Raw genomic sequence first — 115,343 nt, 5'->3', positions numbered from 1 at the left:
CCCACGGTCATCTCCACCGGCGTACGCCCGAAGTGGCCATATGCAGCGGTTGCCTGATACATCGGGTGCAGCAGATCCAACATGGTGGTGATCGCATATGGACGCAGATCGAAGTGCTCGCGCACCAGTTGCACGATCTTGCTGTCGCTGATCTTGCCGGTGCCGAAGGTGTTGATCGAGATCGAGGTCGGCTGGGCCACGCCGATGGCGTAGGAGACCTGGATTTCGCAACGTTCGGCCAGGCCGGCGGCGACGATGTTCTTGGCTACGTAACGACCCGCGTAAGCAGCCGAGCGGTCGACCTTGGAAGGATCTTTACCCGAGAACGCGCCGCCGCCGTGACGGGCCATGCCGCCATAGCTGTCGACGATGATCTTGCGACCGGTCAGGCCGCAGTCGCCTACCGGGCCACCGATGATGAAGTTGCCGGTGGGGTTGATGTGGAACTGGGTGTCCTTGTGCAGCAGCTCGGCAGGCAGCACGTGCTTGACGATCAGCTCCATGACGCCTTCGCGCAGGTCGGCGTAGGAAACGTCCGGGTTGTGCTGGGTCGACAGCACCACGGCGTCGATGCCGACGACCTTGCCGCCTTCGTACTGGCAGGTGACCTGGGACTTCGCGTCCGGGCGCAGCCACGGCAGCAGGCCGCTCTTGCGGGCTTCGGCCTGGCGCTCGACCAAACGGTGCGAGAAGCAGATCGGCGCGGGCATCAGTACGTCGGTTTCGTTGCTGGCGTAGCCGAACATCAGGCCCTGGTCGCCGGCGCCCTGGTCTTCAGGGCGGCTGCGGTCGACGCCTTGGGCGATGTCGATGGACTGTTTGCCGATGATGTTCATCACCGCGCAGGTGGCGCCGTCGAAGCCGACGTCGGAGCTGTTGTAGCCGATGCCGATGATGACGTTGCGCACGATGTCTTCGAGGTCGACCCAGGCCGAGGTGCTGACTTCGCCGGCAATGATGGCGACACCGGTCTTGACCATGGTTTCGCAGGCCACCCGGGCAAACTTGTCTTCAGCGATGATGGCGTCCAGTACCGCGTCGGAAATCTGGTCGGCGATCTTGTCCGGATGTCCTTCAGACACGGACTCGGAGGTGAAAAGGGAGTATTCGCTCATCTGGACTATTTCCTGAATTTACCGATGGTGAGTGTCGCCAGCCGGTCGCTGAAAATGGCGGACCTGGATCTGGAAACCATTACGTAAGCCCACATAGAGGCTTTCCCCGGGCACGAGGCCCGCAGCGGTGGCCCAACGGGCCAGATCTTCCTGTTCAAACCCTAGCCAGAGATCACCGCAGGCCTCCCTGGCCCATCCCTGGTTGTGGCTGCACAACTCGGTTACCAGCAAGCTACCGCCGGGTTTTACGCGCTCGCTCAGTTGCACGAAGGCGTGGGCGGGGTCGCTGAAATGGTGCAGCACCATGTTCAGCACCACGCAGTCGGCCGCGAGGGCCAGTGCGCTCAAGGCATCCGCCAGGCGCAGTTCAACGTTATTCAGGTGTTCGCGGGTGCAGACCTCGCGCGCCAGCTCGAGCATCTCGGCGCTGTTGTCCAACGCGGTGACGTGGGCGAAGCGGCTGGCCAGCTCGGGCAGGAAACCGCCATCGCCCGGCCCGACTTCCAGCGCGCTGGCAGTGGGTGCGAAGTTGAGCTTGTCGAGCAGCGCCAGCAGGCTGTCGCGGTACTGCGGCAAGCCGGCGATAAGGTCTTGCTGGGCACGGAATTTTTCTTCCATGCGCGAGAAAAAGTTTTTGCTGGCCGTGGCGCGCTGGCGCTGGACCAGGGCCATGCGCGCCTGGACGTCGCTGGGCAGGTCGAGATCGTCGACCTCGATCAAGAGCGCCGCGTGGATGCGCCCGCCAGTGGCCGCGAGGTCGGGCAGGGCGCGGCGGTAGAAAATCGCATTGGCTTCGCGGCGTGTGGCCACCAGGTCGGCCTGGGCCAGCACCTTGAGGTGGTGGCTCATGCCCGACTGGCCGATGGCGAAAATCTGCGCCAGCTCCAGTACCCCGAACGAATCACAGGCCAGCGCCCGCAAGACATTCAGCCGCAAGGGGTCGTTGCCGGCTTTGCACAGGGCAGCCAGGTCATCGAAGGGCTCGGGGCCAAGGGCGGGGATTTGTAGGCTCATGGGATCGCAGTCTAGAGTCGCGTCGCGCGGCTCGCAAGGGCAATATCAAAAAGTTTTGATATTGCCCGATCAGTCGCGTTCCCTGGCCCCCGCCGCGTAAATCCGCAAAAAATCCAAGGGAATCGTTATCTCCGATTGCCCCGCAGCCTCTGCCTAGGGGAAAATGGCGCTCTTTTTCGTTCTTCCTTACAACACCCTAGGAGATCAGCGATGCCCAGCCGTCGTGAGCGCGCCAACGCCATTCGTGCCCTCAGCATGGATGCCGTGCAAAAAGCCAACAGCGGCCACCCCGGTGCGCCGATGGGGATGGCCGACATCGCCGAAGTCCTGTGGCGCGACTATCTCAAGCACAACCCGGCGAACCCCTCGTTTGCTGACCGTGACCGCTTCATTCTCTCCAACGGCCACGGTTCGATGCTCATCTACTCGTTGTTGCACCTGACCGGCTACGACCTGTCGATCGACGACCTGAAGAACTTCCGCCAGTTGCACAGCCGTACCCCGGGCCACCCGGAGTTCGGCTACACCCCAGGCGTCGAGACCACTACCGGCCCGCTGGGTCAGGGTCTGGCCAATGCCGTGGGCTTCGCCCTGGCCGAAAAAGTCATGGGCGCGCAGTTCAACCGCCCAGGGCACAGCATCGTCGATCACCACACCTATGTGTTCCTGGGTGATGGCTGCATGATGGAAGGCATTTCCCACGAAGTCGCCTCCCTGGCCGGCACCTTGGGCCTGGGCAAGCTGATCGCTTTCTACGACGACAACGGTATCTCCATCGACGGCGAAGTCGAAGGCTGGTTCACCGACGATACCCCGAAGCGTTTCGAAGCCTATAACTGGCAGGTAATCCGCAACGTCGACGGTCACGACCCGGAAGAAATCAAGACCGCTATCGACACCGCCCGCAAGAGCGAGCAGCCGACCCTGATCTGCTGCAAGACCACCATCGGTTTCGGTTCACCGAACAAGCAGGGCAAGGAAGACTGCCACGGCGCTCCGCTGGGTGACGCGGAAATCGCCCTGACCCGTGAAGCGCTGAAGTGGACCCACGGCCCGTTCGAAATCCCGGCGGATATCTACGCCGAATGGAACGCCAAGGAATCCGGCCTGGCCGTCGAAGCCGAGTGGGACCAGCGTTTCGCTGCCTACTCCGCTGCATTCCCTGAGCTGGCCAACGAGCTGGTGCGCCGCCTGGCCGGCGACCTGCCTGACGATTTCGCTGAAAAATCCGCTGCCTATATCGCTGAAGTCGCGGCCAAAGGCGAAACCATCGCCAGCCGTAAAGCCAGCCAGAACACCCTCAACGCGTTCGGTCCGCTGCTGCCTGAGTTCCTCGGCGGTTCGGCTGACCTGGCCGGTTCCAACCTGACCCTGTGGAAAGGTTGCAAAGGTGTCTCGGCCGAAGACGCCAGCGGCAACTATATGTACTACGGTGTGCGCGAGTTCGGTATGAGCGCCATCATGAACGGCGTCGCCCTGCACGGCGGCCTGGTGCCTTACGGCGCGACCTTCCTGATGTTCATGGAATACGCCCGCAACGCCGTGCGCATGGCGTCGCTGATGAAGAAGCGCGTGATCTTCGTCTACACCCACGACTCCATCGGCCTGGGCGAAGACGGCCCGACTCACCAGCCGATCGAACAGCTGACCAGCCTGCGCACCACGCCGAATCTGGACACCTGGCGCCCTTCGGATGCGGTCGAATCGGCCGTGGCCTGGAAGCACGCGATCGAGCGCAAGGACGGCCCTTCGGCGCTGATCTTCTCGCGCCAGAACCTGCAGCATCAGGTGCGTACCGACGCGCAGATCGCTGACATCGGCCGTGGCGGCTACGTGCTCAAGGATTGCGAAGGCGAGCCGGAGCTGATCCTGATCTCCACCGGTTCCGAAGTGGGCCTGGCGGTTCAGGCGTACGACAAGCTGATCGAGCAAGGCCGCAAGGTGCGTGTGGTATCGATGCCTTGCACCAGCCTGTTCGAAGCACAGGACGCGGGCTACAAACAGGCGGTGCTGCCATTGCAGGTCAGCGCGCGGATCGCTATCGAAGCGGCACATGCGGACTACTGGTACAAATACGTCGGCCTCGAAGGTCGCGTGATCGGCATGACCACCTACGGTGAATCGGCGCCGGCGCCAGCGTTGTTCGAAGAGTTCGGCTTTACCCTGGAGAACATTCTGGGTACCGCTGAAGAACTGCTGGAAGACTGATTGTCGTTGCTTGCCTGTATGGCTTGCCGGTGATGGTGCCTTCTCGGGCCTCTTCGCGGGCAAGCTTTGCTCCTACAGGTGCACGCCGCAGGATCGCCGGGCTCTGTGGGAGCAAAGCTTGCTCGCGAAGAGGCCGGCACTGACAACGCACTACCCAGCTCCCCCTCGAATTCCTATACGAGCTCGACCATGCCTCAGCCACGCCCTTTCAAAGTTGCTCTCAACGGTTACGGTCGCATTGGCCGCTGTGTGTTGCGAGCGCTGTACGAACGCGGCAGCGAAGCGGGCTTCGAAGTCGTGGCAATCAACGACCTGGCCGACATGGCCAGCCTCGAATACCTGACGCGCTTCGATTCCACCCACGGCCGTTTCCCCGGCAAGGTGGCGATCGACGGCGATTGTCTGCAAATCAATGGCGATAACATTCAGGTGCTGCGCAGCGCCACTCCGGAAGGCATCGACTGGCGCGCGCTGGGTATCGATCTGGTGCTCGAGTGCTCTGGCGCCTATCACACCCGCGCAGACGGCGAGCGCTTCCTTGAGGCCGGCGCTCCGCGAGTGCTGTTTTCCCAGCCCATGGCCAGCGAGTCCGATGTCGACGCCACCGTGGTGTTCGGCGTCAACCAGGCTTGCCTGACCGGCACCGAGCGCCTGGTGAGCAACGCCTCGTGCACCACCAACTGCGGCGTACCGCTGTTGCGTCTGCTCGATCAGGCGCTGGGACTGGAGTACGTGTCCATCACCACCATCCACTCGGCGATGAACGACCAGCCGGTGATCGACGCCTACCATCACGAAGACCTGCGCCGCACCCGTTCGGCGTTTCAGTCGGTAATCCCGGTGTCCACTGGGCTGGCGCGCGGTATCGAGCGCCTGCTTCCGGAACTTGCTGGCCGAATTCAGGCCAAAGCAGTGCGCGTGCCGACGGTCAATGTATCGTGCCTGGATATCACCTTGCAGACCGCTCGGGACACTGACGCCGTGGAGGTCAACCGGATCCTGCGCGAGGCCGCCACCAGCGGCCCGCTGCACGGGCTGCTGGCCTACACTGAGCTGCCCCACGCCAGTTGTGATTTCAACCATGATCCGCACTCGGCCATCGTCGATGCCAGCCAGACCCGCGTGTCGGGGCCTCGGTTGGTCAATCTGTTGGCCTGGTTCGACAACGAATGGGGTTTCGCCAATCGCATGCTCGACGTTGCAGAGCATTATCTGCACGTCATAAACCAACAATCTCCAAAGGCATGAAGGACTGACTCAATGACCGTGTTGAAGATGAGCGACCTCGATCTGCAAGGTAAGCGCGTACTGATCCGTGAAGATCTCAACGTGCCCGTCAAGGACGGCAAGGTCACCAGTGATGCGCGCATCGTCGCGTCGCTGCCGACCATCAAGCTGGCCCTGGAAAAAGGCGCCGCGGTGATGGTCTGCTCGCACTTGGGGCGTCCCACCGAAGGTGAGTTCTCTGCCGAAAACAGCCTCAAGCCGGTGGCCGAGTACCTGAGCAAGGCGTTGGGCCGTGACGTGCCGCTGGTGGCCGATTACCTGGGCGGCGTCGACGTCAAGCCTGGCGACGTGGTGCTGTTCGAGAACGTGCGCTTCAACAAGGGCGAGAAAAAGAACGCCGACGAGTTGGCCCAGCAATACGCTGCCCTGTGCGACGTGTTCGTGATGGACGCCTTCGGCACCGCCCACCGCGCCGAGGGCTCGACCCATGGCGTGGCCAAGTTCGCCAAGGTCGCAGCGGCTGGCCCGTTGCTGGCTGCCGAGCTCGAAGCGCTGGGCAAGGCGCTGGGTGCGCCGGCCAAGCCGATGGCTGCCATCGTCGCGGGCTCCAAGGTCTCGACCAAGCTCGACGTGCTCAATAGCCTGAGCACCATTTGCGATCAGTTGATCGTCGGTGGCGGCATCGCCAACACCTTCCTCGCCGCGGCGGGCCACAATGTGGGCAAGTCGCTGTACGAACCGGATCTGCTCGACACCGCTCGCGCCATCGCCGCCAAGGTCAGCGTGCCATTACCCGTTGACGTGGTGGTCGCGAAGCAGTTCGCCGAAGACGCCGAAGCCACCGTCAAGGACATCGCCGATGTCGCTGACGATGACATGATTCTGGATATCGGGCCGAAAACTGCTGAAAACTTCGCCCAGCTGCTGAAAACCTCGAAAACCATTCTGTGGAACGGCCCGGTCGGCGTATTCGAATTCGACCAGTTCGGTAACGGTACCAAGGTGCTGGCCAAGGCCATCGCCGAGAGCTCGGCGTTCTCCATCGCGGGCGGTGGCGACACCTTGGCGGCGATCGACAAGTACGGCATCGGCAGCGATATTTCGTACATCTCCACCGGCGGCGGCGCTTTCCTCGAGTTCGTCGAAGGCAAGGTGCTGCCTGCGGTGGAAATGCTCGAACAGCGCGCCAAGTCCTGATTGGCATGAACATTGGAACAGGGGCTCTCCCGATGTTCAAAACCCTGCCGGCGGTGATGTTGATGGCGCTGCTGGCGGGTTGCTCCAGCACGTCGGCCGATAACGCCGTAACGCCCGCCAAGGCCGAAGTGGCCAAGCCGCATGGTGGCTGCGCGCAGTCCGAATGGCAGGCGCAGACCGCTCCGGTGATCAGCAAGCGCCAAGGCAACGAAGCGTTGGAGAAGTACAATAGCGAAGATCTCGGTAACGGCTGTCACTAGGCAACCACGGGCGGCGAATACGGTCCTACCCTACAGGTGCTGTTTCCCGTCATGGATGTGTACGAGGCAATCGTTATGAAGACGTCGACTGGTGTGCTGGCAAGTGGTGTGGTGTTGGCTGTACTGATGGTGACCGGATGCGCCGGGACGAATGGCGCGAAAAGTGCGTGCGAAGTCTTTAGCCCGGCGACGGTCACGGTACCGACCTCGCAGAACGATCAGCGCGTGGCGACCAATGCCACGGGTGTCCAGAGCGAAGCCGGCGGCAGGGAGCAGAACTGTAACTAGGTGCCACCGTCCGGTGGCTACCCGCGAGGAGTGGCAATGAAAGGATCTATCGCCCCGGCGATGTGTGCAGTGCTGGGGATGACCCTGTTGGCAGGTTGCAGTACGTCGTGGTGGCCTTCGTGGCCGTCGTCCGCGCCCGTATCGACGCCCGCGCCGACCCATTGGGTGTGTGACAGTCAGCTCGATGTGTTCTGGCACTATACCGATGCTGCCCGCAGCAAGGTTGATGTGAGTCTGGGTGGCAAGGATCAGGTCTATCACCTGAAGACCGAGCCCGGCGCCGATGGCCAGATGTTCAGCGATGGTGTGCTGGCGTTCAACGTCAAGGATGATCAGGGCCTGGTGTATTGGGTCGCTACCAATGATCTGATTGGGCGGGGCTGCAAGGCTCAGTGAAAAAAGCTCCGTGGGCAGCGGTCTAGCGTTACTGGTCGAGCGTCGCTGCGCGGTGACCGCACGGTGTTAACCGCAACATTGCAATGTGAATATTGAACAGCAGCCGCCAATACGGCAGGCTTGCACGATTAACGACCCTGGATCGGGAGATACAAATACAATGGCACTCATCAGCATGCGCCAGATGCTGGACCACGCAGCCGAGTTCGGCTACGGAGTCCCCGCTTTCAACGTCAACAACCTTGAACAAATGCGCGCAATCATGGAGGCCGCGGACAAAACCGATTCGCCGGTTATCGTCCAGGCCTCGGCGGGTGCGCGCAAATACGCCGGTGCTCCATTCCTGCGCCACCTGATCCTTGCTGCCATCGAAGAATTCCCGCACATTCCCGTGTGCATGCACCAGGACCACGGCACCAGCCCTGACATTTGCCAGCGTTCGATCCAGCTGGGCTTCAGCTCGGTGATGATGGACGGCTCTCTGGGCGTCGACGGCAAGACCCCGACCGACTACGACTACAACGTCCGTGTGACTGCGCAGACCGTCTCTTTCGCTCACGCCTGCGGTGTGTCGGTTGAAGGCGAGCTGGGCTGCCTGGGTTCGCTGGAAACCGGTCAGGCCGGTGAAGAAGACGGTGTCGGCGCCGAGGGTATCCTCGACCATAGCCAGATGCTGACCGATCCGGAAGAGGCGGCCGACTTCGTCAAGAAGACCCAGGTCGATGCCCTGGCTATCGCCATCGGCACCAGCCACGGCGCCTACAAGTTCACCAAGCCGCCTACCGGTGACATTCTGGCGATCGACCGCATCAAGGAAATTCACAAGCGTATCCCCAATACTCACTTGGTGATGCACGGTTCGTCCTCGGTGCCTCAGGATTGGCTGGCGATCATCAACGAGTACGGCGGCCAGATCAAAGAGACCTACGGCGTGCCGGTCGAAGAAATCGTCGAAGGCATCAAGCACGGCGTGCGCAAGGTCAACATCGACACCGACCTGCGTCTGGCCTCCACCGGTGCGATCCGCCGTTTCATGGCGCAGAACCCGGGCGAGTTCGACCCGCGCAAATACTTCGCTGAAACCGTCAAGGCCATGCGTGACGTGTGTATCGCGCGTTATGAAGCCTTCGGCACTGCCGGCAATGCCTCGAAGATCAAGCCGATCTCCCTGGAAGGCATGTTCCAGCGCTACGCTTCAGGTGAGCTGGCCGCCAAGGTCAGCTGATTCCTGCAGGCATTAAAAAACCCCGCCGAGTGCGGGGTTTTTTATTTGAAACTTCCATGCCTCGATTTTCCTTAACCCTGGGTATGACCGATCACAAGTTTGGTGAAGGTGGTCGAACCGCCTTCGGTGGCGTATCCAGTGTTGTCCTGAACGTAAACGCCTGCCTTGAAGTACAGCGGCTTGGTCGCCCACTGAGGATCGACCTTGGTGCTCCACTTGAAGCTATAGGCGGTGACGCTCAATGTGCCGGCTTTGGTCAGGTGGATCATGTAGTTGATGTTCTTGTTCATCGGCACGCCGGTGGCGATGGTGATGACGGTCGGATCATCCTGGCCGGGTGTCTGGCGCAACTTGGCGACGATATTGCCGTTGCCGAGTTTCTCTTTGTATTGATATTCGACTTTCAGCAGTGGCTCGTTGCTGCCGTTGACGTGGATCTGGCCGATCACCACTTTGCCCGACGAAGGGACCTGATTGACCATCATGGTGGCGGTCAGGGTGTTGTCGGCTGCGGTGTACAGCCAGTTGTGCACGGAGCCATCGGGGTTGGTTTCGCGCAATTCACTGCGAGGATAGATCGCGCTGGCGGTCTTGCTGCCGGTGACGGGGGCCCAGAAGAACAGCGTGCCGGTGTCGGCATGAAAGTATTCGTCCTTGAAGCCCTTGATCAGAGTCGGGGTATCAATGGTGGTGGCAACGCTGCCGACGGGAATGCTGAGGTTCCAGGTGGATAAATCGATCATTGGACTACCTATATAGTTAGTTTATGGCGGCACGGACGCCACAAATAAATTACGAACTTGCCGCTTCGAGCGTTGTCGAAGGCGGCTGCCTTTGCACATGGCTAGAATATCCATTTTCCAATCATCCGCCATTATGGTGGCGCCAGCCGTTTGTCGACCTCGTGTAAGCCTTTGATTACAGAGTGTCAATCGACTGACCGTTTATCGGCCGTCAGTTTTTGAGCGCCAATGATGGCACTATTTGGCAGACGCGCCGGTCCATAAGGGTCTAGAGTCAGAGAAAGCTTTAACCCGCGAAAACGCCTCCTCGGGGGTGCCTTTGGCGGTTTGCGTGGTACGGAATCATGCTTTTTATCAACGTTGTGCTCACTGTTGCGGCTCAAACCGTAATAAAGCGGATACTTTAGATAGATGGCGCCGATGTAAGCCGACAGGCCCTCAACACAAGAGAAGCAGCATGGAAGCGCAACCCAAGCACACTGAAGGTGGATCGACACTGCTCGTCGTCGACGACTACCCGGAAAACCTCATCAGCATGCGGGCGCTGCTCGAACGCCAGGACTGGCAGGTCGTCACTGCCGCTTCCGGTGTCGAGGCGCTGGGCGTGCTGCTCGAACAGGAAGTCGACCTGGTGCTGCTGGACGTGCAGATGCCCGGCATGGATGGCTTCGAGGTGGCGCGCCTGATGCGTGGCAGTCAGCGGACCAAGCTGACCCCGATCATCTTCCTGACTGCCAACGAGCAATCCCAGGCGGCCGTCCTCAAAGGCTATGCCAACGGCGCGATCGACTATCTGTTCAAGCCTTTCGATCCGCAGATCCTGCGCCCCAAGGTCCAGGCCCTGCTCGAGCAGCAGCGCAATCGCCGCGACTTGCAGCGCCTGACGCGTGATCTTGAGGCCGAGCGGGCGTTCAACCATTCAGTGCTGGAAAACGCTGCAGAAGGCATCCTGGTGGTGTCCGACAGCGGCGAGATCCGGTTTGCCAATCCGGCAATTTCCAGGTTGCTGGGCGCCACGCTAGCGGAGCTGCAAGGCAGTTCCTTGCTGGAGTACGTACAAAAGCCGACGCCGTTGGCCTGGGAGGAGTCGGAGTTTTTCCGCGCATACAGCCTGCGCGATACCTTGCGCATCCATGACGCGTTTTTGCGTAATCACGCCGGACAGCAGATACCGGTCGCGCTCTCTTGTGCGCCGTTGCCCATCGAGCAGAAAGCCATGGTCGTGACGGTTCAGGACATGTCGGTAGTGCGCAATCTGCACCAGCAACTGGAATATCAGGCGGTGACCGATCCGTTGACCGGGCTGCTCAATCGCCGCGGCTTCTATCAGACGGTCGACAGCGCGCTGGTGCGCAACGAGCGCCAGGAAAAGACCCAAGCGCTGCTGTATCTCGATCTGGATGGTTTCAAGCGCATCAACGATACCCATGGCCATGACGCCGGGGACCGGGTGCTGCGCTGGGTTGCCGAGCAACTCAAGGAATGCTTGCGACCTTACGACATCATTGCGCGGATGGGCGGCGACGAGTTCACCGCGCTGCTCGATACCCTCGAATACCCCGAGCAGGCCGCCAAGGTCGCGGAAAAGATCATGGAGCGGGTGGCAACCCTCCAGGAAATCGACGGCATCGAGATATCTCTGGGCGTTAGTATCGGCATTGCTACGTATCCCGAGTGTGGTCATCACCTTGACGGCCTGCTGCGCGCGGCCGACATCGCCATGTACGCGGCCAAGCAGGCCGGGCGCCAGCAATACCGTTATTACGACCAGGACATGAACGTGCGTGCGCGTTCGCGGATGATGCTCGAAGAAAGCGTGGCCATGGCCATCGAGCATGAAGACTTTTCCCTCGTCTACCAGCCGCAGGTCTCGATCGCCGATGGCCGTTTGCGCGGTTTCGAAGCGCTCCTGCGTTGGCAGCACCCCAGTGTCGGGGATGTGCCACCGGGTCTGTTCATCCCCTTGCTGGAAGAGGCGCGGCTGATCAGCCGACTGACCAGTTGGATCTATCATCAAGGTGCGGCGCAGCGTAGCGCCTGGAATGCCACGTTCCGCAAGGAACTGGTGCTGAGCATCAGCCTCAGCAACGCGCAGTTCAGCATGCCCAATCTGGTAGCCGAATTGCAGCGAGCGATAGTGGACAACCACCTGTCGGCTGATCAGCTGGAAATCGAAGTGGTCGAGTCTTCGCTCATGCACAACCCGCAGCAGGCCAGGGAACAACTGCAGCAATTGCATCGCCTGGGAGTGAAGATCGCCTTGGACGACTTTGGCAGTGGCAACTGCTCGGTAAAAATGCTCCGCGATCTGCCCATCGATACCCTCAAGCTCGATCGCCAGCTGATTGCCCGCCTGCCCGATTCGGCGCACGATGCTGCGATGGCCAAGGGCATCATCGAAATGTGCCTGGCCTTCGAGATCACGGTGATTGCCGAGGGCGTCGAGACCCACGAGCAATACCAGTGGCTGCGGGCCAATGGTTGCCAGTTCGTACAGGGCTTCGTGGTGGCCAAACCGCTGACCGCGGCCGATGCCGGGCAGTTTACCGAGCCGTTCGAGTGGGGGCTGCACTAGGCGCTACGCCGCGATCAGCGTGGGCGATGCACTCGAGCGTTCGCCCCGGTAGACTGGCGGCTGATCCTCGGCCAGTCATCGCCCAATGAATCCCTTGAAGTATCTGCAAGCCTATCCCTCTTCGTTGCAAGAGCAAGTCCGCCAGATGATCACTCAGGATCGCCTGGGGGATTATCTGCGTCAGCGTTATTCCCAGCGTCACGACGTGCAGAGCGACAAGGCGCTGTACAGCTATGCCCAGGGATTGAAGCAAGAGCATCTGCGCAATGCGCCGAATATCGACAAGGTGCTGTTCGACAACCGTCTTGACCTGACGCATCGCGCATTGGGCCTGCATACCGCGATTTCGCGGGTGCAGGGCGGCAAGCTCAAGGCCAAGAAGGAAATTCGCATCGCCGCGTTGTTCCGCGACGCCGACCCGCAGTTCCTGCGCATGATCGTGGTGCACGAGCTGGCGCACCTTAAGGAGTCGGACCACAACAAGGCGTTCTATCAATTGTGCGAGTACATGCAGCCTGGCTACCAACAGCTGGAATTCGACCTGCGCTTGTACCTGACGTATCGCGATCTTCCGCCGCCAGAGCGGCACTGACCCTAAAAGGCTTTTGCAATGGATGTCAGCAAGACCAAAACCAGTTTTTATCGCCGCCTGTACGTGGCTTGGCTGATCGATAGCCAGCAGGCCAGCAGCGTGCCGGCGCTGACCGAGGTCACTGGCATGCCGCGGCGTACCGCGCAGGACACCCTCGCAGCGCTGGCCGATCTCGACATTGTCTGTGAGTTCGAGCAGGGCGATGGCGCGCGGCAGAACGCCGGGAGCTACCGCATTCGTGACTGGGGCGCGGTGCAGCCGCAGTGGATCGAGGCCAACGTGGAGCGTATCAAGGCAGTGCTCGGCTATCCCTGAAAAGCATTCCTGAAAGGCGGCCTACCCCTGCCTGCCAAGCGCGAATGTAACGAAAATGTATCACTCCCCGGCTTATTGCCATCACCAGGCTATGCTGGCGGCGCGTTCTGTGTGTAATCTGCATTGGCTACCCGGTGCATCGGTTCCCCTGAGCCAGTCAGCTCATGGACAAAGACAACGCAGGGCGCGGGCCCGTTGATAGGATGTTGAGCATGGGGCGTTTGCATCGAGCCTGTTGTTCGCTGGGGTTAGGGTTATGTGCACTGGGATTGCTGCTGCAGAGCCCTGCATTGGTGGCGCAGACACTACGATTGGTTGCCGATGCCTGGCCACCGTTCACTGATGCGACCATGGTCAATGGCGGCCTGGCTACTGACCTGGTGACCCGCGCGCTGGTGCGGGCTGGCTACGCCACGCAATTTGAACAGGTGCCTTGGGCGCGAGCCCTGCAAGGGGTTGGCGAAGGGCGCTATGACGTCGTGATCAACGCTTGGTTCAGCGACGATCGCACCCACCTCGGCCAATTCTCCGCGCCCTATCTGACCAATCGCATCCGCTTGCTCCAGCAGAAGGGCGACAACCTCACCTTCAACGGTAATCTCGAGTCGCTGCATGGTCAGTCCGTGGCGGTGGTTCGTGATTATGCCTACTCAGCCGGATTCGACGCCGACAGCCAGATCACCAAGGTGCCGGTCCACAATTTTTCGATGGCCGTGCGCATGGTCGCTGCCGGTCGCGTCAACCTCACCCTCGAAGACGAGTACGTGGCGCGCTACTACCTGCAGCAGGAGTCGCCGAAAGTGCGCGGTGCGGTGGAGTTTTTCGGTCCGCCACTGGCAGAGAATACCCTGCACATCATGGTCAGCTTGAAGAACCCTGAACACGATCAGATCATCGCCGGGTTCGACTCGGCCATCGCCTCGATGAAGGCCGATGGCAGCTATGCCCGGTTGATGCACGAATACGGCATGTAGCGGTGCGGATCAGGCCGCCTTTTCGTTTTCCTTGATGAGATGCGCCGCCATGGTCCGCAACGGTCCGAGTTGACGGCAGATCATTGCCAGCTGGCTTTGCACCAGACGCTGGCCTTCGTCGATTTCTTCGGGCATCTGCTCAAGCTCATTGGCCAGCGCCTCTTCGGCATCGCTGTGCACTGCCACTGCGGTCTTGTTGATCAGGCTGTTGGCGATTTCCTCGATGCTGCGAGACAGTGTTTCCCCTGCGCCCTCGATCAAGTGCACGCGCACCGGCTCCGGCAGCTCGGTGCCGCGATGGGCGCCCAGGCCCGACAGATAGCTGAGCAAGGTGTGGGACAGCACCAGGAAGCGAAAGCCCACGTCGGCTTCTTTGCGAAAGTGCCCAGGCTCCATCAGCATGTTGGCCAAGGTGGTGGAAAGTGCGGCATCGGCGTTGTGCGCGTTGCGCCGGGCCAGGCGGTAGGCGAGGTCGTCGCGCTTGCCCTGCGCATATTGCTGCATGATCTGGCGCAGGTAGATGCTGTTGCAGGTCAACGTATTGGCCAGCACCTTGTTGAGTTTGCGGCCCTGCCAGTCGGGCAGGAACAGGAACACCGCCATGCCGGCGATCAGGCTGCCGATCAGAGTATCGAACAACCGCGGCAGGAACAGCCCGTAACCATCGCCGGTCTGGTTGAAGCAGAACAGCACCATCAGCGTGATACCCGCCGTGGCCACGGTGTAGCGTGTGGTGCGATTGACGAAGAACACCAGCCCCGCAAGGATCGCGAACAGTGACTGCACCAGCGGGCTGGGGAACAGGTCGAACAGCGCCCAGCCGATGGTCAGGCCCACGGCCGTACCGACGATCCGCTGCCCCAGTTTGCGCCGCGTGGCGCCATAGCTCGGCTGGCAGACGAATACCGTGGTGAGCATGATCCAATAGCCCTGGTTGGGGTGAATCAAATGCACCATGGCGTAGCAGATGACCAGTGCCAGCGGCAGGCGCAAGGCATGGCGGAACAACAACGAGGTGGGGGTCAGGTTCTGGCGGATACGCGCCCAATAATCCTTGAGTCCCCGTGGCGAGCGGTCCAGCAGGCTGCTGTCGGTGTTGTCCGCGAGTTTGTCCGGGTTGCTGGCGTCGCTGAGCAGGCGGTCGAGGGTGGCCAGGTTGTTGGCCAGGGCCCGCAGTGAGCGCAGCAGCCCACGCCAGGAGGGGTTGTTCTGTTCGCGCAGGAAATTCAACGAGGCCTGCAAGTCGTCCAGCGCTTCGGCGAAGTTGGCGTCGTAGTTGAACGGCTGGCGCAACTGGATCGATTCCGACAGCCGCCGGCAGGCTGCCCCTTGCTGGCGCAGCAGGCGCTGGCAACGGTACAGCACGTCGCTATGGAAAAACGCATCGGTGAGGGCGTTGTACGCGTAATGCGAAGAGCTGGCGCGCTCGTGGATGTCCTGCGCCATAAAGTAGAGCTTCAGGTAGCGGCTCACTTTGGACCCCGGCCGCGTGCTGCCGACCCGGTGCAGGATGATTTCCTTGGAGGCGTTGAGCGCCGCCACTACGCGGCCGTTCTGCTTGGCCAGCTCCAGGCGACGGGCTTCGATATCGAGGCCACGGATGGGCTCGAACAGCGACGACTTGAGCTTCAGGTATTGGCCCAGTTCGCGGAACAACCGCGCCAGGCTCTGCTGCACCGGCTGGTTGGAAAACAGCGCCTGCCACAGGACCGACAGGATGCCGTACCAGCCCGCGCCCGCGACCAGCAACATGGGTTCATGCCAGAAATCCGTGACTTCGCCGCCGCGCTGGTCGACGCCGATCATGGTGTACACAGAGAGGATCAGCGTGGCGTAGGCAATGGCACCATAGCGTTCACCCAGCGAGCCGAGCATGGTCAGGGCGAACGCCGCCACTGCCAGTGCGCAGACAAACAGGATGGGGAAGGGGAACAGCAGCTCTACGGCCAGTGCGCCGACGCTGAAGCACAACAGCGTCACCACCAGGGCGGTGAGGCGGCCTTGCCAGTTGTCGTCGGTTTCAGCCAAGGCGCTGGCGATAATTCCCAGGAACAACGGAATCAGCAGGCGCATCTCGTTCTGCCACCAGCACAGCGCCATGCTGCCGGTCAGGGCGATGAACACCCGCACGCTGTAGCTGAACTTGTCGAGCGCCCATACACGGCGCAGGGTCTGGCGAAAAGAGGTCGATGCCATGGGTTGGGGCAAACCAGTGGGGCAGAGGTGGGTATCTTAATGGAGGGGCGTGGGTGCTGATACAGGCGGGGTGTTGAAATCTGTGGGGTGCATTCAATTAGCGCCAGGCTTGCGGGCCCTTTCGCGGGCAAGCCGTGCTCTCGCAGGTTTACAGCTTGGGAGCTGTGTCCACTGTGGGAGTAAGGCTTGCCCGCGAAGGGGCCCGAGAGCGCACCTTCAAACGTACTGCGCAGCCGCATACCCCGAGGCCCAGGCCCATTGGAAGTTGAAGCCGCCCAGGTGCCCGGTCACATCCAGCACTTCGCCGATAAAATACAGCCCGGGGCTTTTCAGCGATTCCAGGGTCTTGGACGACACTTCGCGGGTATCGACCCCGCCCAGCGTCACCTCGGCGGTGCGATACCCTTCAGTACCCGCCGGCACCAGGCGCCAGTTGCTCAATTGCTCGGCAATTTCAGTCAACTGCGCCGGGGTGTACTGCTTCATCGGCCGTGACTCGAACCATAGATCGGCCAGCAGGGTGGCCATCTTTTTGGTGAAGACCTCGCCCAGCAGTGTCTTGAGCTCGCTGTTGGGGCGCTCGGCCTGCTGTTGGGTCAGCCAGTCCAGAGCATCGATATCCGGCAGCAGGTTGAGCTCGATGCTGTCACCGGGCTCCCAGAACGACGAGATCTGCAGGATCGCCGGGCCGCTGAGGCCGCGGTGAGTGAACAGCAGGTTTTCCCGGAAGCTCTGGTCGTTGCAGCTCGCGATACAGTCCACTGACGTACCTGACAGCTCGGTACACAGCGCTTTCAACTGATCGGTGATGGTGAACGGCACCAGCCCGGCACGGGTCGGCAGCACGCTGTGGCCGAATTGCCGAGCAATCTGAAAGCCGAAACCGGTAGCGCCGAGGGTCGGAATCGACAGGCCGCCGGTGGCGATCACCAGCGACTGGCAAGCGAGCTCGCCGGCTCTGGTAGTGAGTTGGTAGCCGCTGGCGGTTTTCTCGATCGCCTGGACGCTGGTATCGAGGCGCAGATCCACTTTGGCGTCGCTGCACTCGTTCAGAAGCATCTCGAGGATATCGCTGGACTTGTTATCGCAGAACAGCTGGCCGAGTTTTTTCTCGTGATAGGGCACACCGTGCTTGGCCACCAGGGCGATGAAGTCCCATTGGGTATAGCGTGCCAGAGCCGACTTGCAGAAATGCGGGTTCTGCGAAAGGAAATTGCCTGGCTCGGTGTACAGGTTGGTGAAATTGCAGCGGCCACCCCCCGACATGAGGATTTTCTTGCCGGCTTTGTTGGCGTGGTCGAGCAATATCACCTGGCGGCCGCGCTGAGCGGCGCTGAGGGCACACATCAGGCCAGCGGCGCCAGCGCCAATGATGATGACTTCGGTAGAGCGCACTGCGGGGTTCTCCCGGAAAACGAAAATCACCGTAGCGAGGGGGCCTGTCCCCGACAATAGCTCAGACATCGGGTGTGCCAGACACGCCGAGTCAAGGGCAAGCCCCTCGCTACAAAGGTTTAAAGAATCCGCACTTTCAGCGAGCGACCCTTGATCTTGCCGCTATTGAGGCGCTGAACCGCCTCTTTGGCGACATCACGCTCTACCGCCACATAAGCCTGGAAGTCGAAAATCGCGATCTTGCCCACTTGAGTGCCGGCGATGCCCGCGTCACCGGTCAAGGCGCCAAGGATATCCCCGGGGCGTACTTTGTCTTTGCGCCCGGCGCCGATCAGCAGGGTCGACATGGGTGGCAGCAGCGGCGCGCCGCCTTTGGACACCAGCTCGCTCAGCGGCGCCCAGTTGAGCGGCGATTTCTGCAGTTGCTCGATCGCCTGCGCGCGATGCGCTTCGCCCGGTGCTACCAGGCTGATAGCTACGCCGCTCTCGCCAGCACGACCGGTACGGCCGACGCGGTGAATGTGGATTTCCGAATCACGCGCCAACTCGACGTTGAGCACCATGTCCAGCGCATCGATATCCAGGCCGCGCGCGGCGACATCGGTGGCCACCAGCACCGAGGTGCTGCGGTTGGCGAACATCGCCAGCACCTGGTCGCGGTCGCGCTGCTCGAGATCGCCATGCAAGGCCACGGCGCTGAAGCCCTTGGCGACCAGATGGTCGACCGTCTCCTGGCACTGCTGCTTGGTAAAGCAGAACGCCACGCAGGACTGCGGGCGGAAGTGGCCCAGCACCTTGGTCACGGCGCTCATGCGCTCGTCCGGAGAGATCTCGTAGAAGCGTTGCTCGATCTGGCTGTCGGCATGCAGCGATTCAGCCTTGACCTGCTGCGGATCGCGCATGAACTTCGACGACAGCTGCTTGATGCCGACCGGGTAGGTGGCCGAGAACAGCAAGGTCTGCCGGCGCGCCGGGGTCTGCTCGATGATGTCGGCGATAGAGTCGTAAAAGCCCATGTCGAGCATACGGTCGGCTTCGTCCAACACCAGCGTGTTGAGGCCGTCGAGCACCAGCGAACCCTTGCGCAGGTGCTGCTGGATGCGCCCGGGGGTGCCGACGATGATGTGCGCGCCGTGCTCCAGGGAGGCGATCTGCGGGCCGAAGGACACGCCGCCGGACAGGGTCAGCACCTTGATATTGTCTTCGGAGCGCGCCAGGCGGCGGATTTCCTTGGCCACCTGGTCGGCCAGCTCGCGGGTGGGGCATATGACCAGTGCCTGGCAACCAAAGTAGCGCGGATTGATCGGGTTGAGCAGGCCGATCCCGAACGCGGCGGTCTTGCCGCTGCCGGTCTTGGCCTGGGCGATCAGGTCCAGGCCCTTGACGATCACCGGCAAGCTTTGCGCCTGGATTGGCGTCATCTGGGCATAACCGAGTGATTCGAGGTTAGCCAGCATGCCGGCAGACAGCGGCAAAGTATTGAAAGCGGTGTTGGTCACGGGACGGCCCTGCAAAAAAAGCAAAATGTCGCGCAGTGTAACAGCCCGTGACGCATGACCCTATGCTTCGATTTCGGCTTCCTGACGGGGCGTACCGCTGCTGGGCTTGTTCGACAGCTGGGCAAAGATCGCCGCCGCCAGCATGGTCATGATGCCGATGGTGAGGAAAGTCATCTGAAACGCGTCCACCGTGGTGGTGCCGTCGATACCCACCGAGGTACTGAAACCGCCGAGCAGCGCCCCGGCGCAGGCCACGCCCAGGCTCATGGCCAGTTGTGCCACTACCGACAGCAAGCTGTTGCCGCTGCTGGCGTCGGCATCATTGAGGTCGATCAGCGTCACGGTATTCATCGCCGTGAACTGCATCGAATTGACCGCCCCGAGCAGGCTCAGCTGAACCAGCAACAGTCCATAGGGTGTCGCCGGCGTAACCAGGCCCAGGCTGCACAGCAAAGCACCCAGCAGCAGAGTGTTACAGGTCAGAATGACTCGGTAGCCAAAGCGCTCGATCAGCGGCTTGGCAATCGACTTGGCGATCATCGCTGCCGCTGCCAGGGGGATCATGCTCATCCCGGCTTCCGAAGGCGAGTAGCCCATCGCTACCTGCAGCAACAACGGCACCAGGAACGGCAAGGCGCCGCCGCCCAGGCGCGCGAACAGGTTGCCGAGGATGCCGACGGCGAAACTGCGGGTACGGAATAGCGTCGGTGAAAACAGCGGGTTGTCGATGTGACCGGCGCGTAGCCAGTATGCCGCCAGGCATGCCATGCCGGCAAACAGCAGGAGCATCACCCGCAGGTGTGGCAGATGCAATTCACCCAGGCCTTCCATAGCGATAGTGATCAACACCATCGCCGCGCCGAACAGCAAAAAACCCACGCCGTCGAACGCGGTGCGGGTGCTACCGCGCAGGTCCGGGAGGATTTTCCAGATCGCCCAACAGCCGATCACGCCCACCGGCAGATTGATCAGGAAGATCCAGTGCCACGTCAGGTATTGCACCATCCAGCCGCCCAGCGTCGGGCCGATCAGCGGCCCTAGCAGGCCGGGCACGGTGATGAAACTGAGAATGCGCACCAGCTCCGAGCGCGGATAGGTGCGCAACACCACCAGTCGCCCTACCGGTAGCATCAGTGCACCACCCAGGCCCTGCAGAATGCGCGAGATCACCAGCATGTTCAGCGTGTGCGAGAGTGCGCAGGCCAGCGAGCCCAGGCTGAACAGGAAGATGGCGCTGAAAAACACCTTTTTGGTGCCGAAACGATCGGCAATCCACCCTGAGCCCGGGATCAGCAAGGCCACAGTGAGCATGTAGGCGATCACCACCGACTGCATGCGCAGCGGGTTTTCTGCCAGATCGCGGGCCATGGCCGGCAGTGCGGTATTGAGGATGGTGCCGTCGAGCGATTGCATGAAGAACGCGATGGCCACCACCCAGGGCAGCCAGCGAGCGGTGACGGGGTCAAGCGGTGGTCGTGTGGGCATTGTTAGCTCTTATTGGTTGGAGTCCGCGGCGCTTCCTTCGCGGGCAAGCCTTGCGCCCACAACTGCACACTGAGCTCTTTGTGGGAGCAAGGCTTGCCCGCGAAGCTTTTGAAACCGCTACAAGGTCAAGGTAATGCCTTTTATCAACGCCCCGGGCAAATGACTCGAAGACGTTCGTCGTTCACTGTAAGTACTGGTGGAAAGAATCATCTCGCGCTCTACCGTCAGGGCTTCCAGCTGCTCGCCGAACAGGCTGTAGAGGCTGTCATCGAAACGCATGGTGCTCACCGGGGCCTGGATGCGCCCGTCCTCGACCCAGAAGGTCGCGAATCGGGTCAGCCCGGTCATGCGCGCGGCGGGCAGATCCGAGTAGTTGAGGTACCACAGATTACTGATGTATAGCCCGGTGCCCAGGCGTTGCAGGATGTCCTGCTCGCGCAGCTCGCCGGCCGCCATCTCCAGCGCGCTCGGGTATTCACCGCCGCCCGCGCCGTTACAGTGCAGGGCATATTCGCTGGCGCTGCGCGAATCGATCAAGCGCTCGCCGGCGCGGCCCTGGCGGATCAGCACGAGGTCGTCGCGGGGGTAGCCTTCTTCGGAAAAGCTCGGGCTCAGCGAGCCGCTGACCTGTTCGCTGAGCGTGACCAGCGGGCTCAGATGCTGATCGCCTTCGTAGAGGCGCTGCAACGGGCTGTTCTTGCTGGCGATGGCCTGGGCGGAAAAACCACCCCAGCTGAGCATTCCGACCAGTTCGTCCATGGCGGCTGGCGCCACATAGGCGCGGTAGCGACCGGGTTGCAGGGTCTTGAGGGGCTGGGTCAGATGTTGCAATTGCTGGCGTGCGGCCTGCAGGCGCGTTTCGAACGCCCCTTGCTGCCAGCGCTGGCCGGCGTAGTTGGCCTTGACCGCCTCGCCGTTGGCATGGAACAGGCTCCAGTCCAGATTGAAACTATTGGCCTGATGCCAGCCGACCGCACCGTGGGAGTTGGCGAAGCCGCGGCTGATCGGGCCAGCGGCATAGATGCCCACCAGGTCGAGGCTGCCCGCCGCCGCGCAGATTTGCCGCACCACTGCATCGGGATCGGGCAACGGCTGTTCGAGCACCACATGGCTCTGCCAATCGCTGCTGTTGAGTTGCAGATAGGGGTCGGCCGGCAACAGCGGCAATGTCGACCGCAATGAACGCAGGGCGTCGGCCAGACGCTGACGATCGACCCCCAGATGCCCACTCAAGGCCAGGTGCATCGTGGCCTGGCGGCCGTTATCGATCAGTTTGAGATCGACCTGGATCTGCGTCACGTGCCCCGCCTGGCGCACTTTGGCATGGTTGAAACGGATAAAGTCCGAGGCCTCGGCGTTGTAGCCGAAGGTGAACTGCGCCGGGGCGTCGATCGACTCGCTGAGCCAGTGCACCAGCGCCTGGAAATGGGCGAAGGATTCGTTATGCATCAGGCATCGCCTCCAAAGACGTCGATCTGGCTGAACACGCAGGCCGGCGAGGCATGACCGACGTTGACCACCTGATTGGGCTCGCCTTTACCGCAGTTGGGAGTACCCAGGACCTCGAAGGTGCTCAGGTCGCCCACTGCGCTGAGGTTGCGCCAGAATTGCGCGGAAATACCGCGGTAATTGGGGTTCTTGACCACGCCTTTGAGCTCGCCGTTTTCGATCAACTGGCCCCATTCGCAGCCGAACTGGAATTTGTTGCGGGCGTCGTCGATCGACCAGGAACGGTTGGTGGCCATCAGGATGCCGTGCTCGATGTTGCCGATCAGGCGCTCCAGCGGCTGATCGCCGGGCTCGATATTGAGGTTGGCCATGCGGTCGATCGGCGCGCGGTTCCAGCTGCAGGCGCGGCTGTTGGCGACGCCCGCCATGCCGGTGCGGTGCTGCGACAGCGCGCCGCCCAGCGGGCGCAAAAGCACGCCATCTCGAATCAGGAATTGCTTGCTGGCCGGGCTGCCGTCATCGTCGAACGCGTAGCTGGCCAGTTGCTCGGGGATCTCGGGGTCGAAGGTGACGTTGAGCAGCGGCGAGCCGTATTGCAGGTGGCCGAAGTCTTCGGCCTTGATGAAGCTGGTGCCGGCGTAGTTGCGCTCGTCGCCCAGAATGCGATCGAGTTCCAGCGGATGGCCGATCGACTCGTGAATCTGCAGAGTCATCTGATCCGGCAGCAACAGCAGGTCGCGCGGGCCTTCGGGGGTATTGGGCGCTCCCAGCAGTTGCAAGGCCTGGTCGGCAACCCGTACCGCAGCGCCTTGCAGGCCGCAGCGGTGGATGACGTCGGTGCCGCCCTGCTGGCCGAAGTTCTCTCGGCCGAGGCTGCGTGACTGGGTGTCCCGGCCATCGTGGGCGGTGACGCTGATGCCCGGGTAGACGAACCGCCAGGCCTGGCGGATCTCGGCGCCAGCGCTGTTGAGGTAGATCTGCTCGACATCGCTGACCCCCAGGCTGGTCTGCCAGCTCACCAGCTTGCTATTCACGGGCACGGCGGCGGACTCGGCGGCGAGCAGGGCGTAGCAATCGCTCAGGGACGCGAAAGGTTGTTCGATACCCGGTGAGGTGTAGTCGAAACGCCCTTGCGCGACGGCTTGAGTACTCAGGTCGAGCAAGGCGTGGGGTTTGATCGCGCGCGCCTGGTGCTCGGCGCGGCTGAGGGCCTGCTGCAGGCCCTGCAAGGACAGATCCGGAGTGGCCGCGTAGGCCTCGACACCGTTGACACGCACGGTCAGCATCACCCCTTCATCGAGGCTCAGGCTGGGCGGTTCGGCGATGTTCTTGCGCACCGACAGGTACTGGCGCGATTGACGCACGTAACGCAGCGAAAAGAACTCCGCGCCCGTGCTCAGGGCGGCGAAGCGCTGCCTGAGTGACGCGGTGAAGTCGAACATGCTTGGCTCCTTTGGCGGATTGCCGATCCTTGTAGCGAGGGGCTCGCCCCCGAAAAATCGAACAAGCGATATCTATGCATCTGACACGCCTCATCGGCGCCGGACGCGCACCCTTTCGCTACAGGTCTTTCCACAGCGAATCAAAATCATCTTCCGGCGCCACGCCGCCCGCTGCTCCAGGCGCTTTGCCTGGATCGGCCGGCTGCTCGAGCGCGCGGTATTCGAACTGGTTGAAACTGCCGGTGCTGGCCACGCGTTTGCCAAGACCGGCGCGGCTTTCGTCGCCGTTGGTATTGATCACCACCTTGTTGCCTTCCTGAAAGGGCAGGCGCGGTGCCAGCAAGGTGGCCGGGATATCGATGGCGCGGATTTCCGGCAGCAGCAATCCGCGCAGATACTGGCTGTTGGGCTCGTTGGTGCGCACCAGTTGCAGGCCGCACGGCTGGGCATTGGGGGCGACGAGTTCGATGCCCATCTGCGTGCCGCCGCTGCGCACCTGGCGCACCCAGCGCACCACGGCGATACTCCAGCCCTGGGAGGGCGCGTCCTGAATGCCGACCATCTCGCCGGCCTGCAATTGCGCCGGTACGTCCTTGAGCCAGGCCAGGCAATAGCCGCCCGGGCTGTGGTTGACGATCTGCAGCACGTAGGTCGGATAATCCTCGGTGGTGCTGGCACTGTTGACGCTCTCGCCGGCAGCGCCTGGCTGGCTGTACTGGATCTCTTCGAAGCCCGAGTTCATCTTTTCGGCATCGAATGCGTGGCCCCAGGTATCCGGCGTCGTCACCGCACCGAACTCCGCCGCGCGACCGGCCGGGCGGCGCAGGATGTCGCTGAACGAGCGCTCGCCGCCCAAGTGGTAATGCAGCGAGCTCATGCCGACGCACAGGGTCAAGGTGCCTTGGCCAGGGGTGCGCTGAAACGTGCGCTCGGCGACGTCGCCCCAGGCTGCAGCCACCAGTTGCAACAAATCGCTGCTGATACCGTTGGGCATCATCAGCCTGGATTGACCCCGTTGTTCAACGGGCAGCTCCAGGTAGGTCTTGATCGCTTCGGCCAGAGGTTGCGGGTCCAGACCGGGCAGATTGACCACTTGTTCATCGGTGAACAGGGTCTTGTAGCGGGGTGGTCCGTCGACGCCGGGCGCGATGGCGAACAGGCTCGAAGGCTCGCTGGCGGGCTGGATCTTGACCAGTGCGCTCCAGGCCTCCAAGGCCTCGGCCAGCTTGGAAATGGCGCTCTGGCGCATCTGGTTGCAACGCGAACTGCCCAGCAGCAAGGCGCAGGCGTAGGTCTGCTCGGGGGTCATGCTGCGTGTGGCCAGCGCCAGTTCGTCCACCACCAAGGTGTTTTGCACCTTGTGTTCGCGGGCTATCTGGTACAGCTGGTGCAGTTCGAGCCAAAGGCCTTCAGGGACGGGACAATACAGGAGGCTGGCGCGAACCAGCGGGCCGTTGAGGCAATGCAGTGCTCGCTGGATTGCCATGGCGAGGAGTTGCAGGCGATCCTTGCCGAGTTTGGGCACGATATCGACGATGATCTGCTTGTAGCCGATGGCCAGCTGGTTTTGCAGGGCCTGGCACAGATTGGCGACCTTGCGCGCACGTTCGTCGAGGACGATCGCCTGATTGAGGAAGTGCCGCTCCAGGTGCTTGCAGACGTAATAGACCTCGGGGCGCAGCAGTTCGAGCAGTTGCAGGCGGTTCTCGCTGGGGGTGACCAGTTGGTTGAGTTCAGCCATGCCTTGATACAGCTGCCGCGCCATTTCCCCGATATTGGCTTTCGGAAGCGCGGCAATCCAGCGTTTGAGCTCGCGCGGGTTCGCCTCGCAGAAGCTCAGGCTCAACTGCGATGGCGTCGGTGCGCGCAACAACAGGTGGGGGCTGGGGCGTGACATCACTCAATTCCTGGTATTGATTGCAGCTCCACGTGCAAATAGCGGCCCGGATGAACGGGAGTCTTGCACTCGATCAACTGGCCTCTGGCACGGACTCTAGCAGCATTGCGAGTCCATCGTCGGATCACTGATGCTACAGGGCAATTCGAGGCCCGTGCGATTGTTTCGTTCCTCAAGCCCTGGCCTCGGCGCAGGACCTGTTGCGTACTCATGACCTGGCAGGCGACGCCAAGCCTTGGCCCATCCGTACCGGCGAACCGGCCGTGAGGGAATGCGCCCATTTTACCTGTTCGGGGCCAAACAGCACGATGGCGGTCGAGCCCAGCTTGAAACGGCCCAGTTCAGCGCCCTTTTCCAGATGAATGGGTGCCCGGGCGGCCTCGTCGTAGCGGACCGTCTTCAGCTCGCGCTTGGGCGGCGTGACCAGCCCGGCCCATACCGTCTCTACCGAGGCAACGATCATCGCGCCCACCAGCACCACGGCCATGGGGCCGCGTTCGGTGTCGAACAGGCAGACGACGCGCTCGTTGCGGGCAAACAGCTCGGGGACGTTTTCGGCCGTGGTCTGGTTGACCGAGAAGATCCGCCCTGGCACATAGACCATTTCGCGCAGGGTCCCGGCCAGCGGCATGTGCACGCGGTGGTAATCCTTGGGCGACAGATAAACGGTGGCGAATTCCCCGCCCATGAACGGCGCGGCATTGGCCTGATCGCCGCCCAGTAGTTCGAGCACGCTGAAGCTGTGGCCCTTGGCCTGGAAGATGCGCCCGTGTTCGATGGGGCCCAGTTGACTGATGGCGCCGTCGGCGGGGCAGAGGATGGCCTCGGGTGTCGGGTCCAGCGGGCGCGCGTCGGGCTTCAGCGCGCGGGTGAAGAAGGCGTTGAAGTTTTCATAGGCAGTCACGTCCTCGACCAGCGCTTCGGACATGTTGACCTGATAGCGCTTGGCGAACCACTGGGTGAAGGCATTCTTGAACCAGGGGGCACGGCATTCGGCGACGCAACCCGCCAGGCGCGACAGCAGATGATGGGGCAGCAAGTACTGGCTGATGATGAACAAGCGAGATTTCATGGATATTCCTTAAACTTCAACCGGGGTGTCGGGGTGGTTGCCCCATTCGCCCCATGATCCGGCATAGCCTTTGACGCGCGGGTAACCCAGGTGCTTGGCGACCAGATAGGTAAAGCCCGAGCGGTGGTGGGTCTGGCAGTGGGTGATGATTTCTTTGTCGGCAGTGATGCCCAGGCTGGTGAGCACGGTAGCGATATCCTGGCGAATGCGCAGCGAACGCTCCTTGTCCATGCCGGCGGTCCATTCATAATTGATGGCGCCGGGAATGTGCCCGGCCTTGGCCGCAAGGACCTTGGCGCCGGAGTACTCCAGCGGGCCGCGGGCATCCCAGATGGCCAGGTCGTCCGTGCCCAGGCGGCTTTGCAGGTATTCACGAGTCGCCGTGGGGGTATCGTCGAAGGTCAGTGCAACGGGGCCGCCGACGGCGGTCGGGGTCATGCTGGACAATGGCAACTGCTCTGCTTCCCAGGCCAGCATGCCACCGTTGAGATAGTGATAGTGCTTGTGGCCGATGACATCGAGCAGCCAGATGAATCGGCCGGCCCAGCCACCGCCCTCGTCGTCGTAGACCACGTAGGTGGCGTCGGCATTGTGGCCGAGCTCGCCGAACAGCGCTTCGAGCGACGCCTGAGTGGGCAGCAGGCCGGGCGCCGGCGCTTGCCCCAGCTGAGTGCGCTTGGGGTCGACGAAATGGGCGCCCGCGATGTGACCGGCCTGGTAGCGTGCGGCGCTGGACAGGTCGACCAGGATCAGGCCTGGCGCGTCCAGGCGCGCCTGCAGCTCGGAGGGCTCGATGACCAGAGGCAAGCCGGAAAAATCAGACATGCGAAATCACCACGTCGAAGGAAAGCCGCAATTGTAACGCAAGCATCATCGGCTGCGGTTGCTAAAGGTGGTCAGGGCGCGCTCGATACATTGCGCGGTTTTACCGAAGGCTTGCACGGTGATCTCGGAAAACGGCCCGCCGCCCTGATCGGCCAGCAGGATCATGACCACGCGGCCATTGCTCACCAGCGACCGAGCCAGCAGGTTGTCGCCGCGGAACAAGGTGCGCAGGCTGGCGGGCAGCTTGGACCAGTACTGGTCGTGGTTCTCCAGGGTGATACGGATCTGCCCGGCCTGGCGTGTCAGGTGTTGCAGCAGCGTGCTGTGGTCGATGTTGAGGGTCAGTTGCGCCGACGGCTCCGGCAGACCGGCGATCTGGTGTACGCGCAACTGGGTCATGCCCTTGTCGGTCATCAGCATCATGATGCGGCTCATGCCGCTCGCCACCAGGGCATCTCGCGCCCAGTTGGTCAGTTCCATGGCGTTGTTGAAGCGGCTCGGTTCCGCCAGCAGCTCGGTACAGAATTTGCTCCAGCGCTTGAGGTCATGGGCACTGGGCGCCGCTGCGGCGACCATGCCTTTATGCTCCCGGCGTTGATCCCACGGCCAGAGCAGCGCGGTGGCCGGGTGCCAGATCCCGGGGCCGGCATGATTTTGCGCACTGAGCACCGCTTGCTGGTGCACCTGTTGCTGCAGATCGCCCAAGGGCATTTGCAGGTACAGGCAGGTCAGGTACTGCCAGCGCGTGTTGTGGGGGCTGTCCCAGGCTTGCTGCGCCGACAGCGCCAGGCCGTTGGCCAGCAACACCGTATTGGCCGGGCTGATTGAGCCAGCGCCGCAGTTCCGGATCGCTGTCGAGCTCCTGCTGTTGCTGCAGCCCCAGCTCGCGATGCCGCGCGATGTGCATGACCCGCACCAGTTGCCGCCGTTCGTTCTGCAACAGGCGATAGCCCTGAATGATCCACAGCGGCAGGCGCCACAGTTCGGCCATGGCCTGGCAAAGCTCCAGCAGGCGGATGCCGAACAGCTCGAGCTCGACCTTGGCGACCGGTTCGCGCTTGTGGATAACCCGCAATTCCCACTCCTCCAGCAGCTTGGGATGGCTGATTGCCAATGGCCACAGCGGCGAGAGAAACAGCAGGCTGCCCCAGTGGATCTCTTGCCACAGGCGCGCCAGCCGTGCGGCGAACAGGCCATTGGCCTGCTGGCTGGCGTGCAGACTGATCATTTGCAACTGGCGCAGCGCCACCGGAAGGTCGTCCGCTTCAACGGCCGGCAATGACCGCAGCAGCTCGCCGGTGCGCTTGAGGCCCAGGCGATTGATGGCGATTTCCAGGCTCTCGGCGGGCTCCACCAGCTCGTTGCTGACCGCCATGTTGGCCTCGCGGATCACGCTCAGGACCAGCGCCGGGCTATCCTGCATGCGCTCGGAGATCTCGCGCAGGGAGCGGTTGCTGTCGTTGATCGCACTGCTGACCCGCTCGTGGGCGAGGCGCGCTACGGGCAGGCGAATGCTGTTGAGCAGCTTGATCCAGGCTTGTAGCGTACGGGGTGTCTGCGGTGGCATGGGCACTTCACTGGCAAGCGGGAGGGGGCAAACTGGTTTTTCATGTCGACTAACTATAGTCTGACGCACCTCTGCCGATAAGTAGGGCATCTGAACTAAATTGCTTATGCCCAGCCCCGTCCACGACTTCGTAAGTGTTTGCTAACCTATGGCTAAAATTATCGGCATCATCGTCGTAATCGCTAGTGTGCTAGGCGGTTACGTGCTGTCCCACGGTCAGATCGCAGCGTTGATCCAGCCCTTCGAGGTCCTGATCATCGGCGGCGCGGCGCTGGGCGCATTCCTGCAGTCCAACCCGGGCTACATGACCATGCACGTCTTCAAGAAAGCCCTGAAGATGTTCGGCTCACGGTTCACCCATGCCTTTTACCTGGAAATCCTCAGCCTGATCTACGAGATTCTGAACAAGAGTCGTCGTGAAGGCATGATGGCCATCGAAGCGGACATCGAAGACGCTTCGGCCAGCCCGATTTTCGCCAAGTACCCGACCATCCTCAAAGATGAGCGCATGACGGCGTTCATCTGCGATTACCTGCGCATCATGTCGTCCGGCAACATGGCACCCCACGAGCTCGAAGGTCTGTTCGACATGGAAATCCTCAGCATGAAGGAAGAGCTCGAACACCCTTCCCATGCCGTGACAGGCATTTCCGATGGCTTGCCGGGCTTCGGTATCGTCGCGGCGGTACTGGGTATCGTGGTGACCATGGCCTCGCTGGGTGACGGTGACAAAGCTGCGATCGGTGGCCACGTGGGGGCGGCACTGGTCGGTACTTTCCTCGGTATTCTGGCGGCTTATGGTTTCTTCGGCCCGCTGGCCCAGTGCCTGGCCCATGATGCCAAGGAAGAGGTCAACGTTTACGAATCGATCAAGGCTTCTCTGGTGGCTTCGGCCTCCGGGATGCCGCCGTCGCTGGCCGTGGAATTCGGTCGTAAAGTCCTGTATCCAGCCCACCGCCCCAGCTTTGCCGAGCTGGAGCAAGCGGTCCGCGGTCGCTGATCCATGGAAAATAACCAGCCCATAATCATCAAGCGCGTCAAGCGCTTCGGTGGCGGACACCACGGGGGCGCCTGGAAAATCGCCTTCGCCGACTTCGCCACGGCAATGATGGCGTTCTTCCTGGTGCTGTGGCTGTTGTCCAACGCCACGCCGGAACAGAAGATCGCCATTGCCGGTTATTTCAAGGACCCGATCGGCTTTACCGAGAGCGGCTCGCCCTATGTGATCGACCTCGGCGGTTCGCCGCAGCTGGCTCCGGACGCGACGCTCAATCCGGAGCAGGAAGTGTCGCCGGCCAAGCCCGAAACCCAGAAAAACGACACCCAGGACAACATCAGCAAGAACGACGAAGCGGTCGAGAAGCAGCGCCTCGAACTGTTGCTGCAGGAGTTGCAGACCAAGGTCGACGAGAACCCGCAACTGGCCAAGTTCAAGGACCAGATCCTGTTCGAGATCACCCAGGAAGGGTTGCGCATCCAGATCAACGACGCCGACAACCGGCCGATGTTCGACCTTGGCAGTGCGCGCCTCAAGCCATATTTCGAAGACATCCTGCTGGCCATGGCCGACACCATCAAGGCGGTGCCGAACAAGATCAGCATCAGCGGTCATACCGATGCCACCGCTTACAACAACGTCAACGGCATGGGTAACTGGGAGTTGTCGGCCAACCGTGCCAACGCCGCACGGCGCGCACTGGTAGCGGGTAGCTATCCTGACAATCAGGTGGCGCGAGTGGTAGGTTTTGCTTCGTCGTCGCTGTTCGATCGCAAGAACCCGCTAAGCCCGATCAACCGTCGTATCGACATCGTGGTGCTGACCAAGAAGGCCGAGAAGGCCATCGAAGGCGAGCAGTCGCCGGATGACGGCAAGGATGCGGCGCCTGCAACGCCGGCAGCTCCGGGCCAGCCAGGCGCCTCGATCGAGCCGGGCCCGCCCGTGCAGCCGAACCAGGTACGGCAGAAGGTCAATATCTTCGATAACGGGCCGCTGAAGGGCACTTCGCCTTAACCGGGGTGATCTTGCCAGCGCCTTCGCAGGCAGACCCCGCTTCCACAGTCTGGGAGCGGGCTCTGGCCGCGAAGGGTCGGTCCGGCCAGCACCGATCCCGATCAGTAAGAATCCTGCGGCAAACTGGCGATGATCGAGCGATAACTGTTCATTCGCTGTTGCTGCACACGACCATCGTCCAAGGCCATGAGCAGCGCACAGCCGGGTTCACGATCGTGCTTGCAGTCGCGGAAGCGGCAGGTACCGAGCAGGTCGGCGAACTCGATGAACCCTGCCTCGACATCGGCACGGCTGACATGGCCCAGGCCGAATTCGCGAATACCCGGTGAGTCGATCAGCTCGCCGCCGCCGGGGAAGTGAAACAACCGCGCCGTGGTCGTGGTATGGGTGCCCTGACCGGACAGTTCCGACAGCGGCCCGACGCGGGTCTGCACTTCCGGCAGCAGGCTGTTGACCAGCGACGACTTGCCCACCCCCGATTGCCCGACGAACACGCTGATGTGCCCATCCAGGCGGGCTTGCAGTTGCTGCATACCGTCGCCGTGGTGCGCCGACACTTCCAGCAACGGATAACCCAACTGTCGATACACCGCCAATAATGCGTTGAGCGCTGGCGCGTTCTGCTCGTCGATCAGGTCGGCCTTGTTCAGCAGCAGCAGCGGGTGAATGCCAGCGTGCTCGGCGGCCACCAGATAGCGGTCGATGAGATTGGCGTGGGGCTCGGGCATCGGCGCGAAGACGATCACGATCAGGTCGACGTTGGCCGCTACCGGTTTCAACTGGCCGCGGCTGTCGGGCCGGCACAGCTCGGTGTTGCGCGGCAGTTGCGCGACGATCACGCCGATGCCTTGGTTGCCTGCGCGCCAGACCACCTGGTCGCCGGTCACCAGCGCAGGCAGGTTGGCCCGCAAGTGGCAGCGGAATACCTGGCCGGCCAGTTCGCCTTCACGCGCCTCCACCTCGACCTGAACGCCGAAGTGCGCGATCACCAGGCCGATTTGCTCAGGTCCCAGCTCGCCGCCTTCCAGCGTCTCCAGTGTGTGTAGTTCGCGTTTGGCCGCACGCGCGGCGCGCTCACCCTGGACTTTTTCGATGCGCCAGTTCTGGCGGCGGTTTAACTGGCGTTTGGCCATGGGACTTCCACGTGAAGAGCAATTTGAGGTTGAAAACGAATCGACGCAGCGCGTCACTGCATGCATGCAGTGACAAAACCGCAGTAATGATCGAAACGGCGGCGAGTTTAGCACGCCCGGCTAGGCTAAACTGCGCAGCTACGCCGAGGAGCCTTACCCATGCAAAACCCGCAGAACCTCATCTGGATCGACCTGGAAATGACCGGCCTCGATCCCGACCACGACGTCATCATCGAAATGGCCACCATCGTCACCGACAGCGACCTGAACACCCTGGCCGAAGGCCCAGTGATCGCCATTCATCAGAGCGACGAGATCCTCGCCGGCATGGACGAGTGGAACACCCGCCAGCACGGCGGTTCGGGCCTGACCCAGCGTGTCCGCGAGAGCACCATCAGCATGGCCGAGGCCGAGGCGCAGACCATCGCCTTCCTGGAGCAGTGGGTGCCCAAGGGCAAGTCGCCGATCTGCGGCAACAGCATCTGCCAGGACCGCCGCTTCCTGTATCGCCACATGCGCGGGCTGGAAAACTACTTCCACTACCGCAACCTTGACGTCTCGACCCTCAAGGAGCTGGCCGCGCGCTGGGCGCTGGAGGTCAAGGACAGCTTCCAGAAGGGCAGCACCCACCTGGCGCTGGACGACATCCGCGAGTCGATCGCCGAGTTGCAGCACTACCGCAAGCATTTCATCAAGTTTTGATCCTTGGGGCTCTTTGGATAAGCAGTAAGCCGTTAGCCGTTAGCCGTTAGCTTAAAAAGATCGGCCCTTTGCGAGTATCGCAAGGGCCGATTTTCGCATCGATCAAGATGCCTGCGCCCGCTGCGCATGTTGCGCCAACGCCCACTCCACATGCTCGCGCACCAGCGCCGAAGGATGCTCGCGGCGCGCTTGCAGGGCTTCCAGCACGGGTATGGTCGACGGCGCGTTGCCCAATCCCACTGCAAGATTGCGCAGCCAGCGTTCATAGCCAGCGCGGCGCAGGGGCGAACCCTCGGTGCTGCTCAAAAAGTGCGCTTCGTCCCACAAAAACAACTGGGCCAGGTCGGCATTGTCGAGATTGTGCCGAGGGCTGAAGTCCGTTTCTCCGGTGGGCCGGGCAAAGCGATTCCACGGGCAGACCATCTGGCAGTCATCACAGCCGAATACCCGATTGCCGATCAGCGCGCGCAATTCCACGGGTATCGCGCTTTTCAGCTCGATGGTCAGGTACGAGATACAACGCCGCGCGTCCAGCACGTAAGGGCCGACGAACGCCGCAGTCGGGCAGACATCCAGACAGGCGGTACAACGCCCGCAATGTTCGGTGGTGTGCGGCGGGTCGATCGGCAGGGGCATGTCGACGAACAGCTCGGCGAGGAAGAAGTAGCTGCCAGCCTTGCGATTGAGTACCAGGGTGTTCTTGCCGATCCAGCCCAGCCCCGCCTGTTCGGCGATGGCTTTTTCGAGCACCGGGGCGCTGTCGACGAAGGCGCGATAGCCAAACGGCCCGATCGCTGCCTGGATGCGTTCGGCCAGTTGCTGAACGCGTTTGCGGATCAGCTTGTGGTAGTCACGGCCCAAGGCGTAGCGCGACACGTAGGCTTTGTCGGGCTGTGCCAACTGCTGGGCCATGCGCGTATCGCCGGGCAGGTAGTCCATGCGCAGCGACACCACCCGCAACGTCCCCGGCACCAACTCCTCGGGGTGCGAGCGCTTGGTGCCGTGGGCGCCCATGTAGTCCATTTCGCCATGGTAGCCGGCGTCGAGCCAGCGCTGCAGGTGGTGTTCATGCTCGCCAAGGTCCAGCCCGGCGATGCCGACCTGCTGGAAGCCCAGTTCGCGGCCCCACTCCTTGATGGAGTCGGCCAGGGCATAAAGATCGGCGGCATTGCTAGACATGCGAGGGAGGCAACCAGGGCTGAGGTGCGTATAATTCTGCCAGACATTGCTCCCGAAGGTTAAAGCATGCTGCTGCCCGACGACTCACTCCCCGACGTATCGCACCCTCCCGTGCTGCTCACCGCCCTCACCACACCTGTGTTGACGCCGCGCGAGCCCGACAGTCATAAAGGCCAGTTCGGCCGCGTGCTGGTCATCGGTGGCGATCACGGCACCGGCGGCGCCAGCCTGTTGAGCGCCGAATGCGCGCTGCGCAGCGGTGCCGGCATGGTATCGCTGGCCACTCGTCCGGAGCACGTCGCGGCGGCGCTGGTGCGCTTGCCGGAAGTCATGACCGCAGGTGTCAGTTCGGCCAACCAGTTGCTGAACATGGTCGAGCAGGCCACCGTGCTGGCCGTCGGGCCTGGGCTGGGGCAGGGCAGTTGGGGGCACAGCCTGCTGTCGATGGCGGCCTGCTCCGACAAACCGCAGGTGTGGGATGCCGACGCGCTCAATCGCTTGGCGAGCGGTGCCGTGACCTTGCCCGCCGGTGCGGTAATCACGCCGCATCCTGGCGAGGCGGCGCGTTTGCTGGATGTATCGATCAAGCAGATCCAGGCGGATCGCCCGGCGGCGGCGCATGCCTTGGCGAAAAAATACGCGGCGGTGGCGGTGCTCAAGGGCAGCGGCAGCTTGATCGCCTCGCCGGACGGACGGCTGGCGCAATGCGATCACGGTCATGGGGCGATGGCCACCGCTGGCCTGGGCGATGTCCTCACCGGCCTGATCGCGGCGTTGCTGGCACAGGGCATGGCGCCGTTCGAGGCGGCCTGCCTGGGCGTCTGGCTGCATGCCCGCGCTGGCGAGCAGCAAGGCCAGCATGGCCGCGGCCTGGCGGCCAGCGATCTGATCCCAGCCATTCGTCAGTTGCTCGAGGAGCATGCGCCGTGCCAGAAGTAACGCTGTATCTGCAGGGCGAAGAAGCGATGGAGGCCTTTGGTAAACGCCTGGCAGCGTTGACTCTAGGGGTTGGGACTATTTTTCTCGAAGGCGATCTGGGCGCTGGCAAGACTACGCTGTCGCGCGGTCTGATTCGCGGTCTGGGGCATGTGGGCGCGGTCAAGAGCCCGACCTTCACTTTGGTGGAACCCTATGAAATCGGCGCTGTGCGAGCGTTCCACTTCGACCTCTATCGGCTGGTCGACCCAGAGGAACTCGAGTTTTTGGGGATCCGCGATTATTTCGATGGCGATGCCCTGTGCCTCATCGAGTGGCCCCAGAAGGGTGCAGGCTTTTTGCCAAAGCCGGACCTGACCATTACCATAAGCCCGGCAGCGGCAGGACGCTCGCTGCATATAGCGCCGCAGACTGACCGCGGCACTGCGTGGTGTGCCGTTCTGGCACAGGAAATTACTTGATCATGATGGGGAAAGGTATGCGCATGCGCGCTTGGGTCGCGGCCGTTGGAGTATTAATGACGGTGGTGGCGGTCAATGCATTGGCCGCTTCGCAGGTCAAGAGCGTGCGGTTGTGGCGGGCCCCGGATAACACCCGGCTGGTATTCGACTTGTCGGGGCCTGTGGAGCACAGCGTCTTCACCCTGGCGGCGCCCGATCGCCTGGTCATCGACATCAATGGTGCAACGTTGGGCGGCCCGCTGAACGTACCGATGGCCAACACCCCCATCACTTCGATGCGCTCGGCGCAACGGACGCCAACCGATCTGCGGGTGGTCATCGACCTGAAAAAGGCGGTGACGCCCAAGAGCTTCGTCCTGCCCCCCAACCAGCAATACGGCAACCGCCTGGTGGTGGATCTCTATGATTCGCCTCAGGACGCCGAGCCTGCGCCGCCATCGCCACCGGTCGCCACGACGCCGGCGGTGCCGGTCTCGCCCGCCCAGCCGAGCATCAAGCTGGAGCCGGTACCCAACGGTAAACGCGATATCGTCGTGGTCATCGATGCCGGCCACGGCGGTGAAGACCCAGGCGCTTCCGGCTCGCGCGGCCAGCATGAGAAAGACATCGTGCTGGGCATCGCTCGCGAATTGCAGCGCCAGATCAATCAGGACAAGGGCTTCCGCGCCGAATTGACCCGCACCGGCGATTATTTCATTCCGTTGCGCGGCCGTACCGAGATCGCCCGCAAGAAGGGCGCCGACCTGTTCATCTCTATCCACGCCGATGCGGCGCCTTCCTCCCAGGCCTTCGGTGCCTCGGTGTTTGCCTTGTCCGATCGCGGCGCGACTTCCGAAACCGCGCGCTGGCTGGCGGACAGCGAAAACCGTTCCGACCTGATCGGCGGTGCCGGCAACGTCAGCCTCGACGACAAGGACCGCATGCTTGCGGGCGTGTTGCTCGATCTGTCGATGACCGCGTCGCTGAGCTCCAGCCTCAACGTGGGGCAAAAAGTGCTCAGCAGCGTCGGGCGCGTCACACCGTTGCACAAGGCGCGGGTCGAGCAGGCCGGGTTCATGGTGCTCAAATCTCCGGATATCCCGTCGATTCTGGTCGAGACCGGCTTTATTTCCAACGCCAACGAGGCCAGCAAGTTGCAATCGGCGCAGCATCAGCAGGCCTTGGCCCGTTCGATCCGTGCCGGCGTGCAGCAGTTCTTCCAGCAGAATCCGCCGCCGGGCACCTACATCGCCTGGCTGCGAGACAGCGGCAAGCTGGCGGCGCGCTCGGCCAGCGAGCACGTGGTGCGCGCCGGGGAAACCCTGCCGATGATCGCCGCGCGCTACGAGGTCCCGGTGGCCAGCCTGCGCGGCACCAATAATTTGAAGAGCGACGAGCTGAAAATCGGCCAGACCTTGACCATCCCCAGTGCAGCCTTGGCGTCCCAATGAATACTACCGCCCGTATCGAGCTGCTCAGCCCGCGCCTTGCCAACCAAATCGCTGCTGGCGAGGTGGTCGAGCGCCCGGCCTCGGTGATCAAGGAACTGCTGGAAAACAGCCTCGACTCAGGCGCCCGGCGTATCGATATCGACGTCGAGCAAGGTGGCGTCAAGCTGCTGCGGGTGCGTGACGATGGCGGCGGTATCTCCAGCGATGACCTGCCGCTGGCCCTGGCCCGCCACGCTACCAGCAAGATCCGCGACCTGGATGACCTGGAGCGGGTGATGAGCCTGGGCTTTCGCGGCGAGGCGCTGGCATCGATCAGTTCGGTGGCGCGCCTGACCCTGACCTCGCGCACTCAGGATGCCGAGCAGGCTTGGCAGGTGGAGACCGAAGGTCGCGACATGGCTCCGCGAGTCCAGCCCGCCGCGCACCCGGTGGGCACTTCGGTGGAAGTGCGCGACCTGTTCTTCAACACGCCCGCGCGGCGCAAGTTTCTCAAGACCGAAAAAACCGAGTTCGATCACCTGCAGGAAGTGATCAAGCGTCTGGCGCTGGCCCGCTTCGATGTCGGCTTCCATCTGCGCCACAACGGCAAGACCGTGCTCAGCCTGCATGACGCCCACGACGACACCGCCCGTGCTCGTCGCGTCGCTGCGGTGTGCGGCCCGGCGTTCCTGGAGCAGGCGCTGCCGATTGAAGTCGAACGCAACGGCTTGCACCTGTGGGGCTGGGTCGGGCTGCCGACCTTTTCCCGTAGCCAGGCTGACTTGCAGTACTTTTTCGTCAACGGCCGGGCGGTGCGCGACAAGCTGGTGGCGCATGCGGTGCGCCAGGCCTATCGCGACGTGCTGTTCAACGGTCGTCACCCAACGTTCGTGCTGTTTCTGGAGGTCGATCCGACGGCAGTCGACGTCAATGTGCACCCGACCAAGCACGAAGTGCGTTTTCGTGATGGCCGCAGCGTGCACGACTTCCTGTACGGCACCTTGCACCGCTCCTTGGCCGATGTGCGACCGGAAGATCACTTGCCAGCAGCGTCTGCCACGCCTGAGGCGGCGCGGGCGACCGGGCTCGATGCCGGTGAATTCGGTCCGCAAGGCGAGATGCGTCTGGCGGCCAATCTGCTCGAGCCTACGGCCTCGGCGCCGACCTACGGCGCGGGCCTGCAGGGTAATTACGGTGGCAGCGGTTCCGGATCCGGGTCCGGTGGCTACGGCAATCAGTACGTGCCACGGCCCTCGGCTGCTTTGCCGGTCGCGGAAGCCCAGGCGGCCTATCGCGAGTTCTTCAAACCGCTACCAGGTGCTGAAGGCGCCCCCGCACTGCCGACCAGCGATGGTGACATTCCGCCATTGGGCTACGCCCTGGCGCAACTGAAGGGCATCTATATCCTTGCCGAAAACGCGCAGGGCCTGGTGCTGGTGGACATGCACGCGGCCCACGAGCGCATCATGTACGAGCGCCTGAAAATCGCCATGGCCAGCGAAGGCCTGAGTGGCCAGCCCCTGCTGGTGCCCGAATCCATTGCGGTCAGCCAGCGCGAGGCCGATTGCGCCGAAGAGCACGCCAGCTGGTTCCAGCGCCTGGGCTTCGAGCTGCAGCGTCTGGGCCCGGAAACATTGGCCATCCGGCAGATTCCGGCGCTGCTCAAGCAGGCCGAGGCCAATCGCCTGGTGCATGACGTGCTCGCCGACCTGATGGAGTACGGCACCAGCGATCGTATCCAGGCGCATCTGAACGAGTTGCTCGGCACCATGGCCTGCCACGGCGCGATCCGCGCCAACCGGCGCCTGGCCATCCCAGAAATGAACGGCCTGCTGCGCGATATGGAAATCACCGAGCGCAGCGGCCAGTGCAACCACGGTCGACCGACCTGGACGCAGATGGGCTTGGACGACCTCGACAAGCTGTTCCTGCGGGGGCGCTGAGATGAGTGCCTTGCCACCCGCCATTTTCCTGATGGGGCCGACCGCTGCCGGCAAGACCGACCTGGCCATCGAGCTGACCAAGGTGCTGCCCTGCGAGCTGATCAGCGTCGACTCGGCGCTGGTCTATCGCGGCATGGACATCGGTACCGCCAAGCCGTCCCGCGACGTGCTCGCCCAGTACCCCCATCGGCTGATCGACATCCTCGACCCGGCGCAGAGCTACAGCGCGGCGGATTTTCGTCGCGATGCCTTGCAGGCCATGGCCGAGATCACCGCGCGGGGCAATATCCCGTTACTGGTGGGCGGCACCATGTTGTATTTCAAGGCGTTGCTCGATGGGCTCGCCGATATGCCGGCCGCCGACGCCCAGGTGCGCGAAACCCTTGAAGCAGACGCCGCACGTGACGGCTGGCAAGCGCTGCACGCGCGTCTGGCGGCCGTCGATCCGGTGTCGGCGGCACGCATTCACCCCAATGATCCCCAGCGCTTGATCCGCGCGTTGGAGGTGTTTCTGGTCAGCGGCGCGAGCATGACCGAGCATCGGCAGCGACAAATCGCGCAAAGTACTGACGCAGGCGCTTCTGGAAGCGGTCAATTGCCCTATACTGTGGCCAATCTGGCGATCGCTCCGACGGATCGGCGGGTGTTGCATGACCGAATTGCAGTTCGATTCGGGCAGATGCTTGAACAGGGATTCGTTGACGAGGTCAAAGCGCTGCACGACCGGGCCGACTTGCATGCAGGTCTGCCGTCGATTCGGGCAGTGGGTTATCGGCAAGTCTGGGATCATCTCGATGGCAAGCTGACAGCGGTAGAAATGCAGGAGCGGGGCATCATTGCCACTCGCCAATTGGCGAAGCGACAATTTACCTGGTTGCGCAGTTGGGCTGACTTAAACTGGCTGGACAGCCTGGCCTGCGACAATCTGCCGCGCACCTTGAAATACCTGGATTCGGTCTCCATATTGAGCTGAGTCCCTGCAATTGCCGTCTATCCTTGGGGGTGCGACGGCTAAAGCCATCATTTTTCGAATTATTCTATCGATCCTTAAAGGAGTGCGGCACATGTCAAAAGGGCATTCGCTACAAGACCCTTACTTGAACACCTTGCGTAAAGAAAAAGTGGGGGTTTCAATTTATCTCGTCAACGGTATCAAGCTGCAAGGCACGATCGAGTCGTTCGACCAGTTCGTCATCCTGCTGAAAAACACCGTGAGCCAGATGGTTTACAAGCACGCTATCTCCACCGTTGTTCCGGTCCGTCCGATTCGCCTGCCTAGCGCCAGCGAAGATGGCGCCGAACATGGCAGCGAACCAGGTAACGCCTGATAGGAGTCTGCATTGTTCTTTGAGCGCCACGGCGGTGGTGAACGGGCGATACTCGTTCACTTGGATGGTCAGGACCCTGAGGCGCGTGAAGATCCGCAGGAGTTTCAGGAGCTGGCTGTCTCGGCAGGTGCCGACACCGTCGCGTTCGTGAGCGTGTCGCGACATCAGCCCACTGCCAAGTATCTGATAGGCAGTGGCAAGGTCGAAGAGTTGCGTGACCAGGTCAAGGCAGAACATGCCGACCTGGTGATCTTCAACCACACCCTCACACCCAGTCAGGAACGTAACCTCGAAAAAGCTTTCGAGTGTCGCGTGCTTGACCGTACCGGTCTGATTCTCGATATCTTCGCGCAACGCGCCCGTACCCATGAAGGCAAGCTGCAGGTCGAACTGGCCCAGCTCGAGCATATGAGCACGCGTCTGGTGCGTGGCTGGACTCACCTTGAGCGCCAGGGCGGCGGTATCGGCATGCGCGGCCCGGGTGAAACCCAGCTTGAAACCGACCGTCGTCTGTTGCGGGTTCGCCTGCGCCAGATCAAGGCGCGCCTCGAAAAGGTCCGCAGTCAACGCGAGCAGGCCCGTCGTGGCCGCAAGCGTGCGGACATTCCTTCGGTGTCGCTGGTGGGTTACACCAACGCCGGCAAATCCACGCTCTTCAATGCCGTGACCTCCTCGGATGTCTACGCGGCCGACCAATTGTTCGCTACCCTCGATCCGACCCTGCGTCGGCTCGAGCTACCCGACGCCGGGCCGATCGTGCTGGCCGATACCGTGGGCTTCATTCGCCATTTGCCGCACAAGCTGGTGGAGGCTTTCCGAGCTACGCTCGAAGAGTCCAACAACAGCGACCTGTTGCTGCATGTGATCGATGCCCACGAGCCCGAGCGCGATCAGCAGATCGAACAGGTGATGGCGGTGCTGACCGAAATTGGTGCACAAGGCTTGCCGATCCTCGAGGTGTATAACAAACTCGATCTGCTCGAAGGCGTAGAGCCGCAGATTCAGCGCGATGCAGATGGCAAGCCGCAGCGAGTCTGGGTGTCGGCTCGTGATGGCCGCGGCCTGGACCTGCTGCGCCAGGCCATGGCGGAACTGATCGAAAACGATCTGTTCGTCGGTACCTTGCACCTGGGGCAGCAATTCGCGCGTTTGCGGGCGCAGTTCTTCGCCGTCAATGCGGTCCAGAGTGAAACACACGACGACGAGGGCGCAAGCCTGCTGGCCGTGCGTCTGCCGCGTGTCGAGTTCAATCGGTTGATCAGTCGTGAAGGGCTGGAGCTCGAAGAATTCATCCAGCAACACACTTTGCAATAAATGCTTCGGTATCTGGTTATGCCGAGGTGACAGGCATTCTGTAGCATTGGTTGGCGCGCCGCGGGCGCGTCTTTGCTTTATCAGATGGAGAGCGCTATGGCTTGGAATGAGCCGGGTGGTGGCAATTCGAATAATCAGGATCCCTGGGGTGGCAAACGCCGCGGAGGCGACCGCAAGGGGCCACCGGATCTGGATGAAGCCTTCCGCAAGCTACAGGAAAGCCTGAACGGTTTGTTCGGTGGTGGGAAAAAACGCAGCGGTGATGGCGGTGGTCCGTCGTCGTCCAAAGGCGGTGGCTTCGGCTTGCTGGGCATTGGCCTGGCAGTGCTGGTGGCTATCTGGCTGTACAGCGCGGTCTACGTGGTCGACGAGCAGGAGCAGGCCGTTGTGCTGCGCTTCGGCAAGTACTACGAAACCGTGGGTGCGGGCCTGAATATCTACTTTCCACCGTTCGATAAAAAGTACATGGAAAACGTCACGCGCGAGCGTTCGTACTCCAAGCAGGGCCAGATGCTGACCGAAGACGAGAACATCGTCGAGGTGCCGCTGACCGTGCAGTACAAGATCAGCAATCTGAAGGACTTCGTCCTCAACGTCGACCAGCCTGAAGTCAGCCTGCAGCACGCGACGGACAGCGCCTTGCGTCATGTGGTCGGCTCGACCGCGATGGACAAGGTCCTGACCGAAGGCCGTGAGCAGATGGCGGGTGAGATCAAGGAGCGTCTGCAACGCTTCCTCGACACTTATCAGACCGGCATCAGCGTGACTCAGGTCAACGTGCAGAGCGCGGCAGCCCCGCGTGAAGTGCAGGAAGCCTTCGATGACGTGATCCGTGCCCGTGAAGACGAGCAGCGCTCGCGCAACCAGGCAGAAACCTATGCCAACGGCGTCGTGCCGGAAGCCCGTGGTCAGTCGCAGCGCATCATCGAAGATGCCAATGGCTATCGCGACGAAGTCGTCTCGCGCGCCAAGGGTGAGGCCGATCGTTTCACCAAGCTGTTGACCGAATACCGCAAGGCCCCGGATGTGACGCGCGAGCGCCTTTATCTGGAAACCATGCAGGACGTCTACAGCAACACCAGCAAAGTGCTGGTCAGTGGCGACAAGGGCAACAACCTGCTCTATCTGCCGCTCGACAAGATGGTCCAGGGCAGCCGCAACAATGGCGGTGCGTCCTCGACAACGCCGGCGCCGGTGGTCGATTCGGCGGGTGCACGTGCGGCGTCCGACTTGCAACAGCAGCAGCGTGAATTGCGTTCCAGGGAGAGTCGCTGATGAGCAATAAATCCGTGATTGTCCTGATCGTCGGCGTTGTCCTGGCGGTCGTCGCGTGGAATAGCTTGTATGTCGTTTCGCAGACTGAACGCGCTGTGCTTCTGCAATTCGGCCGTGTCGTTCAGGCCGATGTAGCCCCTGGCCTGCATGCGAAAATCCCGTATGTGAACCAGGTGCGCAAGTTCGACGCGCGGCTGCAGACTCTCGACGCGCCTACTCAGCGGTTCCTGACGCTGGAAAAGAAAGCCGTGATGGTCGATGCCTACGCCAAGTGGCGGATCAAGGACGCCGAGCGTTTCTATACCGCCACGTCGGGCCTCAAGGCCAACGCCGACGATCGCTTGGGGCGTCGCCTCGAGTCCGGTCTGCGTGACCAGTTCGGCAAGCGTACGCTGCATGAAGTAGTGTCCGGTGAGCGCGACGCACTGATGGCTGACATGACCGCTTCGCTGAATCGTATCGCCGACAAAGAGTTGGGGATCGAGGTGATCGATGTGCGGGTCAAGGGCATCGATCTGCCCAAGGAAGTCAACAAAAGCGTGTTCGAGCGCATGAGCACTGAACGTGAGCGTGAGGCTCGCGAGCACCGTGCCAAGGGTAACGAGCTGGCTGAGGGTATCCGCGCCGATGCCGACCGCCAGCGCCGTGTACTGCTGGCCGAGGCCTATCGCGAATCGGAAGAGGCCCGTGGTGATGGTGATGCGCAAGCAGCAGCCATCTACGCCAAGGCTTATTCCCAGGACCCTGAGTTCTACGGGTTCTATCGCAGCCTGCGTGCCTACCGCGACAGCTTCTCCAGCAAGAGTGATGTGCTGGTACTCGACCCGAGCAGCGATTTCTTCCAGTACATGAAGAAACCCAAGTAAAGGTCGCAGTCATCACTGCGAAGGGCTCCGCCGGGCGGCTTATCCGTCTGGCGGGGTGATCCTTCGGCAAAACGTGTGTATGATGCGGCAGCCGGGAAATTCCCGGCTTTTTTGCGTCTGCGATATCGATTGGCCTTTAAGCGGGCCGTGCATCGGTAAAGATTTCGAGGATAGCGGCCTCCAGGGCTTGTGCGGTCTGTAGCGACCGCCGTGCGCCTGCGCCGCTATCTGCTTCACTCAAGGCTCGGCTCAGGGCGGGCCGCCCGGATCAAAGGGGATTGGCGTAATGGCAACGGTAGACCGCTGGCTGCTGCCAGATGGCATCGAAGAAGTACTGCCGCCGGAAGCAGCGCGCATCGAAGTAGCGCGCCGCAAGGTGTTGGATCTGTTCCAGAGCTGGGGCTACGAGTTCGTCGTCACTCCGCATATCGAGTACCTGGAGTCGCTGTTGACCGGCGCGGGCCAGGACCTGGATCTGCGCACCTTCAAGGTGATCGACCCGCAATCGGGTCGGCTGATGGGCTTTCGGGCCGACATCACGCCTCAGGTCGCCCGCATCGACGCTCACACCATGCGCCGCAAAGGCCCAAGCCGCCTGTGCTATGCCGGCAGCGTGCTGCATGCCAAGCCGCGGGCGCTGTCGAATTCGCGCAGCCCTATCCAGCTGGGCGCCGAGCTCTATGGTGATGCCAGCCCGAGCAGCGATGTTGAAGTGATCAGCCTGATGCTGGCTATGCTTGATCTGTGGCAGGTGCCGGGTGTGCACATGGATCTTGGTCATGTCGGTATCTACCGTGGCCTGGCCCGGGCGGCCGGCCTGACCGGCGAGGTCGAGCAGCAGTTGTTCGATGCCCTGCAACGCAAGGCTATCGACGAAGTCATAAGCCTGACGGCCGGCCTGCCCGCTGACCTGGCGCGCATGCTGCGTGCGTTGGTCGGGCTGTGTGGCGGTCAGGAAGTATTGGAGCAGGCCCGCGAAGTGCTGGCCGATGCACCGGCGCCCGTTGTGGCGGCGTTGAAGGATTTGCTGGAAATCGCCAAGCGCCTGGCCGCGCGGTTCCCGCAGTTGCCGCTGTATTTCGACCTGGGCGAGCTGCGCGGCTACCACTACCACACGGGTGTGGTGTTCGCCGCGTTCGTACCGGGTGTCGGCGTGTCGATCGCCCAGGGCGGTCGTTACGATGATATCGGTGCGGATTTCGGGCGCGCGCGTCCGGCCACTGGTTTTTCAACCGATCTCAAGAGCCTGGTGACATTGGGCAGCAACGAGATCGAGCTCCCGTCTGGCGGCATCTGGATGCCTGACAGCACGGATGCAGCGCTCTGGCAGACGGTCTGCCAGCTGCGCAGCGAAGGTCAGCGGGTGGTTCAGGCGTTGCCTGGACAACCGGCGAGCGCCGCCCTGGAGGCGGACTGTGACCGGCAATTGATTCAGCAGAACGGGCTGTGGCAGGTATTGCCGCTGGCTTCTTGAGTGTTCCTGCCGGCCGCAGCCGGCACCAAGTTTGCGCGAATGAGGACAAGTGTTATGGGTAAGAATGTCGTAGTCCTGGGCACCCAATGGGGTGATGAGGGCAAAGGCAAGATCGTTGATCTGCTGACCGAACATGCTGCCGCGGTGGTGCGCTATCAAGGCGGCCACAACGCTGGTCACACGTTGGTGATCAATGGCGAAAAAACCGTATTGCACCTGATCCCGTCGGGTGTGCTGCGTGAAGGTGTCGAGTGCCTGATCGGCAACGGCGTAGTGGTTGCGCCGGACGCTCTGCTGCGCGAAATCATCAAGCTGGAAGAAAAAGGCGTGCCTGTGCGCGAGCGCCTGCGTATCAGCCCTTCCTGCCCGCTGATCCTGTCGTACCACGTGGCGCTGGATCAGGCCCGTGAAAAGGCCCGTGGCGAGCTGAAGATCGGCACCACCGGTCGCGGCATCGGCCCGGCTTACGAAGATAAAGTCGCCCGTCGCGGCCTGCGCATCGGTGATCTGTTCCACCGTGAGCGCTTCGCCTCCAAGCTGGGCGAGTTGCTGGACTACCACAACTTCGTGCTGGTCAATTACTACAAAGAGCCCGCCATCGACTTCCAGAAGACTCTGGACGAGTGCATGGAATACGCCGAGATGCTGCGCCCGCTCATGGTCGACGTCACCGCCGAGCTGCACGAGCTGCGCCGCGCCGGCAAGGACATCATGTTCGAAGGTGCCCAGGGTTCGTTGCTGGATATCGACCACGGTACCTACCCGTACGTCACCAGCTCGAACACCACCGCTGGCGGTATCGCTACCGGTTCGGGTTTTGGCCCGATGTACCTGGACTACATCCTCGGCATCACCAAGGCCTACACCACTCGCGTGGGCTCCGGTCCGTTCCCGACCGAGCTGTTCGATGATGTCGGCGCCTACCTGGCCAAGAAGGGTCACGAATTCGGCGCTACCACGGGTCGTGCCCGTCGTTGCGGCTGGTTCGATGCCGTCATCCTGCGCCGCGCCATCGACGTCAACAGCATTTCGGGCCTGTGCCTGACCAAGCTGGACGTGCTGGACGGTCTGGAAACCATCAACATCTGCGTCGGTTACAAGAACGAAGCCGGTGCGGTGATCGACGCGCCAACCGATGCCGACAGCTACATTGGCCTGGAGCCGGTGTACGAGCAGATGCCAGGCTGGAGCGAATCCACCGTCGGCGCCAAGACCTTGGAAGAACTGCCTGCCGCCGCTCGCGCTTACATCAAGCGCATCGAAGAGCTGGTCGGCGCGCCGATCGATATCATCTCTACCGGCCCGGACCGCGTCGAGACGATCGTGCTGCGTCACCCGTTTGGCTGATCAAGCGAGCGCGGTAACAGACAAGGGGCCCTATTCGGGCCCTTTGTCGTTTCTGTCACCTGTGCGGCACAGGATTTGCTGAGACTCTCCTCGTGTGAAGTGCCATCATTTTAGTGGCAGCCACAAAATGAGGGTTCAGCGGTGTCGGCCATTCTTTCGTTGTTGCAGAGTCGTTTGTTGCGTCCGGTGTTCATCGCGCTCGGCATTGCCCTTTTGGTGCAGGTGCTGGTGGCCGTTGCTCTTACGCGGAGCACGGTGAGCGCCCTGGAGGCGGATTTAGGCAAGAGCATGCAAGTTGACAGCCAGCGCCTGAGTGCCGAGCTGGGGCAGGCCAGCGATGAGGTGCGTGGCAGCCTCGAGGCGCTGTCGAGCAGCACCCGGCAGAAGCTCACGGCGGGTTTGTCGACACGCCTCCAGGATGAGCAGAAGCAACTGCGCGCCACCTTGGAGAAGGACCTGCATGACTCGGCCAACGACATGGCGCAACTGCTCGCCTCGGTGGCGCCGCGGGCCATGTGGGACAACGATGTGCCAGCGCTGTCGGAATTCGCCCGGCGCGCCCAGCGCAATCCGAACGTGCTGTTCGTGGTCTATGACGACGCCGCGGGCGAGCACCTGACCCGTTATCTCAATCGCGACAACCCGATCAACCAGGCACTGGTGGAGAAGGGTGCCGGCGATCGCGCGCTGGACAAAGCGCTGGATGCAGCGCGCAACGACCCGGCCGTGTATTACGTCGAGTCCTCCATCAGCCCCAACGGCGTGGAGATCGGCAAGGTACGCATGGGCGTATCGACGGCGTCTATCGATGTCGAGCTCAAGGCGCTCGACAAGCGTTTTGCTGCACTGATTGCCAGTGGCGCTCAATTGGTGGGCGACAGCCTGGGTTCCGCTGCCAGCGACAGCGCGAAGACGCTGCAAGGTCGGCTCAAGATTGCGCAGGACAGCGCGACCGGCATGCAGGCCAATACTACCGCTGCGGTGCAGGAAGCGGCGGGCGCATTGCGTTGGCGCATCGGCATGGGCCTGGCACTGGTCGGCCTGGGGGTATTGCTGGTGCTGGCGGTGGTGCTCGGGCGCCGGGTGGTCAGCAAGCTGCATCTGTTGATTCGCGCGCTCGATGATCTGGCGGCGGGCGAGGGCGACCTGACCAAGCGGGTACAGCTCGACAGTCGTGACGAAATTGGCGATATGGCCGCAGCGGTCAATCGCTTCGTCGACAAGTTGCAGCCCATCGTGCGCGAGGCGGGTGATGTGGCTCAGCGCACCGGTGCGGAAATTGGTGCCCTGACGCAGCGCAACGCCGGCGCCAATGCCGCCGCCGAGCTGCAGCGGGACGAGGTGGCAGCGAGCTTGCAGGCGTTGTCGAAGATGGCGGACGAGGCGCAGGCGGAAAGCCAGGCGATGCAATCGGCGCTGGCGCAGGTGGTGGAGATTCGCCAGGCGACCGATGAAAACACCCGCGCTTCGCAGCAGGTGGGCGGGCTGATAGAGGCCTTGGCGGGGCAGGTACAGACAGGTTCGCGAGTGATCGAGCGGTTGGCTGAGCAAAGTCAGCAGATCGAGGTGGTGCTGACGGTAATTCATGGCATCGCCGAGCAGACCAACCTGCTGGCGCTCAACGCGGCCATCGAGGCGGCCCGCGCGGGTGAAAGCGGGCGCGGCTTTGCCGTGGTGGCGGATGAAGTGCGGGCTTTGGCCAGCAAGACGCAGCGCTCTACGGGCGATATCCAGTCGCATATCGGGGCGTTGCAGGCGGGGGCCAAGGAGGCGGTGGCAGCGATCAGTCAGGCCGGGCGTCAGGCCGATGAGGGGTTGCGAGTATTGCAGGGCAGTGCGCGGTTGCAACAGAGCGTGCAGGCTTCGGTGGAGCAGGTGCATGCCGCGATCGGTCTGGCGACCCAGGCGGCGGCCCATCAGGCGCAAGGGGCGCAGGCGGTGAAAGGGCGAGTGGAGACGATTCATCTGCAGGCGGAGCGCGCTGCCGATCTTGTACAGCAGACGACTGCCAGCAGTGTCGAGCTGGACAAGCTGGCGGGGCAGCTGAAGGCGAGTATCGGGCAGTTTCGGGCTTAGCTTGGCGGTGGGGCTGCTGGCCTCTTCGCGAGCAAGCTCTGCTCCCACAGAGGTAAGGCTCAACACCGGCCAGCACTGTGGGAGCAAGGCTTGCCCGCGAAGGCGTCGGTAGCCTCAACACAGTATTTGAGGGATTTTCAAACCCCAGAAACGCAAAAACCCGCTTTCGCGGGTTTAAGCTGAAGATGGTGCCCAGGAGAAGACTCGAACTTCCACGACCGTAAGGTCACCAGCACCTGAAGCTGGCGTGTCTACCAATTTCACCACCTGGGCATACAACGTCGCACTGCGTCGTTGTGGGCCGCACTATACGGAGGGCGCCTGACTCTGTAAAGCCCTCGTGCAAGGAATTTTGCATCGGGCCAAGTCATTGCCCAGAAACGCAAAAACCCGCTTTCGCGGGTTTTTGTGAGTGAGATCAAAGTGCGCTACTCTGCATCTCGAAATTGGTGCCCAGGAGAAGACTCGAACTTCCACGACCGTAAGGTCACCAGCACCTGAAGCTGGCGTGTCTACCAATTTCACCACCTGGGCATCATCGACAACGCTGTACGTCGGCGATGGCGCGCACTATACGGAGCGGATTTTGCGCTGTAAACCCCTGTTGTTAAAAATATTAAAATTTTTGCGCCGGGCGGTCGTAGCGGGGTTTTTTTTACCTTCCGCCGGTTTATTCAGCACTGAACAGCAGCTGAAATTTCCCGTTTCAATACGCCTATGCCAAACTAACCCGCATATAGACAAGGTGAATTCTCTCTAATGGCCGATTGGCAGTCCCTCGATCCCGAGGCCGCTCGTGAAGCGGAAAAATATGAAAACCCTATTCCCAGCCGTGAGCTGATCCTCGCGCACCTCGCCGAGCGCGGTTCGCCCGCCAGCCGCGAAGAGCTGGCTGACGAATTCGGCCTCTCCACTGAAGACCAGATCGAAGCCCTGCGCCGCCGCTTGCGTGCCATGGAGCGCGACGCTCAGTTGATCTACACCCGCCGCGGCACTTACGCGCCGGTCGACAAGCTCGATCTGATCCTGGGGCGCATCAGCGGCCACCGCGATGGTTTCGGCTTCCTGGTGCCCGACGACGGCAGCGACGATCTGTTCATGAGCCCGGCGCAAATGCGTCTGGTGTTCGATGGTGACCGTGCCCTGGCCCGTGTTTCCGGCCTCGATCGCCGTGGTCGTCGTGAAGGCGTGATCGTCGAAGTGGTGTCCCGTGCTCACGAGACCGTGGTCGGCCGCTATTTCGAAGAGGGCGGTATCGGCTTCGTGCAGCCGGACAACCCCAAGGTCCAGCAGGAAGTGCTGATCACCCCGGGTCGCCATGGCGCGGCCAAGGTCGGGCAGTTCGTGGCGGTGAAAATCACCCACTGGCCGACCCCGCGCTTCCAGCCCCAAGGCGACATTGTCGAGATCATCGGCAATTACATGGCCCCGGGCATGGAAATCGACGTCGCTCTGCGCACCTACGACATTCCTCACGTATGGCCCGACGCCGTGCTCAAGGAAGCCGCCAAGCTCAAGCCCCAGGTTGAAGAAAAGGACAAGGAAAAGCGCATCGATCTGCGCCACTTGCCGTTCGTCACCATCGATGGTGAAGACGCCCGCGACTTCGACGATGCGGTCTACTGCGAAGCCAAGAGCAAGCTGCGCCTGTTCAATGGCGGCTGGAAGCTCTACGTGGCCATTGCCGACGTGTCGAGCTACGTCAAGCTGGGTTCGGCGCTGGACGACGAAGCTCAGGTGCGCGGCAACTCGGTGTATTTCCCCGAGCGCGTGATCCCGATGCTGCCCGAGCAGCTGTCCAACGGCCTGTGCTCCTTGAACCCGAAAGTCGACCGTTTGGCCATGGTCTGCGAGATGACCATCTCCAAGACCGGCGAGATGACCGACTACTGCTTCTACGAAGCCGTGATCCACTCTCACGCGCGCCTGACTTACAACAAGGTCAGCACGTTGCTGGAGCATTCACGTACCGCCGAAGCCAAGGCCCTGCGCGCCGAGTTTGGCGATGTGCTGCCAGATCTCAAACAGCTGTATGCGCTCTACAAGGTGCTGCTGAGCGCTCGTCATGCACGTGGCGCGATCGACTTCGAAACTCAGGAAACCCGCATCATCTTTGGTTCGCAACGCAAGATCGCCGAGATCAAGCCGACCGTTCGCAACGATGCGCACAAACTGATCGAAGAGTGCATGCTGGCCGCCAACGTGGCCACCGCCGAATTCCTCAAGAAGCACGAGATTCCGGCGCTGTACCGCGTGCATGATGCGCCGCCGCCGGAGCGTCTCGAAAAACTGCGAGCCTTCCTCGGCGAGCTGGGCCTGTCCCTGCACAAGGGCAAGGACGGTCCGTCGCCCAAGGATTACCGTGCGCTGCTGGCGTCCATCGCCGATCGCCCGGACTTCAACGTGATCCAGACCGTGATGCTGCGCTCCATGAGTCAGGCGGTGTACAGCGCTGACAATCAGGGCCACTTCGGCCTGAATTACGAGGCCTATACGCACTTCACTTCGCCGATCCGCCGCTATCCGGACTTGCTGACCCACCGCGCCATCCGCAGTGTGATCCACTCCAAGCTGGACACGCCGCACGTGCGCCGTGCCGGTGCGGCGAGCATTCCGAAAGCGCGTATTTACCCTTACGACGAAAATGCCCTCGAGCAGTTGGGCGAGCAGTGCTCGATGAGCGAGCGCCGTGCCGACGAAGCGACCCGTGACGTGGTCAACTGGCTCAAGTGCGAGTTCATGAAGGATCGTGTGGGCGAGAGCTTCCCGGGCGTGATCACTGCGGTGACGGGTTTCGGCCTGTTCGTCGAGCTGACCGATATCTTCGTCGAGGGCCTGGTGCACGTCACCGCGTTGCCGGGCGATTACTACCACTTCGATCCAGTGCATCACAAACTGGCTGGCGAGCGCACCGGGCGCAATTTCCGCCTGGGCGACACTGTTGAAGTGCGCGTCATGCGCGTCGATCTCGACGAGCGCAAGATCGATTTCGAAATTGCCCAGACCACCCTCGATGCCCCGATCGGTCGCAAGAACCGTCTGGCCGACGCACCTGTCACCAAAGGGCGGGCAGAGAAACCGTCGGGAAAAGCCAAGGGCGATAACGCCCACCCGGTGGACAAGGCCTACGCTCCCAAGGAACCTGCCGCGCGCTCCGGCGCCGGCAGCAAGCCGACATCGAGCCGCGGCGGCGCCAGCAAGTCCGCCGAGAAGACGCCGGACCTCAAGCCGCCGCGTCGCTCGGGCAAGGCTGAGCCGGTAGAGGCTTACCGTGCTTCAGATGCGGCGGCCAAGAATGCCGAAGTGCGCAAGAGCCGTGAAATGAAAAAGGCATTGCTGTCGGAGGCCAAGGGCAATCCAGGCAGCGCGGCCAAGAGTGGCGACGACAGCAAGGGGCCGACCAAGCACCGTAAAGGCCCTTCGAAGTCGGGCTCGCGTAAACCCAAGGCGAAATCATGAGTCAGTTGGAAAAAATCTACGGTGTGCATGCCGTAGAGGCGCTGCTGCGTCATCACCCCAAGCGCGTCAAACAGATCTGGTTGTCCGAAGGTCGTAGCGAGCCACGGGTTCAGACGCTGGTGGCATTGGCTGGCGAGAACCGCGTTCCGGTCGGCTCGGCCGAGCGCCGCGAGCTCGATGCCTGGGCGGGCGAGGGTGTGCATCAGGGCGTAGTCGCTGATGTCAGCCCTAGCCAGGTCTGGGGCGAAGCGATGCTCGACGAGCTGCTCGACCGTACCGAGGGCGCGCCGTTGTTGCTGGTGCTGGACGGCGTGACCGATCCGCACAACCTCGGCGCCTGCCTGCGCAGCGCCGATGCGGCCGGCGCACTGGCAGTGATCGTGCCCAAGGACAAGTCGGCGACCCTGACCCCCGCGGTACGCAAAGTGGCCTGCGGCGCGGCGGAAGTGATTCCGCTGGTGGCGGTTACCAACCTCGCGCGGACGCTGGAAAAGCTTCAGCAGCGTGGCCTGTGGGTGGTCGGTACCGCTGGCGAGGCGGAAATGGACCTCTACCAGCACGACATGACCGGCCCGACCATCCTGATCATGGGGGCCGAAGGCAAGGGCATGCGGCGCCTGACTCGCGAGCATTGTGACTACCTGGTGAAACTGCCAATGGCGGGCAGCGTCAGCAGCCTCAACGTCTCGGTGGCCACCGGTATCTGCCTGTTCGAAGCGGTCCGTCAGCGTAACGCCAAGAAGAAGTAATCTGCACTCAAGGGCCTCTTCGCGGGCAAGCCTTGCTCCCACAGGTCTGCATTGCACCGTGGGAGCAAAGCTTGCTCGCGAAGCTCTTGTACTGTTTCGGTGATTGCTCAAATAATCACCAATCTCCTTGCTTCCCCTCCCGCCCTTCACTACAATTGCGCCCCTTGCCGTGGCGGCAGGTACGCACGTGCCTCGTCCGAGCAAGCTTACACTGTGTTCATTCACTCCTTGTCTGACCGCCCTGGCGGCAGGCTACAACCCGTAAGGAGCATTCATGCGTCATTACGAAATCATCTTTCTGGTCCACCCTGACCAGAGCGAGCAAGTCGGCGGCATGGTAGAGCGTTACACCAAGCTGATCGAAGAAGACGGCGGCAAGATCCACCGCCTGGAAGATTGGGGCCGTCGTCAACTGGCCTACGCAATCAACAATGTTCACAAGGCTCACTACGTGATGCTGAACGTTGAGTGCACTGGCAAGGCTCTGTCCGAGCTGGAAGACAACTTCCGCTACAACGATGCTGTGATCCGTAACCTGGTCATCCGTCGCGAAGAAGCCGTTACTGGCCAATCCGAGATGCTCAAGGCTGAAGAAAACCGCAGTGAGCGCCGTGAGCGTCGCGATCGTCCTGAGCACGAAGGCGCTGAAAGCGCTGACAGTGATGACAGCGACAACAGCGATAACGCTGACGAGTAATCCACGGACCACTTGAGGAGCCTATAACATGGCACGTTTCTTCCGTCGTCGTAAATTCTGCCGCTTCACCGCTGAAGAAGTGAAAGAGATCGATTACAAAGATCTCAACACCCTGAAAGCCTACGTATCCGAAACCGGCAAAATTGTTCCAAGCCGTATCACCGGTACCAAAGCTCGTTATCAGCGTCAGCTGGCCACCGCTATCAAGCGCGCCCGCTTCCTGGCCCTGCTGGCCTACACCGACAGCCACGGCCGCTGAGACCGGGCAGTCGACTGTAGCAAGGGATAGATTGCATGCGTTCGTTAGCTGATTTCATCATGCGCGGTCGCGTGCAGGCCACTCTCGTAGTGGTTGCTTGTGCGGCAATGCCGTTGTTGTTCTGGTTGAGTGCCGCCGCTGGGTGCCTTGTGTACCTGCGGCGCGGAATGAAGGACGCCTCTGGCGTTCTGCTCTGGGCTCTGCTGCCGGCCTTGGTCTGGTGGTATTTCGGCGAACCGCGCACCTTGATGGTGTTGCTGGGCACGCTGGTGCTGGCGGCGCAATTGCGCTCCAGTGAGTCGTGGAACCGGGTGCTGCTGGTCAGCATCGCGCTGGGCCTGGTGTATGGCGTGGTATTGGGTGTGGTGTTCCAGGTGCCCATCGAAGCGATGGCGCAACAGCTCGAAAAGCTGTTGCCGCGGTTGCTTCAGGGCTTCTACCAGCAATTGTCGGTAGAGGAACAGGCCCGCCTGGCTGCGCTGATCGCACCGGTGCTGACCGGTCTGATTGCGGCCTTGTTGCAAGCCGTCAGTGTGCTGGCCCTGATTCTGGGTCGCTACTGGCAGGCAGTGTTGTACAACCCGGGTGGGTTCGGTCGCGAGTTTCGGGCCATCAGAATCCCCCTGTGGCCAGCGTTGATGCTGCTGGCGTGCATGTTGGTCGGTCCGAACTTCGGTCCACAGATCGCCATGCTGACGCCGTTGTGCAGTGTTCCGCTGGTGTTTGCCGGCCTGGCGCTGATGCACGGGCTGGTGGTACGGGGCACGCTGGGCAAGTTCTGGCTGGTCGGGCTTTACGTGACACTGCTGCTGTTCATGCAACTGATCTATCCGTTGCTGGTGGTCTTGGCCATCGTCGACAGCCTGATTGATTTTCGCGGTCGTCTGGCGCCGAAAGACGCCGATAACGCGAACGGTGAAGGTTAAAAGTTAAGAGGATTTCCACATGCAACTGATCCTTCTGGAAAAAGTCGCCAACCTGGGCAACCTGGGCGACAAGGTAAACGTCAAGGCTGGTTACGGTCGTAACTACCTGCTGCCTTACGGCAAGGCTACCGCTGCGACCGCTGCCAACCTGGCTGCGTTCGAAGAGCGTCGCGCTGAGCTGGAACAAGCTGCCGCTGACAAGAAAGCATCGGCTGAAAGCCGTGCTGCCCAACTGGCCGAGCTGGAAGTGACCATCACTGCCACCGCTGGCGACGAAGGCAAGCTGTTCGGTTCGATCGGTACTCACGACATCGCTGATGCACTGACCGCCTCTGGCGTCGAAGTGGCAAAAAGCGAAGTTCGTCTGCCGAACGGCACCATCCGCAACGTCGGTGAATTCGACGTGGCTGTGCACCTGCACAGCGACGTAGAAGCCACTGTCCGCGTTGTCGTGGTAGCAGCTTAAGCAATACCTGACGGTCTGGCACCTTGTGTGTCAGACGGTTAACATCGGGCACGATCCTGTTTACAGGTCGTGCCCTTTGTCTTTCTCAGATAGCCTAATTCAGTGTGGTCATGAACGAGATATCCGCCCCCGAGCAATACGATCTGCAAACGTCTGCCCTCAAGGTGCCGCCGCATTCCATCGAGGCCGAACAGGCCGTGCTCGGTGGCTTGATGCTGTCCAACGACGCCTGGGAACGCGTGCTCGATCAAGTGTCGGATGGCGACTTCTATCGTCATGACCACCGTTTGATCTTCCGCGCCATCGCGCGTCTGGCCGATCAGAACACCCCGTTCGACGTGGTGACCCTACACGAGCAGCTCGACCGCGAAGGTCAGAGCGCCCAGGTCGGCGGTCTCGGTTACCTCGGTGAACTGGCGAAAAATACGCCGTCGGTCGCCAACATCAAGGCCTATGCGCAAATCGTTCGCGAGCGCGCCACGCTGCGTCAGCTGATCACCATCAGCAACGACATCGCCGACAGCGCATTCAATCCGCTGGGGCGCAACGCCGCGGAGATTCTTGACGAGGCCGAGCGGCAGATCTTCCAGATCGCCGAAGCGCGGCCCAAGACCGGCGGGCCAGTCAGCGTCAACGACCTGCTGACCAAAGCCATCGACCGCATCGACACGCTGTTCAACACCGATGCGGCGATCACCGGCCTGTCCACCGGCTATACCGACCTCGACGAGAAGACCAGCGGCCTGCAGCCTGCCGATTTGATTATCGTGGCCGGTCGTCCGTCGATGGGTAAGACTACCTTCGCGATGAACCTCGTCGAAAACGCGGTATTGCGCAGCGAAAAGACGGTACTGGTCTACTCATTGGAGATGCCAGGCGATTCGCTGATCATGCGGATGCTGTCGTCGCTTGGCCGGATCGATCAGACCAAAGTCCGTTCCGGTCGGCTGGACGACGACGATTGGCCGCGCCTGACCTCGGCGGTCAATCTGCTCAACGACCGCAAGCTGTTCATCGACGACACGGCGGGCATCAGCCCATCGGAAATGCGCGCGCGCACCCGGCGACTGGTGCGTGAGCACGGGGAGATCGGTCTGATCATGATCGACTACCTGCAGCTGATGCAAATTCCGGGTTCGAGCGGCGATAACCGGACCAACGAGATTTCCGAGATCTCGCGGTCGCTCAAGGCGCTGGCCAAGGAATTCAACTGCCCGGTGGTGGCGCTGTCGCAGCTCAACCGCTCGTTGGAGCAACGGCCCAACAAGCGCCCCGTGAACTCCGACTTGCGCGAATCCGGAGCGATCGAGCAGGATGCCGACGTGATCATGTTCGTTTACCGGGACGAGGTCTATCACCCCGAGACCGAGCACAAGGGCATCGCCGAGATCATCATCGGCAAGCAGCGGAACGGCCCGATCGGTTTTATTCGTCTGGCGTTCATCGGCAAGTACACCCGGTTCGAGAATCTGGCGCCGGGCAGTTACAACTTCGACGACGACGAGTAATTACCGGCTTTGTCGTCATTCAGGCGAGCCTCTTCGCGGGCAAGCCTTGCTCCCACAGAGGTGAGCGCACACTTGTGGGAGCAGGGCTTGCCCGCGAAGAGGCCTGCAAGAGCACACTAAACCTTCACCAAAATCCGACCATTACCGTCGGATTTGGTTAATTTTTGTGCTATATTCCGCGCCCGCGTTTTTCCATCTGTAGCCAACACGGTCATCGACATGCAAGCAGCCAAGCCGCTTTTCGACTATCCCAAGTACTGGGCCGAATGTTTCGGTCCCGCACCGTTCCTGCCCATGAGCAGGGAGGAGATGGATCAGCTTGGCTGGGATTCCTGCGACATCATCATTGTCACCGGTGATGCGTATGTGGATCACCCGTCGTTCGGCATGGCCATCATCGGCCGCCTGCTGGAGTCCCAGGGCTTTCGCGTGGGCATCATCGCCCAACCCGACTGGACCAGCAAAGACGACTTCATGAAGCTCGGCGAGCCGAATCTGTTCTTCGGCGTTGCGGCCGGCAACATGGACTCGATGATCAACCGTTACACCGCCGACAAGAAAGTCCGTTCCGACGACGCCTACACCCCCGGTGGCCTGGCCGGTTCGCGGCCGGACCGCGCCAGCCTGGTGTACAGCCAGCGCTGCAAGGAAGCCTACAAGCACGTGCCGATCGTGCTGGGTGGCATCGAAGCCTCGCTGCGCCGCATCGCCCACTATGATTACTGGCAGGACCGGGTTCGTCATTCGATCCTGATCGACGCCTGCGCCGACATCCTCTTGTATGGCAACGCCGAGCGCGCCATCGTCGAAGTCGCCCAGCGTCTATCCTACGGCCAGTCGATCGATACCATCACCGATATCCGCGGCACCGCGTTCATTCGCCGTGATACCCCGGAAGGTTGGTACGAAGTCGACTCGACGCGCATTGACCGTCCGGGCAAGGTCGACAAGATCATCAACCCGTACGTGAATACCCAGGACACCCAGGCCTGCGCCATCGAGCAGGAAAAAGGCCCGCAAGAGGATCCCGACGAGCCGAAGGTCGTGCAGATCCTGGCCAGCCCGCGCATGACTCGCGACAAGACCGTCATCCGTCTGCCATCGTTCGAGAAAGTCCGCAGCGACGCTGTGCTCTATGCCCACGCCAACCGCGTGCTGCACCTGGAGACCAACCCCGGCAACGCCCGCGCCCTGGTGCAGAAACATGGCGAAGTGGACGTGTGGTTCAACCCGCCGCCCATTCCCATGACCACCGAGGAAATGGACTACGTGTTCGGCATGCCCTACGCCCGCGTCCCGCACCCGGCCTATGGCAAAGAGAAAATCCCGGCCTACGACATGATTCGCTTCTCGGTGAACATCATGCGTGGCTGCTTTGGCGGCTGCACCTTCTGCTCGATCACCGAGCACGAAGGGCGCATCATCCAGAACCGCTCCGAAGAGTCGATCATTCGCGAGATCGAAGAGATCCGCGACAAGGTGCCGGGCTTTACCGGGGTCATCTCCGACCTAGGCGGGCCGACCGCGAACATGTACCGCATTGCCTGCAAGAGCCCGGAAATCGAATCCGCGTGCCGCAAGCCGTCGTGCGTGTTCCCTGGCATCTGCCCGAACCTGAACACCGACCACTCGTCGCTGATCCAGCTGTACCGCAGTGCCCGTGCTTTGCCCGGCGTGAAGAAGATCCTCATCGCTTCCGGCCTGCGCTACGACCTGGCAGTGGAATCGCCCGAATACGTCAAGGAGCTGGTGACCCACCACGTGGGCGGCTATCTGAAGATCGCCCCGGAGCACACCGAAGAAGGTCCGCTGAACCAGATGATGAAGCCGGGTATCGGCTCATACGACAAGTTCAAGCGCATGTTCGAGAAGTACTCCAAGGAGGCGGGCAAGGAGCAGTACCTGATCCCGTACTTCATCGCCGCCCATCCGGGCACCACCGATGAAGACATGATGAACCTGGCGCTGTGGCTAAAGGGCAACGGCTTCCGCGCGGATCAAGTGCAGGCGTTCTACCCGTCACCCATGGCTTCGGCCACGGCGATGTACCACTCGGGCAAGAACCCGCTGCGCAAGGTCACCTACAAGAGCGACAACCTGACGATCGTCAAGAGCGAGGAGCAGCGCCGTTTGCACAAGGCTTTCCTGCGCTATCACGATCCAAAAGGCTGGCCGATGCTGCGTGAAGCGCTGGAGCGCATGGGCCGTGCCGACCTGATCGGTCCGGGCAAGCACCAGTTGATCCCGCTGCATCAGCCGGACACCGACAGCTACCAGAGTGCGCGGCGCAAGAACTCCACGCCTGCTGGCAGCCACAAGGTTGCCAAGGGCCAGAAGATCCTCACCCAGCACACCGGCTTGCCACCGCGCGCCGCCGATGGCAGCAAGCCATGGGACAAGCGCGAAGAGGCCAAGGCCGCCGCCTTTGCCCGCAACCAGGAAGCCGCCAAGGCCCGCAAGGATGCCGCCAAAGGTGGTAAAGGCAAGGGCAAGCCCGCACGTCAGCCGGTCCTGCCCCGCTAAAGCCTGAACTCAGGCCGGCCCTTCGAAGAGGTTGAAGTCGACGCCGGCCATTTCGGTCTTCAGACCATCCAGGCCGATGGTGCAGGACTGGCAGGTGGGGCGCACGGTAAAGGCGTCTACCGAGGCGAGGCTGGCGGTTTCCAGCGCGTCTTGCTTGATCCGGGTGACGATGTTGCGCTCGGAGTCCAGCAGGCGCGTATTGTTCTTGCCCACCTGGCCCAGGGAGCGGTGCTGAATATCCGGCAAAAACAGCACCGAGCTGGTGCCGGGCAGCACCTCGGGTTGGGCGTTTATGTAGATCACGTTCTCGTATTCCAGCCCTTCGGGCACCAGCTTCCAGCCCTCGGGCGCCTGCGATGTGCCAGCCCGCAGGGCATCTTCCAATTCCGCCAACGGCACCCGGACCGCTGATTTTTCCCCGGACCACGCGTAATACAGGCGGTCAGGCCGGGCTTCATCCTTGAAGCGTACATGCAGGTAGGCGAGGTTCTTGCCGGTATGTGTGCTGCTGCGCAGCGTCTCGCGGGCAAGGATGCTGTCGGCATCGAACAGTGCGTCCCGATAAAGCACATTCAGGTCCCCGGCCAAACGTTCGCGGACGGCCAGGGGCGTCTCGGCGTTCAGGCTGAAGCGGTAGCCCGCGGTGTCCTTGGCGTGGCTGATCAGGCGGGTCTGGGTGTATTTGCAGAACAGCGCGGCTTCGGCTGGCGATGTGTGCATGTTGAAAGGCCCGCCAATGAATTGCTCCAGCGCCAGATCGGTTCGGTTGGCCAGGTCGGCTTCAATCAACTTCAGATCATCCGCCAGTTGCTTGGGGCTGAGCAGCGGTATGACCCGATGCGCCTCGCCCGAGCCGTTGTGAATCAACGCCAGGTAGTCGTCCTCGGTCACCGGCTGATTGGCCACGTCCGGGCTCAGGGTCATGCGCTGCATTTCCAGCGAGGTGTCGCCAGGCGCGTAGTCGGCACGGTAATACAGATTGTCGTCTGCACGCACCACCAGTACCTGGCCTGTGGATGTCTTGTATTGGGCCACGACGCCGGACACCGTGCGGCTGTCGGCAACTTCCGCAAACACGCCGCCCTCCAGGGGCACCTGCTTGAACAGGTCATTGCCGCCGTTTACCTGTACCTGAACGTGTGGCAGTGCATCGGCGGGCAGGTATTTTTTCTTGCCGACCCGTACCAGTTTGCCGTTACCGCGCACCGTCCACAGGGCTTCATTGTCAACGAATCGACCCTCGGCATTGGCGCTCAGTGTGCGGTTGTTGAACCAGAGCACGACGTCCCGGCCGGGTTCGCTGAGTACCGGGGCATCGACGAAGTCGGTATTACGAAAGGACTTGACCCGGCACGGGTCTGGCTCTAGCCCGCGCTTGGGTCGGCAGATCACCGCTGCGAAGTCATCGGTACGCTTGAGCTGGGTGTCGTTGGTGCGTCGCAGTACGTGGCTGTCGTCAGCGAGGATCACATGTTTATAACGTGCGCTGCCAACCTCCAGATAGAGCTCCTCGCCCCATTTCACCCACACCTTGGTCAGGTCCGGCTGCGGATCGGGGAAGCTGAGGCCGCCGCCTTCCTGCTTCAGCTTGATGATTCCGGGGCCGCGCAAACCGAGGTCGCCAGCGTCGTTGAGCGGCCACAGGGCAGGTCCATAGGGTTTACCGGTCACGGAGTCGGTCAGGTAGTTCTGCGGGCGAGCTCCCAGGCGGTCGTTGTATACCAGCACGCCCTTGCGAGGGCTTACCGCCTTCAGCTGGAAGCCCTGGTTCTTGAGCTTGGCGGTGGTGGCGGCGCGCCAGGCATCCATGAAGTCTTCAGGGGGGGTGAATAGCTGCACCAGGCGCCGCGGGCTGGCTTTGATGGTGCTGCGCAGCGAGATCAGCGCGGCCTTGGAGGCACCATCCACCAGTGCCAGGCGTGCGGCGCCTCGGGCGGCGCCCAAGGCCCCGCGGCCGGCGAGTCTGCTCAAGTCGACCAGCGCCAGGATCGGGATCATCTCCTTGCCGGCGCGCAGTAAAAAGGCGCCGGTTGCCTTGGTGGTTTGCACCAGGCTGCTGCGCAGCGCTCGGCTGGTGGTCAGCAGGGCGATGCGAGTGATCTGGGAGATGGCTTTGACGCCAGGCACGATGATCGCCAGCACGTCGAAAGCAATCCCCAGCAGCCCCAGGAATACCTTGGGGAAATCGCCGTCGCCCAGGCCTTCTTTGACCTCTTCGACACTGCCCCAGAATGGGATGATCCAGTTCTTGAGAAACACCAGCACACTGATGGGGTGGGCTGCCAGCTCATAGCGGGTTTGGCCTTTGGCGTAGGCGGTGATCTCTTCATCGGTACCGAACATCAGGCTGGCTGACACCTTGCGGGCGATATGTTCGAGGCGCTGCTCCCGCGGGATGAGGCCTTTATCGATGCGCGGGTCTTCGGGCTGCTCGCTGAGCCCCGGCATCAATAGCCCGAATTGCAGGCTCAGTTCCACGTAGCCCTGGCTGGCCAGGGTCGGGGAGCTGCCGGTGGCGTAGGCCTGGAAATCGAATCGATCCTTCATCAGCGTGCCCAATGGATAATACCGGCGGCCGAAATAGGGCAGGTCGGCACGCTTGATGATCTGCAGCGTATTGGGCATGACCTCGAAGGTGCGAGCTTGGTTTTCATGGGTCGCCTGGATGACGAAGCCGAAACGTGCCAATGGCCCCAGTTGCATGTCGGAACGGGACGCTTGCGGGTTGAGAACCTCCTGCAAGGCGTAGACCCTGACATCACCGTCCATCAGGGCGGTCTGGTCGTCGAAGGGGAGCTCGGCAAGCAGGCGCTTGATGATCAGGTAGTAGCCTGCGCGCATGTTATTCAGCCAAGGGCTGAACTCGCGATTGAACACGTCCAGGGCGCTGGGAGCGCTGAAATTGCCGACCCAGGGGTAAAAATATTCCGCGCCGTGGCCCTGCACGGGGTAAGGATGCCAATGACTGGGATCATCGAGGTGGTGCGGTCGTGGTGGTGGCAGCGGTCGTGGCGGCGGCAACAGGTGGGCTGGTATGGGCGGAGTGTCGATCAAAGGCAACGTGCTCGGGCCTTCGGCAGGGGGCTTGTCGACAGGGCTCCAGCTGCACGTAGCGGTCACCTCCAGAGCGGGTACGGCGTGGCTGATGGGGTAGTCTCTGATGTCGACAGCACTTCCTGCGGGGGGCATCGGCCGATTGACGTACAGCTGATCGGCGCTGATCCCTTGCGCCTGCAGCAATCGACGGGCGATATCGAAGCGTTGGGGCAGCGGTGCCGAGATATTTTCCAGCGCGGTCTGCAAGGCGTCATTCTCATCAAGATAAGCCTTGAGGATGCGCTGAAGGTCTTCACCGTCTGGAATCTCGGGAAGCGTAGGGGCGAGTGCAATATCGGCTCGCGCCCAGGATAGTACTGCCGGTACCAGCGCCACGCCGATCACCTGCTGTTGCTCGGTAGTGGCATCAAGACCGATCTGCAGGGGATAGTCGGCCAGTTGCTGATAGCTCATGGTCCGGGCGGCGCCGGGTTGTATCGCTTCGGCAAGCTCGACACCGTGGCGAAACTGCACCCAGCGCGTGCTGCTGCGATACGGCAGGTCGGGTGGAATGCCCAATATGGCGAAATCGCTCGGCAAGTGTTCGAGCAAAGCCATATAGGCAATGATCGCGCTCTGGGGTGAAGCGACACGCTGCCGGCGCAGCAGATGATCCTCGAATTGGCGACGAATGTAGTCATAGCGCTGACCGACCAGTGTCGCGGATTGCAGCTCGAAGCCGTCTAGATCGCCGTGCGGGTCCAGCTGAATCCGCACGGCGGCCACCAGCAGTTTGAAGTCCATCAGCCCCGACGCGACCTGACTGCCATCGTTGCTGTACCAGCCCAAGGCAAGGCGCAAACCGTTGGCCAGCTCCGCAGCGCGCGGCGTGGTCAGCACCTTGACCAAGGCGGTCATCGGGTAGGCGCGCACGCTCTCGGCGGGTGTGGTGGTGAGCCAATCGCCGTCGATATGATCCAGCAGGCCCCCGGCTGCGGGGGGGCTCGCCACGGCCAGGAACGCCTTGAGCGTTGTCTTGATGTCGTCGATATCGACGCTGTCGAGCAGGTTATCGATATGGACGCCATCGCGATCGGTCTTGAGCAGCGACGCTTCTAGCCCCTGCCTGATCAGCAGTTGCGTGTCTTCGGCCTGCTTCAATGAGGTCGGTATTTCGAGCTTCAAGGCGTCGAGCTGTGGTGCCGAGCTGTCGATCAGCGCTTGCAACGGCGTTTCGGCGAGCGTCCAGAGGGCGCTGAGGGTGGGATGGTTCCAGCTGTGCAGCGGGTGGCTTTCAGCGGGTTCGAGCGTGGCGGTCAGCGGGTGGGGGTAAGGGATCATGGTCTTCTCCAGGCAAAACCCGATTACCTCCCAGCCCACGCTGGTTATGGTGGTACATGGGTAGCCACGCAGGTCGCGAAAAACCTGCATGAGCTCGATTTCTGTGCGAACCTTCAGGCGCCTTGGTCAAAAGGCACGGTTTTGGTGCTTGGCGCCGCTGCGGTCTCCTGAAAGGCCCGCGGGGCGCCGTATGGCATAAGTCTTGCGCATTGCATTCAACGTCCAGGTCTGCAGGAGGCACGCTGTGTCGATACATGTCGCGTTGCACCACATCACGCATTACCGCTATGACCGGGCCATCGAGCTTGGTCCGCAGATCGTCCGTCTGCGTCCGGCGCCCCATAGCCGCACACGCATCCTCTCTTACTCGCTGAAAGTGCTGCCTGAAGAGCATTTCACCAACTGGCAACAGGACCCTCAGGGCAACTACCTGGCGCGCCTGGTGTTCCCGGAAAAGACCACCGAATTCCGCGTTGAAGTGGACCTGGTCGCCGAAATGGCGATTTTCAATCCGTTCGATTTCTTCCTCGAACCCTATGCCGATAAAGCGCCGTTCACCTACAGCAAGGATGAACAGCACGAGCTCGGTTCGTACCTCGAAAAGCTGCCGTTGACGCCCAAGTTCAAGGCGTATCTGGACGGCATCAGCCGCGTGCCGATTCCCACCATCGATTTTCTCGTGGGGCTCAACCAGAAGCTCAGCGAAGACATCCGCTATCTGATCCGTATGGAGCCCGGCGTGCAGACGCCAGAGCACACCCTGAGCGATGCCTCGGGCTCGTGCCGCGATTCGGCCTGGCTGCTCGTGCAACTGCTGCGTCACCTGGGTATGGCCGCGCGTTTTGTATCGGGCTATCTGATTCAGCTCAAAGCCGACCAGCAATCCCTCGACGGCCCCTCGGGTACCGATGTCGATTTCACCGACCTGCATGCCTGGTGCGAGGTCTATCTGCCCGGCGCCGGCTGGGTCGGGCTGGATGCGACCTCCGGCTTGTTCGCCGGCGAAGGACATATTCCGTTGGCGTGCAGCCCCGATCCGACCTCGGCGGCGCCAATCAGCGGTTTGGTCGAGCCGTGCGAAGCGCAGTTTTCCCACGAAATGTCCGTGGAGCGTGTCTGGGAGGCCCCGCGGGTCACCAAGCCCTACAGCGACAGTGAGTGGCAGACCATTCTCGCCCTCGGTGAGCACATCGACGCCGACCTGCTAGCCGGCGACGTGCGCCTGACCATGGGCGGCGAACCGACGTTCGTGTCGGTCGACGACCCCGATGGCGCCGAATGGAACACCGCAGCCCTGGGCCCGACCAAGCGCAAATTGTCTGCCGAGTTGTACAAGCGCATGCGCGACAGGTACGCCCCCGATGGCCTGGTGCATTTCGGTCAGGGCAAATGGTACCCAGGCGAGCAGCTGCCGCGCTGGTCGCTCAATTGCTACTGGCGTCTGGACGGCGAGCGTATCTGGAAGGATGAGCGCCTGGTCGCCGACGAAACCGAAGACTACGGCGCCACAGGCGAGACGGCCGGGCGTTTCCTCGCTTGCGTCGCCGAGCGCCTGAAGCTGCCGACCCGCTACGTGTTCCCGGCCTACGAGGACAATTTCTACTACCTGTGGCGCGAAGGTACTCTGCCCTCCAACGTCAAGGCCGAAGACCCGCGTCTCAAGGATGAAATGGAGCGCAAGCGTCTGCGCAGCGTCTTCACTCAAGGCCTGGATAAAATCGTCGGCCAGGTGCTGCCACTGGCGCGCACGCCGGCCGGCGATCAATGGCAGAGCGGGCGCTGGTATCTGCGCGACAATCACTGCCGCCTGGTGCCGGGCGACTCGCCCTTGGGCTATCGCCTGCCATTGGCCTCGCAGCCATGGGTCACGGCCGCGGAATACCCGTTCGTGTTGCCGATCGACCAGAACCAGGACCTGCCTGGGCTACCGGCGCTGGAGCATCTGCACGCCACCAGTGGCAACCAGCGCACCGTCCAGGCCGAAGAACGCGAGCCGAAAATCGACGAGTCCGCCGCCTGGCTGACCCGCACCGCGCTGTGCGCCGAAGCTCGGGAAGGTCGCCTGTATCTGTTCATGCCGCCGCTGGAGCGTCTCGAAGACTATCTCCAGCTGGTGAGCGTCATCGAATCGGCGGCCAAGGAACTGCGCTGCCCGGTGCTGCTGGAGGGTTATGAACCGCCGGCCGACCCGCGCCTGGTCAATTTCCGCATCACCCCGGACCCAGGTGTGATCGAGGTCAACGTGCAGCCTTCGTCGAGCTGGGCGCAACTGGTACAGAGCACCGAGTTCCTTTACGAGCAGGCCCGGCTCAACCGCCTGACCACCGAAAAGTTCATGATCGACGGCCGCCACACCGGTACCGGCGGGGGCAACCACTTCGTGCTCGGCGGCGCCACGCCTGGGGATTCACCCTTCCTGCGGCGTCCCGACCTGCTGCGCAGCCTGATCAGCTATTGGCACAATCACCCGTCGCTGTCGTACCTGTTCTCCGGGCTGTTCATCGGCCCGACCTCCCAGGCGCCACGGGTCGACGAAGCGCGCAACGATTCGCTCTACGAGCTCGAAATCGCCTTCTCGCAGATGCCGCCGCCCGGTCAGCCTTGCGCGCCATGGCTGGTGGACCGCTTGCTGCGCAACCTGTTGATCGACGTGACCGGCAACACCCACCGCGCCGAATTCTGCATCGACAAGCTCTATTCGCCCGACGGTGCCACCGGGCGCCTCGGTCTGCTGGAGCTGCGCGCCTTTGAAATGCCGCCCCATGCACGCATGAGCCTGGTCCAGCAGTTGCTGCTGCGGGCGCTGGTCTCGAAGTTCTGGCGTCAGCCGTACGCGCCGGCCAAGCTGGCGCGCTGGGGCACGGAGCTGCACGATCGGTACTTGCTGCCGCACTTCATCGAGCAGGATTTCGCTGATGTGATCGCCGACCTCAACAGCGCCGGCTATGCCTTCAAGACCGACTGGTTCGCAGCGCACCGCGAATTCCGTTTTCCGAAAGTCGGCGATTACGAGGTCAACGGCATCAAGCTGGAACTGCGCACGGCTCTGGAACCCTGGCATGTACTGGGTGAAGAAGGCACCGCGGGCGGCACTGTGCGTTACGTGGATTCGTCGCTCGAGCGCTTGCAGGTCAAGCTCAGCGGCCTGCCGCCGGATCGCTATGTGCTGACCTGCAACGGTCGCGCCGTGCCGCTGCATCCCACCGGCCGGGTCGGCGAGTTCGTGGCGGGGGTGCGCTTTCGTGCCTGGCAGCCGCCCAACTGTCTGCAGCCGACCATCCCGGTGCATGCGCCGCTGGTTTTCGATCTGCTCGACACATGGATGCAGCGCTCGCTGGGTGGTTGCCAGTATCATGTCACCCATCCAGGCGGGCGCAGTTACGAAACCCTGCCGATCAATGCGAACGAGGCGGAGAGCCGTCGTCTGTCGCGCTTCTTCCGCATCGGCCACACGCCGGGTCGGATGGATGCCGCGCCACTGAAGATCAACGATGAGCTGCCGATGACACTGGATATGCGTCGCGGCTGATCTACCCTCAAGGACCCCGCACCATGGCTGCATGGCGCGGGGCTTTTGTCTCTGGGTGTCTGCGCTAACCTGACCTTATTCCGTTTGCTGCCGAGCGTTCCATGCCTGACCTGCTTGACCCATACCCGCTGACCCCGGGTACCTACCACGAGATGCTCGAGGCCGATGGGGCCGTGCGCCCGCACTGGCAGCGCCTGTTCGATCAGGTTCAGCGCTTGAGCCCGGCTCAACTGGCCCAGCGCCAGGCTTTGCTGACGCGGCAGATTCAGGAGAACGGCGTCACCTACAACGTCTATGCCGACCCCAAGGGCGCCGACCGGCCCTGGGAACTCGACCTGCTGCCGCATTTGATCGATGCCGAAGAGTGGCAGCAGCTGTCGGCCGGTATCGCCCAGCGCGCGCGCTTGCTCAATGCCGTGCTGGCGGACATCTACGGGCCCCAGACGCTGATCCAGGAAGGCTTGCTGCCGGCCGAGCTGGTCTATGGTCACAATCATTTTCTCTGGCCGTGCCAGGGCATCGTGCCGCCACAGAATATTTTCCTGCACCTCTATGCGGTCGACCTGGCGCGCGCGCCGGACGGCCGCTGGTGGGTCACGGCAGACCGTTCCCAGGCGCCATCCGGCGCGGGTTATGCGCTGGAAAACCGCATGAGCGTGTCGCGGGTCTTCCCCGACTTGTACCGCGATCTGCAGGTGCGGCACATGTCCGGATTCTTCCGCACCTTGCAGGACACCCTGGTACGCCTGGCGCCCGCCGACGATGAAGCGCCGCTGGTGGTGCTGCTGACCCCGGGGCGTTTCAACGAAAGCTATTTCGAGCACCTGTATCTGGCTCGCCAGCTGGGCTATCCGCTGGTCGAAGGCGGCGATTTGACGGTGCGCGACGCCACGGTGTACCTCAAGACCCTCAGCGGTCTGCGCCGTGTGCATGCGATCATGCGCCGCCTCGACGATGATTTCTGCGATCCCCTGGAGCTGCGTACCGATTCCGCGCTGGGTGTGCCCGGCCTGTTGCAGGCGGTGCGCCAGGGGCGGGTGCTGGTCACCAACGCGCTGGGCAGTGGTGTGCTGGAGTCCCCCGGCTTGCTGGGCTTCTTGCCGAAGATCAACGAGCACCTGTTCGGCGAAGAGCTGATCCTGCCGTCGATCGCCACCTGGTGGTGCGGCGAGCCGCCGGTGCTGGCCCAGGCGCTGGAAAAACTCGACACTCTGCTGATCAAGCCGGCGTTCCCGTCCCAGAGTTTTGCCCCGGTGTTCGGCCGCGACCTCGACGCCACGCAGCGCGAGGAGCTCGCCGCCCGGCTGCGAGCGCGGCCCTATGCCTACGTCGCGCAAGAGATGGCGCAGTTGTCCCAGGCGCCGGTATGGCAGCCCGAGGGCGGCTCCTTGCAACCGCGGGCCATCGGCATGCGGATGTACGCGGTGGCCGACGAGGTCGGTTATCGGGTGTTGCCCGGTGGCCTGACACGGGTGGCCGGCGAGGCTGACGCCGAGGTGGTGTCGATGCAGCGCGGCGGTGCCAGCAAGGACACCTGGGTGCTGGGCAACCAGGCCCCCACAGGCGAACAATGGCGTGCCCAGCGCCCCATCGGTGTGCCGGAACTGGTCCGTCGCGACCCCTATCTGCCGTCGCGGGTGGTCGAGAACCTGTTCTGGTTCGGCCGTTACTGCGAGCGCTGCGACGACAGCGCGCGGCTGCTGCGGATCATCCTCGGACGCTATATCGACGGTGATGACCCAAAAGCCCTGCAGGCGGCGGTCGATCTGGCTGTAAGCATCAACCTGCTGCCCGACGAGGGTGACATGCAGGAGCGCATTCGCGCAGCCCTGATGGGTGAAGACTGGCCCTTCAGCCTGCGCTCCAACTTGCAGCGCTTGCAGTGGGCCGCGTCCCAGGTGCGCGGCAAGCTCTCGCGGGAGAACTGGCAGGCGCTGGTGGAGTTGCAGCGCGAGGCCGTGACTCTCGATGTCGAGGATGCCGATTTCGGCGAGCTGCTCGATTTTCTCAACCGGTTGGTGATGTCGCTGGCGGCGTTGTCGGGCTTTGCCCTCGACGACATGACGCGCGATGAAGGCTGGCGCTTTTTGATGATCGGCCGGCGCATCGAGCGCTTGCAGTTCCTCAGCACCAGTCTGTCGGCCTTCATGGAGAGCGATGCGGTATTCGACCAGGCCGGGCTGGAGTGGCTGCTGGAGCTGGGCAACTCGAGCATTACCTATCGCTCGCGCTATCTGGCCGAGCCGCAGTTGATTCCGGTGCTCGACCTGTTGCTGCTCGATGCCCAGAACCCCCACGCGGTGTTCTTCCAGCTCAAGCTGGTGGCGCGCTCGTTGCGGCGCCTGAACGACGAATTCGCGGCGCCGCGGGACAAACTGCTGGCGCCGCTGATCGAGCGCCTGTCGCGCTTCGATCTCGGCACGCTGGAGTACTCGCTGTTTGGCGTGGCTTGTGTGCGCGCCGTGCTGGAAGGGCTGAGCGAACTATTGCGCGAGATCACCGAGGCCAGCAGCCAGGTGTCCGATCGCTTGGCCATGCGCCATTTTGCCCACGTCGACGATATCAGCCAGCAAACGGTGTCCGTCTGATGAGCGCCCATTACACGATTATTCACGACACCCACTATCGATACGACAGCCCGGTGTCCCTGGCTCAGCAGCTGGCGCACCTGTGGCCGCGCGAGTGCGACTGGCAGGTCTGCCACGAGCAAGCCTTACAGATCACCCCCGACCCGACCCAGCGCATGGACGAGCTCGATGTGTTCGGCAATCCGCTGACCCGCCTGGGCTTCGAGCGGCCCCACGATGAACTGCGGGTGTGCGCGCGCTTGCAGGTCGAAGTGCTGGTCAGGCCCAAGCTGGATTTCGAGGCGTCACCACCCTGGGAGGCGACCCGCGATGCGCTGTGCTACAGCAGCAAACCGGTGGCCAAGCCGGTGCTGGAAGCGTGCCGCTATCGTTTCGAGTCGCCCTATGTGCGCTTGAAAAAGAACTTCGTGGGGTTCTCGCAAAGCTGCTTTCCGGCCGGGCGGCCATTGATGCTGGGCGTGCAGGCCTTGATGGAGAAAATCTTCAAGGAGTTCACCTTCGACGCCGAGGCCACTCAGGTGGCGACGCCGTTGCTGGAAGTGCTGGAGACTCGCCGCGGCGTTTGCCAGGATTTCGCCCACTTGATGCTGGCGTGCCTGCGTTCCCGTGGCCTGGCGGCGCGTTATGTCAGTGGTTATCTGCTGACCCAGCCGCCACCGGGCCAGCCGCGGCTGATCGGCGCCGATGCGTCCCACGCCTGGGTGTCGGTGTTCTGCCCGGCGCTGGGCTGGGTGGATTTCGACCCGACCAACAACGTGCAGCCGGCGCTGGAGCACATCACCCTGGCCTGGGGCCGGGATTTCTCCGACGTGTCACCGCTGCGCGGGGTGATTCTGGGCGGCGGCAACCATGATCCGGAAGTGCAGGTGACGGTGATGCCGGCGCTGGAGGCGCAAAAGCTGCTGCCTTGATCTGTCATTCATCGTCGACACCTGACCTGTGTGAACGCGTAAGCCCGCTCCCACGGGGTCGATCAGTCGCCTGTGCCGCTCGCGCCGCAGGCATAGGCAACCAGTACTTGGCGAAGCAGGGCATTGATACGCATGGGGTTTCTCCTTGGGGATGTTGTGCATCCTGACCGTCGCCGTTATGTTTGACCCGTTGATTGTCTCGATCAGCCTGATAGAGGGATCTGTAATCCCCCACATCGCGTCCTCTCAAGCCACCTTCCGGAGATCTGCCCCCATGCTGGGAAAAGCCCTTGCCCTTACTGCCTTGAGCCTGTTCAGTGCCGATCTGCTGGCCGCCGAGTGCGCCGTCACGGTCGATTCCACCGACACCATGATGTTCGACACCCAGGCCATCGAGGTCAGCAAGAGCTGCAAGACCTTTACCGTCAAGTTGACCCACTCCGGCTCCTTGCCCAAGGCCGTGATGGGCCATAACTGGGTGCTGGCCAAAGAGTCTGATGCCAAGGGCGTTGCCAGTGACGGCATGAGCGCCGGGGCCGACAGCGATTACGTGAAGGCCGGCGATGCGCGCGTCATCGCCCACACCAAACTGATCGGTGCGGGGGAAAGCGATAGCGTGACATTCGATGTGGCGAAGTTGAGCGCGGGGGAGGTATACGAGTTCCTGTGCACCTTCCCTGGGCATATCGCGATGATGAAGGGCAGCCTCAAGCTGGTGGATTGAGGCTGGCCTTGCCGGTGCGAGACGCTGAGATCTTGGGCAAGCAGTGCCGGCCCTTTCGCGGGCTGCACTCCCGCACTCGCCATCACTTCACCTTGAACACATGGCGCATGTACGCCACGAAATTCTCGTCCCGGCATTGCGTCTTCGCCGCTTCGTCGGAGATCTTCGCCACCGGCTGGCCGTTGCAGTCGGTCATCTTCAGCACGATGCTCATGGGCTCCACGCCGGGGATGTCGCAGGTCAGGTTGGTGCCGATGCCGAAGCTGACATTGATGCGACCGCGCAACGCGCGGAATATCGACAAGGCTCCAGGCAGATTCAAACCATCAGAGAACACCAGCGTCTTGGTCCGCGGGTCTATGCCGAGCCGGCGGTAGTGGGCGATGGCTTTCTCCGCCCACACGATGGGGTCGCCGGAGTCGTGGCGCAGACCGTCGAACAGCTTGGCGAAGTACAGATCGAAGTCGGTGAGAAAGGCGTCCATGGTGATGGTATCGGTCAGGGCGATGCCCAGCAGGCCCCGATATTCACGCACCCAGCAGTCCAGTGCGGCAATCTGGCTGTCGATCAGCCGCGGCCCGAGCTGCTGGTGGGCCATGATCCATTCATGGGCCATGGTGCCCAGCGGCTTGATATCGAGCTTGCGCGCCAGGTGCATATTGCTGGTGCCGACGAAGCGCGCGGGAAAGTCCTTGTGCAGGCAGGTGACGATTTCTTCCTGCACGTTGTACGAAAAGCGTCGCCGCGTGCCGAAGTCCGCTACTTGCAGCTCGGCCAGTTCGTCGTCGTTGGCATTCGCGCTCAACCAATCGAACTTGCGGTAGAGCTGATCCCGCGCTTCGCTCATGGCCACCTGTGGGAAACGTGCGCGGTTGCGTACTTCGCTGACGGTCGCCAGCAGCGGCACCTCGAACAAGATCACATGCAGCCAGGGCCCGCGCAGGCGGATGCACAGCTGGTCGTCTTCGATACTGGTATGCAGGTAGCGCAGATTGAAGCGGAACAACCCCAGAAAGCGCAGAAAGTCCGGCTTCATGAAATTGATGCTTTCGAGGAAGGCCAGCTCATCATCGCCCAGGCTGAGCTCGCACATGCTTTCTATATGTCGGCGTATTTCACCCAGATAGGGGCGCAGGTCTTCGCCATTGCGGCAGCGAAACTCCCACTCGACCTCGACGTTCGGATAGTTGTGCAGCACGGCCTGCATCATCGACAGCTTATAGAGGTCGGTATCGAGCAGATTCTGCACGATACGCTCGGCGAAAACGGGTTCACTCATGGGGGCTCCTCACGGGCCAGGGCGCCTGAAAATGGCAGTGGCGCACAGTTGCGGCACATTCTGACAGCCTTTTTGCGCCGGGGGCGAGCAAGAATGCGTCATCGGCCCCAGCGCCACGCGCTGCAAATGCCCTCGTTCGCCCATTTTCGGGGGCCTGCGCTCCGGTAACAGCCCGGCTGAAATGGTGCGGCGCGTAGCAGTCGTGCACTGCTAATGTGCACTTCGGTTACGTAGCTTGTTACGGGATGGTTGCACGGCAAACAGGTCTGAAGTTGCAACGCAATATATAAATGGTTGCACCTTTTTGCGTGAGGGGTTCTACCTTGCGGGTTTCGTGTGGTTGCACGACCCATATTCGAAGGGGGCCAATCGTGCGCGAGCCACGCTGGGCTGATCTCTGGTGCATTTTGAAAAGTGATGGCACGGGCCTTGCTCAGGAGCAAGAGCAGAAGCTGTAGTGCCAACCAAAAAAATCTCAGGAGCACCACCTCATGTCGCAAACGTTTTACAGAAAGGGTTTTCTGGCGCTGGCCGTTGCTTCGGCCTTGGGCGTTTCTTCTTTTGTGCAAGCCGACGTGAAGATCGGCGTGGCGGGCCCGATGACCGGTGCCAACGCTTCGTTTGGTGAGCAGTACATGAAAGGCGCACAGGCTGCGGCCGATGCGGTCAACGCTGCCGGCGGCATCAACGGCGAGAAAATCGTTCTGGTAGCCGGCGATGACGCTTGCGAACCCAAGCAGGCCGTGGCCGTCGCCAACCGCCTGGTCGACCAGGACAAAGTCATCGGTGTGGTCGGGCATTTCTGCTCTTCGTCGACCATCCCGGCTTCTGAGGTTTATGCCGACGCCGGTGTCATCGCGATTACCCCGGGCTCTACCAACCCGACCGTCACCGAGCGTGGCCTGGGCGACATGTTCCGTATGTGTGGGCGTGACGACCAACAAGGCATCGTCGCTGGCGATTACATTGTCGACGTGCTCAAGGGCAAGAAAGTCGCGGTCATCAACGACAAGGACACCTACGGTAAAGGCCTGGCGGACGCCACTTCGGCCCAGTTGAAAAAACGCGGCGTGACGCCCGTGCTGGAAGAAGGCCTGACCCGCGGCGAGAAAGACTTCAGCGCCCTGGTTACCAAGATCCGTGGCGCTGGCGCCGATGTCGTGTACTTCGGCGGTCTGCACCCGGAAGCCGGCCCGCTGGTTCGCCAGCTGCGCGAGCAGGGCCTCAAGGACGTCAAGTTCATGTCTGACGACGGCGTGGTCACCGACGAACTGGTCACCACCGCTGGCGGCGCGCAATACGTCAATGGCGTGTACATGACCTTCGGCGCCGATCCACGCAAGCTGCCGGACAGCAAGGCTGTAGTCGACCAGTTCCGCAAGTCCGGCTACGAGCCTGAAGGCTACACGCTGTACGCCTACGCTTCGATTCAGGCCCTGGCCGCAGGCTTCAACGGCGCCAAATCCAACAAGGGCGACGATGCCTCCAAGTGGCTCAAGGCTCATGACGTGAAAACCGTCATGGGTGACAAGGCGTGGGATGCCAAAGGCGACCTCAAGGTCTCCGATTACGTGGTCTACCAGTGGAACGCTCAGGGCAAATACGAGCAGCTCGAAAAGCAAAAGTGAGATGAGGCCTGGCGACGGCGCTGTGTTCTGCAGCGGCCCGCCGGGTGACGACACTGCAGTCGCGCAGGCCAGTCGTTTCTCTTAATACCGATCCCACCCGTCGTGCCGGCAACCCCGGAGCATGACGGGTGGGCGGCTTCAAGCGTTCACGAGAGTGCATGATGGACGGGATTTTTCTGCAACAAATGGTCAATGGCCTGACCCTGGGCTCGGTCTACGGACTGATCGCCATCGGCTACACCATGGTGTACGGCATCATCGGCATGATCAACTTCGCCCACGGCGACGTGTACATGATCTCTGCCTACCTGGCGGCTATCGGCCTGGCAGTGTTGTCGTTCTTCGGTATCGAGTCATTTCCTTTCCTGATTCTGGGCACGCTGATCTTCACCATTGTGGTGACCGGTGTGTACGGTTTTGTCATCGAGCGGGTGGCCTACAAGCCATTGCGTAACTCGACGCGCCTGGCACCGCTGATCAGTGCCATTGGTATTTCGCTGATCCTGCAGAATTACGCACAGATCGCCCAGGGCTCGCGCCAGCAAGGCGTACCGACCCTGCTTGAAGGCGCCTGGCGCTTCGATATCGGCAGCGGCTTCGTGCAGATCACCTACACCAAGATCTTCATCCTGGTGGCCGCCTTCATCGGCATGGGTGTGCTGACCTATATCATCAAGTACACCAAGCTGGGGCGCATGTGCCGTGCCACCCAGCAGGACCGCAAGATGGCGTCGATCCTGGGTATCAATACCGATCGCGTGATCTCCTATGTGTTCATCATCGGTGCTGCCATGGCCGCGCTGGCCGGCGTGCTGATCACGCTGAACTACGGCACCTTCGACTTCTATGCCGGCTTCATCATCGGTATCAAGGCCTTCACTGCCGCAGTGCTGGGCGGTATCGGTTCATTGCCAGGCGCCATGCTCGGTGGCCTGATCCTCGGCGTGGCGGAGTCGCAGTTCTCCGGCCTGGTCAACGCTGACTATAAAGACGTATTCAGTTTCGGCTTACTGGTCGTCATCCTGATTTTCCGTCCCCAAGGCCTGCTGGGTCGCCCACTCGTGGCGAAGGTATAAGTATGTCCGCTCCTATCGCAAAACCTATCGAGATCAAGAAAAGCCTGATCGACATGGTCATCGCCGGCCTGCTGGCGCTGATCGTGTTCGGGCCCATCGTCGGCATTGTGCTCGACGGTTACAGCTTCAATCTGCAGCCGACCCGCGTGGCCTGGCTGGTGGCGGCGGTCATGGTCGGGCGCTTTTTGATGAGCCTGTTCCTGCAAACGCCTGGCGGCGTACGGTTGTCCCAGCGTTTCGAGGGCTCGGGGTCGGGTGTGCATGTATTGCCGCCCAATCACAAATCGATGCTGCGCTTCGTGTTGCCGGCCATCGTCGTGCTGGCGGTGCTATTTCCGTTCATGGCCAACAAGTACATCCTCACCGTGGTCATCCTCGGGTTGATCTACGTGCTGCTGGGCCTGGGGCTGAACATCGTGGTCGGCCTGGCCGGCCTGCTCGACCTTGGCTATGTGGCGTTCTATGCCATCGGTGCGTACGGCCTGGCACTGGGCTATCAATACCTGGGGCTGGGGTTCTGGTCGGCATTGCCGCTGGCCGCCATCGCAGCTGCGCTGGCGGGGTGCATTCTGGGCTTCCCGGTGTTGCGCATGCACGGCGACTATCTGGCGATCGTGACCCTGGGTTTTGGGGAAATCATCCGTCTGATCCTGAACAACTGGCTGTCGTTCACTGGCGGCCCGAACGGCGTACCGGTACCGTCGCCGACTTTCTTCGGCCTCGAATTCGGCCGCCGCGCCAAAGACGGTGGCGTACCGATTCACGAGTATTTCGGTTTCGAATACAACCCGGACCTCAAGTACATCTTCATCTATGCCGTGCTGTTCCTGGTGGTGCTGGCCGTGCTGTACATCAAGCACCGCCTGACCCGCATGCCGGTCGGCCGCGCCTGGGAAGCCCTGCGTGAAGACGAGATCGCCTGCCGCTCGATGGGCCTCAACCACGTACTGGTGAAGCTCTCGGCCTTTACCCTGGGTGCTTCTACTGCCGGCCTGGCCGGGGTGTTCTTCGCCAGCTATCAGGGCTTCGTCAACCCGACCTCATTCACCTTTTTCGAGTCGGCGCTGATCCTGGCGATCGTCGTGCTGGGCGGCATGGGCTCCACCGTGGGAGTGGTGATTGCCGCGTTCGTGCTCACCGTGGCGCCGGAGTTGCTGCGCAGCTTCGCCGAGTACCGCGTGTTGCTGTTTGGCGTATTGATGGTGCTGATGATGATCTGGCGCCCACGTGGCTTGATCCGCATCAGCCGGACCGGTGTGGTGCCGCGCAAAGGCGTGCTGAAGACCGAGGGAGCCGCGCAATGAACAACGAAATCGTGCTCTCCGTCGAACACTTGCAGATGCACTTCGGCGGCATCAAGGCGCTGAGCGATGTCAGTCTGCAGGTACGGCGCAATTCCATTTTCGCCCTGATCGGCCCTAACGGTGCCGGCAAGACCACCGTGTTCAACTGCCTGACCGGGTTCTACAAGGCTACCGGCGGGCGCATCCAGCTGCATGCTCGCGGTCGCGATACCAACGTGATCCAGCTGTTGGGCGAACCCTTCCAGCTGGGTGATTTCGTTTCGCCAAAAAGCTTCCTCAGCCGGGTGTACTACAAGATGTTCGGCGGCACCCACCTGGTCAACCGCGCCGGGCTGGCGCGTACCTTCCAGAACATTCGCCTGTTCAAGGAAATGTCCGTCGTCGAGAACCTGCTGGTGGCCCAGCACATGTGGGTCAACCGCAACATGCTGGCCGGCATCCTCAACACCAAGGGCTACCGCAAGGCCGAAGAAGACGCGATGAACACCGCCTTCTATTGGCTCGAAGTCGTCGACCTGGTGGATTGCGCCAACCGCCTGGCCGGCGAATTGTCCTACGGTCAGCAGCGCCGCCTGGAAATCGCCCGAGCCATGTGCACCCGTCCGCAGGTGATCTGCCTGGACGAACCCGCCGCCGGCCTCAACCCGCAGGAAACCGAGGCGCTCAGCGGCATGATTCGCCTGCTGCGCGACGAACACGATATGACAGTGGTACTGATTGAGCACGACATGGGCATGGTCATGGGTATTTCCGACGACATCGTGGTGCTCGACCACGGCAACGTGATCGCCAAAGGCGGCCCCGAGCAGATTCGCAACGACCCGAAGGTGATCGCCGCCTACCTGGGTGCGGACGAGGAGGAGCTGGTATGAGTACGCCGATCCTCGAATTGAAGGACATCGATGTCCACTACGGGCAGATCCAGGCGCTGAAGAAGGTTTCGCTGCATATCGATGCCGGCGAGACGGTCAGCCTGATCGGCTCCAACGGTGCAGGCAAGTCGACGCTGCTGATGTCGATTTTCGGCCAGCCGCGGGCCAGCGCCGGGCAGATCATCTATCAGGGCACCGACATCACCCAGAAGTCGTCGCATTACATTGCGTCCAACGGCATCGCCCAGTCGCCGGAAGGCCGCCGGGTGTTCCCGGACATGTCGGTCGAGGAGAACCTGATGATGGGCACCATCCCCATCGGCGAGAAGCACTCCAGCGAGGACATGCAGCGCATGTTCGAACTGTTCCCACGGCTCAAGGAGCGCCGCAACCAGCGCGCCATGACCATGTCGGGCGGTGAGCAGCAGATGCTGGCCATTGCCCGCGCCTTGATGAGCCGGCCCAAGCTGCTGTTGCTGGACGAGCCCTCGCTCGGCCTGGCGCCGATTGTGGTGAAGATGATCTTCTCGACCCTGCGCGAGCTGGCGCAGACGGGCATGACCATCTTTCTGGTCGAGCAGAACGCCAACCACGCTCTGAAACTGTCGGACCGCGCCTACGTGATGGTCAACGGCGAGATTCGCCTGACAGGCACCGGGCAGGAGCTGCTGAGCAACGATGAGGTGCGTAACGCCTATCTGGGTGGGCACTGAGTTTCAGGCCAGCAATGCTGGTGATTTCGCGAGCAGAGCTCGCCCCCACAGGGGAATGCGTACACTGTGGGAGCGGGGCTCTGCCCGTGAAGGCGTTGATACTGTCTGTTACGCGTTATGACCCCGCCATCATTCGAATACCCCCTTCTCCGGTTTTGTGGAAAACACTTTTCACATCCCTCCAAACCGCGACATAAAGCCGCTGTAATTCATTGTTTTGTCACAACTTCGAGTTGTCCCCGTTTGCTGTGGGGTGGACTGTGGGTAAGTTGGGTGTAGTCGGCTGGAGGCCTTTATCGGCGTGGCTTCCAGGCTTCTGGTTGTTTTTTGATCAATGGGTTTTTATGGTCCGACAATCCTGTTTGTCAAGGGTCTTATCCACTGGCTGGATCGCCACATTCATGTCGCCAAAGCCTGTGGATAAGTCTGTGAACAAGCCTTGGAAACATGGCGCTGAGCGTTAGTGGGACTGGCCTGGGGCCATCTTGCCGATCCGCCTCGGTGTGAGCGAAGGACGAGAGATGTCTGCCAGGTCAAGGCAAATACTTTCAAATCTCGCTGCAAGCCGCGCCATGCAAGGCTTTGCCGGTTATCCACTTGCCCACGGTTATTGTGGAACCGACTGTGGATAAGATGCGCATAACCGGCTGCGAGGCCTCTATTACAAGGCTTTGCGCAAGGTGGTTGTTTTTTGTTCAATTGTACAAGTCACTTGCTGGCGCCGGGCCACGCGGGCATGCTCTGTGGCCGGTGACCTTTACCTCAGGAGAAGAAGATGACTGATACCGTTTTTATTACTGGTGCCACTTCGGGTTTTGGCGAGGCCTGCGCCCGTCGTTTTGCCGATGCAGGTTGGTCGCTGGTGCTGACCGGGCGCCGTGAAGAGCGTCTCAACGCCTTGGCGGCTGAACTGTCGAAGAAGGTGCCGGTATTGCCGCTGGTGCTCGATGTGCGCGATCGCAAGGCTATGGAAGCGACTATCGGCAGCCTGCCCGCCGAGTTCGGCGACATCCGCGCATTGATCAACAACGCCGGCCTCGCCTTGGGGACCGATCCGGCGCCCAAGTGCGATCTGGACGACTGGGACACCATGGTCGACACCAACGTCAAAGGCCTGCTGTATGCCACGCGTTTGCTGTTGCCGCGTCTGATCGCCCACGGCAAGGGCGCGAGCATCGTCAACCTGGGTTCGGTGGCGGGTAACTATCCCTATCCGGGCAGCCACGTATATGGCGCGACCAAAGCGTTCGTGCGCCAGTTCTCGCTGAACCTGCGTAACGACCTGCAAGGCACCGGCGTGCGTGTCACCAATCTGGAGCCAGGCATGTGCGAGAGCGAGTTCTCGCTGGTGCGTTTCAATGGCGACCAGGCCAAGTACGACGCCACCTATGCCGGCGCCAACCCGATTCAGCCGCAGGACATCGCCGAGACCATTTTCTGGATCCTCAGCCAGCCAGCGCACATCAACATCAACTCGCTGGAAATCATGCCGGTGACGCAGTCGTGGGCCGGGTTTGCCGTGGAGCGGCCTGGCAAGGCGTGATCAGGCTCTCGATGTTGCGCTGACGCCATCGCCCTCTTCGCGAGCAAGCCTTGCTCCTGCACAGCATTAGTCGTACACCTGTGGGAGCGAGGCTTGCCCGCGACGGCGGCCGAGTGAACCGTCTCGCGACTTACTGCTGCAGCGCAGCCGCAATGCCCTGATAGCTGGTCGCCAGGTGATACGGCGTAGTCGACGGCATATCATGCCGGCTGATTTCGCCAGTACCGTCACGGCATTCGATCCAGCCTTGGCCGTGCAGGAAACGCTCGCGCAGCACGGCCAACTGAGCGGCGACCCGCTCTTGCGCATCGGGACGCAGCGTCAGCGCCCGCAGATACTCGGCTTGCGCCCAGATGCGCTGGGTGGCGTCACGTACGCTGCCATCGGGGTGCAGCATCGCCAGCACCGCGCCGTCCTTCACGCCGTGCACCTGAGCAAAGCCGAACGCCTGCTCCAGCGAGCGATGCAGCGGGCTGCCGCGCAGGATCGGCGATGCTCCCACCAGGTAATACCATTCGAACTGATGCCCAGGCTCGAACCAGTTATCCACAGCCCCCAGCGGCTTCTCCAGCATCAAGTTATTCACAGGCTCGACGAAGTGCTTGTGCATGGCGTTGGTCAGCGCCAGCAAGGCCGTGTGCACCTGCGCGTCGTCGCGCACCGACAGTGCGGCGAGAAAGGCCTCGGTCAGGTGCATCAGCGGATTCTGCAGCGGGCCCTCGCCCAAGCTGGCCCAGTCACGGGCCAGGCACGAGTCGTACAAGCCCTCGCTGGTGGCAAACTGCTCGAGGATCACTGTCAGCGCGCCGTCGAGTACCGAGGCCACGAACGGCTCGCGGATCTTGTCCCAGTAATGGGCGCAGGCGAACAGGATGAAGGCGTGGGTGTAGAGGTCCTTGCGGGTATCCAGTGGCTCGCCCTGGGCGTCGACGCTGTAGAACCAGCCGCCGTGTTCGGCATCGTGGAAGTGCCGCTGCAGCGAGCGGAACAGCAGCCCTGCGTGCTCATGGGCACCGGGATGCTGGCCGATCAGGCTGGAAAACACATACAGCTGGCGGGCGCAGGCCATGGCGCGATAGCGCTGCACGGGCAGGTGATGGTGCTCGGGGGTGAGCGCTTCATAGGGCAATGCCAGTTCGGCGTTCCAGCCGGGGCCGCTCCACATCGGGACGATGGTATGCATGAAATGGCGTTGCACATCGGCAAAGGCCGCGGTCATTTCAGGCGCAGCGGTAAATCCAGGAACATGGGGCATTGGCTAGAAGTCATCGCGTCGGGCAGGGATGGATGCGCGATATGGTAGCAGGGGTGGGGGGGCAGTACACGGATGGTTGAGTTGCGGTGATGCCGATGGCCCTTTCGCCGCCGAACGCGCAACCTCCCTCCCGCACAGTCGTCTGGTCCTGAGTCGTCCACCGGTGGAAGCACGGCTTGCCCGCGAAGCCTTTGAAGCTTCACGGGCAGAGCCGCTCCCGTAGAGGGATCAGGCAGCCAGCAGCCACACCCCGGCCAGCGCCGACAGTGCGCCCAGTACGCGCACCAGCGGCGCGGCGGCTTGCGGCAATACGCGCACCAGGCCGTATCCGGCGGCATGCAGCACGGCGGTAGCGGCCACGAAGCCCACCGCGTAGGTCCAAGGGCTGGACATTTCGGGCAGTTCAAGGCCGTGGGCAACGCCGTGGAACAGGGCGAACAGTGCGGTCGCCGTCACAGCCAGCACCAAGGGGGGACGCACTGCCAGCGCCACAGCCAGGCCCAGCGCCAGCACCGAGGCGGCGATGCCGCTTTCCAGTGCCGGCAGTTGCAGCCCTTCGAAACCCAGCACGCCGCCGATCAGCATGGTACCGACGAAGGTGCAGGGCAGTGCCCAGCGTGCCGCGCCTTGTTGTTGTGCAGCCCAAAGGCCGACGGCAATCATCGCCAGCAGGTGGTCCATACCGGTCAGCGGGTGGGCGATGCCGGCGATCAGGCCAGTGCCGTGGCCGGGGTGGGCGAAGGCGGCGGCGGGGGCCAGGAGTAGGGCCACAGCGGCCAGGACTTTTTTCAGGTTCATGTTCGGGCTTCCTTGATGAGCTTTGATTTGCGGTGTTGGGGCGGGCCCGTTCGCTTGCGACGCGTGCTCCCACAGCTTTACGCATGCTCTGTGGGAGGGCCGCGCGTGTGGCGGCGCAGGGATCACCGAATACTTAAGCGGCGCTCAGCAGCCCCTGGCGTTCGATGAAGGCGATGATGGTCTCCAGGCCCTGGCCGGTTTTCTGGTTGCTGAAGACGAAAGGTTTTTCACCGCGCATGCGTTTGGTATCGCTATCCATCATTTCCAGCGAGGCACCGACCAGTGGCGCCAGGTCGATCTTGTTGATCACCAGCAGATCGGATTTGCAGATACCCGGGCCGCCTTTGCGCGGCAGCTTGTCGCCCGCCGACACGTCGATCACATAGATGGTCAGGTCCGACAGTTCCGGGCTGAAGGTCGCCGACAGGTTGTCGCCGCCGGATTCCACCAGGATCAGGTCCAGGCCGGGGAAGCGCCGATTGAGTTGGTCCACCGCCTCGAGGTTGATGGACGCATCTTCGCGAATCGCGGTGTGCGGGCAGCCGCCGGTTTCGACGCCGATGATGCGCTCCGGCGCCAGGGCCTCGTTGCGCACCAGGAAATCCGCATCTTCACGGGTATAGATGTCGTTGGTGACCACGGCCAGGTTGTACCGCTCGCGCAGGGCCAGGCACAGGGCCAGAGTGAGGGCGGTCTTGCCGGAGCCGACCGGGCCGCCGATACCAACGCGCAGAGGCTGAGAGTTCATCGATATTCTCCTAGGAACGGAACAGGCGGCTGTATTGGCGTTCATGGGCCATGCTCGCCAGGGACAGGCCAAACGCGGCGCTGCCATAGTGTTGAGGGTCAAGGGTGGTGGCCAGCTGCTGGGCGCGCTGCAGGTGGGGCTGTAATTCGCTGGTCAATCGCTGCGCGGCCTGTTGGCCGAGCGGCAGGGTTTTCATCAGCACGGCCAGCTGGTTTTCCAGCCAGCTCCACAACCAGGCGGCGAGGGCATCGGCCGGTTCGATCTGCCAGGCGCGGGCAGCCAGTGCCCAGCCGAGGGCCAGATGTGGCTCGTCGGTGGCCTGCAGGAATTCGCGCGCAGGGTTGTCCAGCTCTGCAAGGCCGAGCAGCAATTGCTTGAGCGAATAGCCCATCTGCCGGCTTTCGAGCTGCAACTCGCGGGTTTCGCGGCTGGCGCGGTGTTGTTCGCAGAGCACCCGCAACTGCGCCCAGTCCTGATCGAGGGCGGCTTGGCAGTGGGCCAGCAGCAGCGGCGCTTCGAAACGGGCGAGGTTGAGCAGCAATTGATCGCTGATCCAACGGGCGGCGGCTTGCGGGCTGTTCACCCGGCCATCGTCGACGGCCATTTCCAGCCCTTGGGAATAGCTGTAGCCGCCAATCGGCAATTGCGGACTGGCCAGCCGCAGCAGGGCCCAGGCCGGATTCATTTACGCACGCCGAACTGATGCAGCTTGGGCGCGTAGTTGAAGTCTTCATCGCCATGACGTGAGTGATGATGGCCGCCGCCGTAGGCACCGTGCTCCGGTTGGAACGGTGCCTCCAGGGCGATGGTGGTGGCGCCGAGCTGTTCGAGCATGGCCTTGAGTACGTAATCGTCGAGCAGGCGCAGCCAGCCGTCGCCTACCTGCAGGGCAACGTGGCGATTGCCCAGATGGTAGGCGGCGCGGGTCAGTTCGAAGGCGTTGGCGCAGGTCACGTGCAGCAATTGCTCGGGGCGGGCCACCACTCGGACCACGCGGCCGTCTTCTGCCTCCAGGCATTCGCCGTCGTAGAGCGGTGGTTGGCCGCGTTCGAGGAACAACCCGACATCCTCGCCGTCGGCACTAAAACAGCGCAGGCGACTTTTGCTGCGGGCCTCGAAATTCAGGTGAATTTCAGCCGACCAGTCAGGTTTTTTTTCGATTCTGCGGTGGATAACCAACATTCAAAGGCTTCCAGCTAATTGCGGTGGCTATGACAGAGCAAGTGTCTTGCCAATCGAAGGCTAGCTCGAAAATGCTAGAAAAGCCGCGCCATGCGCGTGAATTAAGGGCGCTCAGGTGTTCCGATTTGGGGCCTGGGCCATAGTTGTGTTCGTTTTTGGTGCGTTACGGCCCATTCAGCTGCCTAACCCCTGCCAGTGGCGGGCGCCGACGAAGATGAAGCGTAGCTGCTGGATGATCTTGGCTTCAGGTGACAGATACGCGGGCAATGGGTGCGGCGGCGGATCGATCAGCTCGGGCAGGGTGGCGAATACCGATTTGACCACCAAGTCGGCCATTACCGACAACGAGGCGGCATCCAGATGCTGCCAGCGTGGCATCTGTCCGAGGTCCGCGGCGAGGTCCGAGCTGATGCCGTTGCGCAGGGTCGTCAGGGCCTGACGCACGGGGAGCGAGCCACCGTATTGCTCACGGGCGAGAAACAGGAATTGCGGGCGGTTGGCAGCCACGGCATCAAGAAAGATGCGCACCGAGGCGTCGGTAATGCCGCCAAGGATCAGTTCGTTATGCCGCACCAGGCGGATGGTGGCGCGAAAGGTTTCGCCCACTTCGCTGACCAGGGCGAGGCCGAGGTGGTCCATGTCTTCGAAATGCCGATAGAAGCCAGTGGGGACGATACCCGCCGCCTTGCTCACTTCGCGCAGGCTGATGCTGCCGAAACCTCGGCCGGACGCCATCAGTTGCCGTGCGGCTTCCAGAAGGGCCTGTCGGGTCTGCAATTTCTGTTCGGCGCGCGGGAGCATGGGCTGGCTGGCTTTCTGGGAGGGCAGCCTTGCACTTTAGCAAATCACTGGAAGGGGGGCGAACCTGAGATGCGGGAATGGCGCGGGATGGTGTTCAGTTAGCGACGTTTTGCGGACAAAACAAAAGCCCGGTGGGTTTGCCGGGCTTTTTTCGGGGCAGTCAAACTTAGCTCACTTGAGTCAGGTTACGCTCGGCACCGTCTTGAGCGACCGAGTTCAGCTGGCGATCAGCACCGTCTTGAGCGACCGAGTTCAGCTGGCGATCAGCACCGTCTTGAGCGACCGAGTTCAGCTGGCGATCAGCACCGTCTTGAGCGACCGAGTTCAGCTGGCGATCAGCACCGTCTTGAGCGACCGAGTTCAGCTGACGATCAGCACCGTCTTGAGCGACCGAGTTCAGCTGGCGATCAGCGCCGTCTTGAGCGACCGAGTTCAGCTGACGATCAGCACCGTCTTGAGCGACCGAGTTCAGCTGGCGATCAGCGCCGTCTTGAGCAACGGTGTTCAGCGAACGATCAGCACCGTCCTGCGCAATGGTGTAAGTGTGCGAAATCGAGGCAGCGCTGGTTTTCATCTGGCTCGACAGGTCTTGATGAGTGACCGGTGCAGCAAAAGCGTTTGCAGCCAGAATCGAGAGGGTCAGGGTAAGCAGCATTTGGCGTTTCATGATGGGTTGCTCCGGGGAAGGGCGTTAAGTTGTCTACGGAGCCAATACTACTCCCGAGAATTTGATATAAAAGTTCATAACAGCAATGGTAACAATCAACCAAATTGATTGTTTGCTGCAGGGCACGCCAATCAAGGGTTCCAGCCGATTGAAAACGCCCTGCTTCGGGGATTTTCCGACGCCGAACGCCTCATCATCGAGCGCGTTGATACATCGGAACATTCGATACCGGCTGCGAAAATCGAAACCCATGGGTCATTTATCAGTCACAGCCTATATAGCTAGAGCGCGCTCACACCTGAGTAGGCCGCTGTCATCAGGAGAAAGCCGCAATGTCGCGCACAGGAAAAATCATCAGCTGGACGCTAGCCACCCTCGCGGTACTGCTGGTCATTATCGCGGTGGTCATTGCCACCTTCGATTGGAACCGGCTCAAGCCGACCATCAACGAAAAGGTCTCGGCAGCCCTGCATCGACCGTTCGCCATCAATGGCAATCTGGCGGTGGTGTGGCAGCGCGAGCCCGAAGAGGGCGGCTGGCGTGCGTGGGTGCCGTGGCCGCACTTCGTGGCCGAGGACATCACCTTGGGCAACCCCGACTGGTCAAAAAACCCGCAAATGGCCGGCCTCAAGCGTATCGAGTTTCGCCTGGCGCCCTTGCCGCTGCTGGCCGAGCGCGTGGTCATTCCGCGTATCGACCTGACCGAACCTAGTGCGGATCTGCAGCGGCTGGCCGATGGTCGCGCCAACTGGACCTTCCAGTTCGACCCCAAGGATCCCAATGCCGAGCCCTCCAGTTGGGTGATCGACATCGGCGCCATTGGTTTCGACAAAGGTCATGTCACCTATAACGACGCCACGCTCAATGCGCAGATCGACGTCGTGATCGATCCACTCGGCAAGCCGATTCCCTACAGCGAAATTGCCGGCAACGGCGCGGCCAAGAAGGTCAGCGATCAGGGCGGCAGCGCTCAGGACTATGCGTTCGGGCTCAAGGTGGGAGGCCGCTACAAAGGCCAGGCACTGGATGCCACGGGCAAAATCGGCGGTTTGCTGGCGTTGCAGGATGCCGCCCAGCCGTTCCCGGTGCAGATGGATCTGAAGGTCGACCAAACCCGGATCGGCGTGGTTGGTACTCTGACCGACCCGCGCAACCTCGGCGCCCTGGACCTGCGCCTGCGTCTGGCCGGCAGCAGCCTGGGCAACCTTTATCCACTGACCGGCGTGACACTGCCGGATTCGCCGCCTTACTCCACCGACGGACACCTGATCGCCAAGCTGCACGAGGCGGGCGGGGCATCGTTCAAGTACGAAGGCTTCAACGGCAAGATCGGCGATAGCGATATTCACGGTGATCTGGGCTTCGTCGCCAGCCAGCCACGGCCGAGACTGAGCGGCGCGCTGGTCTCCAATCAACTGCTGTTCGCCGACCTCGCACCGCTGATCGGTGCCGACTCCAACGCCGAGCAGAAAGCTCGGGGCGGCGCCAGCAAGCAACCGACGGACAAAGTGTTGCCGGTCGAGCAATTCAAGACCGATCGCTGGGCGGCCATGGATGCCGATGTCGAGTTCACTGGCAAGCGCATCGTGCACAGCGAGAAGCTGCCGTTCACCGATCTTTATACCCATGTGATTCTCGACAACGGCCAGATCCGCCTCGAGCCGCTGCGCTTTGGCGTGGCGGGCGGCAAGCTGGACGCCCAGATCGATCTCAACGGCCGCACCACGCCGCTGCAAGGTCACGCCAAGGTCACCGCGCGCGGCTTCAAGCTCAAGCAATTGGCGCCTTCGTTCGCGCCGATGCAGACCAGTTTCGGCGAGCTAAACGGTGACGCTGATATCGCCGGTACCGGCAACTCGGTGGCCGCATTGCTGGGCAGCGCCAACGGCAATCTGAAGATGTTGATCAACGACGGCACCATCAGCCGCGACCTGATGGAAATCGCCGGCCTCAATGTCGGTAATTTCGTGGTCGGCAAGATTTTCGGCGACAAAGAAGTGAAGATCAACTGCGCCGCCGCCGACCTGGGCATCAAGGACGGCCTGGCCAAGCCCAACCTGTTCGTGTTCGATACCGAGAACGCGATCATCTATATCGATGGCACCGCCAACTTCAAGAGCGAGCAACTGGACATGAAGATCAGCCCGGAATCCAAAGGCTTCCGCTTGCTGTCGCTGCGCTCGCCGCTGTATGTGCGCGGGCCGTTCGCCAAGCCGGGAGCGGGCGTGCAGGCCGTGCCGCTGTTGCTGCGTGGCGCCGGGATGATTGCGCTGGGCGCGGTGGCAGGGCCGGCGGCAGGGCTGCTGGCCTTGGTAGCGCCGAGTGGCGGTAACGAGCCCAATCAGTGCACGCCGCTGCTGCAGCAGATGCGTGACGGCAAGGCGCCAAAGACGGTGTCGTCCAACTGAGTAGTCTGGGCGCATTGCCGATGTGCGAGCGGGCTTCTGCCCGCGAAGGCGTCCTTGGCGTCGACGCATGCCTCCAGTTGCACCGCGTCGCGTCAGTCCCGGTCAGAGCTCGGTTCTACAGGGGCGGTGCGACCGGGCAGGCACAAAAAAACCAGGCACTCGCCTGGTTTTTTTCGCCCCTGACATCACAGGCTGTTGTAGATATCCGCCATGTCATCAGCGTGCTCTTCTTCCTGAGCCAGGATGTCTTCGAAGATGCGGCGAGTGGTCGGGTCTTTCTCGCCGATGTACTGGATGATTTCGCGGTAGCTGTCGACGGCGATGCGCTCGGCCACCAAGTCTTCGTAAACCATCTCTTTAAGCGTGCTGCCTGCCACATATTGCGCGTGGGACAGGCCGCTGATCAGGTCAGGGTTGAATTCCGGCTCGCCGCCCAGCTGCACGATGCGCTCGGCCAGCTTGTCGGCATGTTCGGATTCCTGCTGCGCGTGCTCGAGGAATTCGTCGGCAGCGATGCTGGATTTCAGGCCGTTGGCCATGAAGTAGTGACGCTTGTAGCGCAGCACGCAGACCAGCTCGGTGGCCAGCGACTCGTTGAGCAAGCGGATGATTTCTTCGCGGTCGCCGCTATAGCCTTCAGTCACGGCGCCTTTGTCGACATTCACGCGCGCGCGTTCACGCAGGGTGTTCTTGTCGGTGAGTTGCAGATTAATGGTCATTATCTCTCTCCAGGCTGGATACGGTCGGATCACGGTGAGCGCCACACTCTCTACGCGCCATGGTGCAGGCGCCGGGTGTGGTCGATGCTTAAGGTGTGAGTGGCTGGCGCGGCGAAAGTTTTACCGAGTGCATCCAACGGCAACTTCAACGCGGCGCGCCAGCGCGGGAGGGCGTGTTACATGGCTTTCTGGTTGGTCGCATGCTGGGCGCAGGTCATGAAGCCTTTGCTGTCGACATGGCCGGTGCCGTCGAAGCTGACGTAATAGGCCTGCTGCTTGCCGTCGCGGTTAAGCACATAGTTGTTGCAGGTGCCGGCGGCCGAAGTGGCGGTGCCATCCTTTACCGTCGACGGCGACCCGCCGATGGCGATCACTTGCTGCATGGTCATGCCAGTCTCTACCTGCTTGACCAGCGGCTCGTTGCGGTAGGTGACGAAGTCCACGGGGTTTTCCGGGGTGGTCGAGCAGCCGGCCACGGATGCCAATACACAAAATGCTGCCAATGCTTGCTTGTACATAAAGGTCGCTCCTACGCGTGGCCGATAGTGGCCATGTAATATGTAGGGCCACGGCGCGGCGCCAGAGTTCGAAAAATCTTGCGCCGGGTTAAAGACTGGTGCGCCAGGTTTGCCTGCGAAAGAGATTTGTAAGCGAGTTTGTCTACACTCCAGGCTGAGGGCGCGCTATTCGCCGCGCCAAAAGGAGACCACTCCATGAAATGCTCGTATGTCGCGATGATCTTGACGGGGTTGATGATGGGTTCGCAGGCGTTCGCCGCGACCGCGCAGCAGGAGAAAATGAAGACCTGTAATGCCGATGCCAGCGCCAAGACACTCAAGGGCGATGAGCGCAAGAGCTTCATGAGCAGTTGCCTGAAAGCCGCGCCGGCACCGGCCGCCACCCAGCAGGACAAGATGAAGACCTGCAACGCCGACGCGACCACCCAGGCACTGAAAGGGGATGCGCGCAAGACGTTCATGAGTGGGTGTTTGAAGAAGAAGTGATCGTTTCGATAACGCTGGGCATGACTGACTGACGCCTTCGCGGGCAAGCCTCGCACCCACAGAGGTATGGCTCGACTCTGTGGATGCGAGGCTTACCCGCGAGGGGGCACCCCCGGGCAATACCGTACCCACTGGCTCTACAGCGCGAAGGCTGGCAGACTGCCCATCCCTTCACGCCGTTTGTCTTGAGGCTGTATGCCAACGTTCTCCCAGCGTCACGTATTGTTGGCCAGTCTAGTCATTGTCATGGGCGGGCTGTATCTGGTGCTGCCGTTGCGCTTGTTGCCCAGCCTGCTGGCCGGACTGCTGGTGTTCGAGCTGGTCAATATGCTCACCCCGCAACTGCAACGCCTGATCGCAGGGCGCCGCGCGCGCTGGCTGGCGGTGGCATTGCTGGGCACTCTGGTGGTCAGCGTGCTCGCGCTGATTTTTGCCGGCATCATCAGTTTCGTGCTGCACGAGGCGGAAAACCCCGGCGCTTCGTTGGACAAATTCATGGGCGTGGTCGATCGCGCACGCAGCCAGTTGCCGCCGTTCATCGACGCCTACCTGCCGGCCAGTGCCGCCGAGTTCCGTATCGCCATCAGCGGCTGGCTGGGCAAGCATCTCACCGATCTGCAGTTGATGGGCAAGGACGCTGCCCACACCTTCGTGACCCTGCTGATCGGCATGGTCCTGGGTGCCATCGTCGCCTTGCAGAACCTGCCCGATCCGACCCAGCGCAAGCCGTTGTCCGCCGCGCTGTTCGATCGCCTGTCGCTGCTGGTTCAGGCGTTTCGCAATATCGTTTTCGCGCAGATCAAGATCTCGCTGTTGAACACCGCGTTTACCGCGATCTTCCTGGCGGTGGTGCTGCCGTTGTGCGGGATCAAGTTGCCGCTGACCAAGACCCTGATCGTGCTGACGTTCCTGCTGGGGCTGCTGCCAGTGATCGGCAACCTGATGTCCAACGCGCTGATCACTATCGTCGGCCTGTCCTTGTCGATCTGGGTGGCGGTGGCGGCGCTGGGGTATCTGATCGTGATCCACAAGGTCGAGTATTTCCTCAACGCGCGGATCGTCGGCGGGCAGATCAGCGCCAAGGCGTGGGAGCTGCTGTTGGCGATGCTGGTGTTCGAGGCCGCGTTCGGGCTACCTGGGGTGGTGGCGGGGCCCATCTATTACGCGTATCTCAAGAGCGAGCTGCGATTGCAGGGATTGGTGTAACCCTCAAGGGCCTCTTCGCCGCCGAACGCGCACCCTTGCTCCCACAGATGTACACAGGTCCAGCCTTCACACCTGTGGGAGCAAGGCTTTCCCGCGAAGAGGCCCGCGAGAACGCCATCATCACCAAACCTTACATATCCCCATAACGCTTGCGCGCTTCGATCGCCAGGCCGCTGCCGATGCTGCCGAAGATGTTGCCTTCCACATGCCGCGCGTTGGGCAGCATCGCCGAGACGCTCTGGCGCAATGCCGGAATCCCGCTCGAACCACCGGTAAAGAACACCGTATCGACCTGGTCCACTCGCACGCCGGCTTTGTCCAGCAAGCTGGTGACACTGCCGCGCACCCGCTCCAGCAAGCCGTTGATCGACTGTTCGAACAGCGCTCGGGTGAGTTCGACGCTCAACTCCGGCTGAATGCGATCAAGGGCCACGAGGCGCTGGTCGCGTTCGGTGAGCTGGATCTTGGTTTCTTCGACTTCCATCGCCAGCCAGTGCCCGGCGCGCTGCTCGATCAGCTTGAACAACCGGTCGATGCCGTCGGTGTCCTGGATGTCGTAGCGCATGCTGCCCAGCGCCTGCTGGGACTTTTGCGAGTACACCGAGTTGATGGTGTGCCAGGTGGCCAGGTTGAGGTGCAGGCTGGTGGGCATGAACGCGCCGCTTTTCATGCGGCTGCCGTAGCCGAACAGCGGCATCACGCCTTGCAGGCTCAGCTGCTTGTCGAAGTCGGTACCGCCGATATGCACGCCGCCGGTGGCGAGGATGTCATCCTGGCGGTCATCGTGGTCGCGACGTTCAGGGCTCAGGCGTACCAGCGAGAAGTCCGAGGTACCCCCGCCGATGTCGACGATCAGCACCAGCTCTTCGCGCTCGATGGTCGACTCGTAGTCGAAGGCCGCAGCGATCGGCTCGTACTGGAACGAGACCTCGCTAAAGCCGATCTTGCGCGCCACTTCGGCCAGGGTATCTTCGGCCTCCTGATCGGCGAGCGGATCATCGTCGACGAAATGCACCGGGCGGCCTAGCACCACGGCGTCGAACGGGCGACCGGCGTTGGTTTCGGCGCGCTTCTTGAGTTCGCCGATGAACATCCCCAGCAGGTCCTTGAACGGCAGGGCGGTGCCCAGCACGCTGGTGTCATGCTTGATCAGCTTGGAACCGAGCAGGCTTTTGAGCGAGCGCATCAGGCGCCCTTCATAGCCTTCGAGGTACTCGTGCAGAGCCATGCGGCCATAGGCGGGACGGCGCTCCTCGAGGTTGAAAAAAACCACGGACGGCAGGGTGATCTTGCCGTCCTCCAGCGCGATCAGCGACTCCTCGCCAGGGCGATGCCAGCCGACGGTGGAGTTGGAGGTGCCGAAGTCGATGCCGCAGGCACGGGCCGGGGATACGTTTTTCATGTTGTCGAGGGTTCCGGTAAAAAACGGCCGCGCAGTGTATGCCAGTCGTTGACAGAATCGAAGGCCGAATATCCGTTATTTACCCGCTGGATGCCTTGAAAGAACATCAACGACCCCCAATTTAGTCTTATCGATCCGGCCTGCGGGATTCTTTTCGCACAGGTGTATTCATTCACGCCCCCGCAGGGCCGATAAACTTCCATCGCGCTTCAGCGTCTCACACCGTGAACGCTGGCGCCGCGACCCCGGTAAACGAAGGTGGTTACCCTCCAATGGATTTCAAAGACTACTACAAGATCCTCGGCGTAGAGCCGACGGCGGATGAAAAAGAGATCAAGTCCGCCTACCGCAAGCTGGCGCGCAAGTATCACCCTGACGTCAGCAAGGAGGCGGGTGCTGAAGACAAGTTCAAGGAAGCTTCCGAGGCCTATGAGGCCCTGAGCAACCCGGAAAAACGCGCCGAGTACGACGAGCTGCGCAAATACGGCCAGCACGGGCGGCCGTTCCAGGGCCCGCCGGGCTGGCAGGGTCGCGGCGGTGGCGGTTTCGACGAAGGCGCCGATTTTTCCGACTTCTTCAGCTCCATTTTCGGCGGTTCCGGCGGCGGGCGGCCGGGCGGCAATCCGTTCGGCAGCGCTCAAGGGCGTAGCCGTGGCCGCGATGGCCAGGATGTGCAGATGGAGCTACCGGTGTCGCTGGAGGAAACTCTGGCGACCGAATCGAAGAAGATCAGCTTCAAGGTGCCGCAGCACAATGGGGCTGGGCAGCGCGTGGCGGATTCGCTGAAAACCCTCAACGTGAAGATCCCCGCCGGGGTCGCGGACGGCGAGCGCATTCGCCTCAAAGGCCAAGGCGCGCCGGGCATCGGCGGCGGTGCCACGGGTGACCTGTACCTGACTATCAACTTTGAAAAACATCCGTTTTTCGAGGTGGATGGCGACCATCTGATCCTCCAGGTGCCGTTGGCGCCCTGGGAAGTAGCACTGGGCACCAAGGTGGCAGTGCCGACCCTGACCGGGCGCATCAACCTGACCATCCGCCCGGACAGTCAGAACGGCCAGCGCCTGCGGGTCAAGGGTAACGGTCTGCTGAACAAGCAGGGTCAGCGCGGCGACCTGTTCGCGCAGATCAAAGTGGTGATGCCCACCCATAACGACGCCGAAGCGCAGGCGCTGTGGGAATCGTTGGCGAACAACGCCGAGTTCGATCCACGGGCCAACTGGAGCCGCTGATCGACAGCAGCGTCCGCCCATTCACTGCAAGTGAGGGCGGCCGCGGCCTTGGGTCAGACGCTGGCGCTCGACATCACCGAGCCCTCGGGCAAGGTCCCCATCTCGATCTGCAAATCGGTTCTGAGGTTACCTTGGGACCCTGCCAACCGCTGGCCAGGGTCTTCGCTGATAGTGAACGGCGTATTGCGTGATACATCCTTGACCCTCACCCCCACCGTGTCTGACAGGTCCGCCAAACCCGGTACGTCCTCGTAGGTGCTGACCTTGGTGTGGTCGACCAACGCAATCCAGCCGCTGGCCGGGCGCGCTGCCTGGTGGGCGCGTATACGCTGAATGGCGTAATAGTTGCGCATTTTCTGACCGATTCCCGCTTCAGTCTGGCTCAAACCATGCACCTGGTGGGCAGCGGCACAATCGAGTGCCTTGACTTTGATCCCTTGCAGGCGCGCCATCTTGATGAGCTCCAAGGGGGTGTACTTCGCCAGGATCGACTGCCGGGTCAGGCGGGTCAGGTAGTTGTACAGTCCGCTGGGCATAAGGCCGGTCTCCAGGTAATGGTCCAGCCAGCCTTGATGCAGTTCCTTGATCAGCAGGTCGGTGTACAAAGTCTGTACGCCCTGCGATTTCAGGTCGCCCATGTACTTGATCAACAGCTTCTTGCTGCCAATTGCATCCTTCGCTTCACCGATGACCAGGCCTTGGCTCTGATCGTAGACCGCTTCGAAAAGCGTATCGGGGGTTGTCAGTTCGTTGAATCGAGGTACCAGGACGCTGCGCGGCTCCTTGGGAAGGTTGAAGAAGAGCCGCGCGTGTGCGGCCAACTCGTTACGCGCGACCAGCAGTTCATTTCTTGCCATGGCGAACGTATCGTCCAGCGTTGAGCTCATCAGTCGCGCACTGTCTCGGCCGATCAGGGGTTCGATCAGCTCTACGTATTTCATCGAAACTTCGTAGGGTCGCAGCTGTATATCGAGTCGATGCGCTTCGACCATTTGCGGCGTGATTGCGCCAGAGGCTGACTCTTCGTCGGCGCCGACCGCAAGCGGGTCGATGACTTCTTCAACATAGGGTTCCCACACGCCGCGCCAGTTGGCCTCGACGGGCCAGGCGCCGGTCAGGTTGTCGGGCGTCAGCGGGTTGATCACGACCCAGCGGTCCAGGACCTCAATGAACTCCACCTCATAGACTTTTTGCGCGAGCTGGATATAGCGCTTGTCGCCGCTCACGTAGAACAGACCGCCGGCGCCATTGATTTCGGTGGGCAGGACGGAGAGGTCGATATCGACCGCGTAGGGCATGGGCGATTGGGTCTCGACGACGGCAGGTGCTTCTTCGGCCAGGTCGGCGAACTCGTTGAGGATATGCTTGCCGCTGCCCTTGAGCATGGGCAGGCTGAACAGCAATGACAGCGCGTCGAGTGCTGCGGCTACCGCGGCCTTGCTTCGCTGCTCGTGGGTTTTGCCGTGCAGGACGACGGCCAGGTGGGCTCCCAGGCTGATGGCCGAGGCGCCGACGACGGATGCCGCGACCAATGAATCACCCGGTGCGATTCCGGCGGTAACACGGACGAAGGCGCTGAGGTCGACCAGGAAGATGTCCTTGCGCAGCTGCCAGTTACTGGTGAGCATCGTCTGCGCTTCGGTTTCCAGGCGAGCGCGCAGGTTGTCAATCAGATAGCTGAACACGTCCTTGGTAATCGGCTGGCTGGCACCATTGAGCATGGTCTGCCCGGCGACCCAAGGCGTGCGCTGCATGGTGTCGAGCGTGGAGTTCAGGGTTTCGAGGGTCGAAGAATCGGTTTGATGGTGCGCCGTGAAATGCGAGAGCAGATGCTCACGCCGCGCCGGGTCGGCCGCCTGAACGCAGAACCATTCATAGACTTCGCGTTCGGAGTGGAAGGTGTGGAACCAGTCAGGGGGCAGGTAGAGGGTTTGATGCCCTTGAGCATTTTTCACCCGTATGATGCCCGTGGCAGCTATTCCGCCCAGGGTCAGATCGGAGACTTCGGCCAGCTCTCTGCTGGTGACGGCGCGTTTCAATTGTGCAATGGTCGGAGGGAGCTTCAACGGGCCCGCCACGCTGAAGATGAATTGTTTGAAGGCGCGGCGACTGAGCAATCGACGGCGCATTGCCTCGAAGGCATAGCTCACGCAAAGGGCTTTAGCCACCAATCGCCCGCTGTCGCCCTGAGCGGTCCAGAACGCTTCCAGTTGCGTCTGATAGGCCTGCGCAAAATTGCCCTCCCACAAGTCATTCATGATGGTCAGTGGCGACAAAGCCAGTTCGTTGCGCTGGTCGAAGTGACCAGCCGTGCTGTCTGCGGTGTAGAAACCGCTCATGCTGTCCAGATCGATGGCGTTGATTTGATCGTTGACGTCGAAGCGGCGCTGGGTCAATTCGGTCATGGTTCGGGATTGGTCGGGCACACCATAGTGCTCCCAGCCGGTGAAGGTCTGTGGGTTGCTGATGGCATTGGAAAACCGGTGCCAGTACACAGTATCCGGATCCAGATCACGGCCAGTATGGACCTTGAGGATTCGGGCTGCTTCCTGACGAGCGCACTGGTTGACATCCGGGAAGGCGGTATAGAAATCAGTGGCAGCCAGGGTCAGTGCGGCGAGGGTTTGCTCAGGTGTTTCAGGCGACAGAGCGATCGCGTTCTCGGTTGCTTGGGTGTCCGACATGGCTGTTTCCTTGGTTGTAATGTCAGGAGTCAGCGAGGTTAGGGGGCGATGTGGAGGCTGATGCGGTATATACCTGCAGGCGCCTGCAGGCGCGTTGCCTGCATAACGCCCGTGAGCGCGCTAAAACAAAAAGTACCGCTGTGCCAGCGGCAGTACATCCGCCGGTTCACACCACAGCAGCACGCCATCGGCCTTGACCTGATAGGTCTGCGGATCGACATCGATCTGCGGCAGGTAGCCGTTGTGGATCAGGTCGGTCTTCTGCACCGTGCGGCAACCCTTCACGACGGCGATCTGTTTCTTCAACCCCAGCTGTTCCGGCAAGCCGGCCTCCAGTGCTGCCTGGCTGATGAAGGTCAGGCTGGTGGCATGGCGCGAGCCGCCATAGCTGGCGAACATCGGCCGGTAGTGCACGGGTTGCGGGGTCGGGATCGAGGCGTTGGCATCACCCATCAGGCTGGCGGCGATCGCTCCACCCTTGAGGATAAGCGTAGGCTTGACGCCGAAGAACGCCGGGCGCCACAGCACCAGGTCGGCCCATTTGCCGATCTCGATCGAACCCACTTCGTGGCTGATGCCATGGGTGATGGCCGGGTTGATGGTGTACTTGGCGATGTAGCGCTTGATGCGGAAGTTGTCGTTGCCGGCCACGTCTTCGGCCAGCGGGCCGCGCTGTTTTTTCATCTTGTCGGCGGTTTGCCAGGTGCGCGTGATCACTTCGCCCACGCGGCCCATGGCCTGGCTGTCGGAGCTGATCATGGAGAACGCGCCGAGGTCGTGGAGGATGTCTTCGGCGGCGATGGTTTCGCGGCGGATGCGGCTTTCGGCAAAAGCGACGTCTTCGGCGATGCTGGGGTCGAGGTGATGGCAGACCATCAGCATGTCCAGGTGTTCGTCGATGGTGTTGCGGGTAAACGGCCGGGTCGGGTTGGTGGAGCTCGGCAGCACGTTGGGCAGGCCGCACGCCTTGATGATGTCCGGGGCATGGCCGCCGCCGGCGCCTTCGGTGTGATAGGTATGGATGGTACGGCCCTTGAAGGCGCCCAGAGTGGTTTCGACGAAGCCCGATTCGTTGAGGGTGTCGGTGTGAATGGCCACCTGCACGTCGTACTGGTCGGCCACCGTCAGGCAGTTGTCGATGGCGGCTGGAGTGGTGCCCCAGTCTTCGTGCAGCTTGAGGCCGATGGCACCGGCCTTGACCTGCTCGATCAGCGGTTCGGGCAAGCTGGCGTTGCCCTTGCCGGTCAGGCCGATGTTCATCGGGAAGGCGTCGGCGGCCTGCAGCATGCGCGCCAGGTGCCAAGGGCCCGAGGTACAGGTGGTGGCGTTGGTGCCGGTGGCCGGCCCGGTACCGCCGCCGATCATGGTGGTGACGCCGCTCATCAGCGCTTCTTCGATCTGCTGCGGGCAGATGAAGTGGATGTGGGTGTCGATACCGCCGGCGGTGAGGATCATGCCTTCACCGGCGATGACTTCGGTGCTGGCGCCGATGGCGATGGTGACATCCGGCTGAATGTCCGGGTTGCCGGCCTTGCCGATGGCGGCGATGCGCCCGTCCTTGAGGCCGACGTCAGCCTTGACCACGCCCCAATGGTCGATGATCAGGGCGTTGGTGATCAGCGTGTCGACCACTTCGGCGGCCAGCAGCTGGCCTTGGCCCATGCCGTCGCGGATCACCTTGCCGCCGCCGAATTTCACTTCTTCGCCGTAATGGGTAAAGTCCTTTTCGACCTCGATCCACAGGTCGGTGTCGGCCAGGCGCACCTTGTCGCCAACGGTGGGGCCGAACATGTCGGCGTAGGCTTGTCTGGAAATCTTCAAATCTTCGTTCCTCAGCTTTGAAGCAGCTGCAAGCTTTTAGCTGCAAGCTTCAAGTAAAAGCAAAATGTGTGAGCACCGCGCTGTTTCTTGCAGCTCGCAGCTGCTCCTAAAGGCTGCCCATGATCCGTCCGGCAAAGCCGTAGACCTTGCGCAGGCCGGCGAGATCGACCAGCTCCACTTCGCGGCTCTGGCCCGGCTCGAAGCGCACGGCGGTGCCGGCGGGGATGTTCAGGCGCATGCCCCGGGTCGCGGCGCGGTCGAATGTCAGCGCATCGTTGGTTTCGAAAAAATGATAGTGCGAGCCGACCTGGATCGGGCGGTCGCCGCTGTTGGCCACACTCAGGCTGAGGGTACGGCGGCCGACGTTGAGTTCGATGTCGCCGGGCTGGATCTGGTATTCGCCAGGAATCATGCGGGCAATCCTTGAAGAAGTTTGTAATAGAGGGCGGTATTGATCAGGGTGCCGTCCGGGCGCCCCGCATAGTCGGGGATTTCGCCGACGCGGGTGTATCCGGCTGCCTTGTAGAAGGCTTCTGCGGGGGAGCGGGCTTCGGTGTCGAGGAACAACAGGCTCAGGCCTTTCTGGCGGGCGACGAGCTCGGCGCCGTTCATCAACTGAGTCGCCAGGCCGTGACGCTGAAAGTCCATGTGCACCAGCAGTTTTTGCACCTCGGCGCGGTGGCGGCCGTTGGCTTTATTGCAGGGCGCCAGTTGTACGCTGGCCAGCACTCGTTCGTTGTGCACCACCACCCACAGCAGGCGCTCGGCGCTTTCGAGCTGGCCCTTGAGCTCGCTCAGGTAAGCGACCCCCTGGGCCCGGTCGAAATCCTTCAGAAAGCCTATCGACGCGCCCTGTCGCACCGCGTCTTCGAGCAATTCGTACAGGCCCTGCTGATAGTGAGCAAAGCCTTCAACGGTAACGCGACGCAACTGGGCAGCATTCATGGACTTACTCCGAGGGACTCGCAGAAGGTTGAGCACCGGGGTTGAGGATCAACTGCATGAAGGTCAGGTCGAGCCAGCGCCCGAACTTGGTGCCGACCTGGGGCATCTGCCCGTTGATCGTGAAACCCAGGCGTTGGTGCAAACGAACGGACGCCGCATTGCCGCTTTCGATGGCGGCGACCATCACGTGTTTGTCGCAGGCCCTGGCGCGCTCGATCAGCGTGTTCATCAACTGCGGGCCGATACCCTGGCCGCGCTGGTCGTCGCGGATATACACCGAGTGCTCGACGGTGTGGCGAAAACCCTCGAAAGGCCGCCAGTCACCGAATGAAGCGTAGCCGACCGGGCTGTTTTGGGCGTCGATCGCCACCAGGATCGGGTAGCCCTGGGCCTGGCGCGCGCTGAACCAGGCCTGGCGGTTGCCGAGGTCGACCGGTTGTTCGTTCCAGATCGCCGTGGTGTTGAGCACCGCGTCGTTGTAGATGTCGCGAATGGCCGGCAGGTCGGCGTGCACCGCGTCGCGTATGAGCAAGGACATGCGAGGGCCTCAGGCAATGGGTTGGTGCACGGTGACGAGCTTGGTGCCATCCGGGAAGGTGGCTTCGACCTGGATCTCGGGGATCATCTCCGGGATGCCTTCCATCACTTGTTCGCGGCTCAGCAGCGTGGTGCCGTAGTGCATGAGCTCGGCGACCGTCTGGCCATCGCGGGCACCTTCCAGCAGGGCTGCGGAGATGAACGCCATGGCCTCCGGATAGTTGAGCTTGAGGCCGCGCGCCAGCCGCCGCTCGGCGACGAGGCCGGCGGTGAAGATGAGCATCTTGTCTTTTTCGCGGGGGGTCAGGTCCATGGGGTATCCGTTGTTGAAAGTGTTGGAATGTGGGGTGTTGCCGATGGCCCCTTGGCGGGCAAGCCGTGCTCCCACAGATGGTGCAATCCTGTGGGAGCAAGGCTTGCCTGCGAAGGCGTCATACCGCGATAAGTCGCCATCAGGTGCTCCATATTCGGGGGGCCAGCGCTTCGCGGCCGAGCAGGGCGGGACGCAGCAGGGTCCATAGCGCGATCAACCAGTCGCGGGCATGCAGGGCCTCGCTGGCCAGGCAGCGCGCCACCAGCAGGTCCGGCAGCTGGGTCAGGTCGCCGCGCACCTTGCTGGGCAGCTCGCGGCAACGTTGCAACAGTTCGGGGTCGAGCGTGCCGGTGATCAACAGTGTGGCAAACACCGGCTGACCGTCCAGGCCGATGGGCGAATCGAGCAAGCCGTCATCGCCGCTGACGCGTTGGCGTTCGTGCCACAGGGCGCGGCCGTCGCGACGAATGTCCAGGCGCGATTGAAAGTGGCCACGATCGAAACGCTCGCCGGCTGCCGGTCGACCCAGCGCGACCACGTCCCAGTACAGCAGGCGGGCATCGCCTTCGAGCTCGATCACGGTCTGCAACTCGGCCTGGGCGGCGCTGTAGACGATCGTCTCCTGAGGCATCCATTCCAGGGTCGCGCCGGCGGCGACGTGCAATTTCAGCTGTTGATAGGCCGGCCCGGCGGCGCGATACCATTTGGCCGCGCCGGGGCTGGTCAACTGCGCCCAGGCGTTGGTGCCGACGCTGGCGGTGATGTCGAGGCGATCGCCACCGGCAATGCCCCCCGGCGGGTGCACGATGATGTGCTGGCACACCTCGGGGCCTTCTGCGTACAGGTGCTTCTGCACCCGCAGCGGGCCCTTGTGGCGGCGCAATACCGGCCGGGTGCTGGCGTCGAAACGGGCATAGCCCAGCTCGAGTTCAGCGTGCCAGCTGGGGGTATAGAGGACAGAGGAAACGGGTAAATTCATGGGCTTTCGTACAGGGCTCTGGTCAAGGGACGCTCGTCAGGCAGATTAGATGGTTACCAGGCCGCGTACACCCTCGGCCTCCATGTTTTCGCCGCGGCCCTGCTGGACGATTTCGCCACGGGACATCACCAGGTACTGGTCGGCCAGTTCGGCGGCGAAGTCATAGAACTGCTCGACCAGCAGAATAGCCATGTCACCCTTGGCCGCAAGCTTCTTGATCACCGCGCCGATCTCTTTGATCACCGACGGTTGGATACCTTCGGTGGGTTCGTCCAGGATCAGCAAGCGCGGGCGGCTGGCCAGGGCCCTGCCGATAGCCAGCTGTTGCTGCTGGCCACCGGACAGATCGCCACCGCGGCGGTGCTTCATCTGCAGCAGTACGGGGAAGAGCTCGTAGATAAAGGCCGGGACTTCCTTGGCTTCGCTGCCGGGGAAGCGCGACAGACCCATCAGCAGGTTTTCCTCGACGGTCAAACGGCCGAAAATCTCCCGGCCCTGAGGCACATAGGCGATGCCGGCGTGCACACGCTGGTGCGGTTTGAAACCGGTGATGGCCTTGCCTTCCCAGTTGACGCTGCCGTCCTTGGCCGGGATCAGCCCCATCAGGCATTTGAGCAGGGTGGTCTTGCCCACGCCGTTACGGCCCAGCAGGCAGGTGACTTCGCCGACTTTCACCTCGAAGCTCAGGCCGCGCAGGATGTGGCTACCGCCGTAGTATTGGTGCAGGGTGTCGACTTGCAGCATGGTGGTGACTCTCCTGAATTTTTGTCCGGCTGGTCCGGCCTCTTCGCGAGCAAGCTTCGCTCCCACAGAGTCCGCCGCACCTGAGGCGTACACCTGTGGGAGCATGGTGGTGACTCTCCTGAATTTTTGTCCGGCTGGTCCGGCCTCTTCGCGAGCAAGCTTCGCTCCCACAGAGTCCGCGGCATCTGAGACGTACACCTGTGGGAGCATGGTGGTGACTCTCCTGAATTTTTGTCTGGCTGGTCCGGCCTCTTCGCGAGCAAGCTTCGCTCCCACAGAGTCCGCCGCACCTGAGATGTACACCTGTGGGAGCATGGTGGTGACTCTCCTGAGTTTTTGTCCGGCTGGTCCGGCCTCTTCGCGAGCAAGCTTCGCTCCCACAGGGTCCGCCGCACCTGAGACGTACACCTGTGGGAGCATGGTGGTGACTCTCCTGAATTTATCCGGCTGGTCCGGCCTCTTCGCGAGCAAGCTTCGCTCCCACAGGGTCCGCCGCACCTGAGATGTACACCTGTGGGAGCGAGGCTTGCCCGCGAAGGGGCCATTTGCCATGCCCCATAGCATGGGGATCACCGCCCCAGATAAACCTCGATGACCCGCTCGTCCGCCTGCACGTCTTCCAGCGAACCCTCGGCCAGCACGCTGCCTTGGTGCAGCACGGTGACGTGGTCGGCGATCGAGCCGACGAAGCCCATGTCGTGCTCCACCACCATCAGCGAATGCTGCCCGGCGAGGGTCTTGAACAGTTCGGCGGTGAATTCGGTTTCCGCATCGGTCATGCCCGCCACCGGCTCGTCGAGCAGCAGCAGTTGCGGGTCCTGGACCAGCAGCATGCCGATCTCCAGAAACTGCTTCTGGCCGTGGGACAGCAACCCCGCCGGGCGCTCCACCGAGGCGCTCAGGCGGATGGTCTCCAGTACCTGATCGATGCGGTCGCGTTGCTCGCCAGTCAGGCGCGCCCGCAGGCTGGCCCACACCGACTTGTTGGTCTTCTGCGCCAGTTCGAGGTTCTCGAACACGGTGAGCGCCTCGAATACGGTCGGTTTCTGGAACTTGCGGCCGATACCGGCCTGGGCGATCTGCACTTCGCTCATGGTGGTCAGGTCCATGGTTTCACCGAACCAGGCCTTGCCATGGGAGGGGCGAGTCTTGCCGGTGATCACATCCATCAGCGTGGTCTTGCCGGCGCCGTTGGGGCCGATGATGCAGCGCAGTTCGCCGACGCCTATATACAGGTTGAGGTTGTTCAGCGCCTTGAAGCCATCGAAGCTGACGCTGATGTCTTCCAGGGTAAGGATGGTCCCGTGGCGGGTATCCAGGCCCTTGCCGGCGCTGGACCCCAGGCCGATGGCATCACGGCTGGTGCCTTCATCGGAGTTCGGATCAATGGCCGGTTCGAGCATGAACTGCGTGGTAGGTGGCGTTCTCATTGTTCGCTCCTTTTCTTCAGCAGGCCGATCACGCCTTTAGGCAGATACAGGGTGACGATGATGAACAGCGCGCCCAGAAAGAACAGCCAGTACTCGGGAAAGGCCACGGTGAACCAGCTCTTCATGCCGTTGACCACGCCAGCGCCCAGCAGCGGCCCGATCAGCGTGCCGCGGCCTCCCAGCGCCACCCATACGGCGGCCTCGATGGAGTTGGTCGGCGACATTTCGCTGGGGTTGATGATGCCCACCTGTGGCACATACAGCGCCCCGGCCAGGCCGCACAGCACGGCGCTCAACACCCACACGAACAGCTTGAAGCCGCGCGGATCGTAACCGCAGAACATCAGGCGGTTCTCGGCGTCACGCAAGGCGGTCAGCACGCGGCCGAACTTGCTCCGTGCCAAGCGAAAACCCAGCCACAGGCTCACCACCAACAGCGCCACGGTGAGCAGGAACAACACCGCGCGAGTGCCCTGGGAGGTGATCTCGAAACCGAGGATGGTGCGAAAGTTGGTAAAACCGTTGTTACCACCAAAACCCGTCTCGTTGCGGAAGAACAGCAGCATGCCGGCAAAGGTCAACGCCTGGGTCATGATCGAGAAATACACGCCCTTGATCCGCGAGCGGAAGGCGAAGAAACCAAACACCAGGGCCAGCAAACCCGGCGCCAGCACCACTAGGCACAGGGCCCAGAGGAAGTGCTCGGTACCGACCCAGTACCAAGGCAGTTCGCTCCACGACAAAAACGTCATGAACGCCGGCAGGCCATCGCCGGCCGCCTGGCGCATCAGGTACATGCCCATGGCGTAGCCGCCGAGGGCGAAGAATAGCCCGTGGCCCAAGGACAACAGCCCCGCGTAACCCCAGACCAGATCCAGTGCCAGGGCGACGATGGCGTAGCACAGGATTTTGCCGACCAGCGTGAGGGTATAGGCCGACACCTGCAGGCCGTTGCTGGCCGGCAGCAGCGACAACAGCGGCAACGCCAGCAGCACCAGCAGGATCACCGCACCAATGACGAGGGTGACCTTGGGGCCGGCTTTTTGCGCGGCGGTGAGCATCAGTGGCTGGTTCATCAGTCGATCACCCGTCCTTTGAGCGCGAAGAGGCCTTGCGGACGCTTCTGGATAAACAGAATGATCAGCGCCAGGATGAGAATCTTGCCCAGCACGGCGCCGATCTGCGGTTCGAGGATCTTATTGGCGATGCCCAGGCCGAAGGCCGCCGAGACGCTACCGGCCAGTTGCCCGACTCCGCCGAGGACCACCACCAGGAAGGAGTCGATGATGTAGCTCTGACCGAGGTCCGGGCCGACGTTGCCGATCTGGCTCAGGGCCACGCCGCCCAGCCCGGCGATGCCCGAGCCGAGGCCGAAGGCGAGCATGTCGACGCGCCCGGTGGGCACGCCGCAGCAGGCGGCCATGTTGCGGTTCTGGGTGACGGCGCGCACGTTGAGGCCCAGGCGGGTCTTGTTCAGCAGCAGCCAGGTCAGCACCACCACCGCCAGGGCGAAGGCGATGATGACGATGCGGTTGTACGGCAGCACCAGGTTGGGCAGCACCTTGATGCCGCCGGACAGCCATTCGGGGTTGGCGACTTCGACGTTTTGCGCGCCGAAGGCCAGGCGCACGGCCTGGATCAGCATCAGGCTGATGCCCCAGGTGGCCAACAGGGTTTCCAGCGGCCGCCCGTAGAGGTGGCGGATGACCGTGCGCTCCAGGGCCATGCCGATGGCTGCGGTGACGAAGAACGCCACCGGCAGGGCGATCAGCGGGTAGAACTCGATGGCGCCCGGAGCGAAGCGCTGGAACAGGATCTGCACCACATAGGTGGAGTAGGCGCCGAGCATGAGCATTTCGCCGTGGGCCATGTTGATGACGCCCAGCAGGCCGAAGGTGATCGCCAGGCCGAGGGCGGCCAGCAGCAGGATCGAGCCCAGGGAGATACCACTGAACGCCTGGCCGAGTAGGTCGCCGATCATCAATTGACGTTTGACCTGGGTCAGGCTGGTTTCGGCGGCGGTGCGCACGCCCGCATCGGCTTCGACGCCGGGGGCGAGGATGTCTTCGAGGCGAGTCTTGGCCAGGGGATCACCGGTGTCGCCCAGCAGGCGCACGGCGGCCAGACGCACGGCGGGATTGGGGTCGACCAGTTGCAGGTTGGCGAGGGCCAGGCCCAGGGCGGTTTTGACCTTGTTGTCTTTTTCGCCGGCGAACTGGTGGTCGAGGATGGTCAACTGCGCCGGTTGCGCACTCTTCTGCAACTGTTGGGCAGCGGCCAGGCGCAGGGTGGCGTCGGTGGCGAACAGTTGGTGGGCGGCCACGGCGTTTTCTACCAGGCCGCGCAGGCGATTGTTCAGGCGCAGTTTGCGCACGGGCTCGACGGCGGCGGCGCTGCCATCGAGGGGGGAATAGGTGTCGTTGCTGTCAACGAAGGGGTGTTTGTCGGCATCGGCTGCCACGCTCCCTGCCTGCAAGGCCAGGAGCAACTCGGTGCGCTCGGGTACCGGCTGGGCGGCCCAGGTTTCCAGCAGCCTGGCCTGGCCGGAAGAGTCGGCAGCGACGAAGTCACTGGCGTCGTTGGCCTGTGCGGTGAGGGGCAGCAGCAAAGCCAGTGCGACGATGAGGCGACGGAGGGTGGTGGGCATATCGGTGTCCTGTGCAGCGATGCGGTCCAACGATCCTGAAGCACTGCGCACGGCCCTCTTGGGAGCGGGCGTTGCCCGCGAAGGCGCCAGTGGCAGCGCCTTGAATCAGCAAGTCTTGCGGTGATCTTGCTGACGTCTTTGCGGGCAGAGCCCGCTCCCACAGGGTTGGCAGTGTTTGTGGAGAGCGGTCGTGCTTAGTTGCTCTTCACTGGATGATCCGGCTTCTTGTCGTTGCCAGGGATGTACGGGCTCCACGGCTGGGCGCGGATCGGCTCCTTGGTCTGCCACACCACGTTGAACTGACCGTCATCCTGGATCTCGCCGATCATCACCGGCTTGTGCAGGTGGTGGTTGGTCTTGTCCATGGTCAAGGTGTAGCCCGATGGCGCGGCGAAAGTCTGCCCGGCCATGGCGTCACGGACCTTGTCGACCTCGAACGATTTGGCTTTCTCGGCGGCCTGGGCCCACATATGGATACCCACGTAGGTGGCTTCCATCGGGTCATTGGTCACGGCCTTGTCGGCGCCCGGCAGGTTGTGCGCCTTGGCGTAGGCTTTCCAGTCGGCGACGAATTTCTTGTTGACCGGGTTCTCGACCGACTGGAAGTAGTTCCAGGCCGCCAGGTTGCCGACCAGTGGCTTGGTGTCGATGCCGCGCAGTTCTTCTTCGCCCACCGAGAAGGCCACGACCGGTACGTCGGTGGCTTTCAGGCCCTGGTTGGCCAGTTCCTTGTAGAACGGCACGTTGGAGTCACCGTTGACCGTGGAGATCACAGCGGTCTTGCCGCCGGCGGAGAATTTCTTGATGTTCGAAACGATGGTCTGGTAGTCGGCGTGGCCGAACGGGGTGTAGACCTCTTCGATGTCGCTGTCCTTCACGCCTTTGGAGTGCAGGAACGAGCGCAGAATCTTGTTGGTGGTGCGCGGGTAGACGTAGTCGGTGCCCAGCAGGAAGAAGCGCTTGGCCGCGCCGCCGTCTTCGCTCATCAGGTATTCCACCGCAGGAATCGCCTGCTGGTTGGGCGCAGCGCCGGTGTAGAACACGTTTGGCGACATCTCTTCGCCTTCGTATTGCACGGGGTAGAACAGCAGGCCGTTGAGTTCTTCGAAAACGGGCAGTACCGATTTGCGCGATACCGATGTCCAGCAGCCGAACACCACCGCGACCTTGTCCTGGGTCAGCAACTGGCGGGCTTTCTCAGCGAACAGCGGCCAGTTGGAGGCCGGGTCGACGATCACCGGTTCGAGCATCTTGCCGTTCACGCCGCCTTTGGCGTTGATCTCGGCGATGGTCATCAGCGCCATGTCCTTGAGGGATGTCTCGGAAATGGCCATGGTGCCCGACAGCGAGTGCAGGATGCCGACCTTGATGGTCTCGGCGGCCTGGGCTGTCCAGGTCAACCCCATGGCGGCGATGGATGCCGTCAACGTAAAAGCCTTGATCAAGCTGCGACGCTTCATTGTGCAATCTCCATGTACGTGCGTTTTTTTAGTGGGGCAGATGGCGATTCGGTGAAAGCTGCACAGAGTGCTAGCAAAGGCTGTGCCTAACCGGTTGCGGCGCGCTGGTATAAGGCTGGCAGGGCAGAGGATGATGGGCGTCTTGCGCTGTATTGGTGCGTGTTTTAGCGAGGGGTGCGTGGGGCGGGGCTAATCTGGTGCGCAGTCGTTGACCGATCGGTCAGGTCTTGAGCGTTTCTTCCTTTGGCCTGTTTGCTGGATTTGAAAGCCTCGTCGCGAGCACAGGTGTGCACCTGTGGGAGCGAGGGTGCGCGTTCGACGGCGAAGAGGCCTGTACGGACGAGTGGATGGCTAAGGCGCAGCCCGGCTGATCGGTACGTCGACCGTCACATCGCCGGCTTTTTCGAAGTGCAGGGTCAGCGGAAAATGCTCACCTTCAGCGCGAGGCGCATCATCGCGCAGATCCAGCAGCATGACGTGATAACTCATGGGGGCGAACACTGCGTCCTCTTCAGGGTTGATCTGCAGCGAATCGAGTTGCTGCATCTTCATCATCCCGTCCTGGTGCAGGTGCTGATGCAACTGGGCCGATCCGGCAATTGGCGTGTCGACACTGACCAACCGATCGGGGAATGTGCCGTGGTTGCTGATCACGAAATACGCTGCCACGGTGGGGGCGCTGGGCGGCAGCGCCTGGGACCAGGGGGACTGCACGGTGATGTCGCCGACCGGGTAATCCTTGGCGCTGGCCAGTGCGCAGGTGAACAACAGGGCAAGGCAGGTGAGCCGGGTCATCAGGCGCCAAGTGAGGTGCATTGTGAGCGTCCTTGATCAGGGAATGGGCGCCATATTAGCCAGATGGCGGGGTGGAAGTAAAAAGGCTGATGGGGCGAGCTTGCAGGTGGGGGGTTGCTGCTTCAGGTATGCAAGACTTGAGGGCCTCTTCGCCGCCGAACGCGCACCCTGGCTCCCACAAAAGCACGGCACCGGTAGGAGCAAGGCTAGCCCGCGAAGGGGCCGGTAAGTTCACCCCAAATGCTGGGGCAGTCGTTCGATCAACTCGGCGACACTATCAAATTCTCGATCGACCGCCGGCAGCAGCGGCCGAGCTTGCACCAGCACTGGCATATGACGTTCCCGGGCCACCTGCAATTTAGGTTCGGTGGCGCTGCTGCCGCTGTTCTTGCTGATCAACACGTCAAAGTCGTTGGCCGCAAACAGTGCGCGTTCTTCATCCAGGCGAAACGGCCCCCGCGCGCCGATGATGTGGCAACGGCTGTTGCCAGGGTGCTCGTCCAGCGTGCGCAGGGTCCAGAATTGCCCAGCGGGAATCTCGTGCAGATACTCCAGCGGCTCGCGGCCCAATGTGAAGAACGGCCGCTTGAAGGGCCGCAACGCGACGGTCAATTCGCGCCAATCGGCGAAGGTCCGCCAGTCGTCATTCACCTGCGGTTGCCAGCCGGCACGGCGCAGTGCCCAGCACTCGATCCCCGCCTGGCTCGCCGCAACGCTGGCGTGAGTGCTCATCTGCGCGGCGTAAGGGTGGGTGGCGTCGATCAGCAGGGTGATGCCTTCACTGCGGATGAAGGCCGCCAGCCCGTCTGCGCCGCCGTAACCACCGACCCGCACCTGGCAGGTCAAATCGGTGGGTACGCGACCGATCCCGGCCAGGCTGTAGAAATGCTGCGGGCCCAGGGTGCGGGCGATGGCGAGGGCTTCGGTGACGCCGCCGAGCAGCAGTACCCGCTTCATACCGCCACCCCAGCGGTCCCGACGATGCCGCCCTGGCGATCAATGGCGAATACCTCGACCTGCACACTTGCAGGCACCACGCTGCAGGCGAAGGCGCGGGCATGACGGCAGACCTCGTCACCCAGGGCGATGCCCGCAGCGCTGGCCATCGCCAAGGCCTGCTGGCTCGTATTGGCCGTGCGTATCGCCTGTTGCAGCGCGTCGTCGGCGCCGATCGCGGCAGCCCACTGTGCCAACTGCGGCAGGTCGATGCTCGAATGGCGGCTGTGCAGATCCATATGCCCGGCCGCCAGTTTGCTGATCTTGCCGAAGCCACCGCACAGGCTGAGCTTGGCGACCGGCACCTTGCGCAGGTGCTTGAGCACGGCACCGACGAAGTCGCCCATCTCGATCAGGGCGATGTCGGGCATCTGATAGACCCGGCGCATGGTGTCCTCGCTGGCGTTGCCGGTGCAGGCGGCGATATGACTGTAGCCATTGGTGCTGGCGACATCGATGCCCTGATGGATCGAGGCGATGTAGGCCGCGCAGGAAAACGGCCGGACGATGCCGCTGGTGCCGAGGATCGACAAGCCGCCGAGAATACCCAGGCGCGGGTTCATGGTCTTCAGGGCCAGGGCGGCGCCGTCCTTGACGTTGAGGGTGATTTCGAAGCCGCCGCCATAACCGCATTCGGCGGCCAGACGCGCCAGGTGTTCGCTCATCATCCGCCGTGGCACCGGATTCACGGCCGGCTCGCCGACGTCCAGCACCAGCCCTGGGCGGGTCACCGTGCCGACGCCTTCACCCGCGACGAAGATCACGCCGGGCACTTCGAGCAGACGCACCCGGCTGAACAGCAAGGCGCCGTGGGTGACGTCCGGATCGTCGCCGGCATCCTTGATCGTGCCGGCTTCGGCGCCGTCATCCAGCAAGCGGCAGAACTCAAGGCGCATCGTCACGTGCTTGCCCTTGGGCAACACGATATCGACGGCATCCAGCGCTTCGCCCAGCAGCAGCAAGCGCGCGGCCGCCAGGCTGGTGGCGGTGGCGCAGCTGCCGGTGGTCAAGCCGCTGCGCAGCGGCGCCGGTTGCTCGGCGGTTTCGTCACGCATCATGGCTTTTGGTCAGGTCGAGCACGGTGATGGGCAGCGCCTGGCGCCAGGTGTCGAACTCGCCCAGCGGTTGCGCCTGAGCGATGTGCAGGCGGGTCAGGTCGCCGCCGTATTGAGCGCGCCACTGCATCAGCGCCGCTTCGCTCTGCAAGGTGACCGCATTGGCCACCAATCGCCCGCCAGGCTTGAGTGCGGCCCAGCAGGTTTCAAATACACCCGTTCGGGTCACGCCGCCACCGATGAAGATCGCATCCGGTGCCTCCAGGTCGTGCAGCGCATCGGGCGCTCGGCCACGGACCAGTTGCAGGCCCGGCACGCCGAGGGCATCGCGGTTGTGTTCGATAAACGCCTGACGACCTGCGTCGGCCTCGATCGCCAGCGCGCGACAGCTGGGGTGGGCGCGCATCCATTCGATGCCGATGGAGCCGCAGCCGGCACCGACGTCCCACAGCAGCTCGCCCGGCTGCGGGGCCAGGCGGGCAAGGGTCACGGCGCGGATGTCGCGCTTGGTCAACTGGCCGTCATGGCGGAACGCATCGTCGGACAGGCCGGCCAGGCGCGAGCGGCGCGGCGCGGTAATGGTCGCGCGGCAATCGATGGCGACCACATTGAGATCGGCGGCCAATTCATCGCCCCAATCTGCAGCCGAGGCGTTGTAGCGTTTTTCCAGCGGCCCGCCGAGATGTTCGAGCACGGTCATCTGGCTGGGGCCGAAGTGCTGGTCGCGCAGCAACGCGGCGATCGCCCGCGGGCTGCTGCCATCGTTGCTCAGCACCAAGAGGCGCACGCCGTTGGCCAAGTGTGCCGTGAGTGCACTCAGTGGCCGGGCGACGACTGAAATAATCTGGGTGTCTTGCAGCGGCCAGCCCAGGCGGGCGGCAGCCAGGGTGCAGGAAGACGGCGCTGGCAGCGTCAGCATCTGCTCGGCTGGCACCTGGCGCGCGAGGCTGGCGCCGACGCCGAACAGCATCGGATCGCCGCTGGCCAGCACACACACGGGCTCGCCCTTGAGCGCCAATACCGGCGCGAGGCTGAAGGGCGACGGCCAGTCGATACGCTCGGCACGCAGGCAGTGGGGCAGCAATTGGAGTTGCCTCGGTGCGCCGACAATGCGCGTGGCGCCCAGCAAAGCGCGCCGTGCCTGCTTGCCCAGGCCGGCAAAGCCGTCTTCACCGATCCCCACCACGGTCAGCCAGGGCAACATGAATATTCCTCATAGCGTTCAATTCCGACGGGCAGACTTTTCATGCTGTCGGCCAAAGCAGGCATAATACCGCGCCTTCACCCGCGAAGCGCTTTTTGACGAATTTGGGTATTCCTTTGCACGCGCCATCCCCGGCCCGCCCACTGCTGCCTGCTGTACGCCCCTCGGCCTGTCCGGGGTTGCTGCGTATCGTCCAGGCGCTGGATGGCGGTATCTGCCGCATCAAGCTGCCCGGCGGCCTGCTGACGGCAGATCAGGCCGACGCCGTGGCGCTGGCGGCGCGGGCGTATGCCGGCGGTGTGATCGAAGCCACCAACCGCGCCAATCTGCAGATTCGCGGCATTGTCGCTGAACATGGGGCGATGGTCGAAGCGCTATTGGCGGCGGGGCTCGGCCCCCGCCAGGCGGCTGGCGATGACGTGCGCAATGTGCTGCTGAGTCCGGCCGCCGGGCTCGACCGCCAGCAGTTGCTGGATGTCAGGCCGCTGGCCGCACAACTGCTTGCCAGCCTCGAGCAGGAACCACGCTTGCACGCCTTGTCGGCCAAGTTCGCGATCCAGCTCGACGGCGGCGAAGCGCTGGCGATGCTCGAGCATCATCACGATGTGTGGCTCTCGCCGGTGATGATCGCGGGGGCGAGCTGGATGGCCTTCGGGCTTGCCGGTTGTTCGGGTCATGACCCGGCGCTGGGCGCCGTGCCGGCGATCAACGCGCATGCCTTGGTGTTGGCGGTGCTGGATGCCTTTCTGGCTCGTGCGACACCTGAGCAGCATCGTCTGCGCGATCTGCTCACGGGCCCCGGCGCCACCGGGTTCGTGGCGGATCTGTCAGCCCGCCACCCTGACCTTGGTATCCGTACCGTGGCCTTTGACCGTGCGCCAACCACGGCAACGCCGATCGGTGTGCACGCTCAGCGCCAGCCTGGCCATTGCCTGGTCGTTGCTGGCGCCGCGCTTGGTCGCCTCGACGCGGAGCAGCTGCGCGGCGCCGCAGACCTGGCCCGGCGCGTGGGCGACGGCACCTTGCGCATCACTCCGTGGCAGGGCCTGTTGCTGCCCGCAATAGCCAGCGCCGATGCCGCATCGGTGCAGCGATCACTGGCAGCGCTGGGCTGGCTGGTCGACCCGGCGCAACCGCTGGCCGCGCTGATCGCCTGCACCGGCTCGAGTGGTTGCGCCAGGGGCCTGGCCGACACCAAGGCCGATGCGCAGCTTCTGGCGGCCACCTTGCACAACCCCGCCGCCGTGCACCTGAGCGGTTGCGCGCGCTCGTGCGCCGCCGCCCATGTAGCGCCGGCTACCCTGTTGGCCGTGGGCAACGGCTACTACGATCTTTATTTGCGCGATGCGACGCGGCCCGGTTTCGGCGCGTTGCAGGCCACCCATATCACTGTGCAGGAAGCTGGCGCCTTGCTGGATGCCCGCTTACGGAGCAATACCCATGATTGATTACATCCGCGACGGTCAGGAGATCTATCGCAACTCCTTCGCCATCATCCGCGCCGAAGCCGACCTGAGTGGCATTCCGAGCGATCTCGAAAAGCTCGCCGTGCGGGTGATCCACGCTTGCGGCATGGTCGAAGTGGTGGCGGATCTGCGTTTTTCGCCAGGCGCCGGCAAGGCCGGGCGTGATGCCATCGCGGCGGGCGCACCGATCCTGTGCGATGCGCGGATGGTTGCCGAGGGCATCACCCGCGCGCGGTTGCCGGCCAACAACGAGGTGATCTGCACCCTCAAGGACGATAGCGTGCCCGAGCTGGCCCGAGAGCTTGGCAATACACGCTCGGCGGCGGCCTTGGAACTGTGGCGTCCGCACCTGGCCGGCAGTGTGGTAGTGATCGGCAACGCCCCCACGGCGCTGTTCTATCTGCTGGAGATGATCGACGCCGGCGCACCCAAACCGGCGCTGATTCTGGGCTTCCCGGTGGGCTTTGTCGGTGCGGCGGAATCCAAGGCGATGCTCGCCGCCGACAGCCGCGGCGTGCCCTTCGTGGTGGTCAATGGCCGCCGCGGTGGCAGCGCCATGGCCGCCGCCGCCGTCAACGCCCTGGCCACGGAGGTCGAATGATGTCGGGTGATGTCGTCAAGCGCGGTCGCTTGCTGGGGCTGGGCGTCGGCCCGGGTGATCCGGAGCTGATCACGGTCAAGGCCCTGCGCCTGCTGCGTGAGTCTCCGGTGATTGGCTATTTCGTCGCCAAGGGCAAAAAGGGCAACGCCTTCGGCATCATCGAAGGCCACTTGCAGCCGGCTCAAACGTTGCTGCCGCTGGTGTACCCGGTGACTACCGAAGCACTGCCCGCGCCGCTGTCCTACGAGCAGGTCATCAGTGATTTCTACGACCAGGCCAGTGCTCAGGTGGCCGCGCATCTGGATGCTGGTCGCGATGTGGCGGTGATCTGTGAGGGTGATCCGTTTTTCTATGGCTCGTACATGTACCTGCATGATCGTCTGGCTGAGCGCTACGACGCCGAGGTGATCCCTGGGGTCTGCTCGATGCTCGGTGGCGCTTCGGTGCTGGGGGCGCCGCTGGTGTATCGCAATCAGAGCCTGTCGGTGCTCTCCGGCGTGCTGCCCCATGACGATCTCAAGCGCCGCCTGGCCGATGCCGACGCGGCAGTGATCATGAAGCTGGGGCGCAATTTCCCCAAGGTGCGCGCAGTGCTCGCCGAGTTGGGCATGGCCGGGCGGGCGCTGTATGTCGAGCGCGCGACCATGGCCAATCAGAAGATCGTCGCGCTGGACGAGGTCGATCCAATGTCGTCGCCGTACTTCTCGCTGATCATCGTGCCGGGTGAACGGTGGCAGGGGTGATGGCGCCTGCGATCGTCATTCTGGGCGCTGGCGCGCTGGCGACGGCGCAGCGTCTGCAAGGGCTTTATCCACAGGCGCGAATTCATGGGCTGGCCGGGCGCGTCGACGGCGCCGACGTAGCGTACAGCGATTTCGGCGCCACCCTGCGCGCGCTGTATCAGAGCGATACGCCGATCATCGCCTTGTGCGCGGCGGGTATCGTCATCCGCAGCCTGGCCGGCGTGTTGCTGGAAAAGGGCGCCGAGCCGCCGGTGCTGGCCGTTGCCGAAGACGCCAGCGCGGTGGTGCCGCTGCTCGGTGGGCTGGCGGGGGTCAATGTCATGGCGCGGGCGATCGCGGAGCACCTGCAGGTCAATGCCGCGATCACCACCAGCGGCGAACTGCGCTTTGGCACCTGTCTGCTCAATCCGCCCGAGGGCTACGCGCTGGAGGATCTGGGGCAGGGCAAGCGTTTCGTGTCCGATCTGCTGGCGGGTGAGTCGGTGAGGGTCGAGGGCGAGGCGCCCTGGCTGGCTGAAGCGCGGCTGCCGCTGGATGACCAGGCACGCCTGACCATCCGCGTGGCCAGCCAGGCGCACGTACCGGCGGCGGATGAACTGTTGATCTATCCGCGTAACGTGTTGGTGGCGGTGAGTGCCGACGCCGAGGATATCGTTGCAACGGTCACCCAGGCCCTGCAGGCGGCCGGCCTGGCGAAGCCGGCCTTGGCGTGCCTGCTGGCCGCTGAAACGCAGATGGCCAACGTGGCATTGCAGGGCGCCGCGCAGACGCTGGGTGTGCCGCTGCGCTTTGCCGGCGGTGCAGCCCCGCGCGCGTTGGTCGAGCAGGCGCTGGGCCTCGAGCCTATGCAGGTCGGTGCGCATTGCGCCGTGGGTGTCGCCGCGCTGCCGATCGACCTCGCTACCGTCGGCCGGTCGCGCGGGCGGCTGGCGGTCATCGGCCTGGGGCCAGGCGCCGCCGAGCTGATGGTGCCTGCGGTCAAGGCCGAGCTGGCGCGTGCTGACGATATCCTCGGCTACGAAACCTATGTGCGTATGGCGGGGCCCTTCCGTGCCGATCAGGTGCTGCATTGCACCGATAATCGCGAAGAAATGCAGCGCGCCCGGCATGCGTTCGAGCTAGCCGCGCAGGGCCGTTCGGTGGTGGTAGTGTCTTCGGGTGATCCCGGGGTGTTCGCCATGGCTGCGGCGGTGCTCGAAGCGCTGCATGAAGCGGGTCGCCCGGACTGGCATCAGGTCGATCTGCAGATGCTGCCGGGGGTGTCCGCCTCGTTGGCGACGGCCGCGCTGGCCGGTGCGCCGCTGGGGCATGATTTCTGCGTGATGTCGCTGTCGGATAATCTCAAGCCGTGGTCGATCATCGAGACGCGTCTGGAGCTGGCCTGTCAGGCCGATCTGGCGCTGGCCTTCTACAACCCGATCTCCAAGGCGCGGCCGCTGCAACTGGGTAAGGCGCTGGACATCGTCCGTCGCCATCGCGCGCCGCACACGCCGGTGACACTGGGCCGGGATGTCGGGCGGCCGGGGCAGCGTTTGAGTATCACGACGCTGGGCGAGCTGACGGTGGATCAAGTCGACTCGCGGACCATGGTGCTGGTCGGCTCGTCGACCACCTGCACCTTCGCCAAGGCCGATGGCGGGCAGTGGGTCTACACCCCGCGCTGGTACCCGCACAAGCCGGGATGAGTTGCCTGACAGGGAAGTCCTTACCGATTCATCGGTGAGGCCGACCCTTATACCTTGAGGTTGCCGCGCTGCAAGGCGCTGCTCACAGCTCAACTACCTCAAGGATTCGACTCATCATGGATATTCAAGAACGCGTACAACTGCTCTCCAACCTCGACGTCGTAGTACCGGCCGCTCCTGCGGTGGTCATGGGCCGCAGCGTCGTTGCGCCAGAGCCGATCAAAGGCACCGGTGAGTGTGGCTTGATCGTTGGTTCGGCCATGCATGGCTGCATC

95 protein-coding genes, 2 tRNA genes and 1 pseudogene (2 of these 98 only partly in view) are annotated in these 115,343 nt (G+C 62.4%); 53 read left to right on the top strand and 45 right to left on the bottom strand.

What is annotated here, in order from left to right; all coding sequences use genetic code 11:
- Window positions 1-1,115 carry the 5' portion of a methionine adenosyltransferase gene (gene metK, locus REH34_RS13745; RefSeq protein ID WP_226505512.1) on the bottom strand. It extends 76 nt beyond the left edge of the window, so the window shows 1,115 of its 1,191 coding nt (coding positions 1-1,115); its start codon is at window positions 1,113-1,115; its stop codon lies beyond the left edge, outside the window.
- Between the two features lie 18 nt (window positions 1,116-1,133).
- A complete protein-coding gene (locus tag REH34_RS13740; RefSeq protein ID WP_226505513.1) occupies window positions 1,134-2,129 on the bottom strand; it encodes a metalloregulator ArsR/SmtB family transcription factor in 996 nt (331 codons plus the stop codon).
- Between the two features lie 210 nt (window positions 2,130-2,339).
- Between REH34_RS13740 and tkt the strand changes: the two genes are divergently transcribed.
- The 7 genes from tkt (at window position 2,340) to fba (ending at window position 8,930) form a co-directional block, all read left to right on the top strand.
- Window positions 2,340-4,337 (top strand): transketolase, encoded by a 1,998-nt coding sequence (gene tkt, locus REH34_RS13735; protein ID WP_226505514.1) that lies wholly within the window; start codon window positions 2,340-2,342, stop codon window positions 4,335-4,337.
- A gap of 189 nt (window positions 4,338-4,526) precedes the next feature.
- Window positions 4,527-5,585, top strand: a complete 1,059-nt coding sequence (epd, locus tag REH34_RS13730; protein ID WP_226505515.1) for an erythrose-4-phosphate dehydrogenase — start codon at window positions 4,527-4,529, stop codon at window positions 5,583-5,585.
- Window positions 5,586-5,597: 12 nt separating this feature from the next.
- Window positions 5,598-6,761, top strand: a complete 1,164-nt coding sequence (locus tag REH34_RS13725) for a phosphoglycerate kinase (protein WP_226505516.1) — start codon at window positions 5,598-5,600, stop codon at window positions 6,759-6,761.
- Window positions 6,762-6,793: 32 nt separating this feature from the next.
- On the top strand, window positions 6,794-7,021 hold the full coding sequence (locus REH34_RS13720) for a hypothetical protein (RefSeq protein ID WP_226505517.1): 228 nt from the start codon (window positions 6,794-6,796) through the stop codon (window positions 7,019-7,021).
- 51 nt (window positions 7,022-7,072) lie between these two features.
- Window positions 7,073-7,309, top strand: a complete 237-nt coding sequence (locus REH34_RS13715; protein WP_226505518.1) for a hypothetical protein — start codon at window positions 7,073-7,075, stop codon at window positions 7,307-7,309.
- Between the two features lie 36 nt (window positions 7,310-7,345).
- Window positions 7,346-7,705, top strand: a complete 360-nt coding sequence (locus REH34_RS13710) for an MliC family protein (protein ID WP_311971912.1) — start codon at window positions 7,346-7,348, stop codon at window positions 7,703-7,705.
- 160 nt (window positions 7,706-7,865) lie between these two features.
- The gene (gene fba, locus REH34_RS13705) at window positions 7,866-8,930 is read left to right on the top strand and encodes a class II fructose-bisphosphate aldolase (RefSeq protein WP_311971911.1); all 1,065 of its coding nucleotides are present in this window, start codon (window positions 7,866-7,868) and stop codon (window positions 8,928-8,930) included.
- Window positions 8,931-9,001: 71 nt separating this feature from the next.
- Here the strand turns inward: fba and REH34_RS13700 are convergent, their stop codons facing one another.
- A complete protein-coding gene (locus tag REH34_RS13700) occupies window positions 9,002-9,673 on the bottom strand; it encodes a polysaccharide lyase family 7 protein (protein WP_311971910.1) in 672 nt (223 codons plus the stop codon).
- 457 nt (window positions 9,674-10,130) lie between these two features.
- On the opposite strand from REH34_RS13700, the gene REH34_RS13695 reads away from it, so the two are divergent.
- From REH34_RS13695 to REH34_RS13680, 4 genes are all read left to right on the top strand, one after another.
- Entirely contained in the window at window positions 10,131-12,248 is a 2,118-nt protein-coding gene (locus tag REH34_RS13695) for an EAL domain-containing protein (protein ID WP_311971909.1), read from the top strand.
- 85 nt (window positions 12,249-12,333) lie between these two features.
- Window positions 12,334-12,840: a M48 family metallopeptidase gene (locus tag REH34_RS13690; RefSeq protein ID WP_311971908.1), complete on the top strand. Its 507-nt coding sequence runs from the start codon at window positions 12,334-12,336 to the stop codon at window positions 12,838-12,840.
- An 18-nt stretch (window positions 12,841-12,858) separates the two neighbouring features.
- Entirely contained in the window at window positions 12,859-13,155 is a 297-nt protein-coding gene (locus tag REH34_RS13685; protein ID WP_226505524.1) for a helix-turn-helix domain-containing protein, read from the top strand.
- Between the two features lie 212 nt (window positions 13,156-13,367).
- Window positions 13,368-14,129, top strand: coding sequence for an ABC transporter substrate-binding protein (locus REH34_RS13680; RefSeq protein ID WP_226505525.1), 762 nt, complete (start codon window positions 13,368-13,370; stop codon window positions 14,127-14,129).
- 9 nt (window positions 14,130-14,138) lie between these two features.
- Here the strand turns inward: REH34_RS13680 and yccS are convergent, their stop codons facing one another.
- From yccS to REH34_RS13630, 10 genes and pseudogenes are all read right to left on the bottom strand, one after another.
- The gene (yccS, locus tag REH34_RS13675; RefSeq protein ID WP_311971907.1) at window positions 14,139-16,325 is read right to left on the bottom strand and encodes a YccS family putative transporter; all 2,187 of its coding nucleotides are present in this window, start codon (window positions 16,323-16,325) and stop codon (window positions 14,139-14,141) included.
- A gap of 216 nt (window positions 16,326-16,541) precedes the next feature.
- Window positions 16,542-17,720 carry an NAD(P)/FAD-dependent oxidoreductase gene (locus tag REH34_RS13670; protein ID WP_311971906.1) on the bottom strand — a complete coding sequence of 393 codons (1,179 nt, stop codon included), beginning with the start codon at window positions 17,718-17,720 and terminating at the stop codon, window positions 16,542-16,544.
- Window positions 17,721-17,839: 119 nt separating this feature from the next.
- Window positions 17,840-19,219 (bottom strand): ATP-dependent RNA helicase DbpA, encoded by a 1,380-nt coding sequence (gene dbpA, locus REH34_RS13665; protein ID WP_311971905.1) that lies wholly within the window; start codon window positions 19,217-19,219, stop codon window positions 17,840-17,842.
- A 60-nt stretch (window positions 19,220-19,279) separates the two neighbouring features.
- Window positions 19,280-20,704: a multidrug transporter subunit MdtD gene (gene mdtD / locus REH34_RS13660; RefSeq protein WP_311971904.1), complete on the bottom strand. Its 1,425-nt coding sequence runs from the start codon at window positions 20,702-20,704 to the stop codon at window positions 19,280-19,282.
- Between the two features lie 117 nt (window positions 20,705-20,821).
- Window positions 20,822-22,153 carry a TldD/PmbA family protein gene (locus tag REH34_RS13655; RefSeq protein ID WP_311971903.1) on the bottom strand — a complete coding sequence of 444 codons (1,332 nt, stop codon included), beginning with the start codon at window positions 22,151-22,153 and terminating at the stop codon, window positions 20,822-20,824.
- Window positions 22,153-23,595: a TldD/PmbA family protein gene (locus tag REH34_RS13650; RefSeq protein ID WP_311971902.1), complete on the bottom strand. Its 1,443-nt coding sequence runs from the start codon at window positions 23,593-23,595 to the stop codon at window positions 22,153-22,155. Before REH34_RS13650 ends, REH34_RS13655 begins: the two co-directional genes overlap by 1 nt.
- A 118-nt stretch (window positions 23,596-23,713) precedes the next feature.
- The gene (locus REH34_RS13645) at window positions 23,714-25,492 is read right to left on the bottom strand and encodes a molecular chaperone (RefSeq protein WP_311971901.1); all 1,779 of its coding nucleotides are present in this window, start codon (window positions 25,490-25,492) and stop codon (window positions 23,714-23,716) included.
- A gap of 208 nt (window positions 25,493-25,700) precedes the next feature.
- Window positions 25,701-26,570 (bottom strand): archaetidylserine decarboxylase, encoded by an 870-nt coding sequence (asd, locus tag REH34_RS13640; protein ID WP_311972094.1) that lies wholly within the window; start codon window positions 26,568-26,570, stop codon window positions 25,701-25,703.
- Between the two features lie 3 nt (window positions 26,571-26,573).
- Window positions 26,574-27,389, bottom strand: coding sequence for a rhodanese-like domain-containing protein (locus tag REH34_RS13635; protein ID WP_226505533.1), 816 nt, complete (start codon window positions 27,387-27,389; stop codon window positions 26,574-26,576).
- A gap of 45 nt (window positions 27,390-27,434) precedes the next feature.
- Window positions 27,435-28,956, bottom strand: a pseudogene (locus tag REH34_RS13630) (HDOD domain-containing protein).
- 148 nt (window positions 28,957-29,104) lie between these two features.
- On the opposite strand from REH34_RS13630, the gene motA reads away from it, so the two are divergent.
- Both motA and motB read left to right on the top strand, forming a co-directional pair.
- Window positions 29,105-29,956, top strand: a complete 852-nt coding sequence (motA, locus tag REH34_RS13625) for a flagellar motor stator protein MotA (RefSeq protein ID WP_226505535.1) — start codon at window positions 29,105-29,107, stop codon at window positions 29,954-29,956.
- Between the two features lie 3 nt (window positions 29,957-29,959).
- Complete coding sequence (gene motB / locus REH34_RS13620) at window positions 29,960-30,967, top strand: flagellar motor protein MotB (RefSeq protein ID WP_311971900.1); 1,008 nt, start codon at window positions 29,960-29,962, stop codon at window positions 30,965-30,967.
- A 101-nt stretch (window positions 30,968-31,068) separates the two neighbouring features.
- On the opposite strand, the gene rsgA is transcribed toward motB, so the two are convergent.
- The gene (rsgA, locus tag REH34_RS13615; RefSeq protein WP_226505537.1) at window positions 31,069-32,100 is read right to left on the bottom strand and encodes a small ribosomal subunit biogenesis GTPase RsgA; all 1,032 of its coding nucleotides are present in this window, start codon (window positions 32,098-32,100) and stop codon (window positions 31,069-31,071) included.
- A 159-nt stretch (window positions 32,101-32,259) separates the two neighbouring features.
- Here rsgA and orn point away from each other — a divergent pair, with 159 nt between their 5' ends.
- Window positions 32,260-32,802: an oligoribonuclease gene (gene orn, locus REH34_RS13610; RefSeq protein ID WP_311971899.1), complete on the top strand. Its 543-nt coding sequence runs from the start codon at window positions 32,260-32,262 to the stop codon at window positions 32,800-32,802.
- A gap of 102 nt (window positions 32,803-32,904) precedes the next feature.
- Here the strand turns inward: orn and queG are convergent, their stop codons facing one another.
- Complete coding sequence (gene queG / locus REH34_RS13605) at window positions 32,905-33,981, bottom strand: tRNA epoxyqueuosine(34) reductase QueG (RefSeq protein ID WP_226505539.1); 1,077 nt, start codon at window positions 33,979-33,981, stop codon at window positions 32,905-32,907.
- Window positions 33,982-34,047: 66 nt separating this feature from the next.
- Between queG and REH34_RS13600 the strand changes: the two genes are divergently transcribed.
- From REH34_RS13600 to REH34_RS13545, 12 genes are all read left to right on the top strand, one after another.
- Window positions 34,048-34,920, top strand: coding sequence for an NAD(P)H-hydrate dehydratase (locus REH34_RS13600; protein ID WP_311971898.1), 873 nt, complete (start codon window positions 34,048-34,050; stop codon window positions 34,918-34,920).
- Window positions 34,908-35,378 carry a tRNA (adenosine(37)-N6)-threonylcarbamoyltransferase complex ATPase subunit type 1 TsaE gene (gene tsaE, locus REH34_RS13595; protein ID WP_226505541.1) on the top strand — a complete coding sequence of 157 codons (471 nt, stop codon included), beginning with the start codon at window positions 34,908-34,910 and terminating at the stop codon, window positions 35,376-35,378. The genes REH34_RS13600 and tsaE overlap by 13 nt, the downstream gene beginning before the upstream one ends.
- 5 nt (window positions 35,379-35,383) lie before the next feature.
- Window positions 35,384-36,808: an N-acetylmuramoyl-L-alanine amidase gene (locus tag REH34_RS13590; RefSeq protein ID WP_226505660.1), complete on the top strand. Its 1,425-nt coding sequence runs from the start codon at window positions 35,384-35,386 to the stop codon at window positions 36,806-36,808.
- Window positions 36,805-38,730: a DNA mismatch repair endonuclease MutL gene (mutL, locus tag REH34_RS13585; RefSeq protein ID WP_311971896.1), complete on the top strand. Its 1,926-nt coding sequence runs from the start codon at window positions 36,805-36,807 to the stop codon at window positions 38,728-38,730. The genes REH34_RS13590 and mutL overlap by 4 nt, the downstream gene beginning before the upstream one ends.
- A 1-nt stretch (window position 38,731) precedes the next feature.
- Window positions 38,732-39,703: a tRNA (adenosine(37)-N6)-dimethylallyltransferase MiaA gene (gene miaA / locus REH34_RS13580; protein ID WP_311971895.1), complete on the top strand. Its 972-nt coding sequence runs from the start codon at window positions 38,732-38,734 to the stop codon at window positions 39,701-39,703.
- Window positions 39,704-39,794: 91 nt separating this feature from the next.
- Window positions 39,795-40,058 (top strand): RNA chaperone Hfq, encoded by a 264-nt coding sequence (gene hfq, locus REH34_RS13575; protein WP_226505544.1) that lies wholly within the window; start codon window positions 39,795-39,797, stop codon window positions 40,056-40,058.
- Window positions 40,059-40,070: 12 nt separating this feature from the next.
- Window positions 40,071-41,372 (top strand): ribosome rescue GTPase HflX, encoded by a 1,302-nt coding sequence (gene hflX / locus REH34_RS13570; RefSeq protein ID WP_311971894.1) that lies wholly within the window; start codon window positions 40,071-40,073, stop codon window positions 41,370-41,372.
- A 96-nt stretch (window positions 41,373-41,468) separates the two neighbouring features.
- Complete coding sequence (gene hflK / locus REH34_RS13565; RefSeq protein ID WP_226505546.1) at window positions 41,469-42,647, top strand: FtsH protease activity modulator HflK; 1,179 nt, start codon at window positions 41,469-41,471, stop codon at window positions 42,645-42,647.
- Window positions 42,647-43,513, top strand: a complete 867-nt coding sequence (gene hflC, locus REH34_RS13560; RefSeq protein WP_226505547.1) for a protease modulator HflC — start codon at window positions 42,647-42,649, stop codon at window positions 43,511-43,513. The genes hflK and hflC overlap by 1 nt, the downstream gene beginning before the upstream one ends.
- Window positions 43,514-43,799: 286 nt before the next feature.
- Window positions 43,800-44,987: an ATP phosphoribosyltransferase regulatory subunit gene (locus tag REH34_RS13555; RefSeq protein ID WP_311971893.1), complete on the top strand. Its 1,188-nt coding sequence runs from the start codon at window positions 43,800-43,802 to the stop codon at window positions 44,985-44,987.
- Window positions 44,988-45,041: 54 nt separating this feature from the next.
- Entirely contained in the window at window positions 45,042-46,334 is a 1,293-nt protein-coding gene (locus REH34_RS13550; RefSeq protein WP_226505549.1) for an adenylosuccinate synthase, read from the top strand.
- A 141-nt stretch (window positions 46,335-46,475) separates the two neighbouring features.
- Window positions 46,476-48,410, top strand: coding sequence for a methyl-accepting chemotaxis protein (locus REH34_RS13545; protein ID WP_226505550.1), 1,935 nt, complete (start codon window positions 46,476-46,478; stop codon window positions 48,408-48,410).
- Between the two features lie 186 nt (window positions 48,411-48,596).
- Here the strand turns inward: REH34_RS13545 and REH34_RS13540 are convergent.
- Both REH34_RS13540 and REH34_RS13535 read right to left on the bottom strand, forming a co-directional pair.
- Window positions 48,597-48,683 (bottom strand) — tRNA-Leu (locus tag REH34_RS13540).
- Window positions 48,684-48,857: 174 nt separating this feature from the next.
- Window positions 48,858-48,944, bottom strand: a tRNA-Leu gene (locus tag REH34_RS13535).
- Between the two features lie 225 nt (window positions 48,945-49,169).
- Here REH34_RS13535 and rnr point away from each other — a divergent pair.
- The 8 genes from rnr (at window position 49,170) to REH34_RS13495 (ending at window position 58,997) form a co-directional block, all read left to right on the top strand.
- Window positions 49,170-51,869 carry a ribonuclease R gene (gene rnr / locus REH34_RS13530; RefSeq protein ID WP_226505551.1) on the top strand — a complete coding sequence of 900 codons (2,700 nt, stop codon included), beginning with the start codon at window positions 49,170-49,172 and terminating at the stop codon, window positions 51,867-51,869.
- A complete protein-coding gene (gene rlmB / locus REH34_RS13525) occupies window positions 51,866-52,618 on the top strand; it encodes a 23S rRNA (guanosine(2251)-2'-O)-methyltransferase RlmB (RefSeq protein WP_226505552.1) in 753 nt (250 codons plus the stop codon). The genes rnr and rlmB overlap by 4 nt, the downstream gene beginning before the upstream one ends.
- 274 nt (window positions 52,619-52,892) lie before the next feature.
- On the top strand, window positions 52,893-53,315 hold the full coding sequence (gene rpsF, locus REH34_RS13520; RefSeq protein WP_226505553.1) for a 30S ribosomal protein S6: 423 nt from the start codon (window positions 52,893-52,895) through the stop codon (window positions 53,313-53,315).
- A gap of 28 nt (window positions 53,316-53,343) precedes the next feature.
- Window positions 53,344-53,574 (top strand): 30S ribosomal protein S18, encoded by a 231-nt coding sequence (gene rpsR, locus REH34_RS13515; protein ID WP_003171373.1) that lies wholly within the window; start codon window positions 53,344-53,346, stop codon window positions 53,572-53,574.
- A gap of 35 nt (window positions 53,575-53,609) precedes the next feature.
- Window positions 53,610-54,500, top strand: coding sequence for a hypothetical protein (locus tag REH34_RS13510; RefSeq protein ID WP_226505554.1), 891 nt, complete (start codon window positions 53,610-53,612; stop codon window positions 54,498-54,500).
- 19 nt (window positions 54,501-54,519) lie between these two features.
- On the top strand, window positions 54,520-54,966 hold the full coding sequence (gene rplI, locus REH34_RS13505) for a 50S ribosomal protein L9 (protein WP_226505555.1): 447 nt from the start codon (window positions 54,520-54,522) through the stop codon (window positions 54,964-54,966).
- A gap of 110 nt (window positions 54,967-55,076) precedes the next feature.
- The gene (dnaB, locus tag REH34_RS13500; protein ID WP_226505556.1) at window positions 55,077-56,474 is read left to right on the top strand and encodes a replicative DNA helicase; all 1,398 of its coding nucleotides are present in this window, start codon (window positions 55,077-55,079) and stop codon (window positions 56,472-56,474) included.
- A 219-nt stretch (window positions 56,475-56,693) separates the two neighbouring features.
- Entirely contained in the window at window positions 56,694-58,997 is a 2,304-nt protein-coding gene (locus REH34_RS13495; protein ID WP_311971892.1) for a YgiQ family radical SAM protein, read from the top strand.
- Window positions 58,998-59,006: 9 nt separating this feature from the next.
- Here the strand turns inward: REH34_RS13495 and REH34_RS13490 are convergent, their stop codons facing one another.
- The gene (locus tag REH34_RS13490; RefSeq protein ID WP_311971891.1) at window positions 59,007-63,374 is read right to left on the bottom strand and encodes a hypothetical protein; all 4,368 of its coding nucleotides are present in this window, start codon (window positions 63,372-63,374) and stop codon (window positions 59,007-59,009) included.
- A 244-nt stretch (window positions 63,375-63,618) separates the two neighbouring features.
- Here REH34_RS13490 and REH34_RS13485 point away from each other — a divergent pair, with 244 nt between their 5' ends.
- The 4 genes from REH34_RS13485 to azu all read left to right on the top strand — a co-directional run bounded on the left by REH34_RS13485 (window position 63,619) and on the right by azu (window position 71,126).
- The gene (locus tag REH34_RS13485) at window positions 63,619-66,903 is read left to right on the top strand and encodes a transglutaminase family protein (protein ID WP_311971890.1); all 3,285 of its coding nucleotides are present in this window, start codon (window positions 63,619-63,621) and stop codon (window positions 66,901-66,903) included.
- Window positions 66,904-67,004: 101 nt separating this feature from the next.
- On the top strand, window positions 67,005-69,491 hold the full coding sequence (locus tag REH34_RS13480; RefSeq protein ID WP_311971889.1) for a circularly permuted type 2 ATP-grasp protein: 2,487 nt from the start codon (window positions 67,005-67,007) through the stop codon (window positions 69,489-69,491).
- On the top strand, window positions 69,491-70,402 hold the full coding sequence (locus tag REH34_RS13475; RefSeq protein WP_226505562.1) for a transglutaminase family protein: 912 nt from the start codon (window positions 69,491-69,493) through the stop codon (window positions 70,400-70,402). The genes REH34_RS13480 and REH34_RS13475 overlap by 1 nt, the downstream gene beginning before the upstream one ends.
- Before the next feature lie 274 nt (window positions 70,403-70,676).
- On the top strand, window positions 70,677-71,126 hold the full coding sequence (azu, locus tag REH34_RS13470; protein ID WP_311971888.1) for an azurin: 450 nt from the start codon (window positions 70,677-70,679) through the stop codon (window positions 71,124-71,126).
- An 82-nt stretch (window positions 71,127-71,208) separates the two neighbouring features.
- On the opposite strand, the gene pncB is transcribed toward azu, so the two are convergent.
- The gene (gene pncB / locus REH34_RS13465) at window positions 71,209-72,405 is read right to left on the bottom strand and encodes a nicotinate phosphoribosyltransferase (protein ID WP_311971887.1); all 1,197 of its coding nucleotides are present in this window, start codon (window positions 72,403-72,405) and stop codon (window positions 71,209-71,211) included.
- Window positions 72,406-72,896: 491 nt separating this feature from the next.
- On the opposite strand from pncB, the gene REH34_RS13460 reads away from it, so the two are divergent.
- The 6 genes from REH34_RS13460 (at window position 72,897) to REH34_RS13435 (ending at window position 79,541) form a co-directional block, all read left to right on the top strand.
- Window positions 72,897-74,033, top strand: coding sequence for a branched-chain amino acid ABC transporter substrate-binding protein (locus REH34_RS13460; protein ID WP_226505565.1), 1,137 nt, complete (start codon window positions 72,897-72,899; stop codon window positions 74,031-74,033).
- A gap of 161 nt (window positions 74,034-74,194) precedes the next feature.
- Window positions 74,195-75,109, top strand: a complete 915-nt coding sequence (locus REH34_RS13455) for an ABC transporter permease subunit (RefSeq protein WP_226505661.1) — start codon at window positions 74,195-74,197, stop codon at window positions 75,107-75,109.
- 2 nt (window positions 75,110-75,111) lie between these two features.
- Window positions 75,112-76,413, top strand: coding sequence for a high-affinity branched-chain amino acid ABC transporter permease LivM (gene livM, locus REH34_RS13450; RefSeq protein WP_226505566.1), 1,302 nt, complete (start codon window positions 75,112-75,114; stop codon window positions 76,411-76,413).
- Entirely contained in the window at window positions 76,410-77,285 is an 876-nt protein-coding gene (locus tag REH34_RS13445; protein WP_226505567.1) for an ABC transporter ATP-binding protein, read from the top strand. Before livM ends, REH34_RS13445 begins: the two co-directional genes overlap by 4 nt.
- The gene (locus REH34_RS13440) at window positions 77,282-77,998 is read left to right on the top strand and encodes an ABC transporter ATP-binding protein (protein WP_311971886.1); all 717 of its coding nucleotides are present in this window, start codon (window positions 77,282-77,284) and stop codon (window positions 77,996-77,998) included. Before REH34_RS13445 ends, REH34_RS13440 begins: the two co-directional genes overlap by 4 nt.
- Before the next feature lie 775 nt (window positions 77,999-78,773).
- On the top strand, window positions 78,774-79,541 hold the full coding sequence (locus REH34_RS13435; protein WP_226505569.1) for an SDR family oxidoreductase: 768 nt from the start codon (window positions 78,774-78,776) through the stop codon (window positions 79,539-79,541).
- Window positions 79,542-79,671: 130 nt separating this feature from the next.
- Here REH34_RS13435 and REH34_RS13430 read toward each other — a convergent pair whose 3' ends face one another.
- From REH34_RS13430 to REH34_RS13400, 7 genes are all read right to left on the bottom strand, one after another.
- Complete coding sequence (locus REH34_RS13430; protein WP_311971885.1) at window positions 79,672-80,796, bottom strand: AGE family epimerase/isomerase; 1,125 nt, start codon at window positions 80,794-80,796, stop codon at window positions 79,672-79,674.
- Window positions 80,797-81,024: 228 nt separating this feature from the next.
- Window positions 81,025-81,594 carry a HupE/UreJ family protein gene (locus REH34_RS13425; RefSeq protein WP_226505571.1) on the bottom strand — a complete coding sequence of 190 codons (570 nt, stop codon included), beginning with the start codon at window positions 81,592-81,594 and terminating at the stop codon, window positions 81,025-81,027.
- Between the two features lie 133 nt (window positions 81,595-81,727).
- Window positions 81,728-82,342 carry an urease accessory protein UreG gene (gene ureG, locus REH34_RS13420; protein ID WP_226505572.1) on the bottom strand — a complete coding sequence of 205 codons (615 nt, stop codon included), beginning with the start codon at window positions 82,340-82,342 and terminating at the stop codon, window positions 81,728-81,730.
- A gap of 10 nt (window positions 82,343-82,352) precedes the next feature.
- A complete protein-coding gene (locus REH34_RS13415; RefSeq protein ID WP_311971884.1) occupies window positions 82,353-83,027 on the bottom strand; it encodes an urease accessory protein UreF in 675 nt (224 codons plus the stop codon).
- Window positions 83,024-83,524, bottom strand: a complete 501-nt coding sequence (gene ureE / locus REH34_RS13410) for an urease accessory protein UreE (RefSeq protein ID WP_311971883.1) — start codon at window positions 83,522-83,524, stop codon at window positions 83,024-83,026. Before ureE ends, REH34_RS13415 begins: the two co-directional genes overlap by 4 nt.
- A gap of 174 nt (window positions 83,525-83,698) precedes the next feature.
- Window positions 83,699-84,325, bottom strand: coding sequence for a TetR family transcriptional regulator (locus REH34_RS13405; protein ID WP_226505575.1), 627 nt, complete (start codon window positions 84,323-84,325; stop codon window positions 83,699-83,701).
- A 166-nt stretch (window positions 84,326-84,491) separates the two neighbouring features.
- A complete protein-coding gene (locus REH34_RS13400; RefSeq protein ID WP_311971882.1) occupies window positions 84,492-84,992 on the bottom strand; it encodes a hypothetical protein in 501 nt (166 codons plus the stop codon).
- Between the two features lie 332 nt (window positions 84,993-85,324).
- Between REH34_RS13400 and REH34_RS13395 the strand changes: the two genes are divergently transcribed.
- Window positions 85,325-87,400, top strand: coding sequence for an AsmA family protein (locus REH34_RS13395; RefSeq protein WP_311971881.1), 2,076 nt, complete (start codon window positions 85,325-85,327; stop codon window positions 87,398-87,400).
- 185 nt (window positions 87,401-87,585) lie between these two features.
- On the opposite strand, the gene REH34_RS13390 is transcribed toward REH34_RS13395, so the two are convergent.
- On the bottom strand, window positions 87,586-88,119 hold the full coding sequence (locus REH34_RS13390; RefSeq protein WP_226505578.1) for a bacterioferritin: 534 nt from the start codon (window positions 88,117-88,119) through the stop codon (window positions 87,586-87,588).
- 176 nt (window positions 88,120-88,295) lie between these two features.
- Window positions 88,296-88,637 (bottom strand): osmotically-inducible lipoprotein OsmE, encoded by a 342-nt coding sequence (gene osmE, locus REH34_RS13385; RefSeq protein WP_226505579.1) that lies wholly within the window; start codon window positions 88,635-88,637, stop codon window positions 88,296-88,298.
- 195 nt (window positions 88,638-88,832) lie between these two features.
- Here osmE and REH34_RS13380 point away from each other — a divergent pair, with 195 nt between their 5' ends.
- Window positions 88,833-89,123 (top strand): PsiF family protein, encoded by a 291-nt coding sequence (locus REH34_RS13380; RefSeq protein ID WP_226505580.1) that lies wholly within the window; start codon window positions 88,833-88,835, stop codon window positions 89,121-89,123.
- Window positions 89,124-89,318: 195 nt separating this feature from the next.
- Window positions 89,319-90,329 carry an AI-2E family transporter gene (locus tag REH34_RS13375; protein ID WP_226505581.1) on the top strand — a complete coding sequence of 337 codons (1,011 nt, stop codon included), beginning with the start codon at window positions 89,319-89,321 and terminating at the stop codon, window positions 90,327-90,329.
- 130 nt (window positions 90,330-90,459) lie between these two features.
- Here REH34_RS13375 and REH34_RS13370 read toward each other — a convergent pair whose 3' ends face one another.
- Window positions 90,460-91,731 (bottom strand): Hsp70 family protein, encoded by a 1,272-nt coding sequence (locus REH34_RS13370; RefSeq protein ID WP_311971880.1) that lies wholly within the window; start codon window positions 91,729-91,731, stop codon window positions 90,460-90,462.
- Window positions 91,732-92,003: 272 nt separating this feature from the next.
- On the opposite strand from REH34_RS13370, the gene REH34_RS13365 reads away from it, so the two are divergent.
- Window positions 92,004-92,963, top strand: coding sequence for a DnaJ C-terminal domain-containing protein (locus REH34_RS13365; protein ID WP_311971879.1), 960 nt, complete (start codon window positions 92,004-92,006; stop codon window positions 92,961-92,963).
- Window positions 92,964-93,016: 53 nt separating this feature from the next.
- Here REH34_RS13365 and REH34_RS13360 read toward each other — a convergent pair whose 3' ends face one another.
- The 16 genes from REH34_RS13360 to cbiE form a co-directional block, all read right to left on the bottom strand.
- Window positions 93,017-95,647: a membrane-targeted effector domain-containing toxin gene (locus REH34_RS13360; protein ID WP_311971878.1), complete on the bottom strand. Its 2,631-nt coding sequence runs from the start codon at window positions 95,645-95,647 to the stop codon at window positions 93,017-93,019.
- Window positions 95,648-95,767: 120 nt separating this feature from the next.
- Window positions 95,768-97,468: an urease subunit alpha gene (ureC, locus tag REH34_RS13355; protein ID WP_311971877.1), complete on the bottom strand. Its 1,701-nt coding sequence runs from the start codon at window positions 97,466-97,468 to the stop codon at window positions 95,768-95,770.
- 106 nt (window positions 97,469-97,574) lie between these two features.
- Window positions 97,575-97,880: an urease subunit beta gene (locus REH34_RS13350; protein WP_226505586.1), complete on the bottom strand. Its 306-nt coding sequence runs from the start codon at window positions 97,878-97,880 to the stop codon at window positions 97,575-97,577.
- Entirely contained in the window at window positions 97,877-98,413 is a 537-nt protein-coding gene (locus REH34_RS13345; RefSeq protein ID WP_226505587.1) for a GNAT family N-acetyltransferase, read from the bottom strand. Before REH34_RS13345 ends, REH34_RS13350 begins: the two co-directional genes overlap by 4 nt.
- Window positions 98,414-98,417: 4 nt before the next feature.
- Complete coding sequence (locus REH34_RS13340; protein ID WP_311971876.1) at window positions 98,418-98,951, bottom strand: N-acetyltransferase family protein; 534 nt, start codon at window positions 98,949-98,951, stop codon at window positions 98,418-98,420.
- A gap of 9 nt (window positions 98,952-98,960) precedes the next feature.
- Window positions 98,961-99,263, bottom strand: a complete 303-nt coding sequence (locus REH34_RS13335) for an urease subunit gamma (RefSeq protein ID WP_226505589.1) — start codon at window positions 99,261-99,263, stop codon at window positions 98,961-98,963.
- A gap of 139 nt (window positions 99,264-99,402) precedes the next feature.
- Window positions 99,403-100,242 (bottom strand): urease accessory protein UreD, encoded by an 840-nt coding sequence (locus tag REH34_RS13330; RefSeq protein WP_311971875.1) that lies wholly within the window; start codon window positions 100,240-100,242, stop codon window positions 99,403-99,405.
- A 45-nt stretch (window positions 100,243-100,287) separates the two neighbouring features.
- The gene (gene urtE / locus REH34_RS13325; RefSeq protein WP_226505591.1) at window positions 100,288-100,986 is read right to left on the bottom strand and encodes an urea ABC transporter ATP-binding subunit UrtE; all 699 of its coding nucleotides are present in this window, start codon (window positions 100,984-100,986) and stop codon (window positions 100,288-100,290) included.
- A 569-nt stretch (window positions 100,987-101,555) separates the two neighbouring features.
- The gene (gene urtD, locus REH34_RS13320; protein WP_226505592.1) at window positions 101,556-102,416 is read right to left on the bottom strand and encodes an urea ABC transporter ATP-binding protein UrtD; all 861 of its coding nucleotides are present in this window, start codon (window positions 102,414-102,416) and stop codon (window positions 101,556-101,558) included.
- A complete protein-coding gene (gene urtC / locus REH34_RS13315) occupies window positions 102,413-103,492 on the bottom strand; it encodes an urea ABC transporter permease subunit UrtC (protein WP_311971874.1) in 1,080 nt (359 codons plus the stop codon). Before urtC ends, urtD begins: the two co-directional genes overlap by 4 nt.
- Window positions 103,492-105,063, bottom strand: a complete 1,572-nt coding sequence (urtB, locus tag REH34_RS13310; RefSeq protein ID WP_311971873.1) for an urea ABC transporter permease subunit UrtB — start codon at window positions 105,061-105,063, stop codon at window positions 103,492-103,494. Before urtB ends, urtC begins: the two co-directional genes overlap by 1 nt.
- A 194-nt stretch (window positions 105,064-105,257) precedes the next feature.
- Window positions 105,258-106,523: an urea ABC transporter substrate-binding protein gene (urtA, locus tag REH34_RS13305; RefSeq protein WP_226505595.1), complete on the bottom strand. Its 1,266-nt coding sequence runs from the start codon at window positions 106,521-106,523 to the stop codon at window positions 105,258-105,260.
- A 351-nt stretch (window positions 106,524-106,874) separates the two neighbouring features.
- Window positions 106,875-107,339, bottom strand: a complete 465-nt coding sequence (locus tag REH34_RS13300; RefSeq protein ID WP_409373295.1) for a copper chaperone PCu(A)C — start codon at window positions 107,337-107,339, stop codon at window positions 106,875-106,877.
- Between the two features lie 210 nt (window positions 107,340-107,549).
- A complete protein-coding gene (locus REH34_RS13295; protein ID WP_311971872.1) occupies window positions 107,550-108,275 on the bottom strand; it encodes a cobalt-precorrin-6A reductase in 726 nt (241 codons plus the stop codon).
- Complete coding sequence (locus REH34_RS13290; protein WP_311972093.1) at window positions 108,272-109,369, bottom strand: cobalt-precorrin-5B (C(1))-methyltransferase; 1,098 nt, start codon at window positions 109,367-109,369, stop codon at window positions 108,272-108,274. Before REH34_RS13290 ends, REH34_RS13295 begins: the two co-directional genes overlap by 4 nt.
- On the bottom strand, window positions 109,362-110,573 hold the full coding sequence (gene cbiE / locus REH34_RS13285) for a precorrin-6y C5,15-methyltransferase (decarboxylating) subunit CbiE (RefSeq protein WP_311971871.1): 1,212 nt from the start codon (window positions 110,571-110,573) through the stop codon (window positions 109,362-109,364). The genes REH34_RS13290 and cbiE overlap by 8 nt, the downstream gene beginning before the upstream one ends.
- Before the next feature lie 116 nt (window positions 110,574-110,689).
- On the opposite strand from cbiE, the gene cobG reads away from it, so the two are divergent.
- From cobG to REH34_RS13260, 5 genes are all read left to right on the top strand, one after another.
- Complete coding sequence (gene cobG, locus REH34_RS13280) at window positions 110,690-112,021, top strand: precorrin-3B synthase (RefSeq protein WP_409373293.1); 1,332 nt, start codon at window positions 110,690-110,692, stop codon at window positions 112,019-112,021.
- Complete coding sequence (locus tag REH34_RS13275) at window positions 112,014-112,640, top strand: precorrin-8X methylmutase (protein WP_226505599.1); 627 nt, start codon at window positions 112,014-112,016, stop codon at window positions 112,638-112,640. Before cobG ends, REH34_RS13275 begins: the two co-directional genes overlap by 8 nt.
- Entirely contained in the window at window positions 112,637-113,383 is a 747-nt protein-coding gene (locus REH34_RS13270; RefSeq protein WP_226505600.1) for a precorrin-2 C(20)-methyltransferase, read from the top strand. Before REH34_RS13275 ends, REH34_RS13270 begins: the two co-directional genes overlap by 4 nt.
- On the top strand, window positions 113,383-115,068 hold the full coding sequence (gene cobJ / locus REH34_RS13265) for a precorrin-3B C(17)-methyltransferase (protein WP_311971870.1): 1,686 nt from the start codon (window positions 113,383-113,385) through the stop codon (window positions 115,066-115,068). Before REH34_RS13270 ends, cobJ begins: the two co-directional genes overlap by 1 nt.
- A 116-nt stretch (window positions 115,069-115,184) precedes the next feature.
- A protein-coding gene (locus REH34_RS13260; RefSeq protein WP_226505602.1) for a hypothetical protein crosses the window boundary here: on the top strand, window positions 115,185-115,343 show its beginning. The gene runs 618 nt beyond the window's last position; 159 of the gene's 777 nt are visible here — the first part of the coding sequence; the start codon lies at window positions 115,185-115,187; its stop codon lies off the right edge, out of view.

The sequence above is a fragment of the Pseudomonas baltica genome (assembly GCF_031880315.1).
Classification (GTDB): Bacteria; Pseudomonadota; Gammaproteobacteria; order Pseudomonadales; family Pseudomonadaceae; genus Aquipseudomonas.
Note: the sequence above shows the minus strand (reverse complement) of the source record. Positions and strands in the feature narration are given on the sequence as shown.

Excerpts from the sequence above, each read along its gene's own strand:
- REH34_RS13740 (WP_226505513.1), bottom strand. The coding sequence starts at position 2,129 with ATGAGCCTACAAATCCCCGCCCTTGGCCCCGAGCCCTTCGATGACCTG.
- tkt (WP_226505514.1), top strand. The coding sequence starts at position 2,340 with ATGCCCAGCCGTCGTGAGCGCGCCAACGCCATTCGTGCCCTCAGCATG.
- epd (WP_226505515.1), top strand. The coding sequence starts at position 4,527 with ATGCCTCAGCCACGCCCTTTCAAAGTTGCTCTCAACGGTTACGGTCGC.
- REH34_RS13725 (WP_226505516.1), top strand. The coding sequence starts at position 5,598 with ATGACCGTGTTGAAGATGAGCGACCTCGATCTGCAAGGTAAGCGCGTA.
- REH34_RS13720 (WP_226505517.1), top strand. The coding sequence starts at position 6,794 with ATGTTCAAAACCCTGCCGGCGGTGATGTTGATGGCGCTGCTGGCGGGT.
- REH34_RS13715 (WP_226505518.1), top strand. The coding sequence starts at position 7,073 with ATGGATGTGTACGAGGCAATCGTTATGAAGACGTCGACTGGTGTGCTG.
- REH34_RS13710 (WP_311971912.1), top strand. The coding sequence starts at position 7,346 with ATGAAAGGATCTATCGCCCCGGCGATGTGTGCAGTGCTGGGGATGACC.
- fba (WP_311971911.1), top strand. The coding sequence starts at position 7,866 with ATGGCACTCATCAGCATGCGCCAGATGCTGGACCACGCAGCCGAGTTC.
- REH34_RS13700 (WP_311971910.1), bottom strand. The coding sequence starts at position 9,673 with ATGATCGATTTATCCACCTGGAACCTCAGCATTCCCGTCGGCAGCGTT.
- REH34_RS13695 (WP_311971909.1), top strand. The coding sequence starts at position 10,131 with ATGGAAGCGCAACCCAAGCACACTGAAGGTGGATCGACACTGCTCGTC.
- REH34_RS13690 (WP_311971908.1), top strand. The coding sequence starts at position 12,334 with ATGAATCCCTTGAAGTATCTGCAAGCCTATCCCTCTTCGTTGCAAGAG.
- REH34_RS13685 (WP_226505524.1), top strand. The coding sequence starts at position 12,859 with ATGGATGTCAGCAAGACCAAAACCAGTTTTTATCGCCGCCTGTACGTG.
- REH34_RS13680 (WP_226505525.1), top strand. The coding sequence starts at position 13,368 with ATGGGGCGTTTGCATCGAGCCTGTTGTTCGCTGGGGTTAGGGTTATGT.
- yccS (WP_311971907.1), bottom strand. The coding sequence starts at position 16,325 with ATGGCATCGACCTCTTTTCGCCAGACCCTGCGCCGTGTATGGGCGCTC.
- mdtD (WP_311971904.1), bottom strand. The coding sequence starts at position 20,704 with ATGCCCACACGACCACCGCTTGACCCCGTCACCGCTCGCTGGCTGCCC.
- REH34_RS13655 (WP_311971903.1), bottom strand. The coding sequence starts at position 22,153 with ATGCATAACGAATCCTTCGCCCATTTCCAGGCGCTGGTGCACTGGCTC.
- REH34_RS13650 (WP_311971902.1), bottom strand. The coding sequence starts at position 23,595 with ATGTTCGACTTCACCGCGTCACTCAGGCAGCGCTTCGCCGCCCTGAGC.
- REH34_RS13645 (WP_311971901.1), bottom strand. The coding sequence starts at position 25,492 with ATGTCACGCCCCAGCCCCCACCTGTTGTTGCGCGCACCGACGCCATCG.
- REH34_RS13635 (WP_226505533.1), bottom strand. The coding sequence starts at position 27,389 with ATGTCTGATTTTTCCGGCTTGCCTCTGGTCATCGAGCCCTCCGAGCTG.
- motA (WP_226505535.1), top strand. The coding sequence starts at position 29,105 with ATGGCTAAAATTATCGGCATCATCGTCGTAATCGCTAGTGTGCTAGGC.
- motB (WP_311971900.1), top strand. The coding sequence starts at position 29,960 with ATGGAAAATAACCAGCCCATAATCATCAAGCGCGTCAAGCGCTTCGGT.
- rsgA (WP_226505537.1), bottom strand. The coding sequence starts at position 32,100 with ATGGCCAAACGCCAGTTAAACCGCCGCCAGAACTGGCGCATCGAAAAA.
- orn (WP_311971899.1), top strand. The coding sequence starts at position 32,260 with ATGCAAAACCCGCAGAACCTCATCTGGATCGACCTGGAAATGACCGGC.
- queG (WP_226505539.1), bottom strand. The coding sequence starts at position 33,981 with ATGTCTAGCAATGCCGCCGATCTTTATGCCCTGGCCGACTCCATCAAG.
- REH34_RS13600 (WP_311971898.1), top strand. The coding sequence starts at position 34,048 with ATGCTGCTGCCCGACGACTCACTCCCCGACGTATCGCACCCTCCCGTG.
- REH34_RS13590 (WP_226505660.1), top strand. The coding sequence starts at position 35,384 with ATGGGGAAAGGTATGCGCATGCGCGCTTGGGTCGCGGCCGTTGGAGTA.
- mutL (WP_311971896.1), top strand. The coding sequence starts at position 36,805 with ATGAATACTACCGCCCGTATCGAGCTGCTCAGCCCGCGCCTTGCCAAC.
- miaA (WP_311971895.1), top strand. The coding sequence starts at position 38,732 with ATGAGTGCCTTGCCACCCGCCATTTTCCTGATGGGGCCGACCGCTGCC.
- hfq (WP_226505544.1), top strand. The coding sequence starts at position 39,795 with ATGTCAAAAGGGCATTCGCTACAAGACCCTTACTTGAACACCTTGCGT.
- hflK (WP_226505546.1), top strand. The coding sequence starts at position 41,469 with ATGGCTTGGAATGAGCCGGGTGGTGGCAATTCGAATAATCAGGATCCC.
- hflC (WP_226505547.1), top strand. The coding sequence starts at position 42,647 with ATGAGCAATAAATCCGTGATTGTCCTGATCGTCGGCGTTGTCCTGGCG.
- REH34_RS13555 (WP_311971893.1), top strand. The coding sequence starts at position 43,800 with ATGGCAACGGTAGACCGCTGGCTGCTGCCAGATGGCATCGAAGAAGTA.
- REH34_RS13550 (WP_226505549.1), top strand. The coding sequence starts at position 45,042 with ATGGGTAAGAATGTCGTAGTCCTGGGCACCCAATGGGGTGATGAGGGC.
- rnr (WP_226505551.1), top strand. The coding sequence starts at position 49,170 with ATGGCCGATTGGCAGTCCCTCGATCCCGAGGCCGCTCGTGAAGCGGAA.
- rlmB (WP_226505552.1), top strand. The coding sequence starts at position 51,866 with ATGAGTCAGTTGGAAAAAATCTACGGTGTGCATGCCGTAGAGGCGCTG.
- rpsF (WP_226505553.1), top strand. The coding sequence starts at position 52,893 with ATGCGTCATTACGAAATCATCTTTCTGGTCCACCCTGACCAGAGCGAG.
- rpsR (WP_003171373.1), top strand. The coding sequence starts at position 53,344 with ATGGCACGTTTCTTCCGTCGTCGTAAATTCTGCCGCTTCACCGCTGAA.
- REH34_RS13510 (WP_226505554.1), top strand. The coding sequence starts at position 53,610 with ATGCGTTCGTTAGCTGATTTCATCATGCGCGGTCGCGTGCAGGCCACT.
- rplI (WP_226505555.1), top strand. The coding sequence starts at position 54,520 with ATGCAACTGATCCTTCTGGAAAAAGTCGCCAACCTGGGCAACCTGGGC.
- dnaB (WP_226505556.1), top strand. The coding sequence starts at position 55,077 with ATGAACGAGATATCCGCCCCCGAGCAATACGATCTGCAAACGTCTGCC.
- REH34_RS13495 (WP_311971892.1), top strand. The coding sequence starts at position 56,694 with ATGCAAGCAGCCAAGCCGCTTTTCGACTATCCCAAGTACTGGGCCGAA.
- REH34_RS13490 (WP_311971891.1), bottom strand. The coding sequence starts at position 63,374 with ATGATCCCTTACCCCCACCCGCTGACCGCCACGCTCGAACCCGCTGAA.
- REH34_RS13480 (WP_311971889.1), top strand. The coding sequence starts at position 67,005 with ATGCCTGACCTGCTTGACCCATACCCGCTGACCCCGGGTACCTACCAC.
- REH34_RS13475 (WP_226505562.1), top strand. The coding sequence starts at position 69,491 with ATGAGCGCCCATTACACGATTATTCACGACACCCACTATCGATACGAC.
- azu (WP_311971888.1), top strand. The coding sequence starts at position 70,677 with ATGCTGGGAAAAGCCCTTGCCCTTACTGCCTTGAGCCTGTTCAGTGCC.
- pncB (WP_311971887.1), bottom strand. The coding sequence starts at position 72,405 with ATGAGTGAACCCGTTTTCGCCGAGCGTATCGTGCAGAATCTGCTCGAT.
- REH34_RS13460 (WP_226505565.1), top strand. The coding sequence starts at position 72,897 with ATGTCGCAAACGTTTTACAGAAAGGGTTTTCTGGCGCTGGCCGTTGCT.
- REH34_RS13455 (WP_226505661.1), top strand. The coding sequence starts at position 74,195 with ATGGACGGGATTTTTCTGCAACAAATGGTCAATGGCCTGACCCTGGGC.
- livM (WP_226505566.1), top strand. The coding sequence starts at position 75,112 with ATGTCCGCTCCTATCGCAAAACCTATCGAGATCAAGAAAAGCCTGATC.
- REH34_RS13445 (WP_226505567.1), top strand. The coding sequence starts at position 76,410 with ATGAACAACGAAATCGTGCTCTCCGTCGAACACTTGCAGATGCACTTC.
- REH34_RS13440 (WP_311971886.1), top strand. The coding sequence starts at position 77,282 with ATGAGTACGCCGATCCTCGAATTGAAGGACATCGATGTCCACTACGGG.
- REH34_RS13435 (WP_226505569.1), top strand. The coding sequence starts at position 78,774 with ATGACTGATACCGTTTTTATTACTGGTGCCACTTCGGGTTTTGGCGAG.
- REH34_RS13430 (WP_311971885.1), bottom strand. The coding sequence starts at position 80,796 with ATGCCCCATGTTCCTGGATTTACCGCTGCGCCTGAAATGACCGCGGCC.
- REH34_RS13425 (WP_226505571.1), bottom strand. The coding sequence starts at position 81,594 with ATGAACCTGAAAAAAGTCCTGGCCGCTGTGGCCCTACTCCTGGCCCCC.
- ureG (WP_226505572.1), bottom strand. The coding sequence starts at position 82,342 with ATGAACTCTCAGCCTCTGCGCGTTGGTATCGGCGGCCCGGTCGGCTCC.
- REH34_RS13415 (WP_311971884.1), bottom strand. The coding sequence starts at position 83,027 with ATGAATCCGGCCTGGGCCCTGCTGCGGCTGGCCAGTCCGCAATTGCCG.
- ureE (WP_311971883.1), bottom strand. The coding sequence starts at position 83,524 with ATGTTGGTTATCCACCGCAGAATCGAAAAAAAACCTGACTGGTCGGCT.
- REH34_RS13405 (WP_226505575.1), bottom strand. The coding sequence starts at position 84,325 with ATGCTCCCGCGCGCCGAACAGAAATTGCAGACCCGACAGGCCCTTCTG.
- REH34_RS13400 (WP_311971882.1), bottom strand. The coding sequence starts at position 84,992 with ATGAAACGCCAAATGCTGCTTACCCTGACCCTCTCGATTCTGGCTGCA.
- REH34_RS13395 (WP_311971881.1), top strand. The coding sequence starts at position 85,325 with ATGTCGCGCACAGGAAAAATCATCAGCTGGACGCTAGCCACCCTCGCG.
- REH34_RS13390 (WP_226505578.1), bottom strand. The coding sequence starts at position 88,119 with ATGACCATTAATCTGCAACTCACCGACAAGAACACCCTGCGTGAACGC.
- osmE (WP_226505579.1), bottom strand. The coding sequence starts at position 88,637 with ATGTACAAGCAAGCATTGGCAGCATTTTGTGTATTGGCATCCGTGGCC.
- REH34_RS13380 (WP_226505580.1), top strand. The coding sequence starts at position 88,833 with ATGAAATGCTCGTATGTCGCGATGATCTTGACGGGGTTGATGATGGGT.
- REH34_RS13375 (WP_226505581.1), top strand. The coding sequence starts at position 89,319 with ATGCCAACGTTCTCCCAGCGTCACGTATTGTTGGCCAGTCTAGTCATT.
- REH34_RS13370 (WP_311971880.1), bottom strand. The coding sequence starts at position 91,731 with ATGAAAAACGTATCCCCGGCCCGTGCCTGCGGCATCGACTTCGGCACC.
- REH34_RS13365 (WP_311971879.1), top strand. The coding sequence starts at position 92,004 with ATGGATTTCAAAGACTACTACAAGATCCTCGGCGTAGAGCCGACGGCG.
- REH34_RS13360 (WP_311971878.1), bottom strand. The coding sequence starts at position 95,647 with ATGTCGGACACCCAAGCAACCGAGAACGCGATCGCTCTGTCGCCTGAA.
- REH34_RS13350 (WP_226505586.1), bottom strand. The coding sequence starts at position 97,880 with ATGATTCCTGGCGAATACCAGATCCAGCCCGGCGACATCGAACTCAAC.
- REH34_RS13345 (WP_226505587.1), bottom strand. The coding sequence starts at position 98,413 with ATGAATGCTGCCCAGTTGCGTCGCGTTACCGTTGAAGGCTTTGCTCAC.
- REH34_RS13340 (WP_311971876.1), bottom strand. The coding sequence starts at position 98,951 with ATGTCCTTGCTCATACGCGACGCGGTGCACGCCGACCTGCCGGCCATT.
- REH34_RS13335 (WP_226505589.1), bottom strand. The coding sequence starts at position 99,263 with ATGGACCTGACCCCCCGCGAAAAAGACAAGATGCTCATCTTCACCGCC.
- REH34_RS13330 (WP_311971875.1), bottom strand. The coding sequence starts at position 100,242 with ATGAATTTACCCGTTTCCTCTGTCCTCTATACCCCCAGCTGGCACGCT.
- urtE (WP_226505591.1), bottom strand. The coding sequence starts at position 100,986 with ATGCTGCAAGTCGACACCCTGCACCAATACTACGGCGGTAGCCACATC.
- urtD (WP_226505592.1), bottom strand. The coding sequence starts at position 102,416 with ATGAGAACGCCACCTACCACGCAGTTCATGCTCGAACCGGCCATTGAT.
- urtC (WP_311971874.1), bottom strand. The coding sequence starts at position 103,492 with ATGAACCAGCCACTGATGCTCACCGCCGCGCAAAAAGCCGGCCCCAAG.
- urtB (WP_311971873.1), bottom strand. The coding sequence starts at position 105,063 with ATGCCCACCACCCTCCGTCGCCTCATCGTCGCACTGGCTTTGCTGCTG.
- urtA (WP_226505595.1), bottom strand. The coding sequence starts at position 106,523 with ATGAAGCGTCGCAGCTTGATCAAGGCTTTTACGTTGACGGCATCCATC.
- REH34_RS13300 (WP_409373295.1), bottom strand. The coding sequence starts at position 107,339 with ATGCACCTCACTTGGCGCCTGATGACCCGGCTCACCTGCCTTGCCCTG.
- REH34_RS13295 (WP_311971872.1), bottom strand. The coding sequence starts at position 108,275 with ATGAAGCGGGTACTGCTGCTCGGCGGCGTCACCGAAGCCCTCGCCATC.
- REH34_RS13290 (WP_311972093.1), bottom strand. The coding sequence starts at position 109,369 with ATGCGTGACGAAACCGCCGAGCAACCGGCGCCGCTGCGCAGCGGCTTG.
- cbiE (WP_311971871.1), bottom strand. The coding sequence starts at position 110,573 with ATGTTGCCCTGGCTGACCGTGGTGGGGATCGGTGAAGACGGCTTTGCC.
- REH34_RS13275 (WP_226505599.1), top strand. The coding sequence starts at position 112,014 with ATGATTGATTACATCCGCGACGGTCAGGAGATCTATCGCAACTCCTTC.
- REH34_RS13270 (WP_226505600.1), top strand. The coding sequence starts at position 112,637 with ATGATGTCGGGTGATGTCGTCAAGCGCGGTCGCTTGCTGGGGCTGGGC.
- cobJ (WP_311971870.1), top strand. The coding sequence starts at position 113,383 with ATGGCGCCTGCGATCGTCATTCTGGGCGCTGGCGCGCTGGCGACGGCG.